Source organism: Dyadobacter sp. CY345 (genome assembly GCF_021502725.1).
GTDB lineage: Bacteria > Bacteroidota > Bacteroidia > Cytophagales > Spirosomataceae > Dyadobacter.
Genome location: NZ_JAKFFS010000007.1, coordinates 1 through 115,343 on the forward strand (window position 1 = coordinate 1; position 115,343 = coordinate 115,343).

The following is a 115,343-nucleotide window of genomic DNA, read 5'->3' on the forward strand; positions in this document are numbered from 1 at the left end:
GTTTTAAAACGAGAATTTTGGCTAAAATAACAGCTCTAACCTCGATTCAATACATCAACAAATTCGTGTATCAAAGAAATATCAACAATATTAAAATTCAGATTACATAATTTCACCCAACGAGTTAATTTAGAAAAAACCTGGTGAATGCCGGTAAGCTTTAATGCTTGCCGGCTTTTTTTATTTAAATCAGGCATAATTTTAATGTTGTTGTCTCAAAAACTGTTAGCCCAAATAAATATCATCAATCAAATTTTATGAAAGCAACCTGGAACCATCAAGTGATCGCAGAAAGCGACGAAACAATTGTGGTAGAAAATAATCATTACTTCCCTGTGCAGTCTGTAAACCAGGAGTATTTAATTCCTTCGGCTACGCATACGACTTGTCCATGGAAAGGCGAAGCTTCTTATTATACGCTGGAAGTGGACGGACGGTCGAATCCTGACGCGGCCTGGTACTATCCTGAACCAAAAGAAGAAGCAAAAAATATTCAAAACTATATCGCCTTTTGGAAAGGTGTTCAAATAGGAGCCTGATCCCAGTCGATATGCAAAAGTATGACGCAATTGTAATTGGTTCCGGCCAGGCGGGAACTCCTTTATCTAAAAAACTTGCAGAATCAGGATTAAAAACGGCGTTGATTGAAAAACGTTGGGTAGGAGGGACTTGCGTTAATGACGGCTGTTCGCCGACAAAAACCATGGTGGCCTCTGCTAAGTTGGCCTGGTCGGTCGCAAATAGTGAAAAACTTGGTATTCATGTCGGCGGTTATACTGTTGATTTTCATGAAATTCTGGATCGGAAAAATGAGGTTGTAAACCGCATGAGGGGAAATTCTGAAAAGGGAATCAAAAAAACGGAGAATCTGGATCTGATATATGGAACAGCCGTTTTTACCGGTCCAAAAGAAATCACAGTTAAGCTGAATGACGGCGGCGAACAAACATTATCAGCAGATAAATTTTTTATTAATGTAGGTGAAAAACCATCCATTCCGGAAATTGAAGGCATTGATACCATCAACTATCTTACGTCAACTTCCATTATGGAGCTTGACGAAATTCCGGAACATCTGACCATTATCGGAAGTGGGTATATCGCTTTGGAGTTTGGTCAAATGTTTCGCCGTTTCGGAAGCAAAGTTACGATACTGGAACAATCCGAGCGTATTTTACGTCATGAGGATGAAGATATTGCGGGAGAAATTGTTAAAATATTTTCGGAAGAAGATATCGAAATCATCACGGATTGTAAAGTTGAGCTGATTAAAAAGGAAGGTGATACGATCAATCTTTTTCTAAGCGCTGACGAAAAACCTGTAAATATTTCCTGTACTCACGTTTTGATAGGTGCCGGCCGTAAACCGCAAACTGCGGATCTTGGGCTGGACGTTGCAGGGGTTGATGTCAATGAAAAAGGATATGTAAAGGTTAACGATAAACTTGAAACATCCGCAGAAGGAATTTACGCTTTGGGTGATGTTAAAGGCGGGCCGGCTTTTACCCATATCGCTTATGATGATTACCGTGTCATTAGAAAAAATATTATAGAAAATGGCAACGAATCCATCAAGGATCGTCTCGTTCCTTATTGCATGTTCATCGATCCGCAGCTTGGCCGCGTAGGTATAACGGAACAAGAGGCGAAGGAGAGCGGAAAAGATGTTTTGGTAGCGACCATGCCAAATTCAAGTGTGGCGAGGTCCATCGAAACGGGCGATACTCGCGGAATGATGAAGGCTGTCATAGATAAAGCAACAGGGAAAATTCTCGGAGCTTCTATATTGGCAGAGGAAGGCGGAGAAATCATAAGCATCGTTCAGATGGCCATGATGGGAGGAATTACCTATCAGCAGTTAAAAGAAGGTGTTTTTGCACATCCAACTTATTCTGAATCGCTCAACAATTTATTTATGACGCTTGATAAATAATTTTTGTGCTGTGATGTTGGCTGAGGTGTGATTTGTTTTTTGAGACAGTAGTAACCGATACTAAGCCAGATGATCATTGCCAGAAATGTCAGTAAGGAATTTAATGGAATCAAGGCAGTTAATAATATTTCCTTTGAAGTAAAAGAAGGTCAGACGCTGGTTTTTCTGGGAACCAGCGGCTGTGGAAAAACGACAACCTTGAAAATTCTTAACCGGCTGATTGAACCATCCGATGGAGAAATTACGATTAATGGTAAGAATATTTTGTCTCTTCAACCGGAAATTTTACGACGTAGTATCGGTTACGTTTCTCAAAATAATGGCCTTTTTCCGCATTATACCGTTGCAGAAAATATAGCAATCGTCCCCAATTTATTGAAATGGGACAAAGTAAGAACCAGCGAAAGATCCAATATTTTACTGGATCAGCTGAAACTTCCGGTCACTGAATATGCCAACAAATATCCTGACGAATTAAGCGGAGGGCAAAAGCAGCGCGTTGCTCTTGCAAGGGCTCTTGTTTCTGATCCTCCGGTTTTATTAATGGACGAACCGTTTGGCGCACTCGATCCAATTACAAGAGCAAATGTCAGAAAGGAGTTTCTGGAATTGCCGGAATTGAAAAGTAAAACAATTGTTCTGGTAACGCACGACGTTCAGGAAGCTTTTGAATTGGGAGATCAGATTTGTCTGATGGACAAAGGAATTATTGTTCAGACAGGTTCTCCGGAAGAACTGATTTTTAAACCTATTAATGAATTTACAAGGAATTTTTTCAGCCACCAACGTTTGCAGCTCGAATTAGGCGCTCTGAAATTTAGTAGTATTTGGGAATCTCTTACGGATGCTTCATCTTCATCAAAACCTTCTTTGAACAGTAATCAGAGTCTGTGGGAAGGTATGGAAATGCTTTCTGAAAAAAACGAGGAAACACTTGTTGTCAGAAACTCAGAGGATAACTCTTACAAGGAGGTTTCAATACAGACAATCCAGTCTGTCTATCTTGAAAATAAAAGAAACCGATGAACGAGCAACTGAATTTGGGGCAGTTTATGTTGCAGCAGTCAGGCAAATTGTTGGATCAAACCATCGCACATATTGGTCTGACTTGTATCTCGTTGCTCATTGCCGTGGCTGTTGGATTACCACTTGGAATCTGGATTGCCGATAAAAAACGGGCTGCCTGGTTTGTTCTTGGAGTCGCCGGAATTCTACAAACTATTCCCAGTATTGCTTTGCTTGGTTTTATGATTCCACTATTGGGAATTGGCGCTTTACCGGCTATTGCGGCACTTTTTCTTTACGCATTGTTGCCTGTTATACGAAATACATACACCGGTATTACAGGCGTGGACCCAGCCATCACGGAATCTGCGCGTGGAATGGGAATGAATAAATGGCAGATATTATTCCAGGTCGAAATACCGTTGGCGATGCCGGTAATTCTGGCGGGAATCCGGACAGCGACGGTAATTAATGTCGGTGTGGCGACGCTTGCTGCTTACATTGCGGCTGGTGGTTTGGGTGAATTTATCTTCGGCGGAATTGCTTTGAATAATACGAACATGATTCTGGCAGGAGCCATTCCTGCGGCATTGCTCGCGATTTTACTTGATTTTCTACTCTCACTTTTTCAAAAAGCAAACCTGAAAAAAATGAGGAAAGTAACGCTGATCTTGCCGGTACTGCTCATTTTATTCTCGTCTTTTTATATCATCCCCTATACATCTGAAAAAATATTGGCCGGTTTCACGCCTGAATTTATGGGGCGGGAAGACGGATATCTTGGACTGAAATCGAAGTATAAACTTGATATTTCTACCGTGGTGATCAGTGATGCGGTGATGTATAAAGCGGCATTCGAAAACAAACTGGATGTAATCAGCGGATATAGTACGGATGGTCGGTTAAAGGCTTATGATCTGGTTACGCTCGAAGATGATAAAACAATTTTTCCACCTTACTATGCGGCTCCGCTCGTTCGTCAGGATGTTCTCCAAAAACACCCGGAATTACAGCCAGCTTTGGATATTCTGTCGGGCGTAATCAATGACTCCATCATGACAGAGTTGAATTACCGTGTTGATTATCAGAAACAATTGCCCGAGAAAGTTGCGCTCGATTTTATGCTGGAAAAGGGATTGTATAAGAAGCCGCAAACTGGTCCGGAAGCAGGTATTATTCGTTTAGGGTCAAAAATATTTGCTGAGCAATATATCCTGATCAACATGTATAAAATGCTGATCGAAGGAAACACAAAACTTAAAGTTGTAACCCGAACAGGTCTTGGCGGAACAAAAATTTGTTTTGATGCATTAACCAATAATGAGATCGATATGTACCCGGAATATACCGGCACCGGACTTCTCGTTATTTTAAAACCTGACAAAAAAACGCTGGACCCGATTATTGGAAACCGTGAGAAAGTATTTGATTTTGTTCAAAAAGAGTTTTCTGATCAGTACAAATTGAGCTGGCTAAAACCGATTGGGTTTAATAACGCCTACGCTTTGATGATGCGGAGAAGTCAGGCACAATCCTTGCGTATTAAGACTATTTCAGATTTAAAAAATTATTTGTCTAATGAGAACCACCAACATTAGGGAAAGATATAACCTCGTCAGAAAGTATACTGAACAGATTTGTCAACCTCTCGAAACGGAAGATTATGTACCACAGCCGGTTCCGTTTGTAAGTCCTCCAAAATGGCATCTAGCGCACTCAACATGGTTTTTTGAAACATTCATCTTGAAAAATCACGTCGAAGACTACAAGGTTTTCGATGAAACCTTCAACTATTTATTCAACAGTTATTACAACAATGTCGGCGACCGCGTCCTGAGAACGGATAGGGGAAATATTACGCGCCCGAAGGTATCGTATGTGTACGCATATCGCAAATATGTGGATGAGTTTATGAACATTCTGCTGGCCACGCTGGATGACGAAAAGGCTTTGACGCTGATTGAGTTAGGTTTGCACCACGAGCAGCAGCATCAGGAATTGCTGGTGACAGATATCAAATATATTTTAGGACATAACCCAACTTTTCCGGTGTATGATCCTGATCATAATCTCGTTGATGATGTGAATTCAGAAACAGGTTTTGTTCAAATCAATGAAGGCATTTACGAGGTCGGATATCAGGGAGACGGATTTTGTTTCGATAATGAACAAGGCCGGCATAAGGTTTATGCCCAGAATTTTGAGATCAGTAAGTCGCTGGTTACCAACGAAGAGTTTATAGAATTCATAGATGCTGGTGGTTATCAGGATTTTAATTTGTGGCTGGACGAGGGCTGGTCCTGGGTGAATGAAAACCAGATCGATTCTCCGATGTACTGGCATAAGATCAATGGCGAGTGGCATTATTTTACGTTGGGAGGTTTGCAGAAATTGAACCCGAAGGCGATGCTTTGCCATGTCAGTTATTATGAGGCCTGGGCTTATGCACAATGGAAAGAAATGCGACTGCCGACAGAATTTGAATGGGAAATCGCATCATATCATTTTGCCTGGGGAAAAAGGTGGGAATGGACGAACAGCGCTTATCTGGCCTATCCGAATTTTACCAAGGCAAAAGGAGCTGTCGGAGAATATAATGGAAAATTCATGATCAATACCATGGTGTTGCGTGGAGCGTCAGTGGCCACTTCGCCGGACCATAGTAGAAATACATATCGTAACTTTTTTCACACCGACGAACGCTGGCAATATACCGGAATACGATTGGTGAAATAGCTGTTGGCGATTAGGCATTAGCTGTTAGCTATTCCTAATTACCAACAGCTAATACCTAACCATCAACAAACTTAAAAAATGGAAATCACAACCGTAAGTGCTATATCAACTTTTGAACAGGATATTGACGAAGGGCTGACAGCACCTTTTAAAACCATATCTTCAAAATATTTTTACGATGATCTTGGCAGCGTCATTTTTCAGGATATTATGAAAATGCCTGAATATTATCCGACACCCTGCGAATTTGAGATTTTGTCATTGCAGGGAGAAGATATTCTCAGAAAATTAAACTTTGAGGAACCTTTTAATATCATAGAATTTGGTGCCGGAGATGGTATCAAAACTCGTCAGTTACTAAAAAAACTGATTGAAAAACAGGTGGATTTTACCTACGTCCCTATCGATATTTCTCAGAAAGCGATTGATGAGCTGGAAGCCAATATGCTTGACTATTTACCGGGATTAAAAATTAAATCGCTTGTTGGCAACTATTTCACCATGATGGAGGAGTTGTTCTCATTGGAGGAGCCGGGATTATTTTTGTTTCTGGGCAGTAATATCGGGAATTACCAGGATCAGGAAGCCAATGATTTGCTTGGACAATTTCACCAGCATATGAAAACGGGTGACAAGCTGCTGATCGGTTTCGATCTTCAAAAAAATCCTGCCGTAATTCGGGATGCCTATAATGATAGTCAGGGAATTACGAAAGCGTTTAACATGAACTTGTTGCAGCGGATAAACAACGAACTGGGCGGAAATTTCAGGAAAGAATTTTTTGATTTTTATTCTCATTACAATCCGGTAAACGGTGAGGTGAGAAGTTATTTGGTGAGTTTAAAACAGCAGGATGTTTATATTGCAAATTTAGATAAGTCTTACGCTTTCCTACAAAATGAGCTGATATGGACAGAGTTGTCTAAAAAATATTCGCTTTTAGAAATAGAAAATCTTGCCAGCAATAATGGCTTTGAACTGATTGAAAATTTTCTGGATTGCAAGCATTATTTTACCGATAGTTTATGGACTAAATAAGGAAATTCTTTGTATCGATTATTTTGGGCTTTGCTTTACGGCAAGGCCTTTTGTATTTAAAATAGTTTGTAACCAAAATTTACACAAACAGCTTGTGACAGATTGTTTAATTTTGGTGTTATGCAAATTACAAGACTCGTTTCGCTTAAAAGTAAACCAAATCCTAAATTTCGATCGTCATGAAGGAAGTCGCCACAAAAGAGGTCACAGTACAAGATTTAAAGGTTATTGAAGCTTTAAAAGATGTGCCTGACGAGCAGCTGCAATGGTTTATTGATGAAAGTGAACACCGGATTTTTGAAGAAGGCGAATTTTTTGGGAAGATCAACGATCCAATTGTTTATACGCATATTATCCTTCGCGGGCGTGTTGAATTTTACAGGATGCAAAATAATCAAAAACTTTCTGTATCAGACGTAGGAGAGGGCTCAATTACTGGTCTGTTACCATTTTCCCGTGCTAAAAACTTCTTTGCAAACGCGGTCTGTCTTGAAGAAACGGAGGTTATTTCGTTGTCGAAAGACAAAATGAGAGATCTCATTCAGCTCAACTATGAACTGACCCAGGTTTTTGTCCACGTGATGGCCTCGCGAATCAAAGAGTTTACAGAGCGTGAACAGCAAAGCGAGAAAATGATGGCACTGGGGAAACTTTCAGCCGGGCTTGCACATGAGCTCAACAATCCGGCAGCGGCGATCGTTCGTGGCTCTGCCTCGCTTGAAAAACATCTGCAATGTCTGCCAGATGCTTTTAAACAATTGATTTCTATCCGATTGGATACCGCTGATATCGAAAGTGTCAATAGCAAAATTCATAAAGCACTGGATAACAAGGAACGTCCTGTGCTGAATATGATGGAACGTGCAGACAAAGAGGATGAAATTTCTGACTGGCTGGATTCGCAGGAGGGAATAAATAACGTCTATGACATGGCCGAAAATTTTGTAGAATTTGGTCTTTCTATTGAAGATCTGGAAGAGATTAAAACGTATATTCCCGAAGGCAAATTATCTCCGTTGCTGATATGGATTAATAATAGTTTTACCACAGAACGGATGGTGTCGGAAATTGGGCTGGCGTCAAAAAGGATTTCGGAACTTGTCAGTTCAGTAAAAACTTTTACGCACATGGATGGCGGTGGCGACAAAGTATTTGCTGATATCCGTACGGGTATAAGAAATACGATGATCATGCTCAATTATAAAATCAAAAAGGCGAATGTGACTGTCATTGAAGATTATGATGAAAGTCTCCCGCCGGTTAAAGCCATGATTGGTGAGTTAAATCAGGTATGGACGAATTTGATCGACAACGCTACGGATGCTTTGGAAGGAAGAGAAAATCCGGTACTGACATTGAAGACAAGACGCGACAGAGAATTCGTATGTGTTTCAGTAATTGATAATGGTGCAGGAATTCCGGATGATATCCGGAAAAAAATATTTGATCCGTTTTTTACAACAAAAAAAATCGGTCAGGGAACTGGTTTGGGACTTGATGTAGTTACCAGAATTGTAAAGCAGCACAAAGGGACAATCTCCGTCGACTCCGTTCCTGGAAGAACTGAGTTTGTGGTTTGTTTTCCAATCAACGGATAATTAGCTTTAAATAGAAAAAAGACGATATATGGGTTTGCCGATTATTTTTTCAATTGATGATGATGCGCAGGTTCTGAGAGCCATCACCCGCGACCTAAAAACGAAGTATCGGGATACTTACCGGGTTTTGAGCACGTCGTCTGTAAAGGAAGCTTTGGAGAGTTTGCTTGATTTGCAAAATAAAGGCGAAGAAGTTGCCATTTTCATATCGGATCAGCGAATGCCGGAAATGCAAGGTGTTGACTTTTTACAAAAAGCGAAGAAAATTTTTCCGGATGCTAAACGGGTTTTGCTGACTGCCTATTCGGATACCGACGCGGCGATCAAGGCGATTAACGATGTGCAGCTGGATTATTACCTGATGAAACCGTGGGATCCTCCTGAGGAAAAATTATATCCGGCAATTGATGATTTATTGAACGACTGGCAGGCAGATTATCGCCCTGATTTCAAAGGCCTTAAAGTGTTAGGTTATCAGTTTTCGCCAAAATCGCATCAGATAAAAGATTTCCTTTATGGTAATTTGATTCCCTATTCCTGGATGGATATCGAGTCAAGTGAGCAGGGGAAGCAGATTTGTTCTACCAATAATTTTGAAACCGCGGATTTTCCGGTTGTCATATTTGAAGATGGCTCGCTGCTTAAAAATCCTTCTGTACTTGAAATTGCTTCAAGAATCGGATTGAACGCGACGGTTAAACAGCAGATTTATGATGTTATCATTATAGGGGCCGGACCAGCTGGTTTGGCAGCTTCCGTATATGGGGCTTCGGAAGGACTCAGTACTTTGCTGATTGAAAGAAGAGCGCCGGGCGGACAAGCCGGAACGAGTTCAAGAATTGAGAATTATCTTGGATTTCCATCTGGTCTGAGCGGTGCAGATCTCGCCCGCAGAGCGGTCACCCAGGCGACACGATTTGGTACGGAAATTCTTTCGCCTCAGTCGGTAAAAGAGATTAAAGTGAAGGACAAGTATAAAACCATTGTGCTGGAAGACGATACTGAAATTAATGCAAAAGCGGTTGTTATAACGACGGGTGTTGATTATCGTAAATTGGAAACCAAAGGTATCGAGGATTTTACCGGAAAGGGAATCTATTATGGTGCCGCCAATACGGAAGCCACTTCCTGCGGAAATAAGGAAGTTTATATTCTTGGTGGTGGAAATTCGGCAGGACAAGCGGCGATGTATTTGTCTAAATTTGCGAAACACGTCTATATTCTGGTGCGTAAAAATGACCTGAGCTCATCCATGTCTTCATACCTGATCGATCAGCTTTCCACGACAGAAAATGTTCAGATTTTGGGTTGTACTGAAATTGTTGAGGCTTGCGGAAATGGTCATTTGCAGGGTTTGAAACTGGTTGATTTGAATACAAGCGAACAGCGTTCGGTTTCAGCCGATGCTTTATTTATTTTTATAGGTGCAAAGCCATATACAGACTGGATTGGCCTTGAAATTATTAAAAATAAAAAAGGATTTATCGAAACGGGCCGTGAAATGAATAACTACGGTGAGTTCAAAAAAGTCTGGAAAGCTGACCGCGATCCGTACCTTTTGGAAACAAGTTCTCCGGGTATTTTCGCCGCCGGCGATGTACGTGCAGGTGCTATGAACCGTGTCACTTCTGCGGTTGGAGAAGGTTCTATGTCAATCAGTTTGGTTCATCAATATTTAAGCGAAATATAATGGCAGATCAGATATGCAGTCATATCAGTGCGATCACTGAAATTAAAACCGCGCAAAAGCGTGAGTGTACAGAATGTGTAAAAACGGGCGGGAAATGGGTGCATCTGCGCACCTGCCAGACTTGTGGGATAACGCTTTGCTGCGATGATTCACCATCAACTCATATGACCAAACATAACCACGCGACCGGCCATCCGGTAATAAATTCAGCTGAGCCTGGTGAGTATTGGCTGTGGTGTTATGAAGATGAATCATTTGCGGAATATAATTAAGCATTAAATACAAAAGAGGGCTGAATAATCTAAATATTCAGCCCTTTCTATAATCCCGAAGGGATGAAATTATTATAGAAAGAACATTAATGCTCCACAACCGAAACCCTGAGAGGGTGACATAGAGTAGCTACGAAACTGCTGCTACAACAACCCAAGCAAATCACTTTTGCTTAACGATTTCAAAATCGAAGTATCCGTTTTTACTATATCGTTAGCAAGATCTCTTTTTGAATCCTGCATTTTCATAATTTTTTCTTCCACGGTATCCGGACAGATCAAACGAACGGCAACAACATTTTTCTTTTGTCCTATACGATAACTTCTGTCAATGGCTTGATTTTCAACAGCCGGATTCCACCACGGATCGATCAGATAAACATAATCTGCCTCGGTTAAATTAAGCCCGACACCTCCCGCTTTTAAGCTGATCAGAAAAACCCTGACTTCGGGATTATTTTGAAAATTATTGACCTTCTCAGCACGATTTTTCGTTTGCCCTGTTAAATATTCGAAAGATATATTTCTTGCGACAAGCTCCTTCTTGACCAGATCCAGCATTTTTACAAACTGAGAAAACACCAAAATTTTATGCTGAGGCGCCTTGGTTTCAATTTGTTCGATCAAAACTTCAATCTTCGCCGACGAATCTCCATAATATTCCTGATCATTGATCAAAGACGGAGAGTTGCAAATTTGTCTGAGTTTTGTTAGCCCGGCAAGAATATTCATGCTGTCGCGCGACAAATCGCCTTCCTGTTTTGTAAGCAAAAAATTCCTGAATTCATTCGAATATGAATCGTAAACTTTTCGTTGTTCAGCACCCATTTCACAGTAGATCACCATTTCCGTTTTGTCCGGCAATTCTGTCGCAACCTGCTGTTTTGTTCTTCTTAAAATAAACGGATTGACTTTTTTCTGTAATTCTCTTGCGCGTTTGCTGTCTTCAAAACGGTCAATTGGAATGGCATAGTGATTTTTAAACTGAATTTTGTTTCCCAGCAAACCCGGGCACGCGAATGAAAGCTGACCGTAGAGATCAAAAGTATTATTCTCGATCGGTGTTCCTGTCAGGACAATTTTATTCCTGGAATGAAGCAACCGCGCCGCTTTGTAACGTTGTGATTCAGGATTTTTAATCGCCTGCGATTCGTCAAGAAATATGTAGTTGAAACGATAATCCTTCAAAAATTTAATATCAGAAAGTAATGTGCCGTAGGAAGTTAAAACGATCTCGTACGCATCAAACTCGTGATGACTTTTCACCCGGTTTGATCCATATACCGTATGAATTTTTATGGATGGCGCAAATTTCTGAACCTCTGCCTGCCAGTTGAAAATCAGGGACGTCGGAACGATGATCAGATTGGTATTCTGGTGACCTTTCTCTCGTTGTGATAAAATAAATGCGATCACCTGTATTGTTTTCCCCAAACCCATATCATCAGCCAGGCAGCCGCCGAAACCGAATTCATCGAGAAAATTGAGCCAGTTTAAACCTTCTTTCTGGTATTCACGCAGTGACGCGTGTAGATCTTTCGGGATTTCAACCGGCTTGATGGACTCGAAATCTGCGAATTTAGAAGCATATAACATCAGCTCATTTTTCACTGGCTGACTTAAAACCTCGTCATCATATAATTCCAAAATACCGGAAAAATTAATTTTTGGGGTACGGATTTCTTCGCCCACAACCTCGCCTGTTTCAAAATATCTGGCAAATTTTTCAATCCATTCTTCGGGTAAAATTCCATGCGTTCCGTCGCCGAGCTGAACAAATTTATTTTTATTGCGAATGGATTTATGCAGATGTCTCAGTGAAACTGTTTCCTTCCCAAACTTCACCTGAATTCGCGTATTAAACCAATCTGTTCCGCTGTTAATACTAAGTGAGACAGTGGCTTTGTTCTGATTTAACTTGTTGTTGTTTAATTCATTAAAACCTAAAATTGTTATATTCTGATTCTGCCATTCTTCGAAAGCATCAAGAAACCAGCCTTCATCCAAAAACCTGTTTTTACTTAAATAGAAATGATCCGCACCCATCTGATCATAAAAATCAGGATGTTGTCTTAATAAAGTTGCCGTAAACTGAACTTCCAGCTCTTCATCACGTTCCACTGTAAAGGGCCGCCCTTTACTGTCTGTGAAAAAAATCTGCTTTTTGGATAGAACTGGGATTTCAACATTTCCATAACGCATAACCGGCGTGATCAAAATATAATTATCCAGATCAGACAGATAAATCAATTGCTCATTTTTTCTTTCAAAACCATTTTCTTTTAATTGTTTCTGTGTTGCAGGTTTTAGGTAAGCATAGGTAACCCGGATTTTATCTTCAATTTTTGAAAGAACGGTATGATGGAATTCTTCGAATTTGCTTTCGTGGAATAGTATCTCATTGTTGTTTTGTTTGAAAAACTCAATCACGCGCAAAATGTCGGGATTCTCGATCAGATGCATGGTGTCATTAATCACGACAAAATAGCCATACCTGATTTTCAGGATTTCCAGCGCGAATGGCCTTCCATCAACAATCAGCTGTCCGGAAACTTCATGAAATTTGTCCTTCACATCAACCAGTAAGTGAAGATCAACAGGCAAATCCCGCATCTGAACGGGTATCAGCGACGCTGCCGAAATACTTTCTGAAACTTTTATGTCGTGGTAAAAGGCCGGTAATTTCAGCGGATTTTTTACGAGCGATTTTAATCCATCAATATCAGAATCTGATTTTCCGGACCGGTACTGATTTTGAAATTTAGAAACGCCGGTAAAAAATTTCAACTCTTCGGCATTTTCCAGTTTCCAAATAAAATCCAGCGGATTAATTGAAATTAACGGATTTTTCAGCTTCCCGTCTTTTGTAGTCTGTGCTTCAAAAAGTTCTACGTAAAAATGATCGTAATATTTATGCTGGCCGAAAACGACGATCATCTTTGAGACGTCTTTTGCGCCCGAGGTTTTTGGCAAAAGCGGGTTTTGCTTAGGAATCAGAATTTCTTTCAGATAGGTTTTTGTAGTATCATTTACCGCAAAAAGCTGTTTTAATTTTGGTTTTATTTCAACGGATTTATTCGCATGTTCCAGCCTGAAATATTCATCCAGATTTGGCTCATTTTCCAGCCCATAATCAATCGCAATAAGTCTTACCTGCGCGAGCCGGAGCTTTTTGTCGAAAAAAATACGCAGATCTTTCCGATCCATTATGTTATATAAAACCTGAACCTGATGCTCACAAGGCATCTTTTTCTCCGCGCCACAGGGGCAGGAAAGTATTACCGAATTATCAGATTGTTTGACTGAAACGATCAGGTCCATTGCCGGAGACGGAATGGAAAATGTGCCGAAATTGATTTCAATAACCTTCGGCAAAATGTCGAAAAAACCTCTCCGACCTGTTTCTGCAAGCGAAGAACTATACTTTAAAAGGAAAGCATGGTCCAGGGCGGAAATATTGAAATTCTCAAAAATATATTCGTTCCGATGATATTTTAATTCATTGACCCGCTCGATTATACCCGGTTTTTTCAGCATTCTTTTTTCGTTTCCTCAAATTATTTAAGACTGGAAAGCTATCTCCAATGGTCGAAATTAAGTTTATTTGAAGAAAATATAAGCAAGCTAAAAGTGTTATTATATTAAAGAAGCATCGAGATCGGGTGCTGTTTTCTTACTATTTCCTATCTAAAACAGACCGTTAAAGTCAGATCGGCCGAAGTATTACAGTAAATTCCAGTTATGAGAAAACTTAATTATAGCCATTTTTTTTATTTGTTAACATCTTTCCTCCTCACAATATGTACATTTTCTTATAGTCAACAAACAGTTACAGATAGCGTGGCCGTGGCAGATTCCGCAACGCTGGCGCCGATTCAAAAAGATAGCATTGTGGCCCCACCAATTCTTTTCAAACTTGATACAATAACGTACCGATTTATTGGAGATGGAAATTTCACAAGCGGTAATGTGAATCGCAGTTTAATGGTGCTCCGGGCAGAAATTATTACGAGTGGTCCCGTATTGTCGATTGCTACAAATCCGCGTTTTACCTATGGCAAGCAAAACGGAATTTTGGCCGAGCGGGACTCTTATGTGGATTTGTTTGTCGATGTTTTCAAAAAACGAAAAACGTATGTGTTTGGGCTGGGGACTTTGGAAACGAGTAATCTTCGTGGAATTACAATGCGGATCATGGGTGGCGCTGGTATTGGTTACCGTTTGTTGAATACTGATAAAAATAAAATATTATTGACAAATGCACTTGTACACGAATCGACCAACTTTCGTGAGCTGCCTACTAAAAGCATCCAGCGAAATTCTTTCCGAGTCAAAGGAAAACATTCTTTTGCAAAAGACCGATTCAGGATCAACCATATCACTTTTGTTCAACCAGCTGTAACTGACATTTCTAATCTTCGCTGGAATACTGTGATTTCCGTAGAATTCCCAGTCAACAAATGGGTTGCGCTGAGAACGAGTTACGAAAACTCATACGAAAATCTTGTTGAAGCCGGGAGAAAAAGAAATGATTCCCGCATCACGTTCGGTGTGTCGGTTGGAAACAGACAATAGAAAATATTCTATCCTCCTAGGAGTGAAGCAGGAAATAGTATCAAATAAACGAGAACATTTCTTTTCGGGAAGTAGACCGTTAGTTATCATGTATTTAATCATTAAAATACGTTGTAACCAGCTTTATAACTTCACTTATGAATACATTTACGCGCAGCTTCTTTATCTTGTTTTTGCTTGCCGGAATAAAATCTTTCGGCCAAACTCCTATCACGATTCATGAAACGCCAACACGGCACGGTCCTGAAAAAGGTTCCCTGATCATCATTGGTGGCGGTGGAGCAACGCCTGAGATATGGAATAAATTTGTTGAGCTGGCTGGTGGTAAAGAGAAAGCGAAAATTGTGGTCATTACTGCAGCAGCCGGCGATTCTGCGGCTTATAAAACGGATGGTGTAGAATTGGTAAAACGGGAAACAGGTATAAAAAATGTCACGATGCTGCATACCAATAACCTGACCGAAGCGAACAGTGAAAAATTTATTGCCCCGATAAAAGCAGCGACCGGTATATATTTTGTTGGCGGCAGACAATGGCGGATCGCAGATTCTTATCTGAATACTTTAACGCATAAGGCCTTTCAGGAAGTTTTGGAGAGGGGAGGCGTTATTTCCGGAACATCTGCCGGAGCGAGTATCCAGGGATCATTTCTGTGGAGAGGCGATACCAAAGGCGCGCACATCCTAGTTGGCGATCATACACAAGGATTGGGCTTTTTAAAAAATTCTGCCATTGACCAGCATTTGCTACGCCGTAATCGCCAGTTTGACCTTATCGAATTTATTCGCCAGTCGCCGGAAATAATCGGAATAGGATTGGATGAAGCAACCGCCATCGTCGTTCAGAAAGACGTATTTGAGGTGGTTGGCAGATCTTATGTCGCTGTCTATGATTATAACACGATCATATCTCCAAAAGAAAGAAAGTTTTCAGATGGAAACGGTCCTGAAACAAATTACCAGGGGCCATTTTTCTTCTTAAAACAAGGCCAGAAATACGATCTGAAAGAGCGGAAAGTAATCGCCGAAAGTTTAAAAAAGGAGTAAGCGGCGCTATCAGACTAATAATCAAAAACCTATCAGCGCAAAAAACAAAGGTGACAGGTTTCTTCCTATAAAATTATCATAGCCAGGAACTGACAGCCGAAAGCCGATGGCAGATAGCCTCCCTCAATTTTCTTTCAAAATAAAGTTCTCATTCACCACTTCTAGAAAATCGATAAGTATAGCATTGTGTTCATTGTTTTTGAGATATAGTTTAATTTTTCGCAGGAAATCATATAGTGGCTCACTGTATTTATGTCCGGTCTGTTCCTGAAATTCTTCGATTTTAAGATCGTTTCCTTTTTTTATCAATAAATGCAAAGCAATGAAAAAATATGAAACAGGCAGCTTGCTTCCTTCCAAAAGCGTACCGCTTTGTAAAGTCGTCCGGAACCTACATTTTTTACATTGAAACTGATGCTTAGATGACAGCCAGTAATGGTCATTGCAGCCGCATTTTTTGCAGGAGATTCCCTTTCTGATCCTGTACTCCTTAAACGCCTCTACCGCTAACTCTTCATTTTTGTAGACACTGATAAGATCTTTTGAAAGCATAATCTAAAAGTTCTGGATACACTATACGCCAAATTTACATACTTATTTGAATAAAAATATATAGTCTATGGAATTAGTATATAAATAATTTTTGTGGTACGTTCAGCAATTGATAATTTGTTGAAATCCAGTAAGACGATAGAGTTTTGTGGAAAATTTAATTTTCCTTTAAGGTCTATATTTGAAATATATCCATCGGATATCAGAATGACTTAGCCCATTACCACCTAATTATTTGGCAACGTATATATTTGAGGCCTTTTATAAAACAGGGTTTGTGGTAGGCTACCTGTTTTTTCCTATCGCCACAATTTCAATCGTCTATTTTTGTGTTGCGGGTTCTATCCTTCTACAAGTCTTCCGCCTCATTTTAGAGAGTTTTAATTCTGAAAAATTAATTATAAGAAAAATGCCAAATTCTAACCAAAAGCAAACTGCATTAGGCGACGTAGCAGCCAGGCAGTTAGCCATCGCAACGCGTACCGTTCCTCAAATGGTATCAATTACTCCGCGCTGGCTGACTCATTTATTGAACTGGATTCCTGTGGAGTCTGGCGTTTATCGGCTCAATAAAGTAAAAGATGGCAGTGTGGCTGAAGTGGATTGTTCCGGACGTGATGAGCGCGAACTTCCGCATACTTTTATTGATTACGTAGAAAACCCGCGGGAATATAACCTGACCGCAGTCAATACGGTTTTAGATGTTCACACACGCGTTTCGGATTTGTATAGCAAGCCGTATAACCAGATCAGTGAGCAGCTTCGCCTGACCATCGAAAGTATCAAGGAACGTCAGGAAAGTGAGCTGATCAATAATGAAGAATATGGTTTGATTGCCAGTATTGCACCTTCACAAAGAATTTCAACGCGTACAGGAGCACCGACGCCGGATGATCTTGACGAATTAATTTCGAAAGTCTGGAAAGAGCCGGGTTTCTTTTTGTTACATCCAAAAGCAATTGCAGCGTTCGGAAGAGAATGCACGCGTAAAGGCGTACCGCCTCCAACCGTTTCCCTTTTTGGCTCTCAGTTTATCACCTGGAGAGGTATTCCACTTTTCCCTTCTGACAAATTGCCAATCGAAGACGGTAAGACCAAAATCTTATTACTTCGCACAGGCGAAAGTCGTCAGGGCGTTGTAGGTCTCTATCAGCCGGGCTTGCCGGGAGAGCAGTCTCCGGGATTATCAGTACGTTTTATGGGTATTAATGATAAAGCAATTGCATCTTATCTTGTTTCTCTTTACTGCTCGCTGGCGGTGTTGGTTGATGATGCGATTGCGGTACTTGAAGACGTCGAAATAGGAAACTATCATGAGTATAAATATTAATCAATTTCCCTCTGACGGAAATATTTCAGGCTTGCCGGATGTGACGGAAATCGAGAAACTGGCTAATGAGCTTTTTTCTCTGCTTCCAAACGAGTTGCCGAAAGCAAATTTTTCGCCTGATCTTTCGGATCATCCAAGACTTGAAAAATCAATCAATCTTGTTCATGACCGCTTGCCTTCTTTGTTTAGTAAAGGAGATGGCTTTAATGTGAGCGATCCTCAGACAAGTTTGGCGGATCCGCATTTTCCTGTGCAGCATACGCCTGTTTCCGGATTTGGTATTTCGTCATCAGGTACTCAGAATGCAGTAAATCAGGTTCGCCTGAATGATTCGCAGACTGGAAAACCAGAGCTTATATCGTCTCAGACAGATTATCCTGGTCCCAGCCATCAGTTGCCGTCTGTGGCTGGAAGCGGAATTTCTCCTTCAGCGGCACACCAGGGAAATGCCGTGAATTTGAAAGATCCGCAAACTGGTTTTCATGATCCTCATATGGGCGTGCCTTCAACGGCTCAGTCGACGGGTTTGGGACATGTACCACATTCGGTAGCAGGAAGCGGAGTTTCTCCTTCCGTTATTCAACACGGACCGAGTTATGCAAATACTTTTCCTTTTTCTCCGGATACCGCTTTCGAGCCCGACGTCCAAAATCTTTGGTCTTCCATTAATACGTTTAAAAATTCACCTCAATTACCGTCAAACCCGGGATTGGGAAGTGCACAATATTACTTCTTGTCTGGTGCCGGTTTTCAGGGAAATGATCCGTTTGCTGTACACCAGAATCAAAGTTCGCAGCTTACCGGAAAATCTTTTCCTCATATTCAAAACGGCACGGGTGCAGCTCCATTTGATGTAAAACTTATCAAACAGGATTTTCCCATTTTACAGGAAAAAGTAAATGGAAAACCACTTATCTGGCTGGACAACGCGGCAACCACGCAGAAGCCAAAATCGGTAATTGACCGGATCACTTATTTTTACGAACACGAAAATTCTAACATTCACCGTGCGGCGCACGAGCTTGCTGCACGTGCGACGGATGCTTACGAAAGTGCCCGTCAAAAAGTACAGATTTTCCTGAATGCCAGCTCGGTTAACGAAATAATTTTTGTCCGTGGAGCGACAGAAGCAATTAACCTTGTAGCTAAAACCTGGGGTGAACAAAACCTGAATGCTGGTGACGAGATTATTGTCAGCAATCTGGAACATCACGCCAACATTGTTCCCTGGCAGCAACTCGCAGCGAAGAAAGGATTGAAACTTCGTGTGATACCGGTTGACGACGACGGTCAGATTTTGCTGGACGAATATGCGAAATTATTAAATCCCAAAACGAAACTCGTGTCTTTTACACAGGTTTCCAATGCATTAGGGACGGTTACGCCTGCCAAACGAATGGTTGAAATGGCACATGCTGCCGGGGCAAAAGTTTTGGTTGATGGTGCTCAGTCTGTTTCCCATTTGCGTTCGAATGTACAAGATCTGAATTGCGACTGGTTTGTATTTTCTGGTCATAAAGTTTTCGGGCCAACCGGTATCGGTGTGCTTTATGGTAAGGAAGATTTATTAAACGAAACCCAGCCATGGCAGGGTGGAGGAAACATGATTCAGGATGTGACATTTGAACATACACAATTTCATGATGCGCCAAACCGGTTTGAAGCGGGGACAGGAAATATTGCGGATGCGGTAGGTTTGGGTGCTGCGATTGATTACGTCAATAAAATTGGAATCGACGTCATCCATCAGTATGAACATTATTTGTTGGTGTATGCGACGCAGCTTATGAAAGATATTCCAGGTTTGCGTTTAATTGGCACTGCACCGGAGAAAGCTTCGGTGTTATCATTTGTCTTTGAGGGTTACAAAACGGAAGAGGTTGGAGCGGCTTTGAACCAGCAGGGAATCGCGGTTCGTTCGGGGCACCATTGCGCCCAGCCGATTTTGAGAAGATTTGGTGTGGAGACAACGGTTCGTCCTTCGCTGGCTTTTTACAATACCTGCTCGGATGTGGATGTATTGGTGGAGACTTTGTATCGCCTTCGCGGATCCCGCAGATAGTTGTCCTCAGTTAATAGAAAAATTACTAAATAAAACCGGCTGTTCGTTTCATTTTTATATTTAAATTGAAACAAACAGCTGGTTTTTATTTTACTGTCATTAATGAATAAAATAACGAATACCCAGTCTTTAATTGATTTACTCAGGAAAACCCACAGTGCCGAGTGGGAGGCCACACCATCTTCTCAGGATGCAATTTCATGGCTGAATGATCTCGTACAATTTCTATTTCCAAGTAATCATTTGCCGAAAAAATCCTCGTATGAAGGTATTTTAAAGAAAAATCAGATTGATCTGGAGAATATTCTGCTGAGTTATCTTGAACCTTCCGGACTGGATATTGTAGGCGTCGTCAGTGATTTTTACAACGCGCTGGAAAGTATTTATCAGGATTTACGTCTTGACGCCAGCAAGATTTATGAATACGATCCGGCTGCAACAAGTGTCAATGAGGTAATCGTTTCTTATCCCGGATTTTATGCAATAACCGTTTATAGAATCGCTAACAAACTGACACAGCTCAAAATTCCTATTCTTCCGCGTATCGTCAGCGAGTATGCACATGGAAAAACGGGCGTTGACATACATCCGAATGCAACCATCGGTGTGCCATTTATGATCGATCACGGTACTGGGATTGTAATCGGTGAAACGACTTTTATTGGAAAAAATGTCAGTATTTATCAGGGCGTAACGCTTGGCGCTTTGCAGGTTGCCAAAGATCTGGCTGATATCAAGAGGCACCCAACCGTAGAAGACAATGTCATTATTTATGCCCGCACAACGATTCTGGGAGGCGATACCGTCATTGGCCGAAACAGCATAATTGGGGGCAGTGTGTTTTTAACAAAAAGTATTGAGCCTTATTCTCAGGTATTTAACACGCATCAGCTAAGAATTACACCGCGGGAAATCATTGCTGACTCAAACAACAGCAGTCTGTAATGTCCATTTCACCTCAAACCCTATCTACTCTTTCTTGTGGTAAATTCCAGGATTTGACCTATTTGTATATATAGTCTATAAAATTTATATAGTAAATTTGATCATCCAACCATCGCTGTGATCAAAAGGGAAATTGGCATTTTCAGTTTATGTGTTAAACCAAATTTTTGCTCCTATTATGACAACATATTTCAAAGTCAGGACTTCCCGAATTCTGGGCTTAATCGCCTTGGGATTCGCATCACTAAGTTTTGTAAGCGATAGTGCTTATGAAAGCGAAATTAAAGCATGGCATAAGGAGCGAGAGGAAGCGTTAAAAAAGGAAAATGGCTGGCTGAATTTAGCAGGTTTGTTCTGGCTTGAAGAAGGGAGAAATTCATTCGGCGGAGATGGGAAAAACAAAATTGTGTTTCCGCCGGATAAAAGTCCGGCATATCTTGGAGCGTTTATTGTAAAAAGCGGACAGATCACGCTCGAAGCAAAACCGGAAGCTGAAATTTATTACAATGACCAGCCTGCGGCCGCCGCTGCGGTTACCAAGCTTGATATTTTTCCTTCTGACAAAGCTGTTATTTTAAAACATAAATCACTGCGGTGGTTTATAATCAAACGCGGGGACAAATTCGCCGTTCGATTGAAAGACCTGGAAAGTCCTTTTTTGAAAGAATTTAAGGGAATTGAAACTTATCCGATATCCGAAGACTGGAAAGTTAAAGCAAAATTTGAGCCGACGGAAGGGAGGAAAATTCCAATCATTGATATAACAGGCAGATTGGATCAGCAGGATTCTCCGGGTGTACTGGTTTTCAATATCAAAGGAAAAGAATATCGTTTGGATGCGTTAAAATCAGGCGAAGGATTTTTTATCCTTTTTGGTGATAACACAAATAAGAATGTGACATACGGTTCAGGCCGTTTTATATATACTCAAAAACTGGACGCCGAAGGTTATACTTATCTGGATTTCAATAAAGCGATCAACCCGCCTTGTGCTTTCACGCCGTATGCCACTTGTCCATTGCCTCCAAAACAAAATATATTGGCGGTATCAGTAACGGCCGGTGAAAAAAAATATGGTCATCACTAATCCCAACTCTTAAATTTACCACTGGTAAAACTAAGCCGCGACACTAAAAAATGTCGTGGTTTTTTGTTTGAGAAATAAAGGGTAATTCCATAAAAAGCTGAATCACCAAAATCTGACTGCCGATCGCCGAAAGCCGATAGCAGTGCAATAAATTAGATTTCAAGAAAATTTTATCAGACATTTGGGTTGCATCTGATTTGCAAAATTTCAAACCTAACCCTTATAAAATGAACACATTGTTTCAAAACTCAAAATTAAAAAAAACTATCTTCTCTTTAGTCGCTGGCATCGCGCTGACCGCTTCTGTTATATCTTGCGGCACAAAGGAAAAGGAAACGGAAAAAACAGCGGCAACCAAGCCAGTCATTATTGGTTACGTCGGCGGTTTTCACGGACTTGTCAATACGGATGAAATTAAGGCTAACCAGCTGACGCATATCAATTATGCTTTTGTCAATGTGCAGGACGGAAAAGCTTTTCTGACCAACGAAAAAACGGACTCAACCAATTTTAGAAAACTGAATCTGTTGAAAAAGATTAATCCTGATCTAAAAATCCTCATTTCGATCGGCGGATGGGCGTGGAGCGAAAACTTTTCTGACGCGGTTTTGACGGATAGTTCAAGATCGAAATTTGCGAAAAGTTCAGTTGATATTATCAAAAAGTATAAGCTCGACGGAGTTGATATCGACTGGGAATATCCTGCCATGCCTGGTGAAGAGGGCAACGTGTTTCGCCCGGAGGATAAGGAAAATTTTACGCTGATGTTCGAAGCGATCAGAAAAGAACTGGATGTACTTGAAAAAGAAGAGGGAGATAAAAAACTTTTGACAACGGCTGTTGCTGGCTGGGAAGAATTTATTCCGCATTCAGAAATGGGAAAAGCACAGCAATATCTGGATTTTGTTAACCTTATGACATATGATCTTTTCTCTGGCGATACGGTGGTTCATCATGCAGCCTTATATGCGACGGACAAATTCAAGACTAGAAAATCAGCTGATAATGGCGTAAAAGCTTACATGAATGCAGGCGTTCCAGCTTCGAAAATCGTGCTCGGGATTCCATTTTATGGTCGTTCGTTCACTTTGGGTAAAGATTCCAAAACTATTCTCGGCGAGACTTCTGTCGCGAAAGCTTACATCGATGGATATAGCTATATCAAAGACAGTCTGGTTAACAAAAAAGGTTATCAGGAATATCGCGATGATGCTGCAAAAGCTCCTTATTTATATAATGAAAAGACGAAAGTATTTATTGGTTATGATGATGAAAAATCGGTTGCCGAGAAATGTAAATACGTGCTTGATAATAAGTTAGGCGGCGTGATGTTCTGGGAATACAATTCAGATCCGAAAGGTTATTTGCTTGATGAGATCAACAAATCATTCAAATGAAAATACTCCTTTTTGCTGTTGCTGGCTTATTCCTTCTGATTAGTAACGTCACTTTCGCAGAGAAAAAACCTGATTTCAAAGTGTTGGCCATCGCGGAAAACGGTGGCCATCATGTTCAGTATTCGAAAGCTGCGAAAGTTTGGCTCGATAAGCTGGCGGAGGAAAATAATTTTACCGTCGATTATGTTGACAATACGGCTAAAATTAATGATGCTTTTTTAAGCCGATATCAACTCTTCATCCAGCTCGATTTTCCTCCTTATGCCTGGACACCGACCGCAGGGACTGCATTTGAAAAATATATCAAGGAAGGAAAAGGTGGCTGGATTGGTTTTCATCACGCTACGTTACTCGGAGAATTTGACGATTATCCTATGTGGAACTGGTTTTCAGAATTCATGGGCGGAATCCGGTATCAGGATTATATTTCCACATTTGCTTCCGGGAAAGTGAACGTGGAAAACAAAACGCATCCGGTTATGATAGGTGTTCCGGCATCTTTTACGGTCAATACCGAAGAATGGTATACCTATGATAAAAGTCCGCGGCCAAATGTAGAAGTACTGGCAAGCGTAGTTGAATCTTCTTACAAACCGGATTCCAGAATAAAAATGGGCGATCATCCTGTGGTATGGTCAAACCCGAAAATTGCAGCCAGAAATGTTTACATTTTCATGGGGCATTCTCCGGATCTTTTTGAAAATAAAGCTTATACAACCATGTTCAAAAATGCAATATTCTGGGCAGTTGGGAAATAGTATATGTTTTTCATAATCACCTTTTTTCAAATTATAAAATTGTATGATTCAGGGAGGGGTGATTCGGTTTATCGTATAGAGGATGCACGTATTGACTATAATAATTAGCCTTAAGCACCATTTTTTGTTGAAAAAATCTACAAACAGAAATGACAGAAAACATCTATACCTGATTTGTTTTGTAACAATTTATCAGACAGTCCTAAGCTTTGCATAATTTACTTAACAATAGTTAATTCGGTTATTGTTATTGAGTTAGCATCAAAACAATAAATTTCGATGGTCTGTGAGCAAGAATAGATAGGACGCTGATACCAAGTTAAAGATGGCTGATCCGCAAGGTGGCCATTTTTTTTGTGTCCAATATTTACAAAGAAGTAACGGTATGATTTTTGTCCAAGTATATGGGTGGTTTCATCTTTGAAACAGCCCTTAATGACTATGCCAATGTAAGCTGAATCAATTATCTGAATTTCTTTACTCACCTGCCACTTATGAAAAAATCTCAACGATGCCATGAACCATGTACCCACGGGCGCATGTTCCTGATTATGAAAAAAGTGCTGCCATTCGTTTGTCTGTCAATTTTTTGGACACACCATTCAGCAGCACAAATAACACCGGCCCGACCAGATCCCGTACCTGCTTCGATGCAGGATTCTGTAAGGAGCCAAAGGTTAAAAAACGATTCAGCTCTGAATACCACGGTCAATGATACGCTGGTCAAGCCCGTGGCTAAAACCGATTCTATTTCACAAATCCGTCAGAATTTTGATCCGCTTTCTAAACCCGCCGCACGGATTGATACCGTTACAAATTCGCCGGGGAGAAATGATTTAATATCAAAACCTGTTGAAAAACCTGAGACGTTAATTAAATCAGCGACGGAAAATGTCGTATCCCAAATCGCAACGGACAGTGTTGCCGGTTCCGGTGCGATAGCCGCAAAAGGCCGGGTGATTGATGAAGCCGGTGAAGGTTTGCCTGGCGTGAGTGTTTTGGTAAAAAATACGAAAATTCAGACTGTTACAAATACTGATGGGTTGTTTAATATCCGGGTGCCTGACGAAAAATCGGTATTGGTATTTAGTTATGTCGGTTTTACAACACAGGAAAAAGTTGTTAAGCGGCAGACCAATTTTAATATCTCCCTTTATCCAGAAGCAAAAGCTTTGAAAGAAGTTGTCGTGGTTGGATACGGAACGCAGAGCAAGCGCGATCTCGCCAGTTCGACATCAAGAGTCGCTGCGCAGGAAATAAAAAGTGCAGTCGTGAATACGCTTGACCAGGCATTGCAGGGCCGTGCGACCGGAGTCCAGGTGACGCAATCTTCCGGCGAGCCTGGCGCGTCTACGGTGGTACGTATTCGCGGGAATAATTCTCTAAGTGGAAACAATGAACCTTTATATGTCATAGATGGATTCCCAATGCCGCCATACCGCGAGGCAAGTGCCAACTTTACAGGTGCTTATGAGCAAAACGGTTTATACGGAATAAATCCGAATGACATTGAAAGCATGGAAGTTTTGAAAGATGCTTCTGCCACGGCAATTTATGGTTCTAGGGGTGCGAATGGCGTCGTGCTGATAACCACAAAAGCCGGGAAACGGGGAGCGGGGAGGGTGGAGCTTGTGAATAAAACATCGTTCGGATCTATCGCGAAACCCATCAGAATGATGAATGGAAGGCAGTATGCTGAGATTATCAATGAATCCTATCGCATAACGGAGCGGCCTGAACCATTCACAAACCTGGACAGCGCCTTTACGAATACTGACTGGATAGGCGCAATCACCCAGCCTAGTTTTCGTCAGGATGTTACTTTAAGTGTCTCAGGAGGAAGTCAAAAGTCTTCATATTATATTTCCGGGAATTATCTTTCAGAAAAAGGCACACTCATCAATTCAGATAATAACCGGGCAAGTCTGCGTGTTAACGTAAATAATGAAGTTACGAACTGGTACACGCTCAAAGGACAATTATCGCTTGTTCGTCAAAAATCCAACCGGGCCATAACAACTGGTCATGCCTGGCCGAACTCGGGTGGTTTGATGGACGGTTTACGAGCTGCTCCTATTATTGATCTTAATTATTTAGGTAATAATTCATTGGGTGTTCCCGGCTTCGTTGGTACTTATTTCGCCAATCCATATAATGAGTTAAAATCCAAAACAGATATTTCTAAAAACGATTATATCATTGCTAATCTGGAAAACTGGTTCAGAATTGTCAATGGCTTGCAGCTTGTAGTAAGCCTTGGAACAAATCAAAACCTGACCAGAAGAAATGCATTTATGCCCCCAACGACCGCAGAAGGGCGTGTTGTGAATGGTAGTGGAAGCAATTCCATGTCGAATACATACAGTTATAACGTAAACGCATACTTTCTTTATGAGAACACTTTCAACAAAGATCATTATTTAAACGCCACTTTGGGCGCCGAATACAACGACCAGACTGTCGAATTTTTGAATACAGTTTCGAGCGGATATGATGTTCCGTTTTTCGGAATTGATAACATCGGAAGTGCGCATAATCAGAGCATCAGTTCTTATAAAGAAGGAAGAAGATTGCAGTCAGGATTCTTTCGCGGAAATTATTCGTACAAAGGGAGGTATGTTTTGAACACTTCCATTCGAATGGATGGGGCATCTCCATTTGCTGCAAACAGGAAATATGGAATCTTTCCTGCTGTCGCACTTGCCTGGAATATTGATCAGGAGCCTTTTATGGAAAATGTAAAAGCCATCTCCAATTCAAAAATCCGAGCTTCGTTTGGTGAAACCGGCAGCCAGGCAATCAGTCCCTATTCTTCACTTGCGCAATTTTGGAGCGCCTTTTATGAATTGGGCAATGATGGAAACATTGCAACAAGCCTTTATCCAACCTCGATTGGAAACCCGAATTTATCCTGGGAAAGAACCCGTCAGCTTAATATTGGTTTCGACTTCAATACAGCAAATGACCGCCTCGTTGTCAGCTTTGATTACTACAACAAAAAAACGATGGATTTGCTTCAATATCGGGTCGTTCCAGCGCAATCCGGCGTGACGAGTATCATAGATAATTATGGAAATATGAGGAATAAGGGCGTTGAGCTGACATTGCAGGCAAATCTGATCAAAAGAAAGAATATCCAGTTTTCCACTCGGTTTAACATTTCAAGAAACGTCAACACGCTGATAGATTTGGGAGATAAAAAGACGCCTGACTATGTAGCAATCAATGGAAATCTTTTGGGTGGTATTTCCGGAATTTTAATTCCAGGGCAGGAGGTTGGTCAGTTTTTTGGATATAAAATAATTGGTCTCGCGCAAAAATCCGACTTTAATGCTGAGGGCGAACCAAATTATCCGTACGCCAGTCTTTCAACCGAGATTCCGGGAACCTGGAAATATCAGGATACGGATGGGAACGGTATCATCAATGCGGAAGACCGCCAGATTCTCGGGAAATCAAATCCTGATTTCACATTCGGCTGGACAAATGATTTTGTTTGGAAGGGGTTTTCGGTTAATGCGTTTTTTACCGGATCAGTTGGTAATGATGTTCTAAATCTAACCCGTTTTTATCTGAATAACGGTATCGTAAATTATTCCGGAATAGCATTTAACCAATCAGAAGAATGGTATCAAAAACGTTGGACAGAATCTAATCAGCATAATGATCCACTTTATCCAAGTACGCAGCGTGGCCTGAGCTCCTCGGATATTAATTCGACAATGCTGGAAGACGGTAGTTTTATTCGTCTAAAAACACTCACACTTTCTTATACATTTCCAAAGCTGGGGGTAATTCAGAATCCACGTTTGTTTGTCACAGGAACCAATGTTGCCACTTTCACAAAATACAAAGGGTTTGATCCGGAAGTTAGTTCTTTTAATCAGTCGCTGCTTCAGCAGGGAATTGATTACGGCGCCTACCCCGCGCAGCGTTCTTACACGATCGGTTTTTCATGCAATTTTTAAGTGAATTTCAATTTTTATAGTTGAAAACATATCTCAGTTAGACAATTCAAAATATGAAACTTAAAATATATATATCTGCACTGTTCCTGACCATACTTGGTTTGCAGTCATGTAAAGATTCTCTCGACGAAGTGCCGTATTCATCCTTAAACCAGGACCAGGTTTTTGCTGATGAAGAAGGATTGAAAAAGGCGACACTTGGTGTGTATCAAAGTTACACCGCCGCTAATTATAATGACATTGTCAACCGATTTATTTTAAGTGAGTCAGGGCATCGGTATTCTACCGCAGGTATTTTTGGAGCCGGTGCTGATCCATTTTACCGATTCGGACATTTACCGAGGGAAGATGCCTTTAATTCCATCTGGGGCCGGTTTTATAAAATAATTTTCCGTGCAAATTCCGTCATTGAAAATGCGAATATAGCCGTCGAGGATCCGGAAATTGCAAATATATATATCGCCGAAGCCCGGTTTCTCAGAGCTTATGCTTATTTCAATCTGGTGCGTTATTTCGGCGGTGTTCCTTTGATTAAAAATGCAATCACATCCCTTGAACAATCAGATTTGATCTATGCACCTTCGTCAACCGTTGATGAAACGTATGCCTTCATCATGGAAGATCTCACATTCGCGGAATTCAATCTTCCTGATAGTTGGACTGGTGCGGAGGTTGGACGGATTTCTGCCGGAACTGTTAAAGCGATGCTTGGAAAAGTATATCTTCACATGGCCGGTAAGCCTTTGAACAAGGTAGAATATTTTCAGACCGCCGCAGATAAACTCGCAGAGGTAGTCGGTACGGCAAATGAAGCGAAGCATAATTTTGCCTTGCTCGACAATTTTGCCGATGTGTTTTCGATAAATAATGAACGCAATCAGGAGATCGTTTTGTCTTTCGGATACTTTGCAAATGAGTCGAATCCAAACGGAAATTTCTTTCCTTTTTTCCTGTTTCCTCAGGGTTTGCAAAATGGAGATGAGCAGACTACGTATGGCTTGACATACAGTTTTTACAAACTTTTTGGACCAGGTGATACCAGGAGAGACTTTACCCTGGTCGATAGGTACCTTTACAAAGGAAACCCCAATTTTGCTGCGGTTGCCGGTGATAGTGTGATTTACGATTCTACGGTGAACGTTTACAAAAACAATAAGACAGGAATTTATATGGGCGATACGACTACTGGATACGGTCTGGCTTATGGGAAACTTGCGAGAGTTCCCCGAATCGCGGGATCTCCGGCGCAGGGTTATAATTCTGATTTGATTGAAATGCGTTTTTCGGATGTTTTGTTATGTTATGCAGAAGCATTGAATGAATCAGGGAAATCAGCGAGCGCTTTACCAATTTTGAATCGGGTGAGAGCAAGGGCAAAAGCGGTTCCTGTAAAAATGACTACGGCTGCTGATCTTCGCGCCGCAATCCGTAACGAAAGAAGATTAGAGCTGACAGGGGAATTCACCACTGTTTTTGATATCAGAAGGTGGGGGACTTTACGGGAGGAAATTGCGGCGATCACGCCCGATCAGATTGTGGGAGCGAGGTTGACGCCTTATGATCCGAAATTTGAAATATATCCAATTCCTCAACCTCAATTGGATATTAACCCAAATCTTAAACAGAACACGGGCTGGTAAAATTCGGGTATTGATGGGCATGGTTATTTTAACTGTGCCTATCGTTATGACAATGCTTAATTTCTAAAATCGAGACATCATGAAAAAGACCATAAATCCCGGTGAGACATCCGAAGAAACAGTAGTGAGTCAGGGGCACCAATATCCGGATCCAATTAGTCCGTCCGAAACGCCTCCATTCGATCCTAGACCGGAGTATCCCAATCCGGAAATTCCACAGGAAACGCCGCCGTGGGAAAGGCAGCCAGAAACACCTCCTGTTGAACCTGAACCAGAATTGCCGCCGGTAAGCCCCGACGCACCGGAAATTACTCCGGAACCGCTTCCAGGAAATGAACCCGATGAGCCGTTGATGGGAATATCCTGACAAAATTAGATCATAAAAAAGGAGTCAATTTTTACAATTGACTCCTTTTTGTTATCCAGTAATTTCTATTCTAGAATTGAAATCGGAACTTTCATAATGTTTTGGTCTTTCAACGACGATTTTGGAAATTTCTTAGTTACCAGACTTACAAACTGGTTATCCCTTGCTTCCACTGAGTCATATACCCAAATCCCAACTTTGATTTCGTTTGAATAAAAAGTGATCAGATATTTCGCCAATTCACTTTCTGTTGGTTCTTCCTGTGATTTAATAAAATAGTCTACACGGTCAATATTGAAGGCGAAATTCTGGCCTTCAAGATGAAAAAAATTAGCCATAATGTTTGTTAATTGTAGTTTTGTTGATTTTCAGAAATAGCTTAAATAGAGTTAATTCCTGTGATATGAAGGCAAGAATAAAGAAATGGATAGATTTTTTAAAGTAGTCATTCAAATTTAGTTAAGCCATTAAATCAAATATACAATTTTTCCGGATAGAAATTACTAACCATTTCATGGTCACACATGCATTTATAGTTAAATATCCAAAATACACAATGAAGTTGTGAATCTATTCTCTCTAAAAAGTATTTAATTGTTTTTGAAATATTTTGATAATCAGGGCATTACTTTTTATATCTTTTTACGTACTATACAAAAATACTTTATCTAACGCCTTTGTAAGGATGTATAGAATTAAGTTTGTAAACTTGTAGAATTAATTTGTGGCATTTTTGTCGCTATATATTATGGACAAAGACCAAAAGAAAATCAGATACCAAGAGTTATTTCTCTCAGAGCTGAGAAATAGTCATTTTGGGGAAAAAAAAATTGAAGATGCACTCAGGGAAATGGAAACAAAGACGAACATGGAGAAATTAGCGAGTGCGCTTAAAAGTATTTGGAAAAAAACCGATGAAAATATAAAAGAGCTGGAAACAGTATTTCCAAAATCAGAAATTAAGACACCTGTTCCCGTAAATCATTCAACAGATAATGAGGAAGTTAAAGTTACATTTGAACCTTTGAAAATAAAATCAGGAAAGACTGAAATGGAAAAAAAACACCACACTACAACTGATATGACAAATTTTCAAGTTGTATCTTACGATCACTTGCTTGCACTGGTTGAAGAGCTTGACATCGATCAGGTAAAAGAAATATTGTCTTCTGTTACCATTGAAGAGAAGAGCAGCCATCAGTACCTGAGCAAACTTGCGGAGACTTTGTTGAAAGACAGTGAGGTGAAAAAAGTTCCGGATTCAAAACCCTGATCTCATCAGTATCCATACCAGTCGGTCCACCATTGTTGAAGTTTCCGGCGTATCTCTTCTTCACGGGCGTTATTTCCAGGCTCAAATAATTTAGTACCTTTCAATTCATCAGGCAAAAAATTCTGTTTCGCAAAGTTGCCTTCGAAGTCGTGAGAATATTTGTATTCCTTTCCATATCCAATCTGTTTCATCAATTTTGTAGGAGCGTTACGCAAATGCAGCGGAACTGGTAAATGTGCGGTATTTTTTGCAGCTTCCATGGCGTCCGCTATTGCCAGATAACTTGCATTACTTTTCGGAGATGTTGCCAGGTAAATCGCCACCTGGGACAAAATAATTCTGCATTCGGGATAGCCAATCACGTTCACCGCCTGCATACAGGCATTAGCCATGATCATAGCGGTGGGATTTGCATTCCCAATATCTTCGGAAGCCATAATGAGCATCCTTCTTGCAATAAAAGACGGATCTTCTCCGGCAACAATCATCCTTGCCATCCAGTAAATGGCGCCATTGGGGTCGCTGCCACGTAAAGATTTTATAAATGCAGAAATAATATCATAGTGCTGCTCGCCGGATTTATCATATCTGGCAATATTCTGCTGTGCTACTTCAGTAACCCACTCATCTGTGATTTCGATTTCTTCAACATCGCCCTTACCTAAAACGACCAGTTCGAGGAGATTTAAAAGTTTTCTACCGTCACCTCCTGAAAGCCTTAATAAAGCATCATATGAGGTAAAAGTTATTTTTTTCTGTTTCAACCATTCGTCTTTTTCAAGCGCGCGGTTGATGATCGCTTTTAACTCATCTTCACCAAAACCTTCAAGGATATAGACCTGGCATCGTGAAAGCAAAGCGGAATTTATTTCAAAAGAAGGATTTTCAGTGGTCGCACCGATCAGTGTTACCTGACCTTTTTCAACCGCTCCGAGCAAAGCGTCCTGCTGATTTTTGTTATAGCGGTGAATTTCGTCAATAAATAAAATCGGTGGAAATAGACCAGAAGGCCGGGCAAGCACTTCCCGTAATTCTTTAACTCCGGAATTAATTGCACTTAAATTATAAAACTGCCTTTTTGTGGCGTCTGACAATAAAAGCGCAAGCGTGGTTTTTCCAACACCGGGAGGGCCCCAAAGAATCATGGAGGGAATTGTATTTTGTAAAATTGCCCTTCTTAATGGTCCGTTCTTGCCAAGTAGTTTTTCCTGTCCAATGTAATCATCGAGTATGCGTGGGCGTAATCTTTCGGCAAGAGGTGTGGCAATCGGTGATATCATCTGTTGAAAATGTAATTTTTGTTGATGTAATTTAATAACAAAAAAAAGCGTAACACATTGTTACGCTTTCTGTCAAATGTAAAAATATTTTCAGATCAGAATGTAAGTCGGTCTAGTGTCATTTGTTTTTTAAGATTTCCCAACGCGCCAAATACAAGGTTGTATACCGATTGTATGTTGATTTTCATCAGGTCCGCAATTTCGTGGTTATTAAGATTCATATAGAATTTCAGGAAAATCGCTTCACGCTGACGGCGGGGCAATCCGTTAATTGCTACATTTAAATGTTGATTTGTTGAGTCAAATTCTTCCTCAGAAATCATATGGTTTTCATGAGAAGGCGTGTGAATGTGCCAGTATTCCACCGGAATATCTTCATTGCTGGTGTGTTTCTGCTGAGCGTTCAAATGGCGAACCAATTTTCTCTTGATTGAGGCCATAAGATAAAACCGAACAGATGTGGTGTCACCCAGCGTTGTTCGGTTTCTCCAGAGCTCCACAAATAAATCGTGAATGCAATCCTTAATTAGTGGCTTATCAATCGTAAACTGAGAGCAGTATTGGTAAAGGATGTGGACGTACGACCGGTAAAGGCACGCGTAGGCGTTCTCATCTCCTTTTCTGAACTGGTCCCAAAAACAAAGTTCTTCTTCTTGTTTGTAGCGTAGGTGAGCCATCGTAAGGTTAGGAATTAACTAAGGTTAGGAATTATAAATTAATAAGGGTCATTTTTACACTTGTAAATATATTTATAAAAAAACGTATTAAAAAAATATTTTCAAGAAAAAATTACATCCTTTAAGTTAATCATGCAATAAACCTTAATTAAGTAACCTTTTATAAATTTAAGTTTACAAATTCGAACTTTTCACCGTCAAAAAGACCTTTGTCACTTAGTTTAATATTAGGAATTACAAGTAAAGCCATAAAAGATAATGTCATGTACGGTGACTTTAATGTTGATTTAAGTTTAATTTTAACAAACTGATCAATTTCTGTGTAAGATTCTGCCGCCTTGTATCCGTCAACGTCTGTCATTAGACCTGCAATAGGAAGTGCTAGCATATGTTTTTCATCCAAGCCTACCGCGGATACTCCGCCCTTCGCTTCAATTAATAAATTGACTGCTTCGCAAATGCTCTGGTCGTCGCAGCCGACTGCAATGATATTGTGCGAGTCATGTGCAACGGTTGAAGCAATCGCACCTTCTTTTAAATCAAAGTTTTTGATAAATGCAATGGCAGGAGCAGCATTATGATATCGGTTTACAACAACGATTTTCAGAACATCCTGATCGGTATCCGAAACCATAAAACCGTTTTCAGTTTTAAAATCTTCGATTAAAAGATTAGTGATCAATTGTCCTTCCAAAGCTTCAATAACCCGAATTTTTCCATTCGTTTCAGCTGGAACAGGTGAAGCAAAATCAGTCGGGCTTTTCTTCGTACAATTGAATTGGTTGATATGATCGCTGCGAAGATCAGGAATCAGGGAAACTCCGTTTTCAGCGACTAATGCTCCGTCGAGATAAGTTTTAAGAACATTAAAGTCTTTAAGATTATCTATCACCACAAAATCAGCCGGGTCGTTTTTTCTCAATAAGCCAACGGGAAGATTGTAATGCTCAACCGGATTGATACAGGCAGCCTGCAGAATATTCCAAAGATCGTGTCCAAGCGCCAGTGCTCTTTTGATTAAAACATTGATGTGCCCTTCAACGAGATTGTCCGGATGTTTGTCATCTGAACAGAACATGATCCTGTCGGGAAATTCTGCCAGCAACGGAATTAGCGCGTCAAAATTTCTGGCAGCGCTCCCTTCACGAATCAGGATTTTGACACCGTAATCAATTTTTTCTCTTGCCTCTTCATAAGTAAAACATTCATGGTCTGTGGAAATTCCATTGGCAGCATACTGCTTAGCCGCTTCGCCACGAAGTCCGGGAGCATGGCCGTCGATTGGTTTATTGAAATGTTTGGCCCAATTGATTTTTGCCACCATATCAGGATCGTTGTCAAGAACACCAGGAAAATTCATCACTTCTGCGAGGTAACCGATATCGTCGCTTGCTAGCATCTTTCTGACATCTTCCGGATCTACTACGGCACCGGCAGTTTCGAAAATAGTAGCTGGGACGCAGGACGGGGCACCGAAACAAAATTTAAATGGAACACGTTTTCCATCTTTGATCATATATTCTACGCCAGGAGCGCCGAGCACATTCGCGATCTCGTGCGGATCAGAAACGGTAGCGACGGTACCATGGACTACGGCTAATCTGGCAAATTGGGAAGGCGTCAGCATGGAGCTTTCTACGTGGACGTGGGCATCGACGAAACCAGGTATTATATAAGGAAGGCTGGAATTTTCTTCGCCTGTAACATTTATACTTTCAATTACCTTATTCTTTATCGAAATCTCAGCTTCCTGAATTGTCTTTTCGAAGATGTTAACTAGGTTGGCTTTCATTTTTTATAATTGTTATGGCAAATATGTATCGGTATTAAATGGTACCGCGTGAATAGTCCTTGTTGTTACTGCACGTAATTTACAAAACCATCTCTAAGTATCATTTAGTTTCTGACGCAGTGTTTCATTACCCGTCGGATGGCGGAAAAAGCCATCCGACGGGGTCGCCCGGTCCGACGGCTTTTTCTGCCGTCGGACCGGTAATGAACCAGAAAAAAATAATAAAAAAGGATCAGGAAATCACCGAGCTCGCCCGGTATCCCTTTTGATATTGAAGCGGACTTTTCCCGGTATGCATTTTAAAATATCTGTTGAAATTGGCAAAATTATTGAATCCACTTTCATAGCAGATCTGCGCGACACTCAGTTTTCCGTCAATCAATAATTTACAGGCGTGGCCGATCCGAAGTTCCAGTAAAAATTGAGAATATGTTTTCCGGCTTCTGCTTTTAAAATACCTGCAAAAAGAATTCGGACTGATATTCGCGATTTCCGCAATCTCTTCAATCGTTATTTTTTGCTGAAAATTACTCAGCGAATATTTATATATCTGATTAATCCGGTCTTCGTCATGCTGGTCATATTCTTCCTGATAGTGGCTATTCGAAAGCAACTTTATTTCTTTACTATGCGCCAGCGTTTCCAGAATTTGTAATAATGAAATAATCGGATTTCCTTCAACCTGATCCAGCAGTTTTTGAAGAAGCACTTTAATCTGCTGATTTTCCTTTCCCAAAAGTTTCATTCCCCATTTCGCTTTTTCCAGTAATTCGTTGATCGATTTATTTTCAGGAAGACTTCGGAAGGTTTCACCAAATAGTTCAGCAGAAAAATGAAGAACAGTCGCTTGTGCATACAGCTGAGAATCACCTTTAAAATACTTTTCATCACAGCGCCAATAATGCGGTAGATTTGGCCCGATCAGTAGCAAATCGCCACTCTGGAAATTTTGAATGTTGTCTCCGACAAACTGAGTCCCGGAGCCTTGTTCAATATGCACGAGCTCGATCTCCGGATGATAATGCCAGCGATTATAAAAATACAACACCACATCCCGTCTGATGCTAAAAGACTGATGCAAACCTTTCGGAATTTTAAGTAATTGAGGTTTCACAGTTAAAATGACAAGATTTAATCAATAATGATCCAATTTATGCCAAAATTATTGAAAAATATGCCAGTATAGTGAAACAACGCCTTTTTATATTTCTATTCATTTGTGTTAAAATTCAATAAGAAATATTGGTATTTTTATTTCGGATAACTTCCTGTATTATTTCGGCGTTTTGGGAGGTATATATTAATGATGTATGCATTTGAAATGCCGGGTAAAAACGGAATAACTCGTCTGACTAAAATGAAGACGAATTTCTTGACATGAAGTTATTTCAGATTCACATCATGAACATTTATTAATACTTATTCCTATTGAGACTATGGCGTCCAATCTTTTGAAAATTCACCCATCCGACAATGTCATCGTGGCGCTTAGAGATATTCCGACAGGCGATACTGCGGAATGGAACGGCGAGCGTTATGTTTTGCCTTACGGCGTTTCCTCAAAGCATAAATTTGTTACCGAAGATATAGAAACAGGCGGAGCAATTATTATGTATGGCGTTTTGGTGGGCCGTGCAAAACAGCCAATCAAACGGGGAGAACCCATTACTACTTTTAATTTAAAACACGATTCCCAGGATTACAGCACCGCGAATCGGCAGCCATATTTATATACACAGCCGGACGTAAGTCGTTGGCAGGGAAGAACTTTTAATGGATATCACCGGGAAGACGGTCGGGTAGGGACTTATAATTACTGGCTGGTATTGCCGCTGGTATTTTGTGAAAATCGCAACGTGCTGATCATGAAAGATGCTTTCGAGCGAGAACTGGGTTATGCACAGACTGATATGTATCGCGGCCAGGTTGCTGAATTTTTGAAAGCATACCAGTCAGGAGATATGTCCCGTATGCAAAATTTGGGAGGATTTTCAGAACCAACAAAAGAACAGCAGGTAAAAAGTCGTCCTTTCCCCAATGTGGATGGAATTAAATTTTTGACACATGAAGGCGGTTGCGGCGGTACCCGTACGGATGCAAATACTTTATGCGCACTTTTTGCTGCATACGCTGTTCACCCGAATGTCGCCGGAATCACCGTTTTAAGCCTGGGTTGTCAAAATTCGGAACTGAAAACTTTGGAAGACGAAATTAAAAAGCGCGATCCAAATTTCAACAAACCTTTTTACGCTTTTGAACATCAGAAAGGTACTGAATACTCGCTGGTTTCCGGTGCGATCAAATCAACTTTCCTGGGTTTGACTGAAATGAATAAACAATATCGTGAGCCAGCTCCGTTGTCAAAACTTTCGGTTGGATTGAAATGTGGTGGTTCAGATGGATTTTCGGGAATTTCTGCGAATCCGGTTTTGGGTCATTTGTCTGATATCGTAGTTGGGCTTGGCGGACAAACACTTCTTGCTGAATTTCCGGAACTTAATGGTGTAGAGCAGGAACTTCTCAACCGTTGCGTGACAGAGGAAAAAGCGGCCAAATTTGAAAAATTAATGCGCGATTACGCTGGAAAAGCGGAAGCAGTTGGTTCTGCATTTGCTTTTAATCCTTCGCCTGGTAACATCAAAGACGGTTTAATTACCGATGCAATCAAATCAGCTGGTGCTGCAAAAAAAGGTGGAAATGCCTATATTTCAGATGTTTTAAATTACACGGAAAGAGCAACCGAAGCTGGTCTGGCACTGGTTTGTACACCCGGAAATGACGTGGAAGCGACAACAGGACAAACAGCTGCGGGCGCGAATATTATTCTTTTCACGACTGGTTTGGGAACACCGACAGGAAATCCAATATGCCCGGTTGCCAAAGTTGCAACGAATACTATTTTGGCAAACCGTATGCCGGATGTAATAGATTTTGATTGCGGGCCGGTTGTGGATGGTACGCAGTCACTAGAAGAAAACGCAGACCATTTATTGGAATATGTGATCAAAGTGGCAAGCGGAGAATTGACGAAAGCGCAGCAGCTAGGGCAGGATGATTTTATTCCATGGAAAAGAGGTGTTTCACTTTAACTTTTTTTTGAGGGATTATAACAACGGAAAATAAAATTTTCAAGCTAAGACATACAGCTCATGAGAGTGAAAAGTCAGTAACCTCAGGATTGATCCTGGGGCCGAGAGCTTTGGAGGTCGCGACACGGGATTTATCCCGTAAACCATAAGTTTGTTCCGAGTATAGTTCGTATTCATCAGTCTTTTCATTAAGACGTTGACTTAATATTTAATTGTAAAATACATGTTTGATTTAACCGGCAAAGTGGCTTTGGTAACAGGAGGTGCAAGTGGAATCGGTTTAGCGATTTCTGAAACTTTCGCTAAGCAAGGTGCTCATGTGCATATTCTTGAACTTAATATTGACCTCGCAAATCAGGTAGTTGAAGATATAAAAAATAGTGGTGGAAGCGCAGAAGCGCATGCGATCGATATTTCAAAACAGGCAGATGTTGTAAAAGTTATTGACAAAATTGCTGAAAAACAAACCATCAATATACTGGTCAATAACGCAGGGATAGCCCATATCGGGAAAGCGGATAACACGGCTGAAACCGACTTCGACCGCGTAATCAACGTCAATGTTAAGGGAGTTTACAATTGCCTTTTTGCGACAATACCACATTTGAAAAAAGCTGGTGGCGGCGTTATTTTGAATATGGCATCCATCGCTGCAACTGTCGGTATACCTGACCGTTTTGCTTATTCAACTGCAAAAGGTGCTGTCTATTCAATGACTTTATCGGTTGCAAAGGATTATCTGGCGGATGGTATTCGCTGCAACAGCGTTTCGCCGGCACGTGTTCATACGCCTTTTGTTGATGGATTTATTGCAAAAAACTATCCGGGACAAGAAGCTGAAATGTTTGAAAAACTTTCAAAAACACAGCCGATTGGCAGGATGGCAAAACCGGACGAAATCGGAGCACTTGCCTTATACTTGTGTTCAGACGAAGCCTCTTTCATCACCGGTTGCGATTATTTGATTGATGGGGGATTTGAAAAACTAAATAATTAATGTAGGTAACACAGAGAACCGCAGAGCGAAAAAAAGAGGTACACAGAGTTTTTTTAGAAGATAATGTTGTGAAAAAACTCTGTGGCACTCCTTTACAACTCTTAATTTCTCTGTGAAACAATAAAAAGCATAATATGAAACTTTTCCGTTTTGGAGCTTACGAACAAGAGAAACCTGGTGTGGAACTGACAAACGGCGAATTGCTGGATGTTTCTGCTTTTGGGGAAGATTATAATGAGAAATTTTTTGGTACGGACGGATTAAATCGTCTTGCCGATTGGCTCGCTGTCAATTCGGCATCGGCACCACGTGTTGAGCCTGGTTTCCGTTTTGGGTCATGCATTGCGCGCCCATCAAAAATTATCTGTATTGGAATGAATTATGCAAAACACGCATATGAATCCGGTGCAACAGAATTACCGAAAGAGCCAATCGTCTTTTTTAAAGCGACTTCTGCGCTGGTTGGCCCGAATGATCCGGTAATTATTCCAAGAGGTTCGGAAAAAACAGATTGGGAAGTTGAGCTTGCCGTCGTTATTGGGAAAAAGGCGAGTTATGTTGAAGAAGCTGACGCGCTTAGTTACGTAGCCGGTTACACCATTCACAACGATTACTCCGAACGTGCATATCAGCTGGAACGTGGTGGACAATGGGTAAAAGGGAAAAGTAATGACTCTTTCGCGCCACTCGGGCCATACCTTATCACAAGAGAGGATATTCCAAATGCGAATAATCTTGATCTTTGGTTGTCTTTAAACGGCAAGAAAATTCAGGATAGCAATACCTCAGACATGATTTTCCAGGTTGGTTTCCTTGTAAGTTATCTGAGCCAGTTTATGACTTTACTTCCAGGTGACGTTATTTCTACTGGTACTCCAGCTGGCGTAGGCTTGGGTATGAAACCTCAGGTTTATCTGAAACCAGGTGATATCGTTGAACTTGGTATCGAAGGCCTGGGTGTTCAGAAACAGGAAGCTGTGGCCTGGAAAGCAGTATAAATTCTAAATTTCCGGGTGCGAAATACTATTCTCATCCGGAAACATTCAAACAGTATAATATGGTTATTGATTCCCATCAGCATTTTTGGATTTATGATCCGGTAAGAGATTCCTGGATCACGCCAGAAATGGAAAAGATCCGTCAAAACTTTCTTCCCGAAAATCTAAAACCGGTTTTGGAAGCGAATGGCGTGGACGGATGTGTGGCTGTGCAAGCGGATCAGTCCAATTCTGAAACTGAATTTTTGTTGCAGCTTGCAGAAGCGAATGACTTCCTAAAAGGCGTTGTGGGTTGGATAGATCTTCGGGCTGAAAATTTGTATGACAGGCTGGAAATTTGTTCGCAATTTGAAAAATTAAAAGGTTTCAGGCATATCGTTCAGGGTGAGCCAGATGATTTTTTGCTGCAATCTGACTTTATCAAGGGTGTAGGACAATTGGTTGCGTTTGGTTTTACCTACGACATTCTTGTCTATCCAACGCAACTTGAAGCGAGTTATACTTTTGCCAAACAATTGCCAAACGTAAAGTTTGTACTTGACCATGTTGCAAAACCTTATATCAAGAAAGGTGAGATAGAAACCTGGGCAAAGGATATTAAAAAGCTAGCTGAGCTACCAAATGTCTCCTGCAAAATTTCAGGTATGGTGACAGAAGCGGATTGGTATTCCTGGCAAAACGCAGATTTTGAACCCTATCTGGATACTGTTTTTGGAGCTTTTGGAACAGATCGTTTGATGTTTGGTTCTGACTGGCCGGTTTGCCTGGTGGCTGCCGAATACGGTGCCATGAAAGATGTGCTTGGAAATTACCTGACAAAACTTTCCAAAAACGAGCAAAAGAAAGTCTGGGGTGAAAATGCTGTTAAATTTTATTCCCTCGATTAAAGAAATTGTATAATGAAAAGATACTGCCTTGCTTTGGATTTAGTAGACGACGCAAAGATGATTGAAGAATATGAGGAACATCACCGTGTTCCTCGTCCTGAAATTAAAAAAAGCATTCTGGATGCAGGAATTACCCAAATGGAGCTTTACAGAATTGAAAACCGGCTTTTCATGATTATGGAAACGATGGACGATTTTAGTTTTGAAACAAAAAATGCCATGGACGCTGCCAATCCGGATGTTCAGGTTTGGGAGCAGCTGATGTGGAAATATCAGCAAGCGTTGCCTTCTGCCAAGGAAGGGGAAAAATGGGTTATAATGGACAAGATCTTCGCTTTGGTTTAGGGATTATCTTCAAATTAGTACCAAAAATTTTGTTAGCCACAATTGAAAAATAGCTTTTAAAACTAGCACCGACCAGCATCACTCAATAAAAGTTAGGGAAAAACTTCTCAGGAATTATCCGAAGACAGATTGCGATTTTAAACCTAAGGGTCTTAAATTACAGTTTGACAGGAGCCATTTTACTTAGCTATTTGATAGATTGAAAAAGTTAGTACTGATTATCAGCTTAATATGTTTAACCATCACTTTATTCTCGTCACAGCCTCGTCGGCCAGTGGAGATTAAGGTTATGAGTTTCAATGTCCGCCATGGACTGGATTTGAACGACGAGTCGAATCTCATGGGGATTTTGAAAATTATAAAAGAAAACTCGCCACAGTTAGTCGCCTTACAAGCGGTTGATAGTTTAAAAAATAACGGTAAAGTGCAATTTCAGCTGCGGCAGTTAGCTATTCAGACGGGTATGTATTATGCTTATGGCGTCGCCGATAGTACGGAACATGGATCGCAAGGTGTAGGATTATTATCCAAATGGCCTTTTGAGAAAACGCAAAAGTTCAATTTGCCTGCGACCAAAGGTTCTGATGCGAGAGTGTTACAATGCGGACTGATTAGCGTCAACAAAAACCTGACGTTTAGGTTTTGTAATGCGCGTCTTGAATATGCCTCCGTCGTTGACCGAGCTTTGCAGGCGGCGTTTGTGAACAGGTTGCTTGAAGGAAGTATTCAGCCTGTGGTTTTAGGAATGGACATGGGCGCCCGGCCAAATGAGCAACCCTATTTTTCTTTCAGGAAAAAATGGCAGGACGCGGCCCGTGGGTCCCAGATGCAGACATGGAGTGAAGGGCTTCCCGGTGACAGGCTCGATTATATTTTTGTATTGATGAACAACAAAGTTAGAGTGAAGAAATATAAGGTTATCAAAAAATATCCGGACGTTTCTGATCATTACCCCATTATGGCAACGATTGAATTTTGGTAAAATATGGATTATTCACATTTGAAAATCGGACTGTTTATTCCCTGTTATGTGGACCAGTTTTATCCGCAGGTTGGAATTGCAACGTTGGAATTATTAGAGAAACTTGGCTGTACAGTGAGCTTTCCGCTAAATCAGACCTGCTGCGGACAGCCTATGGCGAACTCGGGTTTTGAACATTTGACTAAGGATTGCAACAATCTTTTTTTTAATTCTTTCGCCGAATTCGATTATGTCGTAGCCCCTTCGGGAAGCTGCGTGTTGCATATCAAAGAGCATTTGAAAGTAGAGGATCGTATAGAGGAATCTAAAAAACTCCGTAAGAAGGTTTACGAACTGGTTGAATTTATAACCGATGTTTTGAAAATAGATGAGATCGCAGCAAATTTCCCTTATCGGGTTGGATTGCATCAGGGTTGTCACGGACAGCGCGGTTTGCATCTTTCCCAGATGTCGGAATTAAACGCGGCTACTTACAACAAACCTGAAACATTATTAAATAAAGTTCAAGGATTAGAGCTGGTTGATCTCGACAGAAAAGATGAGTGCTGTGGATTCGGAGGAACGTTCTGCGTTGCCGAAGAGGCGGTTTCAGTGAAGATGGGTAAGGACAGAGTTTCGGACCATATTCGTCACAATGCTGAATATATAACAGGATCGGACATGAGTTGTCTTCTGCATTTGGAAGGAATTTTGAAACGAAAAAATTCACCAGTTCAGGTAAAACATATTGCTGAGATTTTGAATAGTGCTGTAAAACAAATACCGGCACCCAATCATTGAGCACCGGCATTTTACAAAGTTTACGGAATCCAGAATCTGAGAAGGCTCAGTCGTTTAGTTGATTGAAGAAACGACGCGGCTCGTCTTTGTCAGAACATCAAACGTTTGTGAAGCTTTCTCTTTTCCGTCCGTAATCTCGAAAGTATAAGTACCATCAAGAAGTGTCGAAAGATCAAAATATTTCACAAAAGTTGCTGCTGCACGTTTGTTTTCTGAAAAAAGAACATTTTTGTCAGTGTCCAGAATGCGTACGATTATATTGTTTGATTGTGCATTGTTATATGAAACGCGGAATTGCATAGGTTTAACTTGCAGAACTGACAACTTAGTAGAAGCTGATTCAGTTTTGTCTGAAGTTGCGATGGCGGTTTGTGCATTAGCTGTAAATGCTGAACCTGCTATAAGCATACCAATCAAGGCTGCTGAAAAAAGAGTGTTTTTGGTTTTCATAGGAGTGAAAATTAATTTGTGTCTAAAAAAAGTTAAATTAAACTTTGATCAGACTCTGATGCCCCGATCAAAAAACTTTGTGATTCAAAATTACAACATATTGCAATAGAGTAAAATAGCTTTTTTGCGTTTTGTAAAAAGTTGTTTATTTAACAATTCGCAAACTTGAAATAGTACAACGAATGTGAAAAGTACAATTGAGATTCTTTAAAAAATACTATTATCTATTTGTTAACAAGCCATGTCGAAAGTAGTAATTGAACATGCCGAGGCCTCAGAGACCTTTAATAAGGACGAATCGTACGTAGATTGGCATGACGAAACATTGTGGTTCGTTCGTAAAAAGCGGGATATTTCATCAAAATTGTTGCCTGAATGGGAGGAGCTGCGGGAAACCGCTTCACAGATAAAGAATTATGTCCTTTCGCACATGGACGATTTGCTTGAAACATTTGAAAAAAATGCAAAAGCAAACGGCATTCATTTACACTGGGCAGTTGACGCGAAAGAACATAATGAAATAGTTCTGGCGATCTTAAAGCAGCACAAGGTTGAGAAGATGGTGAAAAGCAAATCGATGCTGACCGAGGAATGCCACATGAATGAGTTCCTTATCCAGAATGGCATTGAAGTGATCGATACGGATCTCGGCGAAAGGATTGTTCAGCTTCGCCAGGAACCACCTAGTCATATCGTTTTGCCGGCAATTCATTTGAAAAAGAAAGATATCGGCGATCTCTTCCACGAACATTTGGGAACTGATGCAGGCGCAACAGACCCGCAATATCTGACAGAGGCGGCGAGACAACATTTACGCGATAAATTCCTGACGAGACGGGCAGCACTGACCGGCGTTAATTTCGCAGTTGCAGAAACCGGTGGATTTGTTGTTTGTACGAACGAAGGAAATGCAGATATGGGCGCGCATCTTGCCGATGTTCATATTGCCAGCATGGGTTTTGAAAAAATAATCCCATTACAATCTCACCTTGGTGTTTTTCTCAGACTTCTTGCGAGAAGTGCAACCGGACAACCCGTTACAACATATAGCAGCCATTTCAAGAAGCCGCGCGAAGGTCAGGAAATGCACCTGGTCATTGTGGATAATGGCAGAAGCACACAACTTGGACGTCCCGATTTTAAAAATTCTTTGAAATGTATTCGTTGTGGGGCATGTATGAATACCTGCCCTGTATACCGTAGAAGCGGCGGACATAGTTACCATAATGCTGTCGCCGGTCCGATCGGTTCTATTCTCGCTCCGAATCTTGATATGACCAAAAATGCAGATCTTCCCTTTGCGAGTACGTTATGTGGGAGTTGTTCCAATGTTTGTCCGGTAAAAATTGATATTCATGATCAGTTGTATAAATGGCGGCAGGTTTTAGTCCAGGGCGGGCATGTGCCTCAGGCGAAAGAAATAGGAGTGAAAGCGATGTCGATGGTGTTATCTCAGCCAAGATTTTATCAATGGTCGGGCAGGCTGGGTCGGTCTGTAATGCGGACTTTACCTTTTATGGTTAATAATTCGCTGAATCCGTGGTTTAAGCAGCGGGAAATGCCAGAGCCGCCAAAAGAAAGTTTCAGAGATTGGTTTGTCAGAAACCGGAAGTAATTATAGAATAGAAATATCATGAGCTCACGTGAAAAAATTCTTCAGCAGGTTAAGCTGAACAAACCCGCCGAAACTGTTTTGCCTACGCATTACACTTTTAACAGCGGTTACAAAGATACGGAAGAGAAATTCAAAGAAATTTTACAAGCCATATATACTGAGGTAATCATCGTAGAATCTAAGGAACATCTTCGCGAAAAAGTTGAGGAGATGTACGTTGATGTAGTGAATAAGGCCACGACAATTCCTGAACTGGCTTCCTGGGCAGATTTTAGTTTGCAGGTCGCAGATCCGCATGATCTTGAATTAATTGAAGTTGCTATTTTACAGGCAGAATTTGGTGTCGCAGAAAACGGCGCAGTCTGGATTTCGGATAATCATTTACAACATCGGGTTTTGCCGTTCATTACACAGAACCTCGCTTTTGTAATTCCGAGAAATGCGCTGGTAAATAATATGCATGACGCATACAATCGTTTGTCCGATACCACCGGTTGGGGCTGTTTTATTGCCGGTCCGTCCAAAACTGCGGACATTGAGCAGTCATTGGTGATCGGTGCGCACGGAGCCCGGAGTATGGTTATCTTTTTAGTGGAGAATTAGTTAGAAAATGTAGTAAAGGTTGTTTTCAAGTAAGTATATAAAAAAGTTCGTCTCCCGCATTCTTTCTTATACTTTTGCAATTATTAATATATTGCATTTTTGAATTTGGCCAGGTTATGCCGCCGAATATTAAACCTTGAAAGTATGCCTAAAATAATTGTTGCGATTGATGGATATTCAAGTTGTGGAAAAAGTACAACCGCCAAGCAGGTTGCTCAGCAGCTGAATTATGCATACATAGATACAGGAGCAATGTATCGGGCAGTGACATTATTTTTTATTCAGAATCACATATCGGTTTCCAATCCCAGGGAAGTCCAGAAAGCATTAAATGACATCCATATCACGTTCCGCCGTCATAAGGAGAAGGGGACAAATGATACCTATCTCAACGGCCTTAATGTTGAAGATGAAATTCGTAAAATGTACGTTTCCGAGCAGGTAAGTACCGTCAGTGCGATCAAGGATGTACGGCATTCGTTGGTTGCCCAGCAGCAGCGCATGGGCCGGTCGAGAGGGATTGTTATGGATGGCCGCGATATTGGGACAGTTGTTTTTCCTCAGGCTGAACTGAAAATTTTTATGACGGCCGATCCGATAATTCGTGCGCAACGTCGGCAGCTTGAATTGCTGGAAAAGGGCGAATTAGTCGGACTTCCTGAAATTGCTGAAAATCTGAAAATGCGTGACCGAATTGATACTACCCGTGCAGAAAGTCCATTAAGACAGGCAGAGGATGCGATTTATATCGATAATTCAATGATGACACTGGACGAGCAGGTAGAAATGGTGGTCAGGTTAGCGGATGAACAAATCGGTTTGGTACTCCGTGATCGTGAAAATAGCTAAAATTTCATGACACAAAATATTGAAAACCATTATGATTATCTGATTGTCGGGCAGGGAATTGCCGGAACTTCATTGGCCTGGCATCTGCATCAGTCAGGTAAGAGAATATTATTGGTCAATGATTCTTCCTTACCATCTTCTTCAAAAGTTGCGGCCGGAATTTTTAATCCTTTGACTGGAAAAAAGCTAGTAAAAACATGGCTCGCCGATGAAATTTTTCCCTATGCTCAAAAATTTTATGCTGGTTTGGAGGAAAAGCTAGGTGTAAAAATATTACATCAGGCTTCCATTTTTCGGCCTTTTCGATCCATTGAAGAGCAGAATTCGTACTTAGCTCAAACGTCTGATCCCGGAATTTCCAGATACATTCAGTCACCGTCTGAACAACAAAATGTGCCGGAACATGTTCATGCTCCATTTGGAGGTATGGAAGTTATTCGTTCAGGCTGGGTGGATTTGCCTTTATTATTGGATAAAAGCCGTGACTATTTTTCTAATTTAAGTCAATATCTGGAATCAACTTTTAATATTGATGATCTGAAAGTTTCTGAGAAATCCGTTTTCTGGAATGGTTATGGATTTGACAAGGTAATTCTTTGCCAGGGTTTTAATGCGAGGAAAAATGAGCTTTTTAACTGGCTGCCTTTTACCCCGGTTAAGGGTCAGATATTGGAAATTGAAATTGATAAATTAGCGACCAATCAGATTGTAAATCAGGGAATTTTTATTCTTCCCGTTTCTGAAACGCATTGCCGGGTAGGAGCGACCTATTCCTGGGATCCTTTGGATTGGGAAACAACGGCAGCCGCCGCCCAGGAATTGGAAAGTAAATTGAAGCCGTTGTTAAAAGTGCCTTATAAAATCACTGGACAGCTGGCCGGAATTCGACCTTCTTCACATGACAGAAGGCCCATGTTAGGTATCCATCCGGATTATTCGCGCATCGGGATTTTCAATGGACTGGGCACAAAGGGTGTCACACTCGCGCCGTATTTTGCGAACCAGTTTACAGAATATCTTGAAAAGCAGAAAGAATTGAATGAAGCAGTGAATATTAAGAGGTATTTTTCGTTATATTTCCGTTGAAGTAAGCAGGAGAAAAATGAGAATTAGAATTATACACAAGCTAACATTATCAGCCACATTTTTTACACTGCTTTTGACGGGTGTAGAGACTAACGCACAGCGCTATCCGTCCCAGGAAGTCTTTGGCAAAAATCGTGTGCAATATAAAACCTTCAACTGGAAGATTTTCAGAACTACAAATTTTGAAATTTATCACTATCAGGGAGGAACCGCATTGGCCAAACTTACAGCGCAATATGCTGAAAGTGAGTTCGATAAAATTACAGATGTTTTGGGCTGGACGCCTTATAGCCGTGTGAAAATTTTCCTCTACAATTCCCCTCAGGAACTCGAACAGAGCAATATGGGATTGTCAAGCCTTGATAATCTTGAAGATAAAAAACTGGATCTCGGCCAGTCACGCGTCGAAGTGGCTTATACCGGAGACCAGATCGGATTTAAAAAGAAACTGGTAAAAGATATAAGTCTGCTGTTCGTATATGATATGTTGTACGGCGGTAATATGAAGGAAGCACTTCAAAGTTCTCTTCTTCTTACGCTTCCTGAATGGTTCATGACGGGTGCGGCGGCGTATATTTCGGAGGGCTGGTCGCCGGAGCTGAATGATTACATGCGTGATTTTTTGACAAATCGTAATGTTAGAAAACCAACTTTGCTGACTGGTAATGACGCGACATTAATTGGTCATTCGATCTGGAATTATATCGCGGAACGTTATGGAAAAGATAAGATTTCTGATATCCTTAACCTGACCAGAATTATTCGGACAGAACAGACCAGTATTACCAGCACACTGGGAGTTCCGTCATATAATCGGTTTTTGAGAGACTGGCGTGCGTATTATCTCAATCTAAATAAAAAAGCAGAACAATTTTACACGGATCCAAAACCTGCCTGGAAGTATAAACTTAATGAGTTAAGTGCCTCGGACGCCGGAGCCGCTGTAAAAGTTTCACCGGATAAAAAGTGGACTGCTGTTAGTGAAATAAAAAATGGGCGTTACCGCGTTTACTTATTCAACAGCGAATCCGGTTCTAAAAAAATAATCCGTCAGGGTAAGCTTGATATCATTGGGGGAAGAAATAAAACTCAGCCGCCACTTTTGGGTTGGTCGAGAAATAACACGCTGGCGGTGCTAGCTTCTGAGAATGGTCGTCAGAATTTCTATTTATACGAAAACCTTGACTCTAAAAAGATAAAAATCAAACTGCGACGGACAATCCGTGGACTGGATCAGATCAGCGACATGGATATTTCCACAGATGGGACTATGCTTGCAGTGAGTGCAGACAAAAACGGACAAAATGATTTGTTCCTGGTCAGTGTGGCGAGAATGTCATTGATCGGATTGACAAACGATTTATACGACGATGTTTCCCCAAGATTTGTTCAGGGCTCTGCAAGACGTGTGGTTTTTGCTTCAAATCGTCCTACGGATTCATTAGGCGTTGATAAAGGCAATTTCAAAACGCTTTCGGCTGGTTTATCAGTTTTTGAACATGATGGTTCACCGCGCTCCGGCCAGTTGTTAAGGTTGACACCAGCAGATCCTAAGGTGAAAGTTGCTCCAATTTATGCAGACGATAATGATGTTTTTTATCTGTCCAATGGAAAAGGGGTAAGTAATGTTTTCAAATATAACAGAGCGTCAAATACCAATTCGCAGGTAACGAATTATATTAACAGCATGCGTAATGCTGATATAACGTTGAAATCTGGCGGTGCTATTGCGTATACTTATTTGAATGACGGTTATTATACTGCGGCATTTAAAAATGGCTTTGATGCTAACGCCTCGATAGAAACGCCATCTTTGGTTAAAGGAGAGGTTGTAGGAGGTGAAACAGGAAAGCCTGGAAATGCTGTTATTCCAACGGATTCAGTCAAAGTACCAGCCAAAGTTGAAACGCCTAAAATGGCTTTGAAAGAGGGAGAGGTGGATACAGAAAACTATGAGTTTGATGAAGATGTATTAAAATCATTTGAAACCCGTCAGAAAAGAGGCACATTCCCAACTTCTCCAAATACACTAACAAGAACGAAGGCAACGCGTGAAAATATTGCGATAAAGGGTCCGTACAATTATAAAGGCTTGTTTATCAATAACGACGCTAGCTCTGATTGGCGGATAGACCCGATCCGTGGTTTTGGATACGCCCAATCTATTTCGATGAATGATCTTCTTGAAAATCATGTGATCAAAGCGGGTGTATTTATTTCTTCGAATTTCCGGAACAGTGATCTTTTCGCAGAATATTCTAATAATGTTCATCGAATTGATTTTGGTGTAAGGGTTGACAGAAAAGCATTATATATCGATTCGGAGGTTGCGCCGCAAAAATACCGTTTCAATCAGGTAATGGTTTCTGCTTCATACCCGTTCTCAACGACGAGTCGTTTTACTGTGGCACCGATGTTCACCTCAACGCGAATGGTTGATCTGATTCTTTCAAATCCTGATCTTAACTCAAATTATGGTGGTTTGAGAACTGAATTTGTTTTTGATAATACTATTAAGACTGGGATGAATATGATGCAGGGAACTCGTTTTAAAGTGCGTTATGACAATTATCTTGGATTATCAAACGGCAACGAAAGTTTCAACCGCGTCAGTCTGGACTTCAGACATTACCAAAAACTTCACCGCGACCTGATTTTTGCAACCCGCGTCGCCATGAGCCATTCAGGCGGGAAAGCTGCCAAACAGAGCATTTTGGGAGGTATGGAAAACTGGGTTGGAAACAAAAAAGATACACGTACGACGGGCATCAATCCTCTTGATTTCAGCAGAGACAACAGAGATATTTTCTTCACAGACTTTGCTACCAACTTACGCGGATTTAACCTGAATCGGTTGTCAGGTACAAGTTACATGTTACTTAATGCAGAACTTCGTATTCCTTTGATCAAGTATCTTTATCGGGGTTCTATTACATCAAGCACACTTCGGAATTTGCAGATTGTAGGATTTGGAGATATCGGCACAGCCTGGACTGGAAAAGGACCATTTAGTGAGAAGAATAGTTTAAATACAGAAATCATCGGTAGTGTTGAAGAGCCTTTCAAAGCGACGGTGACCAACTACAAGAATCCTTATTTGATGGGTTATGGTGCAGGTATCAGAACAACGATATTTGGTATCTACGCTAAATTCGATTATGCTTGGGGTGTTGATAATGGATATACCAATAAGGCAATTCCTTACGTAACTTTGGGATATGACTTTTAAGTGATGATTAAAAAACCAGAATGATATTAAATATAAAAATGGCACGGGAACTGTTCTCATGCCATTTTTTTTGTTCTATTCTAAATCTTTCTTTTCCACAATACTGATGATGACACGTTTCCAAAGCCGCTTTTTGTTTTCTCTACTATCGCTTTCAATTTTTATCATTCATAATGAAAAAGCTTATGCGCAAAGGGAAGTGATGTATGAGCAATACCTGCAAAATCCTATGGCGATTAATCCTGGATTTACAGGCGTCAGAGAAACGTTTAATATGACTGCCATGTTTCGCAGAAAGTGGTTCACAATACAAAACTCACCGTCAAGCCAGACTTTCGCAGCAGACGGCACTTTTGGTAATGGAAAATTTGGTGTAGGCTTTCAGGCAATGAATGACCAGACCAGTTTTTTTACAACCACCGCTTTTTCGGGTTCCTTTGCTTACCACCTTGGCCTCTCAGACCAATGGAAACTGGCCCTCGGCGGTCAGGGTGGCATAAATGTTTTACCAGTTTTTGATGTTGGTTCTTCATTCAATAGTACCAACAGGGCTCTTGGGAGTTTCGGGATTGGAGCCTGGCTGCATTCAGAAAATTTTTATTTGGGCGTATCGAAACCTGAGCTATTGTCTCAGGGATTTGGACAGCAACAAATCGCATTTTTTTATCGCAGGCCGTTGTACATTATGGTCGGTGGAAGTTATGGGCTTGGGGACGAGTTACTGCTTATCCCGAATGTACTTTTTGCTCAGGAGAAGAATTACAGACTAAGAGTTGACTTTGGAGGACGCGTTTGGTTTAATGAAAAAGTTGGTCTGGGAGCTACTTATCATGCAGGAGGAGGATCATCTTTTGGAGCTTCCAATATTAATTATTTACAATTATCTGCCGAAGTAATGGTTGGCAGGAATGTAAGGCTTGGATATTTTTATAGCACTAAACAAGTTGAACAACTTAACCTGGTTACAACCGGGCCAAAGGGAATTCATGAGTTAATGCTGAAGTTTGTTCCTAACCCGAATGGCTTCCAGAAGTATTGAAATAAACCAACGGCGAATATCTCTGAACATGTTTAGTAAAAAGGAGATTTTTTGCGTTTTGTTTACATAAGTCTCGTAACTTTGTCCGGTAAATGAAATAATCACATTTGTGATGGATAAATACACATATATAGCAAATTCCGACGCCGCTTACATAGAGGAATTATACAATTCCTATAAGCAAGATCCAACCTCCGTAGACGAAGGTTGGCAGAAATTTTTTGAAGGGTTTGATTTTTATCAGAAATACCCTGCCAACGGCAATGGACATGCCAATGGTGCCAGTAATGGAAAGGAGGTAGCATCTGCCGGCAAGGTGGACGCAGCTCAGATCCGAAAGGAAATGGAGGTGGTTCACTTAATCCGTGGATATCGTTCAAGAGGACATTTGCTGGCTACAACCAACCCGATCCAGAAGAGAATAGACCGCAAGCCACAGTTGGAACTTAGCGATTTTAGTCTTAGACAAGAGGATCTTGATTCAGTATTTGAAGCTGGTACCGAAGTTTTCGGTCGCCCTGCTACTTTGCGAGAAATTATTGATTCCCTGAAAAAGATCTATTCAGGCAATATAGGATTTGAATATCTCTACATCCGTGACCGCGAACAAAAAAGCTGGTTACGTAAGAAAATTGAGAAAGAAGCATTAAACATGTCTTTTTCGATAGATGAGAAAAAACATATTCTTTCGAAATTGAACGAAGCTGTTGTTTTCGAAAATTTCCTTCATACCAAATATCTTGGACAGAAACGTTTTTCGCTTGAAGGCGGAGAAACGACAATTCCTGCCCTTGACGCAATGATTAACAAAGCTGCGGAAATGGGTGTGGTTGAGGTGATGATTGGTATGGCGCACAGAGGCCGTTTGAACGTGCTGGCTAACGTCATGCAAAAAACTTACGGACAGATCTTCAACGAATTCGAAGGTAATTTACCTGACCAGGTTTGGGGAGATGGTGACGTGAAATACCACATGGGTTATGCAAGCCAGATCACTGCCGAAAATGGAAGTCAGGTTCATCTGAAACTGGCTCCAAACCCGTCACACCTTGAAGCTGTGAACCCGGTTGTCGAAGGATTTATCCGGGCACGTGCCGATGGTATGTATGAATCTGATTATGACCGTGTACTTCCAGTGATTATTCATGGAGATGCAGCGGTAGCGGGTCAGGGAATCGTGTACGAGGTAACGCAGATGTCTGGTTTGAATGGATATTACACAGGTGGAACTATCCATTTTGTTATCAATAACCAGGTTGGATTTACAACGGATTTCATTGACGCGCGTTCAAGTATTTATTGTACGGATGTTGCGAAAATCGTTGATGCACCTGTTCTTCACGTGAATGGTGATGATCCTGAAGCTGTTGTTTTCTGTATGCGACTTGCTGTTGAATATCGTCAGAAATTCAATAAAGATATTTTCATTGACATGGTTTGTTACCGTCGTCATGGACATAATGAGGCTGACGAGCCTAAGTTTACGCAGCCGGTTCTTTATAAGTCAATTGAGAACCACCAAAACCCACGCGAGATCTACCAAAAGACACTTGCAGAACGGGGTGACGTGGATGCTCAGCTGGCGGCCAATATGGATAAAGAATTCAAAACTTTGCTTCAGGAACGTCTTGATATGGTTAAACAAAAGGCATTGCCTTACGTTTTGCCAAAACTTGAACAGGAATGGCATAGTTTGAGAAAGTCAACGCCGGTTGATTTTGAGAAATCTCCTGAGACAGGTGTTTCTCTGGAGGTGATTGAGAAAATTGGAAAAGCGCTTATTAACACGCCGGAAGGCTTCCAACGCCTGAAACAAATTGACAAACTTTTGAAAGATCGTGAACAAATGATCTTTGAGAAGAAGGAAGTAAACTGGGCAACGGCCGAATTACTTGCTTACGGTTCAATTTTGGCAGAAGGAAATATTGTTCGTTTAAGTGGTCAGGATGTTCAGCGCGGGACGTTTTCCCACCGTCATGCTGTTTTGCATGATGTTGAAAATAACGATTCTTACAGTAATTTAGAGCATATCCAGGAAGGCCAGGGACCTTTCATGATTTATAACTCGCTGCTTTCTGAGTATGCAGTATTAGGTTTTGAATTTGGTTATTCCATGGCAAACCCAAATGCACTGGTTATTTGGGAAGCCCAATTTGGTGATTTTGCCAACGGGGCTCAGGTTATCATCGATCAGTTTATTTCATCTAGCGAGACAAAATGGGATCGTTGGACTGGTCTTGTTATGCTTCTTCCGCACGGTTATGAAGGACAAGGACCTGAACATTCGAATGCTCGTCCTGAACGTTATTTACAGCTTTCGGCAGATCACAATATGATCGTTGCCAATGTTACGACACCAGCGAACTTCTTCCACTTGCTTCGTCGTCAATTGAAATTCCCATTCCGTAAGCCTCTGATCGTAATGTCACCAAAGTCGATGTTAAGACATCCGCTTTGCGTTTCTCCAATTTCAGATCTTACAGAAGGATCATTCAAAGAGACAATCGGCGATTCGTTTGTAGACCCTAAAAAGGTAACCAAGGTGCTGTTATGTACAGGAAAGCTGTATTATGAATTGTTTGAAAAGCAGCAAAAAGATAAACGTGATGATGTAGCAATTATCCGTTTGGAACAAATGCATCCTTTCCCGCAAAAACAAATTGACGAACATCTTGCACTTTATGAAAATGCGAAAGTATTTTGGGTGCAGGAAGAGCCTTTTAACATGGGTGGCTGGACTTTCATGCTTCGTATGTACAATGGCAGCAAACCATTGGAAGTAATTGCCCGTCGTTCAAGTGCGTCGCCATCGACAGGATTCGCGAAAATCCATGCGCAGGAACAGGCTGAAATTATTCGCAGGGCATTTGAATAGGTATTCAACTGGTTATTTAAGACATAATTCGTTCATCATATTGCTGATAAAATGGCTGAAATTGAGATAAAAGTACCGCCGGTAGGCGAGTCCATAACTGAGGTTACGATAGGAAACTGGTTCAAGAATGATGGGGATTTTGTGAAATTGGATGAGGTAATTTGCGGATTGGATTCTGATAAAGCAACATTTGAGCTGACCGCCGAGTCAGAAGGTGTTTTGCATATTAAAGCGCAGGAAGGTGATACATTAAGTATTGGCGATTTGATTGCTACGATCGATGCATCCGGTAATGGCGCAGTTGCATCTGCACCGGCTGCTGAGAAAGCTCCTGCACCCGTCGCTGCACCTGCACCGGCTGCTGCTCCCGCTCCTGAAAAGGCGGAGGAAAAAGCACCTGCTGCGGCACCAGCGGCAACAGGTGAAGTTTACGAAATGAAAGTTCCGGCCGTTGGTGAATCGATCACTGAGGTAACAATTGCTTCATGGAGCAAAAAAGATGGAGATCATGTTGAATTAGACGAAATTCTATGTGAGCTCGAATCAGACAAAGCGACCTTCGAACTTCCATCGGAAGCTGTTGGAACTCTAAGAATTGTCGGTCAGGAGGGTGATACGCTGGCTATCGGTGCGGTTATCTGTAAAATTGAAGTTGGCGCTTCGACAGGCGGTGCAGCTGCACCTTCTTCGGCTCCTGCTCCGGCTGCCGAATCAGATAAAGGTTATACAGAGAAACATACTTCACCTGTTGCAGCTAAGATTTTGGCTGAAAAAGGAATCGACCCTAAGGATGTGAACGGTTCTGGTTCAGGTGGAAAAATAATGAAAGATGATGCTTTGAAAGCTGGCGCGAAACCTGCACCAGCTCCTGCTCCGGCAGCAAAACCGGCGACCCCGTCAGCTCCAGCGAAAGCGGCAGCTCCTGGCGAGCGAGGTCAGCGTCGTGAAAAAATGTCTTCACTTCGTAAGACGATTGCGAGACGTCTGGTTGCAGTTAAGAGCGAAACTGCCATGCTTACTACTTTCAACGAAGTGGATATGAAGCCGGTAATGGATCTTCGTAACAAATTCAAAGATAAGTTTAAAGAAAAACATGAAGTCGGTTTAGGCTTTATGTCATTCTTCGTAAAAGCAGTAACTGTTGCTTTAAAAGACTTCCCGGTTGTTAACGCATATATTGACGGCGAGGAATTGGTTTACAATGACTACGCTGATATTTCTATCGCGGTTTCAACACCTCGCGGTTTGGTAGTTCCTGTGATCAGAAATGCAGAAGATCTTTCTTTCTCAGCGATTGAGAAGGAGATCGTTCGTTTGGCTGTCCGTGCACGTGATGGAAAGTTAGGTATGGACGAAATGACCGGAGGAACTTTCACAATTACAAACGGAGGAACTTTTGGTTCAATGCTTTCAACTCCAATCATCAACGCACCGCAATCGGCAATTATGGGAATGCATAATATTGTTGAACGCGCTGTGGTGGTAAACGGTGAAATTGTAATCCGTCCGATTATGTATCTTGCGCTTTCGTATGATCACCGTACAATTGACGGAAAAGATTCAGTAAGCTTCCTGGTGCGGGTAAAACAATTACTTGAAGATCCAATGAGACTTTTGCTGGATATGTAATCCAGAAAATAATGACAGCAAAAAGACCTCGAAGATTTTCTTTGAGGTCTTTTTGTGTTTTATTAAGAGTCTATAGATAAATTATGTCACCCTTTCAGGGTTTAACCTAAAACTTCATCCATTTTCTATAATACTATCATCCTTTCAGGATTAGTAAGTCGCAGAGAAATAGACTTTATCCCTTTGTTCGGAAGTTACTTTGCCTACTAATTTGCTAACTCAATTTCGGATTATCCTTATGCCGATCCTTGTCCCGCTCAGTCTTTTTTGCAAGATTTTTCTCAAAAGCTTCTGTCAAATTGATTCCGGTCTGGTTGGCAAGACATATCAAAACCCAAAGTACATCCGCCATTTCATCACCGAGATCTTTATCCATATCAGACTTTTTGAAGGACTGATCTCCGTAGGTTCTGGACATAATTCGTGCAACTTCTCCAACTTCCTCCGTTAAAATCGCCATATTCGTCAGCTCCGAAAAATAGCGTACGCCGTATGTTTTTATCCAGTTGTCTACCTGCTGTTGTGCTTCCTCGATTGTCATTTTAGTTAATAATTATATTCAAATCTTTGTAAACAATCCATAGCGCTCTTTAAGCTCAAACTACGATTCTTAGCGTTGTTGATATTCCAATGATAACAAACAAAGTCTCCCAAACGAGTATTGTAATTTGGACCGACTTTTGCATTATCATTGGTAGGAAGTATGTCTTCTTTTATTTTCCTTTTTTTTGATTTTTTTATGATACCCATCAAGGTTGACTTCGGATCATTTTCCAATTCTGGAAGTATAGGGAAATTTGCCTGTGATACTCCGGAAAATAATGAAAACCCTTCAATATCAGCCAATAACCAAGACTCTACTTCTCTAACGGCAATTCTAAAAATTAAATATTGTTCATGAACTTTTTTAGGCAACCAATCTTCAATCAGTTTTATTGGACAATCAATATTATCTAAATCGGTTAATATAATAAAGGGGGAAAATTTGGATGCATTATTAAATCCTTTAATATTTGACTTAATATAACCAAAGCCATTGGCAGGGTATGATTGGCTAATTGAATATTTATTTCCAAAAAAACTTAACATACGTGTTAGAACATACTCACTAAGTTCATCCTCAAAGACAATTGTAACGGGAATCGTCATCAAAAAGCAATGGTTAATTGATTGATATTTTTTGGCTTGGTTCTTGGCAAAATCGCAAATCCAGGTGTCATACCACCATCCATCATTGCTTTTATCTCAGGTATACTTGAAGCAGTTTTAGCGATAGTTCCTTCTGGCGATAATTCGAGCAAAATAATTTCATCTAGTGAAATACCCTTGTCGTTAAGTAAGTCTGTACTGTGTGAGGTAACAATTATTTGTCTTTTTTTTGGCTTTTGAAGCTTGTATATAATTGAAGGTATTTTTGCTACAATTGCTCCATTTAAAGAAAGTTCTGGCTCTTCCAGTAATAAAAGACTGTCTCCTTCTTGTAAAGACCAAAGTAAACCAATCAATCTAAGTGTTCCATCTGAAAACTGATCCTCCTGTTGTTTACCAGCTTTTGGTCTCCAATGCTCATATACAGCTTCTAAATGTGGATGACCATTTTCTTCGGTATAATAGAACTCTTTAAACTGTGGAACAGCAATTTTCAATGCTAGTTCAATTTTTTTTAACCATGCCTTCCTAGTTCTATCATTAACTTTTGATACTCTTTCAAGAAATCCCTTCCCAAAAGGATCGTCTGATAAGTCAGGTCCTGTAAAGGATTGAGGATACTTTAAAAGCTGAGGTACTAAATGAAGGTAAATTGTACTTTCCAAAAATTTATTTATGTCTCTAAATTCTTTATTGGCGTTAATTTGCTCTAAATGAGTCTGACTAAGCCTCTCTTCGTCATTTTTATCATCTTTATCTGGTCGGTTTAAGATTAATTTGTTACCCTTCCACACTTTTTCATAAGTCAAATACGGCAACCGATAGCCGCGAGTCTCTTGCTTAATACCAACCGCATACTTCCATATAATTTCTTCTGATGAAAATTCCGACATATGAATCTCTATTTCAACGTCTGGGAAGTTTCTCGCAGCAAGGCATCTTATTTTTGTTATACCACCTCTATCTGTTACAGCTTTTTGCAACCCACCACCTGGTTTTGCGATATCCCTTAAAAACCTAAATACGTCAAGCAGATTGGACTTCCCTGATGCATTGGGTCCCACGATAAAAGCACGATCTCTCAAAGGAACATTAAGCTCTTTGAAGTTTTTCCAATTTTTTAATATTAATCTTGAAATAATCATTTGTTCATTTATATCACGTCGGCCAGATACATTATACCAATTTTTAACTTAGGTCGCAAATTTTAATCATTATATTCTGTTTTTTGAATCAATTACAATTGTTACCGGGCCATCGTTAAGCAAAGCCACTTTCATATCCGCGCCAAAGATTCCGCACTGAATTGGGCTGCCAAGTTCTTGTCCTAAAAACTCAATCATCTGCTCATACAAAGGAATGGCAATTTCCGGCCTTGCCGCCTCGATAAATGAAGGCCGGTTTCCTTTTTTTGTACTTGCATGTAACGTAAACTGGCTGATTAAAAGAATATTTCCATGGACTGTTTTCAGGTCAAGATTCATTTTGCCTTCTTCATCGCTAAATATTCTCATTCCAATTATTTTCTTGCCCAGCCATTCGATATCTTCCCGGGTGTCGCTGTGGGTGATACCCAATAATACCATAAAGCCGGTATCAATTTTACCTTCAACTTTTCCTTCAATAGTAACCGAAGCTTCACTTACCCGCTGAATAACTGCAATCATGAATATTATAAAAATTATTATCAGGAATTTTCCTGTCAGTGATCAAAATTTAAGGCTGGCAAAATAACAATAAATCGTACAGGATCACGCGCCAGTAATTTTTATTTCATTCTTGTAAAACGCAGGAAATTATCCTGAGCATATTGAATCGTTTTGATTAGCGTTGTATATTGTAGAAAGAACTTGAATAAAATTTTACAAATGATCGTATCGGAGCAATCGAAAACAGATAAACCAGCCATAAAAGAGGAGAGAATCTCGGTATTTGATATTTTCAAAATCGGCGTTGGACCATCAAGTTCTCACACACTTGGTCCTTGGCGGGCGGCGCAGCAATTTGTAAAACTGATACAGGAGAATAATAATTTGACAAAGATCAGTGCTGTAAAGATTTTTCTGTTTGGGTCTTTGGCGAAGACCGGTGTTGGGCATGGAACTGACTTGGCGGTGCAATTGGGATTAAGCGGCTTCGACCCTGTTACGATGGATACGAAACAAATTGAAAGTGTAAAATCAAGTATCATCGAGAAGAATATCCTGTTATTGAATGGTGAAAAAGAGATCATCTTCAATCCCAAAAATGATATAAAATTTCAAATGCAGGAATCCCTGCCTTTCCACCCCAACGCACTCACTTTCGTCGCGGAGACTGATAACGGTGAGACCATCAATGAGACTTATTATTCGGTTGGAGGTGGTTTTGTAATAAAAGAAGAAGACAAAGACGAAAAAATTCCTTCGTGCGTCAAATTACCTTTTCCGGTAGACCACGCTTCCGATTTGCTTGCCTGGCATATGTCGACCGGGATGAAGATTTCAGATATTATTTATGAGAATGAAAAGGTTTGGCGAAGCGAGTTGGAGATTGCAGATCAACTGCTGAATATCTGGAAAGTAATGAGGGAAAGTATTTTTGAAGGATGTCATAAAGAGGGGATTCTCTCAGGTGGTTTAAATGTAAAACGACGCGCCGCGGCGCTCAATAAAAAACTTTTAAATGGGGCAAGTTATTCCAATTACGAAGAATGGATTGCAGCAATTCGTGTGGGCGGCAGCGGCTTCAAGTACACGCTGGATTGGTTGAGCTGTTTTGCTTTGGCAGTCAACGAAGAAAACGCTTCGTTCAGCCGGGTTGTAACTGCACCGACAAATGGATCGGCAGGTGTGATACCGGCGGTCTTACAATATCATCTTATTTTCTGCCATGATTCCGAAGAAGACATTATAAAATTTTTGCTGACGGCAAGTGAAGTCGGGTGCATATTCAAAAAAGGCGCGACTATTTCTGCTGCCATGGGTGGCTGTCAGGCAGAAATTGGTGTTTCGTCGGCAATGGCTGCTGCCGGCCTTACAGAGGTTTCTGGCGGGACAGTCGAGCAGTGTCTGATGGCAGCTGAAATTGCCATGGAACATCATTTAGGTATGACATGCGACCCCGTCGGCGGACTGGTTCAGATTCCTTGTATTGAACGAAACACAATGGGAGCAATCAAAGCTATTACAGCTTCTCAACTGGCCATGCAGAGTAATCCGGAAAATGCGAAAGTATCTCTTGATAATGTTGTCAAAACAATGTGGGAAACTGCGCTCGATATGAATTTCCGATACAAGGAAACATCCGAAGGCGGACTGGCTGTGAATATTCCAATCAGTTTGAGTGAATGTTAGGCGGATTCATTTTACAAATGCAGAAGCAAATGCGCCAATCCAAAATAAACGCCATAACCGATCAGGTCATTTGCTGTGGTAATAAAAGGGCCTGATGCAACCGCCGGATTTATCCCGATTCTGTCCAAAACAATGGGTGTTACAGTCCCGGTAAAAGAAGCCAGGAAGACTACAGATAACAAAGCGGAAGATACCACTAATGCCAGTTGTAATTCATTTCCAATCAATAAGTTAAATCCAAATACAATTCCGCTGATGATAAGTCCGTTGATCGAAGCCACGGCAAACATACGTATCAGCCTGCTCCATACACTGATGTTCAAACCGGTTTTATCAGCAATGCTTTGCAAAATAATAGAAGATGTCTGAATTCCCACATTTCCGCCAGTCGATCCGATAATTGGAATAAAGGCTGCCATGGCAGGGATAATTTTCAGGTCACCTTCGAAAAAACTGATAAATTTTGCAGCAAGGATTCCGCCCATCATACCAACCAGAAGCCATGGAAGACGCGCCCGGGTTTGCTGCAAAATAGTATCATCTTCCTCAACATCTCCGGTGATACCGGCCATTGCCAGCGTATCAGAATTAGCCTGTTCAGTAATTACATCAATCACGTCATCAATCGTAATCCTTCCTAAAAGTTTTCCCTGGACATTCACAACCGGTAGAGCATCAAGGTCATAACGCTGCATCAGTTCAGCAACCTCCTCAGCCGGGCGATAGGTTTCAACGAAAATTACATCTTTATCATAAAGCCGCTCAACCTTGGTATCCTTGTTGGCCAGCACTATTTTTTTCAAAGAAAGTATCCCAAGCAGTATGCCATTGTCGTCAATTACGTAAACCGCATATACCTTTTCAACATCTTCCGCCTGTTTCCGAAGTTCTTCAATACACTGATTTACATTCCAGTTTACATTGGCTTTTACCAATTCTTTCTGCATCAAACCACCCGCAACATCCTCGTCATAATGCAGCAAATCAAGAATGAACCGCGCTTGTTCTCTGTCTTCAAGTAAGGCAATCACCTCTTCCCTGACACGGATAGGCTGCTCATTCAGCAAATCCACGGCATCATCCGAATCGAAAAGATTGACGTATTTTGATATCTCTTCTGACGTAAAAGCTTTCAAAAACTCTCGTCTTTCACTTTGATCCAGCGCAGCCAGGATCTCGGCACCCAAAGCAGTATCAAGCTGATTGATCAGATACCGGGCGTCAGAAGTTTCCAATTCATACAATAAGCCAGTGATATCCGCAGGATAAAGTTCGGCCATACTCGTACGAATGACTTCCGAATTCTCTGCAAGGATTAATTCCTGTACTTGTTCAACGTATTCTTTGGTTAACTCAAAATTCATAAATCTATGCTGGCAAAAGGGGTATTACAATAGGAAATGTGACGACGGATATTTACGACGGTAATAGAAAAAACGATTTAAGCATTGTCCAAGTTGGCAGACTTGATGACGCTTTCCGCCAGATTAGTTAATTCAACAAATTCAGCGACGCCGAGCTGTTCGGCTCGTTTTGTTAAAAGAGGGTTTTCCGGCATTTCACAAACCGGTTTCAAAGCATTTCTCAATGTTTTTCTCCGTTGATTGAAAGCCGTTTTTACAACTCTGAAAAATAATTTTTGATCACAAGCAAGCGACTTTGTATCATTTCTACTCAACCGAATCACGCCTGACTGAACTTTTGGAGGTGGATCAAAAGCACCCGGCGGAACCGTTACCAGATACGTGATGTCATAAAACGCCTGCAAAAGCACACTTAATATTCCATAATCTTTGTTTCCGGGAGGCGAGGCGATACGTTGTGCGACTTCCTTTTGCAGCATGCAAACAACCTCAGGAACGCGGTCGGGCATTTCAAGTACTTTAAAAAATATCTGCGAAGATATGTTGTATGGAAAGTTACCAATGATCGCAAAAGGCTCGGGGAAAACTTCGGAGGTATTGTATTTTAGAAAATCTCCTTCAATAATCCGGGGCGTCAATTCTTCATAATGCTTTTTCAAATAGACGACCGACTCGGTATCTATTTCAATTACAAAAGTGCTGAATGTTGGTTTTTGCAATAAATATTGCGTCAATACACCCATACCCGGCCCAATTTCTAATACCTTATCATATCCGCCATGACCAGTCAGACCGTCAACGATCTTGTTGGCGATATTCATGTCTTTAAGAAAATGTTGTCCCAAATGTTTTTTGGCACGAACTTTCGAATCGTTCTGATTTTTATAATTTATTTTCACGGATCAAATTTACGTCTTAATTCGTAGATTTATCGAATAAAGAATAGGAAGTAATCTTAAAAATACGGTTTCCGTCAAACTATGGAAATGATATCGTCGCTGACTGACTGGCAGTCAATACACACCACACTACAACACCTGAATCTAATTGGGGTAACTTTCACGCCTGATTTTATCATTCGTGCGATTAGTCCTTATGCAATAAAAAAAACCGGATGGCTGGAATCTGATTTGATCGGAGAAAGTATTTTTGACAGGTTGGTCCCAAAGGATGAGGAGGATGAGATAAGTCAGATGCTGCAAGAGGGCATTGAGGGGAAACGCAAACTTGAACAGCGGGAAGTGCCATTTTTAGCGCAAAAAGGTACTTTGAGGACTTTTTCCATAAATTCCGTTCTGATCCAAAATGACGACGACAAGGTTTTATACATCACGCTGGTAGGTGATGATATTACCCGAAAGCGTCGTATGGAATCTTCCATAACCAAGTCAAATGCGCAGCTTCAGGATTTGGTAGATAACACCAGCGACTTGATACAGCTGGTGGCGTTGGATGGAAAATTTATATTTGTAAACAAGGCCTGGCGTGAAGTATTGGGTTACCGGCTGGATGAAACTGCTTCTATGCGCATGCAGGATATTCTTCATCCGCAGCACATGGAGGAAGCTATCGCACAGCTCGATCTGATCCGTGAAGGAAAAGCAAATCCAAATTTTGAAACCGTCTTTCTGAGTAAGGAAGGCAAAAAAGTTTTCGTGGCCGGAAGTGTTGTATGCCGATTTGACAATGGAAAGCCAACTGCATTTCGTTGTATATTAAACGATTATACAGAAAAGATCCGTGCTGAAAAAGCCCAGAGTTTATATTACAGTATAGCAAACTGGACAGTCAATACCCAAAACCTGGAAGATTTTTACCATAAAATTCATGAGGAATTAGGGAAGATTATCGACGTCAAAAACTTCTTTATTGCGCTTTACGATCAGAGCAAAAGCTATCTTTATTTCCCTTACTATATCGATGAATATTTCAAAGGAAATGTTCGCTTTACCAGACGCCGTCTGGGAAACGGAGTGACTGAATATGCGATTGCTTCAAATAAACCACTTTTTTTACATGATTCTGATATTGAAAGACTGGCGAAGACAAATAGTCTTCACCTTTATGGGGTAACTCCAAAATTGCTTCTTTGTGTGCCGTTGCGGATTGGCGACAGAGTCACGGGAATTATTGGTGTCAAGTCATATGACGATCAGAATATGTTTGATGCGCGTGATCTGGAATTACTCGAATTTATTTCCGGCCAGGTCGCATTGGCTATTGCCAGAAAACAAAGTGAGGAAGAATTAAGTAAATATGCCGCTCGTCTGAACGCCATTTTTGACAGCAGTTCGCATTTGATCTGGTCTGTAAATAAGAGTTTGCAGTTAACGTCTTTCAATTTGAACTATGCTGACCTAATTGAAAATCAGGTAGGTATACGTCCTACTTTGCAGGTTGGTGCAGAGAAATTTGGCTGGCGCATGGTGGGGCAAAAAAATAGAAAAACGCTGGATACAAAATACCGTCAGGCTCTCCGTGGTGAGCCTCAATATTTTGAATTTAAAATTGATAAAAAAGACGGCGGCGAGATGTGGCTGGAATTTTATCTGAATCCAATTCAGTATTCTAATGGGGAAATCGAAGAAGTTTCGGGCATTGCAAGAGATATCACACGTCGGAAAGAGGCAGAGCTTTCACTCCGCCATAGTGAGGAATTATTCCGTGGAATTTTTGAGAACTTGCAGGATATTTATTGCCGGATCGATCGTCAGGGACGCATTTCTATGATCAGTCAGTCTGTTTTCAAGCGAATGGGGTATACGCCAGACGAAGTAATCGGACATGAAATAACAGAATTCTTTAAAGACAGAAAGAAAATCCATTCTGCACTGATACGTCTGCGGAAGACAAAAAGTCTCAGAAATTTCGAGATCAGCCTGAACCGGAAAGACGGAACTGAAAGGCAGTTCATGGTCAATATGCTGATGTTTACCAATGATAAAGGAAAAGCGATTGAAGTGGCGGTTCTTGCCCGTGATATTACAGAGCTGAAACGCAATGAGCAGGAATTGTTAAAGGCCAAGGAACACGCAGAACATTCGCTGAAAGTTAAAGAAGGTTTCCTTGCAAATATGAGTCATGAGATCAGAACGCCGATGAATGGTGTGATTGGTATGATAGATCTGCTTGGCGAGACACAATTGAATACCGAGCAGCGCGATTACGTTTTCACGATCAAGCGGTCGTCTGAAACTTTGCTAGATATCCTAAACGATATTCTCGATCTTTCAAAAATTGAGGCGGGCAAAATGGTGCTTCATGAATCGCCGCTGGCACTGGATGAATTACTTGTAAAACTGGTTTCTCTTTTTGGGCAAACGGCGAAAAATAAGGGCAATGAATTAACCTACCACATCGCAGCTGACCTTCCGCAATTCATCATTGCAGATCAGACGAGATTACTGCAAATTCTGTCAAATCTCACATCCAATGCATTGAAATTCACTGAAAAAGGAGCAGTCAAAATCTTCTTATCCCTTGCCAAAAAAGATGGGAAAACGTATAAAATAAAAGTTGAAGTGCAGGATTCCGGCATTGGTATCAGTGCAATTGACAAGCAGATTTTGTTTACATCCTTTACCCAGCTAGACAATTCGTCGCGCAAATCTTTTGGAGGAACCGGGCTGGGACTGGCTATTTCTAAACAACTTTGTGAGTTAATGAATGGTGAAATTGGCGTGGAATCTACCATAGGCGAGGGGAGCACATTCTGGTTTACATTTGAAACGAAAAGTACTTCTATTGCACAGGTAAGTTCGAGCAGTCAGATGGAAGAGGTGCCGATCGAAAATGTATTTTCGGAATTCCATCCGGTGATTTTGCTCGTTGATGATAACGCGGTCAACAGAAAAGTTGCGAATGAAATCCTGAAAAAATCAGGTTGTCAGGTGGATCTGGCGGACAGCGGGTTCGTTGCGATTGATAAGGTTGAAAACAAACTTAAAACCAAAGGCGAGTACTACGATATTATTTTCATGGACATCCAGATGCCGGATATGGATGGCGTTGAAACGACGCAGGAATTGAAAAAGCGTTTTCCAGAACTGACTTCTCCGATCGTGGCGATGACTGCTTATTCAATGAAGGAAGACAGGGATCGTTTTTTAAGCCAGGGAATGGACGATTATATCGCCAAGCCGATTCGTGCGCAGCATTTGATCTGGAAAGTAAAAGAGCTGATCGGTAATGTGGAAGGACGCAAGCTGGAAATGAAACAAAAGGAAATTGCCCAGGAAATTTCATTTCCGATTTTAGATAAGGAAATAATTGACCAGCTAAAAGCCATCGGCGGCGCAGATTTGGTCTTCTCGGTTTTTGAAGATTTTGTAATGGAGTCCAACGAACTCGTTGAGGGAGCAGTGACGGCATTCGCAGCTGGTGACATTGCCACAGTTAAAAGCAATTTGCATACGTTAAAAGGAAGCGCGGGAACGGTCGGTGTTTCTCAGGTAGCTGAGATTGCAAAGGATGCAGAGTGGAGATTAAAATCGGACGATACAAGTACATTGTCCGAAGCACTTCCACAGCTTCAACGCGCATATCGCAAGTTTCTGGATCATTATGAAGAATTATTGAACGATTGGATGAAATAATTTTATAGGGGAAGTCATGTAAACGATCGGTAAAAACGGGTGTTCTGTCGATTATGGCCAGTTTTAATTTAAAGCACTTAAACCTTATTCAAGAAAGGGCTTCTAACCCTGTATAAACCTTGAAAAGGAAACCATGAAACGAATTACACCACTCCTTTTGCTGATCATTTGCATGGCATTGCCAGGCTACGTTCAAGCACAAACAGCACAAATTATCGGAACTGTAATTGACAGTACCAGTAAATCGCCTGTCGTAGGTGCCTATGTCGCTGTGACCAAAACGGCGCCGGATGCCAAGCCCGAATATGTAACAACCGACGTAAACGGAAAATTTGCGATAACAGTTAATCAGGAATCTTACCGCGTAAAGGTCTCTTATTTGAGTTATAATGATTCAGAAAGAACGATCGATGTAGTCGGAAATATTCAGGATGCCGGCACATTTTTGCTGACTGAGGCTGTGTCAACTTTGAAGGAAGTGAAGGTGGTCGGTGCTGTGACTCCGATGGAACAAAAAGGAGATACCACCCAGTTTAATGCCGCAGCTTTCAAAACTAATCCCGATGCTACCACGGAAGATCTGATCCAGAAAATGCCTGGCATTACGGTAACGAATGGAACTGTAACGGCGCATGGAGAAACTGTTAACCGGGTTTTGGTAGATGGAAAACCGTTTTTCGGCGAAGATGCAGCGCTTACCTTAAAATCACTTCCTGCTGAAATTGTTGATAAAATTGAAGTTTTTGATAAATTAAGTGATCAGGCTCAGTTCACGGGATTTGATGATGGAAGCGGACAAAAAACGATCAACATTGTTACGAAATCTAACAGAAAAGTTGGGCAGTTTGGGAAAGTATTTGCTGGGTATGGTTTGGATAATCGTTATCAGGCAGGAGGAAATGTTAGTTTTTTTAACAAAAATCAACGTATCTCGGTTATTGGGCTGACAAACAATATTAACCAGCAAAATTTTTCGAGTCAGGATCTGTTAGGTGTGTCCGGGAATAGTGGCGGTGGTGGAAACAGAGGCGGCGGTGGCAGCGGCGGAGCTGCTGGTAATTTCTTAGTAGGCCAACAAAGCGGTTTGACGGGAACAAATTCATTCGGACTTAACTATGCCAACAAGTTTGGTGAAAAAGTGGAAGTGACCGGGAGTTATTTCTTTAACAGAACCAGCAACAATAATTTCCAGACTACGAACGAAGATTACTACGGTAGACAGTTATATAAAGAAACAAATAACTCGGGTAGTACAAATATCAATCACCGTCTGAATTTCAGAGTTGAATATGCGATGGATAAAAAGAACATGTTGATCTTTACGCCTCGGTTGAGCTTTCAAAATAACCAGTCAGCCACTTTGAAAAATGGATTGACAAATCTGGGAGATGGTACGCCGCTGAACAGCACGGACATCGACAGATCAAGCGCAAATGACGGTTACAATTTTACAAATGACCTGTTGTTCCGTCATTCCTTTGATAAAAAAGGACGTACACTTTCCTTCAATTTTAACACGCAGATCAACGATAAAAACGGAACTGGTAATTTGTATTCTAAAAATCAGTATTTCACAAATCTTGAAATGCCGGGCGATACGATTGATCAGCGCAGTTACACATCATCCAACGCTGTTGTTCTAGGTGGAAATTTTGTTTACACCGAACCGATTAGCAGTACCGGACAATTGCAATTCAATTATGGACTGACAGTAAGTAACAGTAATTCGGACAAAGAAACGTACAACAATACGCTTCTGGATGCAAATGCATATACACAGCTGGATACATTACTTTCGAACAGTTTTGATAACCGATATACAACTAATCGCGCTGGGCTTAGTTACCGTTATCGCAAAAATAACTGGTCTGCCAATTTAGGGATGGATTTTCAAAACACGGGTTTATATAGTGAACAATTGTCGCCGGTAATGGGGAAAGTTGATCAGAGTTTTACCAACTTTTTACCAAACGCGATGATCACTTATCGCTCAAAAGAGGGAACTCAATTTCGTACTTTCTTCCGCAGTTCAACAAACCAACCGTTCATTTCTCAGTTGCAAAATGTGGTAGACAACAGTAACCCGTTATCGTTGACAGCTGGTAATCCCAATTTGAAACAGGAGTATAGAAGTAATTTAAACATGCGGTACTCGATCGCTGGTGCAAACAGACCATTTAGTTTGAATGCCATGATTTTTCTGACGCAAACCAATAACGCGATTGTAAATTCCACATTCATTGCACCGGAATTGACAACATTATCAAATGGAATTGTTTTGGAACAAGGAGCAAAGCTGACAGCCCCAATCAACGTGGACGGTAGCTGGAACGCAAGAGCACTGCTTACTTATGGAAAACCGGTTTCCAAAATTAAAATGAATGTAAATTTGACCTCCGGTTTCAACTACGTTCGTTCGCCTGGGATGATCAACAATATTGCCAACTATTCAAATACTTATGCATATAGTCACGGCTTGGTTTTGAGCAGCAACGTAAGCGAAAACCTGGATTTTACGGCTTCATACTCTGGAAACTACAATGTGGTAAGAAATTCAATTCAGCCGAATTTGAACAACAATTATTACACAAGCTCGATCAGTGCCCGGGTTAACTGGATTTTTGGAAAAGGCTTTGTAGTTTCGTCAGATGTCAACAACCAATCTTATCGTGGATTGGGTGCAGGATTTAATCAGAACTTTACACTTTGGAATGCCAGTGTTGGTAAGAAATTCCTCAAAAACAATGCAGGTGAGTTGAAACTTACCGTGTTCGATATTCTGAAACAGAATAACAGCATCGCACGTAACGTTACTGAAACCTTCGTGCAGGATGTAACAAGCCAGGTGTTGACACAATATGCGATGCTTACCTTCACATATACACTAAGAAATTTCGGTAAAGCACCGGCCAATAACAATTCAGAGAGACGTCGTGAGTTTGACGGAATGGGTGGCGGAAGAACAGGTGGTGGAGGACAGGGAAGTTTTTAAGAAGGCTGATATTGCAAGTTAGCAGGCAGAAATTTTGAAGCGTTTATATTGCGATGAACATCACTTGTCATCACGATACAAACGCTTCAAAACATTTAAAAGCGTCTGGATTTTTAAGTAACACCTATATCAGATGATGGCTTTCCAGCTCAGGTCAGTCAGGTTCAATAATTTATATGCCGTAATAGATTTACCGGTTTTAGTACAGTCGCACCTTTTTATAAAGGTCGATAATATTAGTGACTTTCATTTTTTCAAAGATCCTGGTTTTATGTGTACTCACGGTAGTAAGTTTCAAGTTGAGTTCGAGTGCAATCTCCTTGATCCATTTACCATCCATCAAAAGGTCAAGAACTTCTGTTTCGCGAGGAGATAGGGCAGCTGGTTCGGTGGTTGTACGGCCGGATGTCTTGCTAAAAAAGCTTTCTGCAACTTGCTGCTGTACCCACTCAGTCATGTATGTTTTATCACCCAAAACTTGTTGGATAGCATTGTCAATCTGATCCATCGGAGAATTTTTAGGCAGAAAACCATTTGCTCCTGCACGCAAAAAATTCAACGCATGTTTTTTTTCTTCATGGCCAGTGAAAATCAGGATTCTAGCGTTGGGCTGAATTGATCTGAGCCTGTCAACCATTGCGTAGGATTCACCACCGGGAATCTCCATATCCAGTACAATCAAATCCGTAATGAAACCTGAATTAATTAGGTTGGTCCCCTTAATAAATGTGTGTGCCAGTTTTATGGATGAATCGGGGAAACGATCTTTTACAATGTTTGCAATAGCATAGGCGACCAGTTCGTGGTCTTCAATAATTAAAACGTTGTGCATGTGATGAGAAGGACGGTCTTATAATTAATTGGGGCAAGATAAAGCTATTAGCTTCATTTACATAATAGGAGGTCTGGCAAGTAGCAACTTTTTTTGTAGTAATAGTTTCATATAAGGTGAGATATAGTTAGTAACATTCCTAGCTGTATCATGAATATCCACTACATGTCTAGTTGAACAATTGCCTTAGTTTTGTGATATCCTGATGTTCAAAGAAATTTTATTTCAAGCGCTATCGATGGTACAACTTTACTTCCACAAGTAAACCTAAAACATTACTGTTTAAAAGATATTTAATCCTAACGTATAACGTCCGGGTTATCCGTTATTTCTTTCGCCGAACATACGACTAGCGAAGGTTATTTAATTGACTGGCCAAAAACCCATTGATGCTTAGAAGCCCGGACTACGCTTCCCATTACACTGTTAGTTTATTGATTTCAATTCTCCCTATCTATTAATTTATTTTTTAAATGAAAGCAAAACAACTACGATCACGAACGCTTTGTTTAACTGCGTTTACAGGCCTATTGTTTACATCAACTACTATCTTGGCACAGGTGAAAATTGGAAGCAGTCCTACTGTTATTGCAACCAATGTTAACCTGGATGTACAAGCAACGAACGGTAACAGGACTGTTGTATCACAAGACAATGGTTTTGTAGGTATCGGAACGGTAGCACCAACAAACCTGCTGTCACTTGGGGCTGGGTTTGGCGCAAATGTTACAGCTGTTGCAGGCAAAAAACTAGCTGTTACCCAAACGGCAGCCGGTGATGACTTTTATGGTTTTGGTGTTAACCCCGGTGTGCTACAATTTCATGCCGCTTCTTTAGCTGATGAAGCTCCGGCAATGGTGCTTACAGGTGCTGGCAAGCTAGGTGTTGGTTCTGTTGCTCCAAGCTCCAGACTACACGTAAATGAGCCTAACGATCCGTTTTTTGGTTCGGCAATTGCCCATTTTGGCCGGCCAGGAAATAAGCTATTTTTCTTTGAAACTACGGCTACGCTTGGAGCGTACAACGGCTTGGTGAAAGAAGGCGACTCCCATATCATATTCTCTCCTGACGGAGACCCGTTTACTGCTATGGCAGGTGGTGGCCTAGTCATAGCACCTTGGGCGTCGGGCGCAACATCAGGTCTGAAAATTATGGAGAACGGTCATGTTGGCGTTATGACATCCACTCCCACAGCGGCTCTATCCGTAAATGGAGATGCGAATAAGATTGGCGGAGGAGCCTGGTCGGTTTTTTCTGATATACGATCGAAAGAAAATGTACATAATTACAACAAAGGTTTGAATGAATTGATGAAGATCCGTCCCGTTACTTTCAATTACAAAAAAGAAATGAACTGGGGAACAAAAGATTATGTAGGTATCATTGCACAGGAAGTCCAGGGAATACTCCCAAACATGGTGAAGGAAATAACCGTTGGTCAAATCAAAGACTTCAAAGAGGTTGATCCTAATGAATTTACTTATCTTCTTATTAATTCGGTGAAAGAATTAAAGGCTCAGGTTGATGCACTAAAATTGGAAAATACTACCCTGAAATCACAGACAGCAAAACTTGACGTTCTTGAAGCGAAATTAGCTGTTATTGAAGCAAAACTAGGGGCTGTTGATTTGAATACTCCTGCTCTTTTAGGGAAGTAGTAAAATCATCTGATATTCATTTCGATTGAAACGAAAAATAGTCAGGTATTTTCTTACTCAAACTCACAACGGTTATGATCAGATTTTATAAATATATTTTACCGGTAAAAGCCTGTGCATACGTCTTTATAGTGTCGGCTTTTGCGTCGGCTACTTATGCTCAGCAAGGTAGTTCCGGCAACACGACGATTTACGGTGGCGCAGAGATGACCTTATACGGCAATCACAACTTCGTTACCGGAGGCAATGGAACTCAGCCTGGAATTGTCGGTACAGTACGAACTGCTCCTTTTGGAGTACTCAATTTTGCTTCTTCTGCTTCAAGCCACGTAGGTGCCAATGACGCCAATCATGTAGATGGATATATTCGAAAGGATGGATCGGGGTCATTCATTTTTCCTACTGGGGACAATGGGCATTATGGCCCTTTTGCAGCAGTAGCAAACGGTACAACGGGCGCTTATTTCTTTGCCAATGCCGGGACCGCCGTTACGTCAAATCTGGCTGGTGGGAACTACGCAGCCTTACCTGCCGGTGCGCCATTTAATACGGCTACCAAAGCGGCTGATCTTACAACCGTAAGTGCTGTGGAATATTGGGATATTGACGGAGCCACCCCAACCGCAATCACACTAACATGGAGTGCCTCAGGTGCAATTAGCGCATTGACAGGCAGCAATCTGAGTAAATTGACGATCGCAGGCTGGAATGGCACGCAGTGGGTCCGGATTCCTTCGGCTGTCGATGTTACATCAACGCTGGGCGGTGCCAGCGATCTTACGGCTGGGTCAATTACCAGTACTGTTAGCTTTGCTCCAAATACATATACCGCTTACACTTTCGCTGCAATGGCAGATTCTCACGTTCCGTTTGGTTGTACAACCTACGCCTACGTGGTTAGTCAGGGCACCGGTACTTCTGACCCAAATGTCCTGTCACAAGTTGATCTGGTAACAGGCGTAACCACCGTGCGTTGGCCCGGGAAATGTAACGTCCATCCGCATCACGGCTTTCCCGAGTAATGTCACAAGCCTGACAGTTGACGGGATAGTTTACACTTCCCTGCCAGCAGGTGGCATCTTGGTACCTACTGATGGCACTGGTTCACCGACAGTCCCAATTCTTGTAGATCCAACCATCGACGGCACTCCAGTCGGCATTACTTTTGTTTCTATTGATAACGCAGGTAAGGAATCTGCTAATACCGGTACTGCTGCAATAACAACAACGACTCCGCCAACTGCTTCGAACGACAACGGAACCACGACGCCTGGTGTTGAAGTTCTGATACCGACACTGGATAATGACACCCAGGGCTCAGCCTCGAAAGATCCAACTTCGGTACTTTTAATTGACCCCGCTGATGGTTTGAAAAAGACGTCAGTTACGATTCCAGGTGAAGGAACCTACACGGTAAATTCTACGACGGGAGTTGTTACATTTACACCGGAAGCAACATTTAACAATGCTAAATCCACCATTACCTACACTTACAAAGATATTAATGGTAATGAGTCAAATGTAGCTACAATCACTGTCAATATGGGACCTCTTCCAGTAACACTGGTTTCATTTACTGCTGCCAAAGAAGGGGTGACAGCACTTTTAAGCTGGTCAACTACGATGGAAACCAACAGTGAGAGGTTTGATATTGAGCATAGTTTGTCTGGGAAAAACTGGGAAATAATCGGTTCAGTAGCATCACACGGTGAAAGTGCCCAACAGGTAAACTATACCTTTACGCATGCCACCCTTTCAATAGGTGAAAATCTATACCGTCTTAAAATGGTAGATCGGGACGGAACCTTCGCTTACAGTAGGATACAGGGCGTTAAATCTGATTCAAACGTTGAGCTAATCTCTTATCCAAATCCGGTCAGTGAACGTCTAATGATTAATAACTTCGGGCTTGTTAAGGACATAACATTATACAGCAATACCGGACAGATGGTCATCCATAGCAATGCGTTGACAGCGCAAGGCATTGATCTTACCAAATTGGAAGCAGGGTTATATATGGTTAAGCTTAACTTAACGGATGGAAGACTAATTACGCAGAAAATTGTTGTGATAAAATAATAAATTAATTAAAGCGGAAGAAGCAGACTACCGCCGGTAGTCTGCTTCTTTTCTTAGTTCAAACCTTGAATGATAATAAAAACAAGCTTCAAGAAGTTGCAAACCTTTATCTCCGCGTAGGAAATGGAATAACAAGTTCTTCGCCTCGACTAGCCATATCTTTCGATTTACCATTAGCCTTCATAATGGCTTCTTTGCTCACGTCATATTTGCCGGAAACAACTTTTAAGATATCACCCGGCCCGACAGTGTGGACTGCTTTTACACGGATTTTTAGCTTATCACCCGCTTTTAGTTCTGAAATCGATGGGTTTAAAGACTTCAAAGTTTCGGTTGTAAGGTTATATTTACTGGCCAGGGAAGAAAATGTCTCACCACTTTTCACAGTACGCGTAATTTCTCTTCCTCCAATTTTTGAAGCTATCACTTTCGGATCTTCCAGCTTTTTCGGTTCCTCTTTTTTTGTTTCTTCTTTCTTTTCCTCCTCTTTCTTCTCCGATGCCTTCGGTCTTTCTTCCACCGCAACTACCGCTTCTTCCTCTTCCTCGTCGTCCGTCATATCACTTGTCACCGGTTTTTCTTCCGTAGTATCAGCTGCGGCTGACGTAAGTTCTTCCGAATTGGTAGCATCGTCAGATATATATTCATACCCAACATAAAGCATAGCCAAAACTAGAAGTACTAACACGAACAAGGTAATAACTGGCAGGTTTGATTTTTCTGTTGGGCGTATATTTCTCTTTTTCGGGTTTTCGTCTTCCATAGCTTAATAATGATTCGATTGAACGGGTGACTTGTTTTTACACGAAAATAGCAAACGGCTATTATTTTACAACTTCATTCTTTAATTCCTTGTTCATTAACGCAACTTTGTCTTTCAAACTTTCCTTAAAGATATCCAGTCTGTTGGCCACTGCAAGATCACTCGCTCCGATAATTTGTGCAGCCAAAATGCCTGCGTTTCTCGCTCCATTTAATGCCACCGTTGCAACCGGCACTCCGGATGGCATTTGCAGAATAGATAAAACGGAATCCCAGCCATCAATAGAATTACTTGACAAAACAGGAACACCGATAACAGGCAAAGAAGTAAGCGACGCAACCATACCAGGCAAATGTGCTGCCCCGCCTGCACCGGCGATAATCACTTTCAAGCCTCTGTTCCTGGCTGTGGCTGCATATTCAAGCATACGTTCCGGCGTCCGGTGCGCTGAAACAATCTCCATCTCAAACGTAATTCCAAGCTCGTTTAGTGCATCTGCTGCTTCCTGCATAACCTTCCGGTCAGACAGGCTTCCCATAATAATTCCTACCATTTATTTTTATTTTTTGATACGGTATAAAACCGACATGTCTATATCTGCGGAGCTCCGCTAACAACTTTTATATTTTTCTTAACAAATTCTACCTTCTCTTTCAAAGCAGCAATATTATTATCCATGATCGTAATATGGCCCATCTTCCGGAATGGTTTTGTTATCGCCTTCCAATACAAAAACGGGAATACCTGCTCGGTCGCCAGCAATTTTTCCATTCCTTCATAAACCGCCGGGCCTTCAAAACCATCTTCTCCAAGTAAATTTACCATTGCGGATGGCGCATAAGTTTCTGTACTTCCCAAAGGTAAATCCAGGATCGCCCGCCAATGCTGTTCATATTGAGATGTTGCATTGGCTCTTATGGTATGGTGTCCGCTGTTGTGCGGGCGAGGAGCGACTTCATTTATAAGCACTTCGCCGTCCGCAGTCAGAAACAATTCCACGGCCAGCAAACCTACAATCTTAAAAGATTCAGCCGTTTTCCTTGCGATTTCCTGAGCTTTCTGATCTGTTTCCTGACTAATTTCCGCCGGTGCAAAAAGGTACTCGACCAGATTAAGTTCGGGATGAAAAACCATTTCCACGGTTGGGAAACATTTAATTTCTCCGGACGGATTTCTGGCAACAATTACAGCAAGTTCTTTTTCAAAAGGTACCGCTTTTTCCAGCAATCCTGGTTGGTCAAAAGCTTTTTCAATATCGGCTTCGGTCGTAACGCGCTGCACGCCGCGACCGTCGTAACCATCACGCCCAAGTTTGTGAAAAGCGGGTAGAAAATCTATAAAATTCCGTACGTCTTCACGATTCTCAGTGAGGATGAAATCAGCGGTAGGAAGCCCTTTTTCCAGATAAAACTGCTTTTGAATTCTTTTATCCTGAATCTTGCGAATAACAGAGGGCTGCGGATAAATTCGTTTTCCTTCCTTTTCAAGCGCTTCCAACGCTTCAACATTTACCTTTTCAATTTCTATGGTAATGACATCCAGATTTTTACCAAACTGATAAACGGTGTCATAATCTTGTAAGGAACCTTGCGTAAATTTCGGAGCAATTTTGCGGCAGGGCGCTTCTGCGTCGGGGTCTAAAATATGAATGTCAAGGTTCCAGTCTATGGCGGCTTGCAGGAGCATCAGTCCTAATTGACCACCGCCAAGAATACCTATTCGGGATGAAAGCATTTAGTAGTTCGATTGTATTTCTGCAAAATTGGTTGAAAAAGCGCGAACTTAAAACTCTTTCTGCCAATAATCGTAATTAGATAAGCGTCTTACCGTATAATGGCTTATTTCATAAAACGGATCAGTCCAATTTCAACTAACAAAAAGAACAAAGCGGCATAAAGGAAATATTTCCAAAGACTTGTTCCGAGATTTTGCTGCTGAAACTCCTGAGCAAAAGCGTCGTCATCGATTTTATCAAAAATCTGAACATTTTTTTGTCCGGAAAAAATATTCCGTAGTTCCGTCGGGGAGTAATAATCCAGTTTGGATTCTGCATGATTATGATTCAGCGCCAATAATTGTTCAGTTTTATTATCCTTGATAAGTTCGAAGTATCCCGCATCCAGTTCGCTTCCGGTTTGGTCGCCCTGCGGAATTTCCAGTAATAACTGATTACCAATCAATTTTTGGACAGGAATAATCTCTGCCTTATTGCGGCGCAGTTTGTAAACGCTGTTTTGATTTTCAGCATTAACCGTTAGCACGATTGGATTTTCATCAAACGTGAATGCCGTGCGTTGCGCTCTTACACTTAACGCAGCCATTTTATACATAATCGGAACAAATATTGCATGTTGCGCCATGGATCCAAATTCAGGAATCAATGGTGAAGCAAACAGATATATTTTCCCTTTGCCGCTCGAAATCTGACTCAGATAAGGCTGGCCGCTGCGAAGGGTCAGAAGTGGCTGTCCGGCACTCGTCCATGACCAGGCAGGCGATGCAGATGGCAGATTAAGATTCAATTCCTGCCGGATCGATTCTTCAAATACATCACTAAAAAATGGATTGTTGCGGTCGGGAGCTGAAATCGAAATTAATTCACGGTTCGCAGGTTTTTCTGCATTCAGCCCATTGACACCAAAATTTTGAAGTAATGTATTATAACTTCCCGCATTCGGAACGGATGGTGGTATGACGGTCAAGCTGCCTCCTTTTCTTACAAAATCCTGAATCTCTGCGGCCAGCGTTCCCGAAGGTTGTTCAACACCTTCAAGCAAAACCATATCTGAGTTTTTAATTAAACCAGGATCGACATTCTGAGAAGCAAAACTCTGAAGAGCGAACAGGCTGTCGTTGGCATATACGTTGCTGATATAATTTCCTTCAAATTTTTGACCATATATATGCAGAATCCGGATAAGCGGAGAGGCGTTAAGGACGAAATAATAATCGTTGTCGAAAGTTACGGGGAAGTCATCGAAAGTGATTCTTCCCTGTTTGAATCCTTTCCCTTTCAGATTAAAATTAAATTTTGCGACGGCGTTGCCATTGGCGGGAACGTTGACGGATGCCGTGGAGGATTGCGTATTGTCTAGAATAAGTTTCAAAACGACTTTTTTTGCCTCGCCACTTCCAGAGTTACTTACTTTTACAAAAAGAACATTATTTTGCAATTCTCTGATAAAAGGATTGCTCAGCCATACGGAATCGACGAAAACATTCTTTTCTGCAACCGCCTGAACAGGTACAAGGAAAAGCTGGTTAACAGAATCGGTTTTGAGTTTTGTCAAATCACCGGAGGTACTTTTCTGGAAGTCGGAAAACCAGAAAAACTGGTTTTTGCCACCATTCTGGTGTCTGGATAATAAGTTTTCCTGACGCTTATAAATTTGTTCAAAAGTACGTGGAGTATGTGAAAGTCCGATGGTTGTGAACCGGTCACGAATTTTTTCAGCAGGGTAAAGACCTTGTTCAACAGCGGAGAAGTCGTTGGTTATTAATTGAAGAGAAGTCGCATTTTTAAATAGTCCTAACAATTCGTTGAGCCGTGTGGTCGCAATATCCAGATAACGTTTGTTATTCGACTCGTTTTGCATACTGAAAGAATTATCCAGATATAGGCTTGTTATGCCTTTTCTGTCCACCGACGCATTATTTTTTCCTGGTAAAAAAGGCTGGGCAAAGGCAAAAACCAAACAGGTGATCGCCAGAATTCGCGCGGCCATAATCAGCCAGTGTTTTATTTTTCTGATAGAACGGGTTTGTGTTTCAACGGCTTTCAGAAAAGCGACATTTGTAAAAAAAACACGTTTCGTTTTCCTGAAATTAAAGATATGAATAGCTATCGGAACCGATATTGCTAGTAAACCCCACAAGAATGACGGAAACAGAAAACTCATTTAGTTTCGGAAGTTAATTTTAAGCTGCCGGTCTTCGGCTGTCGACCCGGGCTTCAAGGAATATATATCTTAAAGAACGCAAATTTTTCAAATATCGGTGATAAACTTTTGCTTTTTATTCATTTCCGGAAATATCCGAAACCTGAATCCCAAAGTCGTTGGCGATTTACACTATTTATTTCAACCGCTTTCTGATAAGTCAACTGCTTTTTTCTAACTTTGCAGTTCATTCAATGGGCGCTGAAAACAGATTGAGTTCAGTAAACTTTTGTAAATAAAGAAATTGATTAATTTTTAACAGAATTATGGCCAAAGTATCGGTGAACAAACACCAGCCTGTTTATCAAATGCCTACGAATCCGGCAGCGGTTCGTACGAAAAGGTATGCGTTGCCAACCAAAAAATACATCATGCTGGCGATGAAGAATTTCTTCAAAGCACAAATCAAATGGATTTTGCTGCCGGTAGCATTGCTTCTTATTAACGCAGTTGTGAACATTACAGGAGTATATTCAAATATCTGGATATATGTTGTAATCGTAGTTGCAGTGATTCTTTACATTTTATTTTGGGTAATTCAATTTACCGGGATTACGCAGCTTGCACAATACAAACCGATGTTTGAGAAATTCTCATACGAAATCGACCAGCGTCAGATTTTGATGAAAATGAATGCGAAAGAAGGAAGTATCATGAAATGGGAGCAGATTCAGGATGTTTATAAAGATGAAGAAGCTTACGTCATGGTAATTTCGAGAGGACAATTTGTTCACTTGCCATATTCCATTTTTACCTCAGAACATGATATTAAAGTGTTTGAAAGGATTTTGAAACAAAAAGAATTTTTGAAAGAAAAATAAGTTTTTCTGAAAAAAGTATAAAAGCGAAAATTGGGGTGCCCCCGGTTTTCGCTTTTTTTGTTGGGTAATTTAATTTTATTGAAATTTTTCTGTCACCCCATTGGGGTTCAATCTGGCTGTTGAAACATTTTCTATTTCTATAATACTTTCATCCCTTCGGGATTGGGCTTCGGAAATAAATATTGTTACAATTCATAAGTCATATAATTTATTTACCTCGGAATGTAATTTAGAAGGTATGAAATTTTTCTGTCACCCCTTCGGGGTTCAATCTGGCTGTTGAAACATTTTCTATTTCTATAATACTTTCATCCCTTCGGGATTGGGCTTCGAAAAAGATCCTTGTCACCCCTTTGCGGTTTACTCTGGCAGTTGAACAATTTCTATTTCTATAATACTTTCATCCCTTCGGGATTACGCTTCGTATAATAGATGTTGTTACAATTCTAGAATCGAATGATTCATTTCCCCCAGTATCTAATTCCTAATGGATGAATTTTTCTGTCACCCCTTTGGGGTTTTATCTGGCAGTGAAGCATTTTCTATTTCTATAATACTTTCATCCCTTCGGGATTAGGCTTCGAAAAATAAATATTTTACAATTGTTAACCTTAAATTCAGTAATTGATTTACCTCGGATTATAATCCCGAAGGGATGAAAGTATTGTAGTAAAAAGCCTGATAACCTGGGCTTAAAACCCTGAAAGGGTGAAAGAACCTTCGCCTCAAAATTATTTAAGCTAAATTTTGCGTTAACATTTGATAGATTAAATTTTATATTTGAATCATCTATACTCCAATTATTAACGATTTAAATATTTCTGAATCAGGGTTTTACTACATGGTAATTCATATAAACAAATATTCACTTGCGGATACTTACAAATAATCAGGAAACGCAGGTGCCGGGTTTTTTACATGATATGAACCAAAGCTTCTTCAAAATCGTAAAACCAGTATGAAAAAAGCCTATTTTTACGGCTTCTTGTTTCAATAGACCTTTAATTTATGTCAAATAACCTCTTCGATTTTGGAATGATTGGGTTGGGAGTAATGGGTAGAAACCTATTGCTTAACACCGCCGATCATGGTTTTTCTGTTATTGGCTTTGATAAGGACCCAGCCAAAACGGTAGCTCTTGAGGCCGCTGCAACAGAAGGAACTACTGTGAAAGGAGTTCCGGATCTTGCACAGATGGTGCAGCAATTACAGCGTCCACGGAAATTGATGATGCTTGTACCAGCCGGAAAACCGGTTGACGATGTGATCGAGTCACTTCTGCCTTTGGTTGAAAAAGGAGACGTGATTATTGATGGTGGAAATTCTCATTATACTGATACTTTACGCCGCGTTAAATATCTTCGCGACAAAGAAATTCACTTCATGGGCGTTGGTGTTTCTGGTGGCGAGCAAGGCGCACGTACCGGCCCAAGTATTATGCCCGGCGGAGATTTAGAGGCCTATGCGCATGTGAAACCTTTATTGGAAGCTATTGCAGCAAAAGTCAACGGCGAACCTTGTGTTGCCTATCTTGGAAAAGAAGGAGCAGGCCATTACGTGAAAATGGTGCATAATGGTATCGAATATGCGATCATGCAGTTGATCAGCGAATCGTATACTTTGCTGAAACACGCCGGCCTGAATAACGACCAGCTTCACGAAACCTTCAAAGCCTGGAATGAAGGCGTGTTACAATCTTTTCTTGTTGAAATCACTGCTGACATTTTCCTTCAAGACGACGACAAGACCTCAGCGCGCCTGCTGGATGTAATTTCTGACAAAGCTGGTTCAAAAGGAACCGGAAAATGGACTTCCCAAGATTCAATGGAATTGCCTGTCGCGGTTTCAGTTATTGACAGCGCGGTTGCGATGCGTACCGTTTCAGGATATAAAGAAGAAAGAATCCAGGCAGCTGCATTATATAATGAAGCTGGCGCACCGATCAACGTTTCGACTGACGAATGGATCAAACAGGTTCATGATGCACTATATTTTGGTACGATATTGAGTTACGCCCAGGGTCTTGCCATGCTTTTCCAGGCGTCGAAAGAGCTGGCAATGGATATTCCGTTACCGGATGCTGTAAGTGTGTGGCGCGGCGGATGTATTATCCGTTCGACCTTATTGGCAACTTTCACACACGCATATAAAAATACACCTGGTTTGTCAAACATTCTGCTTGATTCGGGTGTTGCGGAAATCATAAAATCTGTTGAAAGCAATACACGGGCGGTGGCTGCGCAGGCTGCTTTGAGCGGAATTCCTGCTGCGGCTTTGATGTCGTCACTGGCTTATTTCGATGCCTACCGCAGCGAGCGTATGGCAACAAATCTGATTCAGGCGCAGCGTGATTATTTTGGTGCCCACACGTACCAGCGTATCGATATTCCGGGAACTTTCCATACCGAGTGGAATCATTAATAGCGTGTAACTTTTATGAAAACAAATAAAAGACCGCCTGCTTCCATACTTTTTATTTTTGGAGGTAGCGGTGACTTAAATTACAGAAAATTAACGCCGGCACTTTACAATCTTTTTTTGGATGAGTGGATGCCGGATAAATTTGCAATCGCCGGCATAGGCAGAAGCTCATATAGCAACGAGGAATATCATGGTCATTTATTGGACGGGATAACCAAGTTTTCCCGTCGTAAAGGGGAACAGAACGGGCATTGGAAAGATTTTGCCAAGCATGTTTCATATCTTCAAATGGATGGAGACGATGCTTCAGCTTATCATAAGATTACCGATCTGGTTAAGGAAAAAGAAGCGGAATGGGGACAACACCCAAACGTGATTTTTTATTTGGCCGTGGCTCCGCAGCTTGTTCCTTCAATTGCTACGAAACTTGGTGCGCTGAATCTTTGCAGTGATGTGCATTGCACCAGAATTGTAGTTGAAAAACCTTTTGGTCATGATCTGAAAAGCGCGCACGAATTAAATGCTTTGCTTTCGAGTATGTTCAAAGAGGAACAAATCTTCCGTATCGATCATTACCTTGGTAAGGAGACCGTTCAGAACATCCTTGCATTGCGCTTCGCGAATGCACTGTTTGAGCCAATCTGGAATCGTAATTATATTGATCATATCCAGATCACCGCTGCTGAAAGTGTTGGTTTGGAAGGTCGCGGAGGCTATTTTGAGAATTCCGGTGCCTTGCGTGATATGGTTCAAAACCATATTTTGCAGATACTTTGTATGGTTGCGATGGAAGCACCTGTTTCCTTTGATGCCAACGAAATTAGAAATAAGAAGGTAGATGTATTAAATGCCATTCGCCGGATTACGCCTGATAAAGTAAGTGAGCATGCCGTTCGGGGACAATATTCAAGAGGCTGGAAAAAAGGCGAAGAAGTGGTTGGATATCGTGAGGAAAAGGGAGTAAATCCTGAATCTGCGATTGATACTTTCGCTGCCGCAAAATTTTATATAGACAACTGGCGCTGGCAAGGTGTTCCTATTTACGTCCGTACAGGGAAATATCTGAACCAAAAGGCAACGCATATTACGTTGCAATTTAAATCTGCGCCGCATAACGCTTTCCCGGACGAATCTACCGATACCTGGCATTCTAATAAGCTTACGATCAGCATTCAACCGGAAATGGATATCAGTATTCGTTTTCAGGTAAAACGTCCTGGGCAAACGATGACTCTGGATCCTGTGGATATGACTTTCAGTTATGACACCGAAGCAGACCATGCACCGGAAGCTTACGAAACTTTGCTGTTGGATGCAATGGAAGGTGATCCAACGTTATTTATGCGGGGAGATCAGGTCGAGGCTGCATGGAAGGTGATTATGCCAATCTTAGAACATTGGGAAAGTCACAAGCCAGCTGATTTTCCGAACTATACGCCTGATTCCTGGGGGCCGGAAGCAGCAGATAAGCTGATTGCACAGGAAGGGCATACGTGGATTAATGTACCATCAGCATAAAACGAAAATTATGTCTCAACTTCATATTGCAGAAGACGCAGAACAGGTTAGCGCAGAATTGGCAGCCTGGCTTGGTTATTATATTCCGGAAGTTTTAAAAAAGAAAGACAGGTTCACTTTTGTTCTTTCCGGTGGAAATACACCTAAGCAGTTGTATAAATTACTGGCTGCGTCGCCGTTCAGCGAAAGTATTCCGTGGGAACAAGTCCATTTTTTCTGGGGTGATGAAAGAGCGGTTCCGTTTGAAGATTCTCGTAACAATGCAAAAATGGCCTACGACGAATTACTGGATAAAGTTGATATTAAAGCTGAGAATATTCACGTCATGCGTACGGACATGAGTGCCCAGGAATCAGCTGCTGAATATGAAAAAATATTGAAGGAGTATTTTGAAGGTGAGGAAACTACCTTTGATTTTGTCTTGCTGGGTATGGGCGATGATGGGCACACTTTGTCTTTATTTCCGGGAACGCCAGTAATTCATGAAAAAGATGCGTGGGTAACTTCCTTCTTTTTACATTCGCAGGATATGTTCCGCATTACGTTGACCGCACCCGTGGTTAATCATGCAGCATGTATTGCTTTTCTAGCAGTGGGTGCTGGCAAAGCAGAAGTTTTAAAACATGTTCTTGAAGGACAATTCGCGCCGGATACTTATCCTTCGCAGGTAATCAAACCTATAAAAGGAGAACTTCACTGGTTTATTGACGAAGCTGCTGCAAGCGGGTTGACTGCATAAAAGTTTCAGTAAAATATATTATAAGGGGTAGTATCGATTCGATATTGCCCCTTTTTACTTTTAAAAAGAACCTTTGAATTTGATACGTGCTCATCAAATTACCACTACATTTACGGCAACATTAGTCAGCCAGGAAGAACTTGAAAACGATATTAATTATTGACGACGAAGAAAAACTTCGTGCGCTTTTAGCAAGAATTTTAAAATCAGAAGGCTTTGAGGTGCTCGAAGCGGGAGACTGTAAATCGGGGTTAAAAAGTGTGGAACAAAATGACATCGATGTCGTTTTGTGTGATGTGAAATTGCCCGACGGAAGCGGTGTCGACATGGTTTCCAAAATAAAACTTAAAAAACCACAGCTTGAAGTTATCCTGCTCACCGCCTACGGAAATATAACAGACGGTGTACAGGCAATGAAAAATGGCGCTTTTGATTATATTGTAAAAGGAGATGATAATGACAAGATAATTCCTTTGCTTCACCGCGCTATCGAAAAAGTACAATTACAAAAGCGGGTTAAGGAACTGGAAAAACGTGTCGATGATAAGTTTTCTTTTCAGGCAATTATTGGTAAATCTAGATCAATTCAGCAGGCCGTCGACCTTGCGCAAAAAGTAGCTCCAAATGATACGAATGTGCTTTTAACGGGAGAAACCGGGACCGGTAAGGAAGTTTTTGCACAGGGAATTCATCAGGCAAGCCAGCGAGCCGGGAAAAATTTTGTAGCATTGAATTGTAGTGCTTTTGGTAAAGATATTCTTGAAAGTGAGTTGTTTGGTTACAAGCAGGGAGCGTTTACAGGTGCAAATAAAGATAAAAAAGGGTTGATCGAAGAGGCGAATAATGGGACACTTTTCCTGGATGAAATAGGGGAGATGCCTCTTGAATTACAAGCAAAATTATTGCGTGTGCTGGAAACCAATGAGTTTATCAAACTGGGTGATACCAGACCTTCCAAATCCAATTTTCGCCTTATAGCAGCTACGAATAGGGATTTGAAGGTTGAAAGTGAAGAAAAACGTTTTCGCTCCGATCTTTATTTTCGTTTAAATGTATTCCAAATTCAGCTTCCGGCTTTAAGAGAAAGGGTAAAGGATATTGAGCCGCTTCTTCAGTTTTTCGTGGCGCAGTTTTCCGCAAAAATGAATAAAAAAACGCTTACTTATTCAGACGAATTTCTCAAAAAACTGGAAACGTATAAATGGGTGGGGAATATTCGTGAGCTGAAAAACGTCGTTGAACGCGCCGTGATTTTAAGTGATGACCAGCTGGAAATTGATAGTCTGCCTTTTGAAATTCAGCAATCTGAACCAACGGCTAAAAATGGCCAGCTTTCTGCTTTTTCAATGGAAAGTATAGAAAAATTACATATTCAGAAAGTGCTGAATTATGCCAGAGGAAATAAAGCCGAAACCGCAAGATTACTGGAAATCGGTATTGCTACACTTTACAGAAAACTGGAAGAGTACAATATCCATTAGATATCAGGAAATATTTTCAAGATAAAAGGAGGAGCGGACGCGGATCAATTAACCTGCGTCCGTTCATATTTCATGGCTAATGGATTTGCGTTATTTTTTCATCAATTTGTAAAGCATATTGCCCGGCATTGTAATACGTGCGGTGCTGTCAATATCCATATTCAAAGAGCTGAAAATATCTTTCTCAACATTGAGCTCGCTTTTATCCTGAATTTTAATATTCGTCTGACCAAGTTTATTATTTTCAGCGATTTTCAGCATGGCCTCCTTTTTGTAAACTGCGGTAACCTGGCCGATATCAGTACTATCCAGAAGCGTGTAACCTCCGCTGGCCTGTAATTTCAATTGAGTTGTTTTAAGCCCTTTGATTTTATAAGAAACGTCTGTTGAAATAACTTCCGTGAGATTAGTAACATCTATATGGACTGTCGGACCAAAATAAGGCACTTTGGTTTCGGTAAAATTATTTCGCTTCGGATATATCAAACTCACTTCAAGCGTATCACCATGCATTGCTGACTTGGCTTGTTTTGTGAATGTCGGGTGCATTTTGACATCGTTGGTTTTTCCTGACTGAATTTCTACGAAACCATTTAAATTTCCTTTCAAAACGATCACGCGAATCGGTTTTACCGTGGTAGAAATGTAGCCTGGTAACAGATCATCCGACTTCATTTTTTTATATTTTGCCTGTATTTCCAAATTACTCCCAAGCATTGCGATCAGTGTAATAAAGGCAATGACGATAAGAAGTTTGTTGCTTGTTTTCATGTCATTTTAATTAAAATGTTGCAGGATAAGCCGTGTCAATAAAAGTTTTATATCGCTGTTGCAATTCTTCAATGCTGATATCGAGCATGTAAAGTGTCCTGAAAAATTCTGGAAGTTCACTTTCCAGAAATCTTTCTTTTCGGTATTCTCTGATTCTGTTGGTTGCTTCGGCATCCGTAAAATATCCCACACCACGCTTATTGAAAATGATGTTTTTGCCTTGCAGATATTCATAGGTGCGCATGACCGTATTTGGATTTACTTCCAGCGTTGCGGCCAGATCTCTCACCGAAGGAATTCTATCATCGGGCGGCCATTTACCAAGCAGCAGCTGTTCACAGATATAATCTGCGATCTGCAAATAGATTGATTGTTTATCTTTAAATTCCATAATTCACCGGGTTAAATTTCCTTTTCTTTTAATCTTACGAATGCGATATACCAGAGCCCAAGGACGAAGAACACCAGAAATATTTTTATTAATAGAAAAGTGGATTCGCTGTATTCAATTTGGAACATCGCGTTTCTTCCCACAATATTCCACTGCCCAAATGGCATTGCACTAATGGCAGGATCAGCGTCGGTGAGACTCCTTACGAACGTTCTGTTGATTAAAGAAAAGACAATAATAAAGGAAACCAGCACTGAAGCAGTTTTAATATAAGTTGCCTTTTTGAAATAAATCGAACCTAAAAAACATACGCCCTGTACCAGGTAATAGATGTAAACAAGCCGCGCGAGAAAATGTAGATTAAATTTTCTATTAAGTATGTCCTTATTGTCTAACGCAAGAATTTCCATAAACCAAATATGCATAACAATAAACAGGGCGATAAGTACTGTTGCGAACGCAAGGTTTCCTGTCAGTGCTGCCAGAAATTTCTCCGTTTGTGAAGCTGGAATTAATATGGCGTTGATCCCTTTTGTTGAAGATGCATATTTGTCAAACACTAGACTGGCCGATAAGCTGGTACAAAATGTTATGAAGAAATAAGCTAGCGCATGTAAGAAAACCGGATCAAAACCTAATTTTGAATAATCAATCGTCGGACTCATCATAATCAGCATGAGACCAAAAATAACTGCAAGCGAAAGCAAGCTTCTTTTTCCATTTTCGGCAAAATCCAGTTTAAGCAGAAGCCAGTAGCGGTGAAAACTAAAAACCTGATTCATATAGATAAGTTTTAAGGTTTGACATTGGAGATGATTTGGGAAGAGATTTCAGGATCAGAAAACCTAAAATCAGCAGCAGTTGAATCAGCAGTTTCATGGTTTTTGAAAGATTTTCCTGATGCGTGCAGGATTGTTCATCACAGCATTGAACAAGCGTTCTAGGTCAACACGGCTGTCTTCCTGCTCCAGGTTTTCCATTACAACGGTATATCCTTTTAGGGAAGGCTCTGAATACAAAATCCTGGTGTCGTCTTCGGCAGTAACCAACGTTGTAAAACGAAGTTTTTCACTGATCTCGTCAAGACTATGATGCACGAGAATTTTGCTGTCGTCCAGGATAATGATTGAATCAATAAGATTGTCCAGGTCCCGAACCTGGTGTGTGGATATCAGAATGATGCGGTGAGGATCCAGGGCGGAAGAAACGACTTTTCTAAACTGGCTTTTCGAAGGAATATCAAGCCCGTTCGTCGGTTCATCCATGATCAGATGTTTGGTATTGGTCGCCAAACCGAAACTGATCAACACCTTTTTTTTCTGTCCATAAGAGAGGTCTGTGATTTTGTTTCCCTGGGGTATCTCAAATTCTCCCAGATAATTACGGAACTGTACTTCATCAAACTTTGGATAAAAAGGCGCAAGCGTCTCAATGTACTTTTCAATGGTTACCGAGGGAAGATCGATTTCTTCGGGAATAAGAAAAAAATCCTGCAAAAACGAAGGTTGTCGTTTTTTTGGCTCCCAACCATCGATCTCGATTTTGCCGGCTGTCGGATATAAAAGTCCTGCTATGTTTCTTAGCAAACTGGATTTACCAGCCCCATTTTTGCCAAGCAGCCCGTATATATTTCCCGGATGAAGCTTAACTGACAAATTTTCAAACAGCAGCTTTTTAGAACTGTATCCAAATGACACCGAGTCTACGTGAATCATATAGTACTTATTTAGTGTTCTAGTGTAATAGTACACATCAAATGTATGCGATTGATTTCAGAATATCTAGCATTTTTTGAAAAAAATATAAAAAAAGAAGGCCTCTAAGCAGAGGCCCCCTTTAAGGATAACTTGTTGCATTTTAATTTTAATGGATTATGTCAAGGATGATGCGGGTTATTTGATTTCAGTAAATAAGTTATTGAAGTATGAGTTCAAATTTGATCAGGTATCTGGCCAAAATCTGATCCATGTATCAAAGAAGCTACACGTCAATTAAAACGCTGTTAAACTATCCTTAAAATGAGGTTAAAAAGTATATTTGAAAAAAGTGTCAATTTATAGAAGCATTGAGTTTTCGAGTAACTAATTTTTCCAAACCCGATAATAAGACGGAACAATTATATTTCTGAATCTATTTATCTAAATTTGCGTTAACTCTATAATATCAGTAGATTATGCTTTTTAATTTAAACCTTTAATATTATGTCACTTCGATTAGGAGATATTGCCCCGGATTTTGAGGCAAATACAACACAAGGACCTATTAAATTTCACGAATGGTTAGGCGACAGCTGGGGATTGCTTTTTTCTCATCCAGCGGATTTTACTCCTGTTTGCACAACAGAGCTTGGGAAAACCGCCCTTTTACAAGGTGAGTTTCAAAAACGTAATGTAAAAGTTTTGGCTGTCAGTGTCGATGATATTAATTCGCACAACCGCTGGATTCCGGATATTAATGAAGTAAATGATACAGAAGTTAACTTCCCGATCATCGCAGACGAAGGGCGTAAGGTTGCTGAAATATACGATATGATACATCCGAATGCCAGCGAAAAGGCAACTGTGCGGTCCGTATTTATCGTTGGTCCTGATAAAAAAATAAAATTGACACTTACATATCCGGCATCGACAGGACGTAATTTTAATGAAATTCTTCGCGTTGTTGACTCACTTCAATTGACAGCTAATTACTCAGTAGCAACACCGGCTGACTGGAAAGATGGCGAAGATGTTATAGTGGTTCCGTCCGTAAGTACGGAAGATGCCGAGAAGAAATTTACAAAAGGTTTGCGTATTGTAAAGCCATATTTGCGTTATACTCCGCAGCCTAATAAATAATCTTGTTAGCGTATTTACACGCAAAATCCCCGATTCAATAGCTGCTTTGCAGTATTTGAATCGGGGATTTTTTAGTTTTCTACCTCAGATTTAATGACTTTTTCCGGTTCAATCACCGGATCTCCGTAATAGATCATATTTCTTGCAGCCTGATAATAATACCAGATCGATAATCCCATTGGGATGTGGCTTATGTCGTTGTAGTTGAACCACGGGCCAAAACTGAATTTTAATGCATGGAAACCTGCGGCAACGGCGCCCAGAAAGGAAGCGATAAAAATGTATTTGCTTCCAGGATCTTTTTTCTTCTTGTAAACATAAATTTCAATGGAGCATAACATCAGGAACAATCCATAAACGGCGTGTATTTCTACGATAACAAAATTCAATGTGATGAATGTCAACACAAAAAATGTCGTCAATTCAAAATAATTCAAATAGCCGAGCCAGGATCCGAATTTTGGTCTTAATAGCGGTTTGATATGCCATATTGCTGCTCTCTCAAACAAGGCGACAGCGATCATGCTCGCAAACCATCCGGGAATTTTTCCGCGCTGTCCCGTTACGTATAAAAATCCATGTCCGAGAACACCACCAATTACGGTGGCGATGCCCATAAAAAGAAAAAAATATTGAATCTGGCGATACATTACGTGTTTGCGACTTAGCTTTCCTAAGTGCACAAAAGCATAAAAGCATACAATTGCCATCAAAAGGCTGGATATAACAGTCGACGGCTCTAAAATGGTAATGCCAAACAATTTTATCTGATGTACTTTGTCGAAGTCAATGGCAATCTCGTTCATTAGGCGAAGTTTCTGTTGGTAATAAAGTCAGGGTTCTTATTTTTTATTCAAAGTAACAACAAATGAAGCCTTTTTTGCAACATTCAGCCCTTTCAATACCTGTTTAATAAAACTATGCCAACAAGCCAAGGATAATATTGATCAAAAATTCTGGAGTTCTTCTAAATATAAAGAACTCCACCTGGTGAAAAGTGCCAGTCCGTAGATAAAATCAGGTCGCTGGTCTATTACCAAAATTCTTGTGGTAAACATCCTATTCCTTTGTATCGGGAAATGTGTCAAATGTTAGGCTCACCCTCCTGACCATAAATCAATTCACCATGAACAAGGTATTTTTAAAAAGTTTTAAAGTAATAGTGCTGACAGGCGTTTTGTTTTTACAATCGCAACTGATCCAGGCACAAGGTTCTATCGCCCCAACTTCTACGGCGCCGGCGCTATCAACTCCAAAAGGAAATTCGAAAATTTCAGGAATTGTTTCTGATTCGGCGGCTGCGAAGCCAGTTGAGTTTGCCAGCGTTGCCTTGGTTAATGCCACAGATAACAAAGTGATCGATGGAACTGTCGCTGATGTGGATGGAAAGTTTGAAATCACAAGTGTTGCACCTGGAAAATATAAACTGCTGATTTCGTTTTTAGGTTTTAAAGATAAATCGGTAAACAACATTTCTGTCGAAAAGGGAAAAGATATCAATCTGGGTAAGGTACAGATGTCTGCCAACACCAAAACGCTCGATGAAGTAACGATCACCGGTGAGAAATCGATGGTAGAAGAAAAAGTTGACCGCCTGGTCTACAATGCAGAAAAAGATATTACGTCAAAAGGCGGCGACGCGTCGGATTTGCTTCGCAAAGTTCCTATGTTGTCAGTTGATCTTGATGGAAATGTTTCGTTGAGAGGAAGTTCTAATATTCGCGTTTTGATCAATAATAAACCTTCAACCATTATCGCCAGCAACGTGGCCGATGCATTGAAGCAAATTCCAGCTGATATGATAAAGTCAGTTGAGGTTATCACTTCGCCATCAGCCAAATATGATGCGGAAGGTTCAGGAGGTATTATCAATATCATTACCAAGAAAAATAATTTGCAGGGACTAACGCTGAATGTTGATTCCGGCGTTGGAAATCGCGGTACCAACCTGGGACTTAACGGTAGTTATAGAAAAGGAAAAATGGGTTTTACGCTGGGTGGTTTCGGACGTGCATTTTATAATAAAGCCACTTCGGATTTGAATCAGGAAACGAAATCAGGAAGTGACATATTTGGCACAAATCAAACTTCTGATTCAAAGGATCGGGGATTGTTCGGACAATATTCTTTGGGTTTTGATTATGATTTGGGGAAAAATCAGGCACTTTCCGCTGGCGTTCGTTATGGTACCAGGAATTTTATTCAGAAGCAGAATCTGACAATAGATCAGTTTACCAATTCAGAATTAACTTCAAATTCTCAGCGTAAAGTTGATCGTAAAGATCTTTCAGGAACTGTTGACGTGAACGTTGACTATGTACGCACCTTCAAGCCGCAACAGGAATGGAGCTTTTCAACGCTTTATAGCAGAACTAATCTGACCAACAATTTCAATACAGACTTATTAACGCCGAGTGGTAGCGTCGGAAGCAAATTGAAAAACGTAAACGAAAATTTCAATACGGAATTCACCTTACAAACTGATTACCAGACACCGATCAAGAAAAATCAGTTGCTGGAATTTGGTGCAAAGGGAATTTTCCGGACTGTCAATAGCGACTATAAATATCTGATGGCAGGTGAATCCGGCGATTTTACGATCAATCCTGATAATCCGTCAGGCGCGTTGAATTACAATCAGAATGTGGCTGCTGGTTATGTATCTTATACCCTGACGACGAAAAATAAATATACTTTCAAAGCGGGAACGCGGTATGAGTATACGGGGATCAACGCAGATATGGGTGCGGAAGGCGCAGTGAATATTCCAAGTTACGGAAATCTCGTTCCAAGTATCAATGTTTCAAAAAACCTGACGGATGCAACGACAATTAAGGCAGCGTATAACCGCAGAATTCAACGTCCGGGTATTCAACAATTAAACCCGAATGTCAACCTTTCAAATCCGCAAAGTATAAGTACCGGAAATCCATTGCTCAGCCCGGAATTGACTGATAACTTCGAAGTAGGTTTGAGTACCAATATTAAAAAAACATATCTGAACGTGTCTGCTTTTGCAAGAAATACGAATAATTCAATCACGCAGATCCGGACTACTGTCGATACGCTAGCCGGCGCGATCGTTACGACATTCGAGAATATCGGGAAGCAAAGTGCATATGGAATGAATATTTTCGCCAATGTTTACCTCACATCTAAATGGACCGTTAATGGAAGTATTGATCTTTTACAATCCTATATGGAAGGTCAGACGGTAAATGAAGCAGGCGTTTCGCAGGCGGTCAGCAATTCGGGCTTTAATTATGGCGGTCGCCTGATGTCACAATTATCGTTGAAAAAAGGTTGGGGTTTACAGGCTTTTGCTTTCTACCGGGGCAGAGAAGTTCAGTTGCAGGGAACAAGAACCGGTTTTTATATGTACTCGCTTGGCTTCAAAAAAGATTTTGCCAACAAGAAAGGGAGTATTGGTTTTGGGGCTGAAAATTTCCTCACAAACGGGGTGAAATTTACCTCAGATTTGAAATCACCAATACTTGCGCAGTCCAGTCAAACACAATTATATAACCGGAACTTCAAGATTACTTTCAGTTATTCAATTGGAAAAATGAGTTTTGACGCGCCGAAACGTAAAACGCGGTCAGTATCGAACTCAGATGTTAAGAGTGGTGGTGAAAATAATTAGCAGATCGTCCCGCTCATTATTTTAAAGGCTAACTTTTTGTTAGCCTTTTTTATTCGTTTACCGCATAAATTAATCAGCCTTTGTTTGACTAATGGATAATATTTGATTATTATTATAATAAATTATTATTTTTTATAATTAAACAAAGTCACACTAGTCATGAAATGGTCATTTGTAATTCAGCAGAAATTTAAAGCGACGCTGCTCCTTGGTGGAATTATGCTTGTGATTGTCTTGGGTACAATCGTCTCCCGAAGAAATATCAGTGGAATTGATAAATCCTTTTCATCGATTTATCAGGATCGGCTGATACCGGCGACCACGATTATTTATCTGACTGAGGATCTGTATGGAAAACGTCTTTTGCTGGAAAAGTTTTTGCTGACCAATGACGCTGAAAATAGTGGAGAAATTTCTGGATTACTTTCAGTACATAACCAAAGTATAGATTCGCTTATCCAGATGTTTGAAAAAACATACCTGGTAGATCAGGAAGCAAAAAGTTTGGCGGTCTTCAAAAATAGGGTGGAGGAATACGCGCTTCTGGAAAACATGATGCTGAATCTTTATAATTCAGGTCACAGGGACGCTGGAAGGGAAATATTTGAAGGAGCTGGGGCGAGAACTTTCCAGAGTACGATCAGTAACCTAAATGAATTAACGAAAATCCAGTCGATTGTCGGAAAAGAATTAATAAGGGAATCGCAGAGCGATTTTGCCAGTTATGCAATAATTTCCTTTTTGCAAGTTGGGTTAGCCGTAATTATCGGGTTGATCGTTCTGGTATTTATTCAAAATTCGAGAATTATTAATACCTCGAAAGTAATGAAAGATGAAGGACAGCATTTTCATTTAAACTAACACAAAAACAGCCATGAGATCGCTCATGGCTGTTTTTATGTTAATCATTATTTCTTATTGACCAACTTTACGACCTTTCAAAGTTTCGCGCTGATTGTTCACTTGTTTCAACAAATCTTTATTAACAAAAAGGCGGGTACCGTTTCCAGCCTGCATATCAAACGTGCGTTCCTTGTAAGAAAACTTGTTGTTTGGCATAACGTCAAGAAAGTAATTCTGACCGCTCAGATTGAACAACATTCCTTTTTTGTCCTGCTGCGTATCATCCCAGGAAACATTGATCGTTCCATTACCAGATCCCAGCGAAACGCCCGGTGTGAAAGGACGAACATTGATTGTCTGAATACTTTTTCCGTTGCTAATACTAATTTGTCCTTCCGGATTTACTTTAATGTCATTTGGGTCAGATACCTCGCGACGAATTGTAATCGCCTTGTCATTGAAAAACTGAACTTTGCTTAAAGGAATCCCGGCGCTTTCCAGATCTTTTCTCAGATCTTCCGTAAACACGGTGTAATTGGTAAAAGGTATAGAATTCGTGGTGGTACAAGCAGATACGCCAACGATAAGTGCCAGGCCGGCAAAAAGTTTTTTAATTAGATTCATGGGTTGTAATTCGTGTTTCACTATTAACTGGTTCTCAAAATCTTCACGCTTATTCTTTCATGTAGAGAACGCAATATTACTAAAAAGCGGTGCAGTAACCAACAGGAAATCTACTTCTCTACTAATTGGAACGTTGCTGACAATCTGTCAGACTCCTTTGCGCATAATTCATATTGGAACGCAAATTTTTATGCGGTATTGCAAAGCAGAAAATAATTCTAAAATATAAATTCAATAAACAGAAAAATTATGGAATCAGTGATTCAGGAAAAAGGAAATCTTAGCATTCACACCGAAAACATATTTCCGATAATTAAAAAATTCCTTTACTCGGACCACGAAATATTTTTGCGAGAATTAGTTTCAAATGCAGTTGATGCAAGTCAGAAAATTAAAAAACTTGCTTCCTATGGTGAATTTAACGGAGAGTTAGGAGAGCTGAAAGTGGTGGTTAAATTGGACAAAGAGGCCAAAACGATCACAATCAGCGATAATGGAATCGGTATGACAGCCGATGAAATAAAAAAATATATCAACCAGATCGCTTTTTCCGGAGCTACCGAATTTGTAGAAAAATACAAGGATAAAGGCGAAGACGGAAAAGGAGACAAGGGTATTATCGGACATTTTGGTCTTGGTTTTTACTCTGCTTATATGGTGGCGGATAATGTTGAAATTATCACAAAATCGTATAAAGACGGTTCGGAAGCGGTTCGCTGGATATGTGACGGATCGACAGAATATGAATTGACATCGGCGGAAAAGGCTGAACGCGGTTCAGATATTATCCTTCACGTTGCGGCGGATTCAGAAGAATTTTTAGACGAGCATCGTTTAATAGGAATTCTTGAAAAATACGGTAAATTCCTTCCGATAGAAATTCAGTTTGAAGACAAGGTAATTAACAACCCAAATCCAATCTGGACAAAAAATCCTGCTGACCTGACAGATGAAGATTATCTTTCTTTCTACAAAGAACTTTATCCATTCAGTGAAGATCCGTTGTTCTGGATTCATCTGAACGTTGATTATCCATTCAATCTGACAGGTGTACTTTACTTCCCGAAACTGAAAAATGATTTCCAGGGACAACGCGAAAAGATTCAGCTATATAGCCGTCAGGTATTTATTACGGATGAAGTAAAAGATATCGTTCCTGATTTCCTTCAATTGCTGCACGGTGTGATCGACTCTCCGGATATTCCACTGAACGTTTCAAGAAGCTATTTGCAGGCTGATGGAAATGTGAAGAAGATTAACGGATATATTACACGTAAAGTTGCTGACAAACTTTCCGAAATCTTCAAAAATGACCGTGAAGGTTTTGAGAAAAAATTCGATGACATCGGACTTTTTGTTAAGTATGGTATCATCAGCGACGAGAAGTTCTATGATAAAGCGAAAGATTTCTGCCTTCTGAAAAACGTCGATGGAAAATATTTTACTTTTGAAGAGTATCGTGAAGTCGTTAAAGATAACCAGACTGACAAAAATGATATGCAGGTTTGGTTATACACTACGGATGTTAAAAAACAAGATGCATTTATCGAGTCAGCGAAAAAACGCAGCTATGACATTCTCGAACTGACCAGCGTTATTGATTCTCATTTTATCAATACGTTAGAACAGAAAGTTGAAAAAATCCAGGTGAAACGTGTCGATGCTGATACGCTTGACAAACTGATTGAAAAGGACATTACGCTTGAAAGCGTTATCTCAAAAGAGGAAGAGGAGAAAGCTCAGAAACTTTTTGAAGAAGTAGTAAACAGCAAGGCTGGTACTGTGAAAATCGAAGCGATGCCGGTTGACGAATTACCAGTCGTGATTACATTCCCTGAATTTATGCGTCGTATGACGGATATGCAGGCTTCGTCAGGACAGCGTTCTATGTTTGGTGATATGCCAATGATGTACACAATTTCTGTAAACGCAAACCATCCGGTACTGGGCCGCATTTTGAGTACTGAAAATGAAGAAGATCAAAAGACTCTTGCAAAACAGGTTTACGATCTCGCGCTGTTATCACAAGGATTGCTGACTGGAAAAGATTTGACACAATTCATTCAACGTACCGTTGTGAATTTGTAAATAATATCTAAGCAAAAAACTCCGCCTTCATAACGAAGGCGGAGTTTTTGTATTATAGGGAAATTTAACTCCTTCCTGAAATCAGTTTGTCTTTCAGTATTTGAAGCTCGTCCCATTTTCCTTCTTTTGCTAGGAGTGCCTGTTTCGGCCAGGAAGTAGGATCATGCATTTGAAAGCGCGGGCCTGCATTTTTCAGGATATTTGAAATTCTAATCGGTGAGGTGTTTGCTAATTGTTCGTAGGTATATATGCCTTCTTTATTAATTAACTCCTCAATTTTTGGTCCGATTCCTTCAACCAGTTTTAAATCATCAACTTTTTTTCCCTCTGACGATTTAAGGACTGGCTCTATTTCGGGATATACAGTTTTAGAGGCTTTGCCTACCAGCGGCTGCGTTGCCTGATATTCAACCTTTTGCAAACGGCAATCTGCAAGCTCTAATTTTCTGTCATCAATCGCTTCACGTAGTACCCTTATACGTCCGCCAGTCATCAGGCGTGCGAGGAGCCAGCCGAGTAAAGCAGCAATGATAAGAAGTATAATAATTTCAGAAATCGCGACCGGTTTACTGAACGGATTAAGTTGTAAGAATATCATAATGTGTTAGTTGTCTTAGAATTAAAGTTTTTAAATGCTTCGGCTATTCAATCCGGCCGCCGTTTAATTCGTCCTGCCAGGCTTTCAATCTGTCCCAGTCGCCATTGGCGGCAAGTTCAGCCTGACGAGGCCATGTTGTAGGATCATGTACCTGAAAACGTGAGTCAGAATTCGCAAGGATTTCGGATATCTGTTCTGCGGTTTTCTGGCTTAACTGACGGAAGGAATTAATTCCCGCGTTTTTTAGCACACTTTCAATTTTAGGACCTATACCTTCAATTATTTTTAGATCGTCATGCTGAATTTTCTCAGCGACAGGCATCACCGGAACTACTGTCCGAACATTATTCACCTGCACGCGTTCAGCAGACTTTTTCATTACAATTTTCTGATCCTGGCAGTATTTGAGATCGCTGTCCAACCTGGATAACTCAGTCTCCATATCTGTAATCACGCTTTTTCTGGAAATGTAGCCAATGATATACCCGAGAATCAACGCTACGGCCAACATCAACAGGTGTTGCCAAAAGGCATCGGGATTGGCAAGAGGATTTAATTCAAACATTTTATAATGTGTTTATTGGATTAAAATAAGCTATTGAACGACAATGGTCACGCGTCGGTTTGCACGTTTTCCTGCTGGGGTATCATTAGGAGCCTTAGGATCGGCTTCACCTTTTCCAGCCGTCAAAATCCTGTCAGCAGGCATACCTAGCGCGACAAATTTTGCCTTGACAATGTTAGCGCGCTTCTTAGAAAGTTTAAGATTCCACTCAGCACTATCATCGCTGTCGGTATAGCCAGTCAGCAACAATTTTTTGTCTTTATTCTCTGACAGAAACTTCTTAGCTTCTTCAAGAAACTTGCCATTTTCGGCCGTTTTTATATATTCTGTGCTGGCTGTTGGGAAGTAAAGATCGAGCGGTTTGAAAATACTCTCGTACTTCTGTTCGTTCGCCAGATCGGTTTCGGTTACAGCAATACGTTTTGCGAAAGTGAAGTCTATCCCGCCACTCATAGAATCCGGACTGAAAGTAATGGCATCGCTTAATTTCCCGTTCAAAATAAACAAAGAGTCAGGCAAACCTTTTCCGGTAAGATACGTCTTGATACCCGCTGCACGAGCAATTCCCAGATTTGGGAAACTGGTCGCATTGGTCTCCTGCGAAGAATACAAACCGGTAATTGTAATAATTTTGCCTGGATTGGCAGCTGCGAAAGAAGCAAGTGAATCGATTTCAGCTTGTACTCCAGATAAATTTGCATCTGCACCTGATTTGGCGAAACCAAAATTTCCAGGCGATTGAAGATTGAATGCTGTGCCGTCTGTAATGGTTAACGGCGTGATTGAAATTGTTGGTGTGTTAGTGTCGGTATTTACCGTAGACGTTGAGAGTGGCGCATCGCAGAGCTGCTTTATTTTACATACGTGCCAATAGGTTGAGCCTCCCATCCAGCCAATAAGTAAAATCCACCAAAGTGTTTTGTTGTTTGACATAATTATTTAAGGATTAATTTCTTATATGGACTGAAATAACCGGATTCGGTCACATAAATTTAATCTCTAAATAGATTTTTTCAAGATTTAATGAAAGCAAAAATCCCGGATAGCTATATCCGGGATTTTTTATTATCGGTTCATTGAGATCAAGAACTCCTCGTTGTTCCGTGTGCCTTTCATATGATCGAGAAGGAAATCCATTGATTCCATCGCGTTCATATCAGACATATGTTTTCTCAAAATCCAGACCTTTTTCAACGTCTCTTTATCCAGAAGCAAATCTTCTCTACGAGTACCAGACGCCATAACATCGATAGCCGGGAATACGCGTTTATTTGAAAGTTTACGATCCAGTTGAAGTTCCATGTTACCAGTACCCTTGAATTCTTCAAAGATAACTTCGTCCATTTTTGAACCTGTATCAATCAAAGCAGTTGCAATAATGGTCAAAGAACCACCATTTTCAACATTTCTTGCCGCTCCGAAGAAACGTTTTGGTTTGTGTAAAGCGTTGGCATCAACACCACCTGAAAGAATTTTACCGGATGAAGGCACCACCGTGTTGTATGCACGGGCCAGACGTGTGATAGAATCCAGAAGGATAACCACGTCATGTCCGCATTCCACCATTCTTTTTGCTTTTTCAAGAACGATACTCGCCACTTTTACATGACGGTCTGCCTGCTCATCAAATGTTGAGGCAATAACTTCTGCCCGAACACTGCGCTGCATATCTGTAACCTCTTCCGGACGCTCATCGATCAAAAGGATTAACAAAAATACCTCAGGGTGATTGCGTGTAATAGCGTTTGCGATTTCTTTTAAAAGAACCGTTTTACCCGTTTTTGGCTGGGCAACGATCATTCCACGTTGACCTTTTCCAATTGGCGCGAACAAATCAAGGATACGAGTTGAATATTGGTCAGGACGGCCGCTCAATCTTAAACATTCTTCCGGGAAAAGCGGAGTAAGGTATTCAAACGGAATACGGTCTCTGATTTCCTCAGTTGTTTTCCCGTTGACCGTTTCAACGCGAAGCAATGCAAAATATTTTTCACCCTCTTTCGGAGGACGAATCTGACCTTTTACAGTATCACCTGTTTTTAAGCCAAATAATTTTATTTGTGACGGTGATACATATATATCATCAGGACTGGCCAGATAATTGTAATCAGCGGATCTCAAAAATCCGTATCCACCATCCTGCATAATCTCCAAAACTCCTTCATTGACGATCAAACCGTCAAATTCACGAACGTAATTGTTATAATTACGTTTGATCTTATTTGAAGGATCTTCTCTCTGCTGGGAAGGACTGTTATTAGGGGTGCTGCGTTCAGTATTTTCTGCCTGCTGTTGCGCTGGTTTCTCCTCAGAGGCGCTAACTGTAACATTTTGAGATGTTTCAGTATTGTCAGCTTGCGTGATGGAATCATTCTGTCCCGTGCTTTCTGCTGGTGCGGCAGCTTCTTCCAGGCCCAAATCATCCATCGTATCTCCATCCTCATCATGCTGAGGGGTAGTATCTATATTTTTAGAAAAAATCTCTTTTTTCGGAGCATCAAATTTCTTTCCGGTCCTTTCAAAGTTTCTGGCAGGAGCCTCTCTTCTTGCAGGAACTTCCGCTCTTGCAGGTGCTTCACGACGCTCCGGCGTTTCACTTATTGCAGGAGTTTCGTTCGTTGCCGCAGGAGTTACAGCTGTTTCTGCTGGAACCTCAACAGCTCTGGGTGTTGTGTCAAAAAGCGGAGCCGAACTGCTGGGCGCATTTTCCTTTCTCGGTTTTCCGGTGCGGGCGTTAATAGGTTTCGCAGATACAGGCGTTTCGTTAGCGACTGTACGTCGTGCTCTTTTTTTCTTAGGCTCGTCGCCTTCAAAAGCCTCCGATTCAGTAAGGGTATCAACCGCAGGTGCGGAATTCTGCTGTGCTTCTTGTTGAGCAATAATTCTGGAGACTAATTCTTTTTTAGGAAGTTTAGCATAATCCTGAATGCCAGTGTTTCCTGCTATTTCTTTCAGCTCAGACAGAAGCTTAAGGTTTAATTCATCAATTGTAAGCATACAGAAAATATACAGTAAAGATAACTTTACCAGATGATTAATGGGATAGTGAATATAGATGGAATATGATAAGAGCACGCAGCTCCTGGGTCACGTGATGGTCATTGATGCGTGAAATTCTATTTTTTTTGCGCAAGCCTAAACAAGCTGAGCAAAATGATAAACTAAGATGGATCAACTGGAATTATTTGCAATTTATTGGAAATGAAGTGTGTAATTAAACTTTTTGAGTATTTTTCTTATCATCAGTTTTGAGAGCTGACGAACGTTGGACGTACTGAATAATACAGGGGTGCTTTTTTATTAAAACGAAGGTACAAAAGCATTTAATAAAATGCAAATTCTATGTTTATGTTTTATTAAAAAGTGTTAAATTATTTTTACAGGGGCATATTATGGCGCGGTGTTTCCGAGAATGCTAGTATTTCTCCCAATAAAAGAAGACTTTTGTGGAATTATGAATATTGTCGTTGATTCGGGCAACACGTACGCAAAAATTGGTTGGTTTTCAGGAGATAACTTGCTTCGATATCAAACGATGCTAGGTTTTTCTGATCTTATTCAACTCATAAAATCAGAATTGCCTGAACGTATCATGTACTCTTCCGTGAGTCGTTCGACAGCAGAGTTTGTGGAAGCACTGGAAGAAAACTTACCGGTTTATAATCTTACAGGGGAAACGCCGGTGCCTATTCGAAAGGACTATGAAACGCCGCAAACCTTAGGTGCAGACAGGGTTGCAGCCGCGGTCGGGGCTAATTGGATGTTTCCTGATTCTGATGTGCTGGTGATTGACATGGGAACTTGCATCACTTATGATCTGGTAGATAGGGAAGGGGTTTTTCAGGGAGGTTTAATTTCTCCGGGTGTAAGAATGCGATTTAACGCGCTTCATACGTTTACTAAAAGACTTCCGCTGTTTGATCCTGAGAGTAACCCGCAATTCATCGGGAAAAGTACAAAACAAGCGATGCAAAGTGGCGTGATGAACGGCATGTTGGCGGAGATTGAAGGAATAATTGAAAGGTATCGTAACAAAATGCCGGATTTGCGCGTAGTGGTATGTGGTGGTGACATACCTTTTTTTGAAAGTAGCCTGAAACCACCCATATTTGCAGTGCCGGAACTGGTATTAATTGGACTGAACAGAATTTTAACATATAATGTCGCTTTACAATAGAATAGGATTACTCACGATAGCAATTACGCTCGGATGCAATTGTTCGGTCTTAATATCAAAAGTTAATGCACAAGGTCTAGGGAATGCTCCTTATTCTTCTCTCGGAATGGGGGAGCTTTATACTGATGCATTTGCAGCTTCTAATGGAATGGGACAAGCGGGTGTAAGTACTGCCAGCAGTTTCGAAATTAACAATCTCAACCCTGCTTTGTGGATTAGAAACAAGTTTACAACACTTGATTTCGGTGCAATCGGACAATACAAACAAATCAATTCAGGATCAGACAAACAAACTAATTCAGGTGGTAACCTTGGCTATGTGGCTTTGTCGTTCCCGGTTGCGAAAAGATGGACGCTTGGTGTAAGTATTAAACCTTACAGCTTCGTTGATTATACCAATACGACAACCCGAAATGTAGCAGGAACTCCTTTCAACGCTTACTATTATAACAGCGGGAAAGGTGGGGTCAACAAAGCTTCTCTTACCAACGCTGTTCAAGTTGGTAAATATTTAAGTCTTGGACTGGAAACTTCATATTTCTTTGGAAACGTAAGAAGATCCACAGAGGCGCTCATTCCTTTTGGCGACGGCAGCGATTATCTTGCCAGTATCAACGATCGGACAACATACAGTGATTTTGCTTTTAGGGGTGGAGCAGCATTGCGTCTTCCTGTAAAAAAAGATAATAAGCTATTTTTAAATGTTGGTGGTGCCTATACGCTTGGTACAAAACTGAATGCAATTCATACGACTTCATTTGAGCTGACCCAGGGATCTTATCCTGTAATCGAACCGGATACGCTGGTCAATCAAAGCAATGGTAATATGACATTGCCAACCCAATTTCAGGTTGGTTTCAGTTTTGAATGGCCGTATAAGCTTACTTTGGCTGCTGATTACAGCCATCAGGCATGGACGGAATACAGAAGCTTTGGAAGTAATAACCCTTCAAGCGGTTTGAAAGATGTCAACCGCCTGCACCTGGGTGTTGAGTATACGCCGAAGTTTGGTTCACTTAGCTATTTTGATAATGTTCGGTACCGTGCTGGTTTTAGTGCCGGCAATACGCCTTATGTTGTTAAAGAAACGAATGTGAAGGATACCAATTTCAGTTTAGGCTTCACTTTCCCAATGGGTCGCGGTTATCAGAACTTTGTTTCTATTTCCTTTATCGGCGGACAGCGTGGCGTTATGGGAACCGGACAGTTACGGGAACGTTACGGACGTGTATCGCTCGGATTAACATTGAGAGAGACGTGGTTTGTAAAACAAAAAATTGATTAATAAAATAAGACCTGAACGAATGTTAGGTATTAAAAAGATATTCAGGATAAAGCAAAAAGGAGATAAATTTATATCTCCTTTTTGCTTTCTGGTGCTTTGCGGAATAATGTTCAGCGCATGCGAGCAAAATAAAAACAAGGTTGGGAAAGCCTATACCGGACCCATTGAGACAGTTAACGGGGTACAGGTGAAATACAGCGAACAGGGTGCTTTAAAGGTATTATTGAAAACGCCAAAGCAACTTCGTTTTCAAAATGAGGATAAAGTTTTTCCTGATACTGTTAATATTCATTTCTACGACCCGACCGGAACGACTGTTATCACCCGTCTGCGCGCAGACTCCGGCCGGTTTGACCAACGTAAAAATGTTTACCTTGTGAAGGGGAATGTGCGTGTAGTGAAATCTGAGACGAAGGAAATACTAACAACAACGGAGCTTAACTGGAGCCCGGAAACCAGAAAAGTTTTTACAGACAAGTTTGTAACCGTCAAAAATATGATCACGAAAGACGTAATTAATGGAAACGGTATGGATGCGGATCAAGACTTTTCACACATCAAATTTAGAAAAGGGACTTTCAAAATGAAGTTTGAGGAGCTTTAATTTTCCTTGCAATTTTCCAACGCTTTTGTCACCGTTGCAATTGGTGTAAAAAGGCTATCTTTTCCCCACTTCATATTCACGTATGTGATAATTTCCGCGATTTCTAACTCCTGTAATTTAGGATTTGCAGGCATAGGTCTGTGAAATGGTTTGCCATTCACAATGATCGTATCTTTCATGCCATATTTTATAATACAAGCCATGGCAGCTTTGTCCTGAATAATTTTTGAACCAATAAGGGGCGGATACAAATTTGCCATACCCTCGCCGTCAGCCTGATGGCAATTTGCACAATTCAACGTGTATATCTGATATCCTTCGGCGAAGTATTGCTCCGTTTTTAGCTCTTCTGCGCTTTGACAAGAAAATGCAGCGAGCGCAATAAAGATTATAAATCCTCTTTTGATCATTAATTCAATGTCTTTTCGACACACTATTTTTTATATTCTTCCAGCAATATTTTCATATCACGCATCAATTTCTGGGTTCCTTCATCAGTAGTCCCATCGTACATGCCCCGGATATGTTTTTCTTTATCAATTAAGATGAACGCACCGCTATGAAGAAAACCACCCTCTGCCGTTTTGTCTTCTTGCGCAGCGGATAAATAACTTTTTTGGCCCAATGCATAAATGTCTTCCTTGGGGCCTGTCAAAAATTGCCATTGCTTTCCCTCTACGCCAAGGTCTTTTGCAAATATATTTAAAACTTTTGGTGTATCATGCTCAGGATCAATCGTATGCGATAAGATCATTACATCCGGATTGTCTTTGAATTCTTTATAAACTTTAAGCATTTCTCGCTTCATAACCGGACAGATGGTGGGGCAGGAGGTAAAGAAAAAATCAGTTACATAAATTTTCCCTTCTACTACTTTTTCAGATACTGTTTCGCCATATTGGTTAGTAAAAGAGAAAGGGGGAATGGTATTGTAAACCGTATCAATAACTTCTTCGCCATTCACTATTTTCTTCACCGCATCCCGTTCCCCTAATATCGGCAGCTTTTTATCACCACTGTTGCAGCCTGACAAAAACGCTGCCAGTACAAAAACAAAAATTATATTAAAACGCCTTAACATTAAACCACTCATAATTACTAATCTAAAAATGCTTTTGCTTCCTGTATGTTTTTGGAAGTAATCTCTTTCACTGATACAATCTTATCTTTCTGCGCCTCGAAATATTGAATGGCCTCCGTCGGTTTCAATTTTTTCGCTGAATCTCCACGATATGCGTGCATCCAGTCCATCATTAATTTATCCGACTCATTAAGCTTTTGATTAATTTCCGTCGCTTTAATACGCTCCTGGGCAAGGTTATTTCCCGCTATTCCTTCATTTTGAAGGCTGTCCATCTGTATTATCTTCTTTGATAATTTTGATTTCAGCGTCATGATGTCGTCCATTTGCGGCATCACATCATCATGAATACGCATTACTTCACTTTCCAGTTCCAATACTTTGTCAGCATCTTTATTACAAGAAAAAAGCAGACAACTAATTGCCAATACTAGTATATATTGTTTCATGTTTTTTGAGGGTTATTCGGTTAATTGTTATCCTTTTGAAATCATTTCACGCGCATTTTCAATCACAGATTCCGTCGGATTATGGCCTCCGATCATTTGGGCAATTTCCATAATACGCTCGTCATTTGTGAGTTTTTTTATTTTACTGACAGTCTTTTCAGATGAATGGTCTTTGTATACAAAATAATGTGCCTTCCCGCTGCTGGCGATTTGGTGCAAATGCGTAATTGCAATAATCTGGTGATTATCCGACATTTTAATCATCATCTTACCCATTTTTTTAGCGATTTCTCCCGATACGCCGGTATCAATCTCGTCGAAAATAATAGTTGGCAATTTCCTTTTTCCAGCGAGAATATATTTAATGACCATCATCAAACGGGAAAATTCTCCGCCCGATGCAACCTGTCTGAGTTCCTGAAGTGCCAGTCCTTTATTTCCGCTGAACAGAAAAGCAATTGAATCGATACCGTCAGTGGTGGGAGCAATTTCAGTAATCCTGATTGAGAGAGACGCATTCGGAATACCAAGTTCAATAAGACGTTCGATAATGCCCGTCTCAATCGCTTTGATAACTTTATGCCGTTCTTTAGATAATGCCTGCGCACTTTTCAGCATTGTCTCTTCACTTTTGGACGCTTTCTGCTGCGCTTTCAAAAGTGCTTCGTCAAGATTCAAAACAGTTCCAACCTTTTTTTCAAGTGAATCCTGAATCGCGATCAATTCCTGAACTGAGGAAACATGATGTTTTTTTTGCAGTTGATAAATCAAATCAAGGCGCTCTCGGACAATGGTAGTTCTGCCTTCATCAATATCGACTGACGAACTCACGGAATCCAGCTCGTCCGCCAGATCTCTAAGTTCAATCAAACTGCTTTGTGCCCGCTCCCGTAAAGGTTCGTAGGCAGAAACCAAACGACTCGCTTGTCCAATTGCTGCTACCGCACTTTTCAAGAATTCGAGGATGGAATTATCAGGATTGTCAAGATACGCATAAGCAAGTTGAAGACGCTCACGGATTTCCACTGCGTTTTCCAAAATAACAAGTTCCTGTTCCAGCTGGTTTTGCTCATCGCTTTGCAGCCCGGCATTGCTTAATTCCTGAAATAAAAACTGGTCGTAATCAAAGGCTTTACGCAATTGAACAGCTTCGTTTTTCAGATTTTCGTAAGCTCTTGCAGCTTCTTTATATATGTTGAAATTCTTCCGGTAACTGTGAAGTAAAGAAAAATTCTGGGCGTAGGTATCGACAACCTGCAATTGAAATTCATTACTTCCAAGTAAAATAGAATCGTGTTGGGAATGAATATCCAGTAGCTGGCCGCTGATTTTTTTTAATGTATCCAGATTTACCGGAGTGTCATTAATAAAAGCCCTGGATTTCCCCGCCACAGATATTTCCCGTCTGACAATACATTCCTCAGAAAAATCAAGATTTTCTTCCTCAAAATTGGGTGCAAGATCATAGCCGGACAAATCGAAACTACCTTCTATCACACATTTTTCACCAGGGTCATACAGCGATTTAACATCGGCTCTGTTTCCCAGCAAAAGGCCTATGGCGCCAAGCATAATTGATTTACCCGCGCCAGTTTCGCCCGTAATTATGTTTAATCCCGGATCTGGCGACATTTCCAGTTGCTTGATCAGGGCGTAGTTTTTAATAAGTAAATTTGAAAGCATGCCTTAAATAAGCAGATAGTCAAGGTTGGTAAGAACCGCTGATGAAAAAATCAGGCCATTCGTCCTGGATACGAATATAGCTATGTTATCAACAATTAGGAAACGATACTGGTTCTTTAATAACTGATATGGGTTTTGCAATCCGCTACAAAATTCAAAATTTGCTTTTTTCGTCATATACAACTTCGAAAATATCCGCTATCGCGAATTTATGCGTATGCTGCCGGTTGTCGAGCATTGTTAAAAATTCAGCTGTCACCGATACTAATTTCCCAAAACATGTATGTCCTGTATAAGAAACGGAATTGATCTCTAATCCATTTGAGGTGTCTCCAAGTTCTGCCAGGATATTTTTTGAAGCGATTCGCGTCAATCGTTTACTCATGATTTAATTTGGATACAAGTCGTTAAAATTACTGAGAAAGTCTCTGGTATAGTTGTGTCTTTGAAGGGTCAAGATTAACCAATATCGTTTGTGCAGCCCTTTTTTCTTCCGGAGTCGCCTCTTTCATAATCTGGAAAATCTCATCTGACTTTGCATCAAAAAAAGAATTTATAACAACGCTTCCCGGTCTTAATTGGGCAACTGCCTTGGCGGAATTTAAAAGGTCCAATGTTTTGGTGCGCGTCTGAGCAGGATTCTGCGTGGCAACGTCCAAGCCCTGACGGTAGTAATTGTAAAGACTCTCCCGGAAAGGAACAAACTGCTGGCTCATCAGATTTTCTATAAGCCAATACCGGTTTCTCGAATCGCCATTTCCTTTGCGTTGATCCCACCCTTTTGCGCCCGCGCCCGCTGTGCTCGCCAGGTTTGCAATATTGAACGCTCTTTGGAGGTAAGGCGTGCCACCTAAATTACTGAATGAGTCAAAATCAAAAATTAGGGCTGTGTAAGCATAAAATGCGAGAACGTAAGGAAGCTCATCAGTATAGCTGTTTTCATTGAAATACATCTGCGTCGTAGGAAGATAGTTGAAGTTGAAATTCCTGTCAACATAACTTAAAAGCACAGTTTCATATGCAGAATTAAATACCGGACGCGAAATCACAAGTTGGGCCGTACCTTCGAAGCTACCCTGGGAAACTGAACGGATGAGGTTAATGTTCAACTTGCACTTTACGCGTTCATCCTTGCCAAAAGTTTCTCTTGTCCAGCTTGTATTATTTAAAAAATCGGAGATATACGACTGTAATTTGGCCATCGATTGCGGATCAGTTTTCTGCTGTGCAACCAACTGATCGTAATTGAGACTTACAGTAAATTGAAGCTCCTGAGCAAATGCAGTTTTCGCGAATGCACCTGTTAAACACAAAAAGAGAATGATAAACCTTTTCATACTTCGCTCCATTTATCCAGAATAATTTTTAAAATATCTTGTGCAACTTCATGTTTAGATTTCAGGGAAAACTTAGTGATATTTTCCCGTCTGTCAATAACGGTAATTTTATTGGTATCGTGTGCAAAACCGGAGCCGGCATCATTTAAAGAATTTAAAATAATGTAGTCAAAGTTTTTGCGACGCAATTTGTCAAGTGCATAATCCAGCTCATGTTCAGTTTCCAAAGCAAAGCCAATTAAAAGCTGGCCCTCCTTTTTCTGCTGACCGAGGCTCCCGGCGATATCGTCTGTTTTTATAAGTTCCAGATTCATATCATTGCCTTGCTTTTTTATTTTCTGGTCAGACACATAGGCAGGAGTATAATCTGCAACGGCTGCGGAAAATATGACAAGATCACTTTCTTCGAAATGATCCTTTGTTGCTTCATACATTTGCTTTGCCGTTTCGACATTTACGCGTCTGATCGTCTCGTCCGGCGTGGCCAGATTTGTCGGTCCGCTTACCAATGTGACAGTGGCACCAGCCTGCGCGAAGGCTTTCGCCAGCGCGTATCCCATTTTTCCCGAAGAACGATTGCTGATATAGCGGACGGGATCTATTGGTTCTGCAGTCGGTCCGGCTGTGATCAAAACTCTTTTATTTCTGGCGACCGCCTTTGCCGCAAATTGCTTAACGATTTGCGCAACAATTTTCTCCGGTTCTGCAAGTCTTCCTTCCCCAATTAATCCACTCGCCAGTTCTCCAAATTCTGCTTCAATGATTTTGTTTCCAAAACTGAGCAGACTTTTAATATTATTTTGTGTAGAAGGGTGACGGTACATATCCACATCCATCGCAGGAGCAAAAAATACCAGACATCGGGCGGAAAGATAAACGGCAGTTAATAAGTCTTCGCAATTTCCTGTCGCACATTTCGAGAGTGTTCTTGCCGACGCCGGAGCTATAATTATCAGATCGGCCCACAAACCCAAATCGACGTGATTGTTCCAGGTTCCGTTATCGGTTTGCGTGAAGGATGTGTAAACCGGGCGTTTGGAAAGTGTTGCCAGGGTCAATGGTGTGATAAACTGATGTGCAGACTCAGTCATAACAACCTGAACTTCTGCGCCCTCCTTGATCAATAACCTAACAAGTAAAGCCGATTTGTACGCTGCAATGCTGCCTGATACCCCCAGCAATATTTTTTTACCATTCAGACTCAATTGTATAAATGCAAATGCACGTTTATTGTGAAGACTCTGGCATTTTAATGAAAGTTGTATTTTGCTTATAACTAAGAATGCCGGAAAAGAATAAACCAGTCGTAAGAACAAAATTAATGTTTACGACTGGTTTTTTATCAAAAAGAATAATCGAAACTATTCTTCAGTTGTATCTCTGTAACCGTGATAAGTTTTTCCTTCAATGAACTCGTCGATTGCAATGCTGCCAGCTTTAGGCATACGCTCATAAAATTTGGAGATTTCAATTTGTTCACGGTTTTCAAAAACCTCTTCCAAATTGTCAACTCCCGAAGCGAACTCAGCAAGCTTGTTATTAAGTTCCTCTTTCATTTTGCTTGATATCTGACGTGCTCTTTTTGAGATTACCGATACCGACTCATATAAATTCCCTGTTACGTCAGCTATTTTGTCCGTATCGCGGGTAATGATGGATGGATTCGTTGCCATGCTTACTTTTGATGATATAGTTAAAAATCTTTATTTCAGAAACAGAAAAACTGGTTAATTAATTTTGTTTTTGGTCAGTGCTTGTGGATGCCGTAACCTTAGTAGGTTTCGAACCAGAGTCTGGCTGAGCTTCCAATTGTTTCTGACGCTCTTTTTCCGCCTGAGTCAATATTTCCAGTTCTTTCTGGCTATTGTCAAACATCTTTTCTGCATCTCGCAAGTACTTTCCGGTAGGATATTTATCAACCATTTCCTTGTAAAACTTAACGACGTCAAGATATCTGTCTTTTTGTTTTACACTGAAACTGTTTGAAGCAAGGTTATACTGAGATTCAACTTTCAGATAAGCAAGTTCTTCATTGAATTTAGAATCCGGAAAATCCTTACGGAAATTATCAATAGATATAACCGCCGATTTAAGCGACATCATATTAAAATCGCTGATCTTGTAATACAACTTTGCCTTGTCGTAAGCTTTCAATTCCAGTTTTTCACGAAGTTCAAGAATGTAACGCGTACATTCATCGCGAAAAGTACTTTGCGGATAAGTATTTATAAAATCCTGCATCGCAGAAATTGCGGTGAAGGTACTCGCCTGATCTAAGTTGTGAGGGGCTGAATCTTTATACAATGAAAAAGCGTGCATGTATAATGCTTCCTGGGCATAATCACTTCTTGCGTAAGTATCGTAAAACTTTTTAAACAAGAATTGACTGGTATTATACTGGCCTTGCTGATATTGGGTATACGCATAATAGAACTGAGCGAGCTCCGATTCATTACTACCTTTCAACAAGGGAATAAGTTCTTCAAACAAAAGCCCTGACCGATAGAAGTCACCCTTCTTATAGTAAGTCATGGCTGCATCATACTTCTGCTGGTCTGTCCCAGTTTTCTGCAACTTCGAAAATTTGCTACAGGAAGTAATAATAAGTACGGCAAAAAATAGCAAGAAGTAACTTGCACGGTTGTTTTTTAGCATATAGCTGCAAAGATAATAAAAAAAAGCTACATCATTCCTAACGAATGCGTAGCTGATTATAGTATTGTAAAAAATCTATTGTTGATGGCGTACGAGCATTTTTTTTGTTGCAACCTTTTTCCCATCCAATGCAAGTTGGTAGAAATATAGCCCAGTTGACATTTCCCGTGTATTGATCCGAAGCTTTGTTTCATTTTTTGACAAAGAATATGCCTGCATCTGAGTTCCGAGAACATTATAAAAAATTAGTTTCGCATCCCTAATTTCTCCCGCCATTGCATAGTCCAATTCGGCATATTCGCTGGCAGGATTTGGGTAAATATTTGAAACCGTTATTCTATCGCTGGTGTAAAGCTGCTCTTCAACCCGTACAGTTGCTTCAGTCGAAGGATTGCGTTTTTCAGCACTTTTTTCAATAGTCTCTGTTGTAGACACTGCCGTACTTTCAGCAGTAGTTGCATTTGAAAATAGGAGCGTACGGTAAAATTTATTCAAGGCCATTGGTTTCTGATCAGACAACGGCTTATAATTCAGCACTTCCGGAGCATTTGAAAATTTCAAATTTCCGGTAGTCATCGACTTCTTTTTTGGAGCAATATTTAGGCGGCTACCGTTGGTAACGGTCTGTGCCTGGATTCCGGTCCAGATAAAGAATGTACATATGATAAGGTAAAGTATAGTTTTCTTCATAGCAATTATTCGTAATACTTTTAGCAACTTCTACTAGTCTCATTCAAAAAGTACCTTACAAAAATATAGAGAAAAAATTGGAACATCAAAATATATTGTGTGAACGAGCATATTTATTTTCTGACATAAAATAACCGTGCCCAAAAAGATTTTGCTAGCACAAATCGTTAAATTATTCCAACCATAATGTCTTTAACCGGGTAGGCTTGTCAGAAACGCGCCAATTAAAGCCATCGAGTTGTCTTTCAATCGGTTTAATCTGTCGAGGCGGGATTAATCTTCCATCTGGTTTCCCAATAAATGCGATTCTATTTACCCGGTTATCCACAAAAAGAAGGTTCATTCTTCCACACTCTACACGATTCAAACCAATCATTTTTTCCTTATCGTCAATCGCATAATAAACGCTTTCACCATTTCCGTCAACCAACACCTGCCGCAGTTTACTTTCTGCTGCGAAATATGCGTTTATTGTTCGTCCTTTTACCTGGTTAAATTGCTGTACCAAAGTGTCTTCTGTAATTACAAATGCCTTACTTTTTAAAAGCATCCGGTTAATTGCATTATTCACCAGAAAAGCACTTATCGTATCACCTTCCATCTGATAATGCTGATTGCTCCACAGAATCGGCTTTTTGAAAAACAGAATGGTTGAATCAGCGGTATCATAACTTATCGAATCACATTTTCCTTGAAAATCCGATTTGTAGATAAACACATTTCTGTCCCCAACCAATCTTCGCGTGCTGTCCCGAGCGTTTTCAAAAGAATACAAAGTGTCGGCTCTGATAAATAAAGTATCCTTTGAGATTACATTTCGCACGTACGCATGACCATATATTTTTGAGAAACCTTCTGCTTTTCGGTAAAACCCGTGATCCCCGTTCAGGATGGTATTGTCTTTTTTAGCAACAATGACAACATTTCCTTTTCCCTGTCCATTATTCTTTTGTCCATCAACGGATAAAGAATCAGCTGTTAACGTATAAGTTTCGTTATCAACGGTGGTTCTGGTTGCAAATACCGACTCTCCCGTCTGAGAATTATATGCGCCCTTATTGCTCAACAGCGTTCCGTCTTTATTCACAATTTTACTCGGCCCATTAAAATACGACCACTTTGTGACGGAATTATAGAGCAAAGTATCGGTCGTTAACGTATATTTTTTGTTGACCAGCTTTACTTTTTTATAATAAGTAAATTCCTTTGTGTTCGTATTATAAAAACCCTCGTTGCTGGTCAGAACATTTTCCACATCCACCGTTCTACCAGGAACTCGGTAATAAGCCACTCCGGATGCCATATTATACTCCATTTTCCGGGTCGTCAGGGTTTTAACCTTATCTTTCAAAACCGTTTTTTTTCCACTTACAATGGCTAACCTCGAATTTCCGAAATAGTGCAACGTGTCGCCTGTGACCGTTATCGTATCGCCCTGTACGATCCTGACATTTCCGTATGCCTCAATAATGTTTGTACTGACATTTTGGATCGCAAGATTGCTATATAAAAGCGCACCTTTGTGTTTGAAAATCCCGTTGACAACACGGCGGCTGTCAACACCATTTTCACTGATCAATTCCAGTTCGTCCGATTTTAAAAGCTCTACAATATCACTTGTCGGTCCTTGCTGCGAAGACGGCGTAACTTGCTGTGCCATAATATATGGCGAGCTAAACAGTATGGTAAAGAACGTCAGTTTTAATATATTGTCTTTGATCAATATGACGCACAAAAGTTTAAAAGGGTTGCAAACTTTTATAAATAATTTTTTCTTCATCTTGCTGTGGTTTCCTTTACCTTTGAAACGGGTAGTTCTACCTCATTTTCGTGAGCCCGGTAAAAGTAGTCTGTTGATATATTTGCCAAAATTACATCAATTACAACTCTTCATGGTATGTTGGAAGCTTTTTTAACTTTTATTAACCAACAAAAATTTGATCTTCATAAAAAGTCAACGCTGTTAACGGTTAGCGGAGGAATGGATTCAGTGGTGCTTGCCCATCTATTTCATCAGGCAGGATTTGAGGCCGGTATTGCTCATTGTAATTTCGGATTGCGCGGCGAGGAGTCGAATGAGGATGAGGTTTTTGTCAGGCATCTCGCTGCTACTTACAAATTCCCTTTTTATGTAAAGCATTTTTCAACGAAGGGTTATGCTAAGGAAGAAGGTATTTCAACACAAATGGCGGCCCGCGATCTTCGTTATCGTTGGTTTGATGAAATAAAGAATGAAAACGACTACAACTGGATTGCTACTGCGCATCATGCCAATGACTCATTCGAAACGGTCATTTTAAATTTAGTCAGGGGTACTGGCCTGGCGGGGATGCATGGTATCGCGGCTCAAAATAATGTGCTCATTCGTCCTCTGATGTTTGCTTCGAGAGAAGAAATTTATGAATACGTCAAAGAGTACAATCTAAGCTGGCGTGAGGATAGCTCAAATTCAAGTACCCATTATAAGCGTAATTTGATTAGACATGAGGTGATGCCGGTTTTGAAAACGATCAATCCTTCTCTTGAATCCACATTTAAAACCACTTCAGAGCGGATGAGGTCAGCTGAGAACTTGGTGAGTTTCTTTTTAAATGACTGGAAAGAAGAAGCTGTCAGGAAAGAGGGAGAGGAGTATTACATTTCAATTTCTTCGTTACTGATGTCTTCGGAACCAAAATATAGGTTGTGGTTTATTTTACAGGATTTTGGTTTTAGCTATGCTCAATCAGCAGATATTTATACTTCCGCGGAAGGAAGCTCAGGAAAAGTTTTTTATTCCGAAACCCATCAGATCCTTAAAGACAGAGATTATTTTATTATTTCGAAGATGAAAAGTGATGCTAGCAATTTAATTGAAATCAGC

95 protein-coding genes and 1 pseudogene (1 of these 96 running past the window's edge) are annotated in these 115,343 nt (G+C 40.8%); 56 read left to right on the forward strand and 40 right to left on the reverse strand.

Features of this window, described 5'->3' with window-relative positions:
• The 10 genes and pseudogenes from L0657_RS25320 to L0657_RS25365 all read left to right on the forward strand — a co-directional run.
• A pseudogene (locus L0657_RS25320) lies at positions 1–110 on the forward strand (IS982 family transposase); the annotation flags it as partial.
• A gap of 147 nt (positions 111–257) precedes the next feature.
• Complete coding sequence (locus L0657_RS25325; protein WP_235153582.1) at positions 258–539, forward strand: DUF427 domain-containing protein; 282 nt, start codon at positions 258–260, stop codon at positions 537–539.
• An 11-nt stretch (positions 540–550) separates the two neighbouring features.
• Positions 551–1,933 (forward strand): mercuric reductase, encoded by a 1,383-nt coding sequence (locus L0657_RS25330; protein ID WP_235153583.1) that lies wholly within the window; start codon positions 551–553, stop codon positions 1,931–1,933.
• A gap of 69 nt (positions 1,934–2,002) precedes the next feature.
• Positions 2,003–2,959: an ATP-binding cassette domain-containing protein gene (locus tag L0657_RS25335; RefSeq protein ID WP_310588307.1), complete on the forward strand. Its 957-nt coding sequence runs from the start codon at positions 2,003–2,005 to the stop codon at positions 2,957–2,959.
• Positions 2,956–4,536 (forward strand): ABC transporter permease/substrate-binding protein, encoded by a 1,581-nt coding sequence (locus L0657_RS25340; protein WP_235153584.1) that lies wholly within the window; start codon positions 2,956–2,958, stop codon positions 4,534–4,536. The genes L0657_RS25335 and L0657_RS25340 overlap by 4 nt, the downstream gene beginning before the upstream one ends.
• Positions 4,517–5,674, forward strand: coding sequence for an ergothioneine biosynthesis protein EgtB (egtB, locus tag L0657_RS25345; RefSeq protein ID WP_235153585.1), 1,158 nt, complete (start codon positions 4,517–4,519; stop codon positions 5,672–5,674). Before L0657_RS25340 ends, egtB begins: the two co-directional genes overlap by 20 nt.
• Positions 5,675–5,752: 78 nt before the next feature.
• Positions 5,753–6,712 (forward strand): L-histidine N(alpha)-methyltransferase, encoded by a 960-nt coding sequence (locus tag L0657_RS25350; RefSeq protein WP_235153586.1) that lies wholly within the window; start codon positions 5,753–5,755, stop codon positions 6,710–6,712.
• A gap of 179 nt (positions 6,713–6,891) precedes the next feature.
• A complete protein-coding gene (locus L0657_RS25355) occupies positions 6,892–8,310 on the forward strand; it encodes an ATP-binding protein (protein WP_235153587.1) in 1,419 nt (472 codons plus the stop codon).
• Positions 8,311–8,338: 28 nt separating this feature from the next.
• Positions 8,339–10,000 (forward strand): response regulator, encoded by a 1,662-nt coding sequence (locus L0657_RS25360; RefSeq protein ID WP_235153588.1) that lies wholly within the window; start codon positions 8,339–8,341, stop codon positions 9,998–10,000.
• On the forward strand, positions 10,000–10,272 hold the full coding sequence (locus L0657_RS25365) for a UBP-type zinc finger domain-containing protein (protein ID WP_235153589.1): 273 nt from the start codon (positions 10,000–10,002) through the stop codon (positions 10,270–10,272). Before L0657_RS25360 ends, L0657_RS25365 begins: the two co-directional genes overlap by 1 nt.
• Before the next feature lie 144 nt (positions 10,273–10,416).
• Here L0657_RS25365 and L0657_RS25370 read toward each other — a convergent pair whose 3' ends face one another.
• Entirely contained in the window at positions 10,417–13,809 is a 3,393-nt protein-coding gene (locus tag L0657_RS25370) for a DEAD/DEAH box helicase (RefSeq protein WP_235153590.1), read from the reverse strand.
• A 309-nt stretch (positions 13,810–14,118) separates the two neighbouring features.
• On the opposite strand from L0657_RS25370, the gene L0657_RS25375 reads away from it, so the two are divergent.
• Positions 14,119–14,847: a DUF481 domain-containing protein gene (locus L0657_RS25375; RefSeq protein WP_235153591.1), complete on the forward strand. Its 729-nt coding sequence runs from the start codon at positions 14,119–14,121 to the stop codon at positions 14,845–14,847.
• A 137-nt stretch (positions 14,848–14,984) separates the two neighbouring features.
• Entirely contained in the window at positions 14,985–15,893 is a 909-nt protein-coding gene (locus L0657_RS25380) for a cyanophycinase (RefSeq protein WP_235153592.1), read from the forward strand.
• 123 nt (positions 15,894–16,016) lie between these two features.
• Here the strand turns inward: L0657_RS25380 and L0657_RS28215 are convergent, their stop codons facing one another.
• Positions 16,017–16,445: a transposase gene (locus L0657_RS28215; RefSeq protein WP_409015103.1), complete on the reverse strand. Its 429-nt coding sequence runs from the start codon at positions 16,443–16,445 to the stop codon at positions 16,017–16,019.
• 409 nt (positions 16,446–16,854) lie between these two features.
• Between L0657_RS28215 and L0657_RS25390 the strand changes: the two genes are divergently transcribed.
• The 9 genes from L0657_RS25390 (at position 16,855) to L0657_RS25430 (ending at position 29,999) form a co-directional block, all read left to right on the forward strand.
• Complete coding sequence (locus tag L0657_RS25390) at positions 16,855–17,775, forward strand: family 2A encapsulin nanocompartment shell protein (RefSeq protein ID WP_235153593.1); 921 nt, start codon at positions 16,855–16,857, stop codon at positions 17,773–17,775.
• On the forward strand, positions 17,759–19,837 hold the full coding sequence (locus L0657_RS25395) for a family 2A encapsulin nanocompartment cargo protein cysteine desulfurase (RefSeq protein WP_235153594.1): 2,079 nt from the start codon (positions 17,759–17,761) through the stop codon (positions 19,835–19,837). The genes L0657_RS25390 and L0657_RS25395 overlap by 17 nt, the downstream gene beginning before the upstream one ends.
• 102 nt (positions 19,838–19,939) lie before the next feature.
• Positions 19,940–20,782, forward strand: a complete 843-nt coding sequence (locus L0657_RS25400; RefSeq protein ID WP_235153595.1) for a serine O-acetyltransferase — start codon at positions 19,940–19,942, stop codon at positions 20,780–20,782.
• A 178-nt stretch (positions 20,783–20,960) separates the two neighbouring features.
• Entirely contained in the window at positions 20,961–21,869 is a 909-nt protein-coding gene (locus L0657_RS25405; protein WP_235153596.1) for a DUF1684 domain-containing protein, read from the forward strand.
• Between the two features lie 227 nt (positions 21,870–22,096).
• Positions 22,097–23,266: a glycoside hydrolase family 18 protein gene (locus tag L0657_RS25410; protein ID WP_235153597.1), complete on the forward strand. Its 1,170-nt coding sequence runs from the start codon at positions 22,097–22,099 to the stop codon at positions 23,264–23,266.
• Positions 23,263–24,024 (forward strand): ThuA domain-containing protein, encoded by a 762-nt coding sequence (locus L0657_RS25415; protein ID WP_235153598.1) that lies wholly within the window; start codon positions 23,263–23,265, stop codon positions 24,022–24,024. The genes L0657_RS25410 and L0657_RS25415 overlap by 4 nt, the downstream gene beginning before the upstream one ends.
• A 494-nt stretch (positions 24,025–24,518) precedes the next feature.
• Positions 24,519–27,992: a TonB-dependent receptor gene (locus L0657_RS25420; protein ID WP_235153599.1), complete on the forward strand. Its 3,474-nt coding sequence runs from the start codon at positions 24,519–24,521 to the stop codon at positions 27,990–27,992.
• Positions 27,993–28,045: 53 nt separating this feature from the next.
• A complete protein-coding gene (locus tag L0657_RS25425; protein ID WP_235153600.1) occupies positions 28,046–29,632 on the forward strand; it encodes a RagB/SusD family nutrient uptake outer membrane protein in 1,587 nt (528 codons plus the stop codon).
• Positions 29,633–29,711: 79 nt separating this feature from the next.
• A complete protein-coding gene (locus L0657_RS25430) occupies positions 29,712–29,999 on the forward strand; it encodes a hypothetical protein (protein ID WP_235153601.1) in 288 nt (95 codons plus the stop codon).
• Between the two features lie 65 nt (positions 30,000–30,064).
• Here the strand turns inward: L0657_RS25430 and L0657_RS25435 are convergent, their stop codons facing one another.
• Positions 30,065–30,337 carry a hypothetical protein gene (locus L0657_RS25435; protein ID WP_235153602.1) on the reverse strand — a complete coding sequence of 91 codons (273 nt, stop codon included), beginning with the start codon at positions 30,335–30,337 and terminating at the stop codon, positions 30,065–30,067.
• 410 nt (positions 30,338–30,747) lie between these two features.
• On the opposite strand from L0657_RS25435, the gene L0657_RS25440 reads away from it, so the two are divergent.
• Positions 30,748–31,272, forward strand: coding sequence for a DUF892 family protein (locus tag L0657_RS25440; protein ID WP_235153603.1), 525 nt, complete (start codon positions 30,748–30,750; stop codon positions 31,270–31,272).
• Positions 31,273–31,277: 5 nt separating this feature from the next.
• Here the strand turns inward: L0657_RS25440 and L0657_RS25445 are convergent, their stop codons facing one another.
• From L0657_RS25445 to L0657_RS25460, 4 genes are all read right to left on the reverse strand, one after another.
• Positions 31,278–32,552: a replication-associated recombination protein A gene (locus L0657_RS25445; protein WP_255718333.1), complete on the reverse strand. Its 1,275-nt coding sequence runs from the start codon at positions 32,550–32,552 to the stop codon at positions 31,278–31,280.
• 95 nt (positions 32,553–32,647) lie between these two features.
• Positions 32,648–33,229: an RNA polymerase sigma factor gene (locus L0657_RS25450; protein WP_090341629.1), complete on the reverse strand. Its 582-nt coding sequence runs from the start codon at positions 33,227–33,229 to the stop codon at positions 32,648–32,650.
• Between the two features lie 160 nt (positions 33,230–33,389).
• Positions 33,390–35,021: an adenine deaminase gene (ade, locus tag L0657_RS25455; protein ID WP_235153604.1), complete on the reverse strand. Its 1,632-nt coding sequence runs from the start codon at positions 35,019–35,021 to the stop codon at positions 33,390–33,392.
• Positions 35,022–35,253: 232 nt separating this feature from the next.
• Positions 35,254–36,135: an AraC family transcriptional regulator gene (locus tag L0657_RS25460; RefSeq protein WP_235153605.1), complete on the reverse strand. Its 882-nt coding sequence runs from the start codon at positions 36,133–36,135 to the stop codon at positions 35,254–35,256.
• Between the two features lie 322 nt (positions 36,136–36,457).
• On the opposite strand from L0657_RS25460, the gene L0657_RS25465 reads away from it, so the two are divergent.
• The 7 genes from L0657_RS25465 (at position 36,458) to L0657_RS25495 (ending at position 43,099) form a co-directional block, all read left to right on the forward strand.
• Positions 36,458–38,110: a UxaA family hydrolase gene (locus L0657_RS25465; protein WP_235153606.1), complete on the forward strand. Its 1,653-nt coding sequence runs from the start codon at positions 36,458–36,460 to the stop codon at positions 38,108–38,110.
• 223 nt (positions 38,111–38,333) lie between these two features.
• Positions 38,334–39,107 carry an SDR family NAD(P)-dependent oxidoreductase gene (locus L0657_RS25470; RefSeq protein WP_235153607.1) on the forward strand — a complete coding sequence of 258 codons (774 nt, stop codon included), beginning with the start codon at positions 38,334–38,336 and terminating at the stop codon, positions 39,105–39,107.
• 134 nt (positions 39,108–39,241) lie between these two features.
• Positions 39,242–40,105: a fumarylacetoacetate hydrolase family protein gene (locus tag L0657_RS25475; RefSeq protein ID WP_235153608.1), complete on the forward strand. Its 864-nt coding sequence runs from the start codon at positions 39,242–39,244 to the stop codon at positions 40,103–40,105.
• A 59-nt stretch (positions 40,106–40,164) separates the two neighbouring features.
• Entirely contained in the window at positions 40,165–40,992 is an 828-nt protein-coding gene (locus L0657_RS25480) for an amidohydrolase (RefSeq protein WP_235153609.1), read from the forward strand.
• 12 nt (positions 40,993–41,004) lie between these two features.
• Positions 41,005–41,337 carry an L-rhamnose mutarotase gene (locus tag L0657_RS25485; protein ID WP_235153610.1) on the forward strand — a complete coding sequence of 111 codons (333 nt, stop codon included), beginning with the start codon at positions 41,005–41,007 and terminating at the stop codon, positions 41,335–41,337.
• Positions 41,338–41,536: 199 nt separating this feature from the next.
• Complete coding sequence (locus L0657_RS25490; RefSeq protein WP_235153611.1) at positions 41,537–42,319, forward strand: endonuclease/exonuclease/phosphatase family protein; 783 nt, start codon at positions 41,537–41,539, stop codon at positions 42,317–42,319.
• A gap of 3 nt (positions 42,320–42,322) precedes the next feature.
• The gene (locus L0657_RS25495; RefSeq protein WP_235153612.1) at positions 42,323–43,099 is read left to right on the forward strand and encodes a (Fe-S)-binding protein; all 777 of its coding nucleotides are present in this window, start codon (positions 42,323–42,325) and stop codon (positions 43,097–43,099) included.
• 54 nt (positions 43,100–43,153) lie between these two features.
• Here L0657_RS25495 and L0657_RS25500 read toward each other — a convergent pair whose 3' ends face one another.
• Positions 43,154–43,549, reverse strand: a complete 396-nt coding sequence (locus L0657_RS25500; RefSeq protein WP_235153613.1) for a hypothetical protein — start codon at positions 43,547–43,549, stop codon at positions 43,154–43,156.
• 241 nt (positions 43,550–43,790) lie between these two features.
• On the opposite strand from L0657_RS25500, the gene L0657_RS25505 reads away from it, so the two are divergent.
• The 8 genes from L0657_RS25505 (at position 43,791) to odhB (ending at position 56,474) form a co-directional block, all read left to right on the forward strand.
• Entirely contained in the window at positions 43,791–45,164 is a 1,374-nt protein-coding gene (locus L0657_RS25505) for a lactate utilization protein B (RefSeq protein WP_235153614.1), read from the forward strand.
• An 18-nt stretch (positions 45,165–45,182) separates the two neighbouring features.
• Positions 45,183–45,767 carry an LUD domain-containing protein gene (locus L0657_RS25510; protein ID WP_235153615.1) on the forward strand — a complete coding sequence of 195 codons (585 nt, stop codon included), beginning with the start codon at positions 45,183–45,185 and terminating at the stop codon, positions 45,765–45,767.
• Between the two features lie 144 nt (positions 45,768–45,911).
• Positions 45,912–46,616, forward strand: coding sequence for a (d)CMP kinase (gene cmk, locus L0657_RS25515; protein ID WP_235153616.1), 705 nt, complete (start codon positions 45,912–45,914; stop codon positions 46,614–46,616).
• 6 nt (positions 46,617–46,622) lie between these two features.
• On the forward strand, positions 46,623–47,702 hold the full coding sequence (locus tag L0657_RS25520) for an FAD-binding oxidoreductase (RefSeq protein ID WP_235153617.1): 1,080 nt from the start codon (positions 46,623–46,625) through the stop codon (positions 47,700–47,702).
• A gap of 16 nt (positions 47,703–47,718) precedes the next feature.
• Positions 47,719–50,931 carry a hypothetical protein gene (locus L0657_RS25525; protein WP_235153618.1) on the forward strand — a complete coding sequence of 1,071 codons (3,213 nt, stop codon included), beginning with the start codon at positions 47,719–47,721 and terminating at the stop codon, positions 50,929–50,931.
• Between the two features lie 106 nt (positions 50,932–51,037).
• Positions 51,038–51,970 carry a PorP/SprF family type IX secretion system membrane protein gene (locus tag L0657_RS25530; protein WP_235153619.1) on the forward strand — a complete coding sequence of 311 codons (933 nt, stop codon included), beginning with the start codon at positions 51,038–51,040 and terminating at the stop codon, positions 51,968–51,970.
• A 112-nt stretch (positions 51,971–52,082) separates the two neighbouring features.
• On the forward strand, positions 52,083–54,845 hold the full coding sequence (locus tag L0657_RS25535; RefSeq protein WP_235153620.1) for a 2-oxoglutarate dehydrogenase E1 component: 2,763 nt from the start codon (positions 52,083–52,085) through the stop codon (positions 54,843–54,845).
• A gap of 51 nt (positions 54,846–54,896) precedes the next feature.
• Positions 54,897–56,474, forward strand: coding sequence for a 2-oxoglutarate dehydrogenase complex dihydrolipoyllysine-residue succinyltransferase (gene odhB / locus L0657_RS25540; protein WP_235153621.1), 1,578 nt, complete (start codon positions 54,897–54,899; stop codon positions 56,472–56,474).
• A 214-nt stretch (positions 56,475–56,688) separates the two neighbouring features.
• Here odhB and L0657_RS25545 read toward each other — a convergent pair whose 3' ends face one another.
• The 4 genes from L0657_RS25545 to dtd all read right to left on the reverse strand — a co-directional run bounded on the left by L0657_RS25545 (position 56,689) and on the right by dtd (position 59,290).
• Entirely contained in the window at positions 56,689–57,015 is a 327-nt protein-coding gene (locus L0657_RS25545) for a nucleotide pyrophosphohydrolase (RefSeq protein ID WP_235153622.1), read from the reverse strand.
• 5 nt (positions 57,016–57,020) lie between these two features.
• Entirely contained in the window at positions 57,021–57,623 is a 603-nt protein-coding gene (locus L0657_RS25550; RefSeq protein WP_235153623.1) for a DUF4276 family protein, read from the reverse strand.
• Positions 57,623–58,768, reverse strand: coding sequence for an AAA family ATPase (locus L0657_RS25555; RefSeq protein ID WP_235153624.1), 1,146 nt, complete (start codon positions 58,766–58,768; stop codon positions 57,623–57,625). The genes L0657_RS25550 and L0657_RS25555 overlap by 1 nt, the downstream gene beginning before the upstream one ends.
• 69 nt (positions 58,769–58,837) lie before the next feature.
• Positions 58,838–59,290 (reverse strand): D-aminoacyl-tRNA deacylase, encoded by a 453-nt coding sequence (gene dtd, locus L0657_RS25560; RefSeq protein ID WP_235153625.1) that lies wholly within the window; start codon positions 59,288–59,290, stop codon positions 58,838–58,840.
• Between the two features lie 201 nt (positions 59,291–59,491).
• On the opposite strand from dtd, the gene L0657_RS25565 reads away from it, so the two are divergent.
• Positions 59,492–60,958: an L-serine ammonia-lyase gene (locus L0657_RS25565; protein ID WP_235153626.1), complete on the forward strand. Its 1,467-nt coding sequence runs from the start codon at positions 59,492–59,494 to the stop codon at positions 60,956–60,958.
• Positions 60,959–60,969: 11 nt separating this feature from the next.
• On the opposite strand, the gene mgtE is transcribed toward L0657_RS25565, so the two are convergent.
• Both mgtE and rsmA read right to left on the reverse strand, forming a co-directional pair.
• Positions 60,970–62,322 carry a magnesium transporter gene (gene mgtE, locus L0657_RS25570; protein WP_235153627.1) on the reverse strand — a complete coding sequence of 451 codons (1,353 nt, stop codon included), beginning with the start codon at positions 62,320–62,322 and terminating at the stop codon, positions 60,970–60,972.
• A gap of 77 nt (positions 62,323–62,399) precedes the next feature.
• On the reverse strand, positions 62,400–63,215 hold the full coding sequence (gene rsmA, locus L0657_RS25575; protein WP_235153951.1) for a 16S rRNA (adenine(1518)-N(6)/adenine(1519)-N(6))-dimethyltransferase RsmA: 816 nt from the start codon (positions 63,213–63,215) through the stop codon (positions 62,400–62,402).
• Positions 63,216–63,302: 87 nt separating this feature from the next.
• On the opposite strand from rsmA, the gene L0657_RS25580 reads away from it, so the two are divergent.
• A complete protein-coding gene (locus tag L0657_RS25580) occupies positions 63,303–66,917 on the forward strand; it encodes a PAS domain S-box protein (protein WP_235153628.1) in 3,615 nt (1,204 codons plus the stop codon).
• 133 nt (positions 66,918–67,050) lie between these two features.
• Positions 67,051–69,909: an outer membrane beta-barrel protein gene (locus L0657_RS25585; RefSeq protein WP_235153629.1), complete on the forward strand. Its 2,859-nt coding sequence runs from the start codon at positions 67,051–67,053 to the stop codon at positions 69,907–69,909.
• Positions 69,910–70,108: 199 nt separating this feature from the next.
• On the opposite strand, the gene L0657_RS25590 is transcribed toward L0657_RS25585, so the two are convergent.
• Positions 70,109–70,741 (reverse strand): response regulator transcription factor, encoded by a 633-nt coding sequence (locus L0657_RS25590; RefSeq protein ID WP_235153630.1) that lies wholly within the window; start codon positions 70,739–70,741, stop codon positions 70,109–70,111.
• 560 nt (positions 70,742–71,301) lie between these two features.
• On the opposite strand from L0657_RS25590, the gene L0657_RS25595 reads away from it, so the two are divergent.
• From L0657_RS25595 to L0657_RS25605, 3 genes are all read left to right on the forward strand, one after another.
• A complete protein-coding gene (locus L0657_RS25595; protein ID WP_235153952.1) occupies positions 71,302–72,399 on the forward strand; it encodes a tail fiber domain-containing protein in 1,098 nt (365 codons plus the stop codon).
• 74 nt (positions 72,400–72,473) lie between these two features.
• A complete protein-coding gene (locus L0657_RS25600; protein WP_235153631.1) occupies positions 72,474–73,421 on the forward strand; it encodes a hypothetical protein in 948 nt (315 codons plus the stop codon).
• Positions 73,422–73,479: 58 nt separating this feature from the next.
• Positions 73,480–74,478, forward strand: a complete 999-nt coding sequence (locus L0657_RS25605; protein WP_235153632.1) for a T9SS type A sorting domain-containing protein — start codon at positions 73,480–73,482, stop codon at positions 74,476–74,478.
• 106 nt (positions 74,479–74,584) lie between these two features.
• Here L0657_RS25605 and L0657_RS25610 read toward each other — a convergent pair whose 3' ends face one another.
• The 4 genes from L0657_RS25610 to L0657_RS25625 form a co-directional block, all read right to left on the reverse strand.
• Positions 74,585–75,241: a LysM domain-containing protein gene (locus L0657_RS25610; protein WP_235153633.1), complete on the reverse strand. Its 657-nt coding sequence runs from the start codon at positions 75,239–75,241 to the stop codon at positions 74,585–74,587.
• 61 nt (positions 75,242–75,302) lie between these two features.
• Positions 75,303–75,794, reverse strand: a complete 492-nt coding sequence (gene purE / locus L0657_RS25615) for a 5-(carboxyamino)imidazole ribonucleotide mutase (protein ID WP_235153634.1) — start codon at positions 75,792–75,794, stop codon at positions 75,303–75,305.
• Between the two features lie 38 nt (positions 75,795–75,832).
• Entirely contained in the window at positions 75,833–76,975 is a 1,143-nt protein-coding gene (locus tag L0657_RS25620; RefSeq protein ID WP_235153635.1) for a 5-(carboxyamino)imidazole ribonucleotide synthase, read from the reverse strand.
• Between the two features lie 104 nt (positions 76,976–77,079).
• The gene (locus L0657_RS25625; RefSeq protein WP_235153636.1) at positions 77,080–79,140 is read right to left on the reverse strand and encodes a BatA domain-containing protein; all 2,061 of its coding nucleotides are present in this window, start codon (positions 79,138–79,140) and stop codon (positions 77,080–77,082) included.
• Between the two features lie 305 nt (positions 79,141–79,445).
• Between L0657_RS25625 and L0657_RS25630 the strand changes: the two genes are divergently transcribed.
• The 5 genes from L0657_RS25630 to L0657_RS25650 all read left to right on the forward strand — a co-directional run bounded on the left by L0657_RS25630 (position 79,446) and on the right by L0657_RS25650 (position 86,159).
• On the forward strand, positions 79,446–80,000 hold the full coding sequence (locus tag L0657_RS25630) for a YcxB family protein (RefSeq protein ID WP_235153637.1): 555 nt from the start codon (positions 79,446–79,448) through the stop codon (positions 79,998–80,000).
• A gap of 1,008 nt (positions 80,001–81,008) precedes the next feature.
• Positions 81,009–82,421 carry an NADP-dependent phosphogluconate dehydrogenase gene (gene gndA, locus L0657_RS25635; protein WP_235153638.1) on the forward strand — a complete coding sequence of 471 codons (1,413 nt, stop codon included), beginning with the start codon at positions 81,009–81,011 and terminating at the stop codon, positions 82,419–82,421.
• A 15-nt stretch (positions 82,422–82,436) separates the two neighbouring features.
• Positions 82,437–83,939, forward strand: coding sequence for a glucose-6-phosphate dehydrogenase (zwf, locus tag L0657_RS25640; protein WP_235153639.1), 1,503 nt, complete (start codon positions 82,437–82,439; stop codon positions 83,937–83,939).
• 10 nt (positions 83,940–83,949) lie between these two features.
• Positions 83,950–84,678 (forward strand): 6-phosphogluconolactonase, encoded by a 729-nt coding sequence (pgl, locus tag L0657_RS25645; RefSeq protein ID WP_235153640.1) that lies wholly within the window; start codon positions 83,950–83,952, stop codon positions 84,676–84,678.
• Between the two features lie 140 nt (positions 84,679–84,818).
• Entirely contained in the window at positions 84,819–86,159 is a 1,341-nt protein-coding gene (locus L0657_RS25650; RefSeq protein ID WP_235153641.1) for a sigma-54 dependent transcriptional regulator, read from the forward strand.
• A 90-nt stretch (positions 86,160–86,249) separates the two neighbouring features.
• On the opposite strand, the gene L0657_RS25655 is transcribed toward L0657_RS25650, so the two are convergent.
• The 4 genes from L0657_RS25655 to L0657_RS25670 all read right to left on the reverse strand — a co-directional run bounded on the left by L0657_RS25655 (position 86,250) and on the right by L0657_RS25670 (position 89,036).
• Positions 86,250–86,930, reverse strand: a complete 681-nt coding sequence (locus L0657_RS25655) for a hypothetical protein (protein ID WP_235153642.1) — start codon at positions 86,928–86,930, stop codon at positions 86,250–86,252.
• A 10-nt stretch (positions 86,931–86,940) separates the two neighbouring features.
• Complete coding sequence (locus L0657_RS25660) at positions 86,941–87,321, reverse strand: GntR family transcriptional regulator (protein ID WP_235153643.1); 381 nt, start codon at positions 87,319–87,321, stop codon at positions 86,941–86,943.
• Positions 87,322–87,332: 11 nt separating this feature from the next.
• Positions 87,333–88,103, reverse strand: a complete 771-nt coding sequence (locus L0657_RS25665) for a hypothetical protein (protein WP_235153644.1) — start codon at positions 88,101–88,103, stop codon at positions 87,333–87,335.
• 93 nt (positions 88,104–88,196) lie between these two features.
• The gene (locus L0657_RS25670; RefSeq protein ID WP_235153645.1) at positions 88,197–89,036 is read right to left on the reverse strand and encodes an ATP-binding cassette domain-containing protein; all 840 of its coding nucleotides are present in this window, start codon (positions 89,034–89,036) and stop codon (positions 88,197–88,199) included.
• A 486-nt stretch (positions 89,037–89,522) separates the two neighbouring features.
• On the opposite strand from L0657_RS25670, the gene L0657_RS25675 reads away from it, so the two are divergent.
• On the forward strand, positions 89,523–90,158 hold the full coding sequence (locus L0657_RS25675; RefSeq protein WP_235153646.1) for a peroxiredoxin: 636 nt from the start codon (positions 89,523–89,525) through the stop codon (positions 90,156–90,158).
• A 71-nt stretch (positions 90,159–90,229) separates the two neighbouring features.
• Here L0657_RS25675 and L0657_RS25680 read toward each other — a convergent pair whose 3' ends face one another.
• The gene (locus tag L0657_RS25680; protein WP_235153647.1) at positions 90,230–90,964 is read right to left on the reverse strand and encodes a DUF6962 family protein; all 735 of its coding nucleotides are present in this window, start codon (positions 90,962–90,964) and stop codon (positions 90,230–90,232) included.
• A gap of 320 nt (positions 90,965–91,284) precedes the next feature.
• Between L0657_RS25680 and L0657_RS25685 the strand changes: the two genes are divergently transcribed.
• Both L0657_RS25685 and L0657_RS25690 read left to right on the forward strand, forming a co-directional pair.
• Positions 91,285–93,801, forward strand: a complete 2,517-nt coding sequence (locus tag L0657_RS25685; protein ID WP_235153648.1) for an outer membrane beta-barrel family protein — start codon at positions 91,285–91,287, stop codon at positions 93,799–93,801.
• Positions 93,802–93,960: 159 nt separating this feature from the next.
• Positions 93,961–94,662, forward strand: a complete 702-nt coding sequence (locus L0657_RS25690; protein ID WP_235153649.1) for an MCP four helix bundle domain-containing protein — start codon at positions 93,961–93,963, stop codon at positions 94,660–94,662.
• Between the two features lie 54 nt (positions 94,663–94,716).
• On the opposite strand, the gene L0657_RS25695 is transcribed toward L0657_RS25690, so the two are convergent.
• Positions 94,717–95,268, reverse strand: a complete 552-nt coding sequence (locus L0657_RS25695; RefSeq protein ID WP_235153650.1) for a hypothetical protein — start codon at positions 95,266–95,268, stop codon at positions 94,717–94,719.
• Positions 95,269–95,517: 249 nt separating this feature from the next.
• Between L0657_RS25695 and htpG the strand changes: the two genes are divergently transcribed.
• Positions 95,518–97,356, forward strand: coding sequence for a molecular chaperone HtpG (gene htpG, locus L0657_RS25700; RefSeq protein WP_235153651.1), 1,839 nt, complete (start codon positions 95,518–95,520; stop codon positions 97,354–97,356).
• A gap of 64 nt (positions 97,357–97,420) precedes the next feature.
• Here htpG and L0657_RS25705 read toward each other — a convergent pair whose 3' ends face one another.
• The 4 genes from L0657_RS25705 to rho all read right to left on the reverse strand — a co-directional run bounded on the left by L0657_RS25705 (position 97,421) and on the right by rho (position 101,516).
• Positions 97,421–97,954: a hypothetical protein gene (locus tag L0657_RS25705; RefSeq protein ID WP_235153652.1), complete on the reverse strand. Its 534-nt coding sequence runs from the start codon at positions 97,952–97,954 to the stop codon at positions 97,421–97,423.
• Between the two features lie 43 nt (positions 97,955–97,997).
• Positions 97,998–98,519: a hypothetical protein gene (locus tag L0657_RS25710; RefSeq protein ID WP_235153653.1), complete on the reverse strand. Its 522-nt coding sequence runs from the start codon at positions 98,517–98,519 to the stop codon at positions 97,998–98,000.
• Positions 98,520–98,549: 30 nt separating this feature from the next.
• Entirely contained in the window at positions 98,550–99,452 is a 903-nt protein-coding gene (locus tag L0657_RS25715) for an OmpA family protein (protein WP_235153654.1), read from the reverse strand.
• Positions 99,453–99,584: 132 nt separating this feature from the next.
• On the reverse strand, positions 99,585–101,516 hold the full coding sequence (gene rho / locus L0657_RS25720) for a transcription termination factor Rho (RefSeq protein ID WP_235153655.1): 1,932 nt from the start codon (positions 101,514–101,516) through the stop codon (positions 99,585–99,587).
• 457 nt (positions 101,517–101,973) lie between these two features.
• Here rho and L0657_RS25725 point away from each other — a divergent pair, with 457 nt between their 5' ends.
• From L0657_RS25725 to lptC, 3 genes are read left to right on the forward strand one after another with little or no spacing between them, the layout of a single operon-like run.
• Positions 101,974–102,696: a type III pantothenate kinase gene (locus L0657_RS25725; protein ID WP_235153656.1), complete on the forward strand. Its 723-nt coding sequence runs from the start codon at positions 101,974–101,976 to the stop codon at positions 102,694–102,696.
• Positions 102,680–103,981, forward strand: a complete 1,302-nt coding sequence (locus tag L0657_RS25730; RefSeq protein WP_235153657.1) for a hypothetical protein — start codon at positions 102,680–102,682, stop codon at positions 103,979–103,981. Before L0657_RS25725 ends, L0657_RS25730 begins: the two co-directional genes overlap by 17 nt.
• Positions 103,982–104,000: 19 nt before the next feature.
• Positions 104,001–104,585: an LPS export ABC transporter periplasmic protein LptC gene (gene lptC, locus L0657_RS25735; RefSeq protein WP_235153658.1), complete on the forward strand. Its 585-nt coding sequence runs from the start codon at positions 104,001–104,003 to the stop codon at positions 104,583–104,585.
• Here the strand turns inward: lptC and L0657_RS25740 are convergent.
• The 11 genes from L0657_RS25740 to L0657_RS25790 form a co-directional block, all read right to left on the reverse strand.
• Positions 104,582–104,995, reverse strand: coding sequence for a cytochrome c (locus L0657_RS25740; RefSeq protein ID WP_235153659.1), 414 nt, complete (start codon positions 104,993–104,995; stop codon positions 104,582–104,584). The genes lptC and L0657_RS25740 overlap by 4 nt on opposite strands.
• Positions 104,996–105,018: 23 nt before the next feature.
• On the reverse strand, positions 105,019–105,678 hold the full coding sequence (locus L0657_RS25745; protein ID WP_235153660.1) for an SCO family protein: 660 nt from the start codon (positions 105,676–105,678) through the stop codon (positions 105,019–105,021).
• Between the two features lie 5 nt (positions 105,679–105,683).
• Positions 105,684–106,115: a viral A-type inclusion protein gene (locus L0657_RS25750; protein ID WP_235153661.1), complete on the reverse strand. Its 432-nt coding sequence runs from the start codon at positions 106,113–106,115 to the stop codon at positions 105,684–105,686.
• 27 nt (positions 106,116–106,142) lie between these two features.
• Positions 106,143–107,798, reverse strand: a complete 1,656-nt coding sequence (recN, locus tag L0657_RS25755) for a DNA repair protein RecN (protein ID WP_235153662.1) — start codon at positions 107,796–107,798, stop codon at positions 106,143–106,145.
• Between the two features lie 154 nt (positions 107,799–107,952).
• Positions 107,953–108,183, reverse strand: coding sequence for a hypothetical protein (locus L0657_RS25760; RefSeq protein ID WP_235153663.1), 231 nt, complete (start codon positions 108,181–108,183; stop codon positions 107,953–107,955).
• Positions 108,184–108,211: 28 nt separating this feature from the next.
• Positions 108,212–109,135: a DUF4835 family protein gene (locus tag L0657_RS25765; RefSeq protein WP_235153664.1), complete on the reverse strand. Its 924-nt coding sequence runs from the start codon at positions 109,133–109,135 to the stop codon at positions 108,212–108,214.
• Complete coding sequence (coaBC, locus tag L0657_RS25770; RefSeq protein ID WP_235153665.1) at positions 109,132–110,340, reverse strand: bifunctional phosphopantothenoylcysteine decarboxylase/phosphopantothenate--cysteine ligase CoaBC; 1,209 nt, start codon at positions 110,338–110,340, stop codon at positions 109,132–109,134. Before coaBC ends, L0657_RS25765 begins: the two co-directional genes overlap by 4 nt.
• A 156-nt stretch (positions 110,341–110,496) precedes the next feature.
• A complete protein-coding gene (locus L0657_RS25775) occupies positions 110,497–110,808 on the reverse strand; it encodes a DNA-directed RNA polymerase subunit omega (protein WP_090341736.1) in 312 nt (103 codons plus the stop codon).
• Positions 110,809–110,866: 58 nt separating this feature from the next.
• Positions 110,867–111,790, reverse strand: a complete 924-nt coding sequence (locus L0657_RS25780; RefSeq protein WP_235153666.1) for an outer membrane protein assembly factor BamD — start codon at positions 111,788–111,790, stop codon at positions 110,867–110,869.
• Between the two features lie 75 nt (positions 111,791–111,865).
• Positions 111,866–112,480, reverse strand: coding sequence for a T9SS type A sorting domain-containing protein (locus L0657_RS25785; protein WP_235153667.1), 615 nt, complete (start codon positions 112,478–112,480; stop codon positions 111,866–111,868).
• A gap of 172 nt (positions 112,481–112,652) precedes the next feature.
• Positions 112,653–114,140, reverse strand: coding sequence for an OstA-like protein (locus L0657_RS25790; protein ID WP_235153668.1), 1,488 nt, complete (start codon positions 114,138–114,140; stop codon positions 112,653–112,655).
• A gap of 237 nt (positions 114,141–114,377) precedes the next feature.
• Here L0657_RS25790 and tilS point away from each other — a divergent pair, with 237 nt between their 5' ends.
• A protein-coding gene (gene tilS, locus L0657_RS25795; protein WP_235153669.1) for a tRNA lysidine(34) synthetase TilS crosses the window boundary here: on the forward strand, positions 114,378–115,343 show its 5' portion. The gene runs 384 nt beyond the window's last position; only the first 966 of its 1,350 coding nucleotides appear in the window; its start codon is at positions 114,378–114,380; the stop codon falls past the right edge of the window.

What these genes read in the sequence shown, in the direction of transcription:
- L0657_RS25590 (WP_235153630.1), bottom strand. Translation starts at nt 70,741, where the DNA reads ATGCACAACGTTTTAATTATTGAAGACCACGAACTGGTCGCCTATGCT.
- L0657_RS25785 (WP_235153667.1), bottom strand. Translation starts at nt 112,480, where the DNA reads ATGAAGAAAACTATACTTTACCTTATCATATGTACATTCTTTATCTGG.
- L0657_RS25420 (WP_235153599.1), top strand. Translation starts at nt 24,519, where the DNA reads ATGAAAAAATCTCAACGATGCCATGAACCATGTACCCACGGGCGCATG.
- L0657_RS25620 (WP_235153635.1), bottom strand. Translation starts at nt 76,975, where the DNA reads ATGCTTTCATCCCGAATAGGTATTCTTGGCGGTGGTCAATTAGGACTG.
- L0657_RS25665 (WP_235153644.1), bottom strand. Translation starts at nt 88,103, where the DNA reads ATGAATCAGGTTTTTAGTTTTCACCGCTACTGGCTTCTGCTTAAACTG.
- L0657_RS25405 (WP_235153596.1), top strand. Translation starts at nt 20,961, where the DNA reads ATGACAACATATTTCAAAGTCAGGACTTCCCGAATTCTGGGCTTAATC.
- L0657_RS25600 (WP_235153631.1), top strand. Translation starts at nt 72,474, where the DNA reads ATGATCAGATTTTATAAATATATTTTACCGGTAAAAGCCTGTGCATAC.
- L0657_RS25425 (WP_235153600.1), top strand. Translation starts at nt 28,046, where the DNA reads ATGAAACTTAAAATATATATATCTGCACTGTTCCTGACCATACTTGGT.
- L0657_RS25630 (WP_235153637.1), top strand. Translation starts at nt 79,446, where the DNA reads ATGGCCAAAGTATCGGTGAACAAACACCAGCCTGTTTATCAAATGCCT.
- L0657_RS25370 (WP_235153590.1), bottom strand. Translation starts at nt 13,809, where the DNA reads ATGCTGAAAAAACCGGGTATAATCGAGCGGGTCAATGAATTAAAATAT.
- L0657_RS25725 (WP_235153656.1), top strand. Translation starts at nt 101,974, where the DNA reads ATGAATATTGTCGTTGATTCGGGCAACACGTACGCAAAAATTGGTTGG.
- L0657_RS25555 (WP_235153624.1), bottom strand. Translation starts at nt 58,768, where the DNA reads ATGATTATTTCAAGATTAATATTAAAAAATTGGAAAAACTTCAAAGAG.
- L0657_RS25495 (WP_235153612.1), top strand. Translation starts at nt 42,323, where the DNA reads ATGGATTATTCACATTTGAAAATCGGACTGTTTATTCCCTGTTATGTG.
- htpG (WP_235153651.1), top strand. Translation starts at nt 95,518, where the DNA reads ATGGAATCAGTGATTCAGGAAAAAGGAAATCTTAGCATTCACACCGAA.
- L0657_RS25775 (WP_090341736.1), bottom strand. Translation starts at nt 110,808, where the DNA reads ATGGCAACGAATCCATCCATCATTACCCGCGATACGGACAAAATAGCT.
- L0657_RS25520 (WP_235153617.1), top strand. Translation starts at nt 46,623, where the DNA reads ATGACACAAAATATTGAAAACCATTATGATTATCTGATTGTCGGGCAG.
- L0657_RS25705 (WP_235153652.1), bottom strand. Translation starts at nt 97,954, where the DNA reads ATGATATTCTTACAACTTAATCCGTTCAGTAAACCGGTCGCGATTTCT.
- L0657_RS25550 (WP_235153623.1), bottom strand. Translation starts at nt 57,623, where the DNA reads ATGACGATTCCCGTTACAATTGTCTTTGAGGATGAACTTAGTGAGTAT.
- lptC (WP_235153658.1), top strand. Translation starts at nt 104,001, where the DNA reads ATGTTAGGTATTAAAAAGATATTCAGGATAAAGCAAAAAGGAGATAAA.
- L0657_RS25395 (WP_235153594.1), top strand. Translation starts at nt 17,759, where the DNA reads ATGAGTATAAATATTAATCAATTTCCCTCTGACGGAAATATTTCAGGC.
- L0657_RS25485 (WP_235153610.1), top strand. Translation starts at nt 41,005, where the DNA reads ATGAAAAGATACTGCCTTGCTTTGGATTTAGTAGACGACGCAAAGATG.
- L0657_RS25470 (WP_235153607.1), top strand. Translation starts at nt 38,334, where the DNA reads ATGTTTGATTTAACCGGCAAAGTGGCTTTGGTAACAGGAGGTGCAAGT.
- L0657_RS25500 (WP_235153613.1), bottom strand. Translation starts at nt 43,549, where the DNA reads ATGAAAACCAAAAACACTCTTTTTTCAGCAGCCTTGATTGGTATGCTT.
- L0657_RS25325 (WP_235153582.1), top strand. Translation starts at nt 258, where the DNA reads ATGAAAGCAACCTGGAACCATCAAGTGATCGCAGAAAGCGACGAAACA.
- L0657_RS25655 (WP_235153642.1), bottom strand. Translation starts at nt 86,930, where the DNA reads ATGAAAACAAGCAACAAACTTCTTATCGTCATTGCCTTTATTACACTG.
- L0657_RS25475 (WP_235153608.1), top strand. Translation starts at nt 39,242, where the DNA reads ATGAAACTTTTCCGTTTTGGAGCTTACGAACAAGAGAAACCTGGTGTG.
- pgl (WP_235153640.1), top strand. Translation starts at nt 83,950, where the DNA reads ATGTCTCAACTTCATATTGCAGAAGACGCAGAACAGGTTAGCGCAGAA.
- L0657_RS25410 (WP_235153597.1), top strand. Translation starts at nt 22,097, where the DNA reads ATGAACACATTGTTTCAAAACTCAAAATTAAAAAAAACTATCTTCTCT.
- L0657_RS25745 (WP_235153660.1), bottom strand. Translation starts at nt 105,678, where the DNA reads ATGAGTGGTTTAATGTTAAGGCGTTTTAATATAATTTTTGTTTTTGTA.
- rho (WP_235153655.1), bottom strand. Translation starts at nt 101,516, where the DNA reads ATGCTTACAATTGATGAATTAAACCTTAAGCTTCTGTCTGAGCTGAAA.
- L0657_RS25580 (WP_235153628.1), top strand. Translation starts at nt 63,303, where the DNA reads ATGGAAATGATATCGTCGCTGACTGACTGGCAGTCAATACACACCACA.
- L0657_RS25690 (WP_235153649.1), top strand. Translation starts at nt 93,961, where the DNA reads ATGAAATGGTCATTTGTAATTCAGCAGAAATTTAAAGCGACGCTGCTC.
- L0657_RS25360 (WP_235153588.1), top strand. Translation starts at nt 8,339, where the DNA reads ATGGGTTTGCCGATTATTTTTTCAATTGATGATGATGCGCAGGTTCTG.
- dtd (WP_235153625.1), bottom strand. Translation starts at nt 59,290, where the DNA reads ATGATTGCAGTTATTCAGCGGGTAAGTGAAGCTTCGGTTACTATTGAA.
- L0657_RS25505 (WP_235153614.1), top strand. Translation starts at nt 43,791, where the DNA reads ATGTCGAAAGTAGTAATTGAACATGCCGAGGCCTCAGAGACCTTTAAT.
- L0657_RS25430 (WP_235153601.1), top strand. Translation starts at nt 29,712, where the DNA reads ATGAAAAAGACCATAAATCCCGGTGAGACATCCGAAGAAACAGTAGTG.
- L0657_RS25545 (WP_235153622.1), bottom strand. Translation starts at nt 57,015, where the DNA reads ATGACAATCGAGGAAGCACAACAGCAGGTAGACAACTGGATAAAAACA.
- L0657_RS25680 (WP_235153647.1), bottom strand. Translation starts at nt 90,964, where the DNA reads ATGAACGAGATTGCCATTGACTTCGACAAAGTACATCAGATAAAATTG.
- L0657_RS25780 (WP_235153666.1), bottom strand. Translation starts at nt 111,790, where the DNA reads ATGCTAAAAAACAACCGTGCAAGTTACTTCTTGCTATTTTTTGCCGTA.
- L0657_RS25750 (WP_235153661.1), bottom strand. Translation starts at nt 106,115, where the DNA reads ATGAAACAATATATACTAGTATTGGCAATTAGTTGTCTGCTTTTTTCT.
- L0657_RS25400 (WP_235153595.1), top strand. Translation starts at nt 19,940, where the DNA reads ATGAATAAAATAACGAATACCCAGTCTTTAATTGATTTACTCAGGAAA.
- L0657_RS25415 (WP_235153598.1), top strand. Translation starts at nt 23,263, where the DNA reads ATGAAAATACTCCTTTTTGCTGTTGCTGGCTTATTCCTTCTGATTAGT.
- L0657_RS25585 (WP_235153629.1), top strand. Translation starts at nt 67,051, where the DNA reads ATGAAACGAATTACACCACTCCTTTTGCTGATCATTTGCATGGCATTG.
- L0657_RS25535 (WP_235153620.1), top strand. Translation starts at nt 52,083, where the DNA reads ATGGATAAATACACATATATAGCAAATTCCGACGCCGCTTACATAGAG.
- L0657_RS25350 (WP_235153586.1), top strand. Translation starts at nt 5,753, where the DNA reads ATGGAAATCACAACCGTAAGTGCTATATCAACTTTTGAACAGGATATT.
- L0657_RS25790 (WP_235153668.1), bottom strand. Translation starts at nt 114,140, where the DNA reads ATGGCACAGCAAGTTACGCCGTCTTCGCAGCAAGGACCGACAAGTGAT.
- L0657_RS25740 (WP_235153659.1), bottom strand. Translation starts at nt 104,995, where the DNA reads ATGATCAAAAGAGGATTTATAATCTTTATTGCGCTCGCTGCATTTTCT.
- L0657_RS25730 (WP_235153657.1), top strand. Translation starts at nt 102,680, where the DNA reads ATGTCGCTTTACAATAGAATAGGATTACTCACGATAGCAATTACGCTC.
- L0657_RS28215 (WP_409015103.1), bottom strand. Translation starts at nt 16,445, where the DNA reads ATGCTTTCAAAAGATCTTATCAGTGTCTACAAAAATGAAGAGTTAGCG.
- purE (WP_235153634.1), bottom strand. Translation starts at nt 75,794, where the DNA reads ATGGTAGGAATTATTATGGGAAGCCTGTCTGACCGGAAGGTTATGCAG.
- L0657_RS25670 (WP_235153645.1), bottom strand. Translation starts at nt 89,036, where the DNA reads ATGATTCACGTAGACTCGGTGTCATTTGGATACAGTTCTAAAAAGCTG.
- L0657_RS25380 (WP_235153592.1), top strand. Translation starts at nt 14,985, where the DNA reads ATGAATACATTTACGCGCAGCTTCTTTATCTTGTTTTTGCTTGCCGGA.
- L0657_RS25685 (WP_235153648.1), top strand. Translation starts at nt 91,285, where the DNA reads ATGAACAAGGTATTTTTAAAAAGTTTTAAAGTAATAGTGCTGACAGGC.
- L0657_RS25465 (WP_235153606.1), top strand. Translation starts at nt 36,458, where the DNA reads ATGGCGTCCAATCTTTTGAAAATTCACCCATCCGACAATGTCATCGTG.
- zwf (WP_235153639.1), top strand. Translation starts at nt 82,437, where the DNA reads ATGAAAACAAATAAAAGACCGCCTGCTTCCATACTTTTTATTTTTGGA.
- L0657_RS25450 (WP_090341629.1), bottom strand. Translation starts at nt 33,229, where the DNA reads ATGGCTCACCTACGCTACAAACAAGAAGAAGAACTTTGTTTTTGGGAC.
- L0657_RS25715 (WP_235153654.1), bottom strand. Translation starts at nt 99,452, where the DNA reads ATGTCAAACAACAAAACACTTTGGTGGATTTTACTTATTGGCTGGATG.
- ade (WP_235153604.1), bottom strand. Translation starts at nt 35,021, where the DNA reads ATGAAAGCCAACCTAGTTAACATCTTCGAAAAGACAATTCAGGAAGCT.
- L0657_RS25525 (WP_235153618.1), top strand. Translation starts at nt 47,719, where the DNA reads ATGAGAATTAGAATTATACACAAGCTAACATTATCAGCCACATTTTTT.
- L0657_RS25435 (WP_235153602.1), bottom strand. Translation starts at nt 30,337, where the DNA reads ATGGCTAATTTTTTTCATCTTGAAGGCCAGAATTTCGCCTTCAATATT.
- L0657_RS25390 (WP_235153593.1), top strand. Translation starts at nt 16,855, where the DNA reads ATGCCAAATTCTAACCAAAAGCAAACTGCATTAGGCGACGTAGCAGCC.
- L0657_RS25660 (WP_235153643.1), bottom strand. Translation starts at nt 87,321, where the DNA reads ATGGAATTTAAAGATAAACAATCAATCTATTTGCAGATCGCAGATTAT.
- egtB (WP_235153585.1), top strand. Translation starts at nt 4,517, where the DNA reads ATGAGAACCACCAACATTAGGGAAAGATATAACCTCGTCAGAAAGTAT.
- L0657_RS25760 (WP_235153663.1), bottom strand. Translation starts at nt 108,183, where the DNA reads ATGAGTAAACGATTGACGCGAATCGCTTCAAAAAATATCCTGGCAGAA.
- L0657_RS25480 (WP_235153609.1), top strand. Translation starts at nt 40,165, where the DNA reads ATGGTTATTGATTCCCATCAGCATTTTTGGATTTATGATCCGGTAAGA.
- L0657_RS25355 (WP_235153587.1), top strand. Translation starts at nt 6,892, where the DNA reads ATGAAGGAAGTCGCCACAAAAGAGGTCACAGTACAAGATTTAAAGGTT.
- gndA (WP_235153638.1), top strand. Translation starts at nt 81,009, where the DNA reads ATGTCAAATAACCTCTTCGATTTTGGAATGATTGGGTTGGGAGTAATG.
- L0657_RS25765 (WP_235153664.1), bottom strand. Translation starts at nt 109,135, where the DNA reads ATGAAAAGGTTTATCATTCTCTTTTTGTGTTTAACAGGTGCATTCGCG.
- L0657_RS25565 (WP_235153626.1), top strand. Translation starts at nt 59,492, where the DNA reads ATGATCGTATCGGAGCAATCGAAAACAGATAAACCAGCCATAAAAGAG.
- L0657_RS25440 (WP_235153603.1), top strand. Translation starts at nt 30,748, where the DNA reads ATGGACAAAGACCAAAAGAAAATCAGATACCAAGAGTTATTTCTCTCA.
- L0657_RS25445 (WP_255718333.1), bottom strand. Translation starts at nt 32,552, where the DNA reads ATGATATCACCGATTGCCACACCTCTTGCCGAAAGATTACGCCCACGC.
- odhB (WP_235153621.1), top strand. Translation starts at nt 54,897, where the DNA reads ATGGCTGAAATTGAGATAAAAGTACCGCCGGTAGGCGAGTCCATAACT.
- L0657_RS25710 (WP_235153653.1), bottom strand. Translation starts at nt 98,519, where the DNA reads ATGTTTGAATTAAATCCTCTTGCCAATCCCGATGCCTTTTGGCAACAC.
- cmk (WP_235153616.1), top strand. Translation starts at nt 45,912, where the DNA reads ATGCCTAAAATAATTGTTGCGATTGATGGATATTCAAGTTGTGGAAAA.
- L0657_RS25625 (WP_235153636.1), bottom strand. Translation starts at nt 79,140, where the DNA reads ATGAGTTTTCTGTTTCCGTCATTCTTGTGGGGTTTACTAGCAATATCG.
- mgtE (WP_235153627.1), bottom strand. Translation starts at nt 62,322, where the DNA reads ATGAATTTTGAGTTAACCAAAGAATACGTTGAACAAGTACAGGAATTA.
- L0657_RS25335 (WP_310588307.1), top strand. Translation starts at nt 2,003, where the DNA reads ATGATCATTGCCAGAAATGTCAGTAAGGAATTTAATGGAATCAAGGCA.
- L0657_RS25330 (WP_235153583.1), top strand. Translation starts at nt 551, where the DNA reads ATGCAAAAGTATGACGCAATTGTAATTGGTTCCGGCCAGGCGGGAACT.
- L0657_RS25675 (WP_235153646.1), top strand. Translation starts at nt 89,523, where the DNA reads ATGTCACTTCGATTAGGAGATATTGCCCCGGATTTTGAGGCAAATACA.
- L0657_RS25365 (WP_235153589.1), top strand. Translation starts at nt 10,000, where the DNA reads ATGGCAGATCAGATATGCAGTCATATCAGTGCGATCACTGAAATTAAA.
- L0657_RS25510 (WP_235153615.1), top strand. Translation starts at nt 45,183, where the DNA reads ATGAGCTCACGTGAAAAAATTCTTCAGCAGGTTAAGCTGAACAAACCC.
- L0657_RS25695 (WP_235153650.1), bottom strand. Translation starts at nt 95,268, where the DNA reads ATGAATCTAATTAAAAAACTTTTTGCCGGCCTGGCACTTATCGTTGGC.
- recN (WP_235153662.1), bottom strand. Translation starts at nt 107,798, where the DNA reads ATGCTTTCAAATTTACTTATTAAAAACTACGCCCTGATCAAGCAACTG.
- L0657_RS25610 (WP_235153633.1), bottom strand. Translation starts at nt 75,241, where the DNA reads ATGGAAGACGAAAACCCGAAAAAGAGAAATATACGCCCAACAGAAAAA.
- L0657_RS25530 (WP_235153619.1), top strand. Translation starts at nt 51,038, where the DNA reads ATGATGACACGTTTCCAAAGCCGCTTTTTGTTTTCTCTACTATCGCTT.
- L0657_RS25340 (WP_235153584.1), top strand. Translation starts at nt 2,956, where the DNA reads ATGAACGAGCAACTGAATTTGGGGCAGTTTATGTTGCAGCAGTCAGGC.